General features: G+C 66.1%; 109 protein-coding genes, 1 tRNA gene and 1 other RNA gene (2 of these 111 running past the window's edge). 56 read left to right on the top strand and 55 right to left on the bottom strand.

Going from position 1 to position 111,555, the window contains the following annotated elements:
- Together QT382_RS04785 and QT382_RS04780 are read left to right on the top strand one after the other, a co-directional pair.
- A protein-coding gene (locus QT382_RS04785) for an N-acyl-D-amino-acid deacylase family protein (RefSeq protein ID WP_289252902.1) crosses the window boundary here: on the top strand, positions 1-389 show its final stretch. The gene continues 1,225 nt to the left of window position 1, outside the view; 389 of the gene's 1,614 nt are visible here — the last part of the coding sequence; its start codon lies beyond the left edge, outside the window; it ends in the stop codon at positions 387-389.
- Positions 390-464: 75 nt separating this feature from the next.
- Positions 465-1,148 carry a DUF4386 family protein gene (locus QT382_RS04780; protein ID WP_289252901.1) on the top strand — a complete coding sequence of 228 codons (684 nt, stop codon included), beginning with the start codon at positions 465-467 and terminating at the stop codon, positions 1,146-1,148.
- 15 nt (positions 1,149-1,163) lie between these two features.
- On the opposite strand, the gene QT382_RS04775 is transcribed toward QT382_RS04780, so the two are convergent.
- From QT382_RS04775 to aptA, 4 genes are all read right to left on the bottom strand, one after another.
- Positions 1,164-2,660, bottom strand: a complete 1,497-nt coding sequence (locus QT382_RS04775) for an aldehyde dehydrogenase (protein ID WP_289252900.1) — start codon at positions 2,658-2,660, stop codon at positions 1,164-1,166.
- Positions 2,661-2,693: 33 nt separating this feature from the next.
- Entirely contained in the window at positions 2,694-4,064 is a 1,371-nt protein-coding gene (locus tag QT382_RS04770; protein ID WP_289252899.1) for a glutamine synthetase family protein, read from the bottom strand.
- An 81-nt stretch (positions 4,065-4,145) separates the two neighbouring features.
- Complete coding sequence (locus tag QT382_RS04765) at positions 4,146-4,949, bottom strand: gamma-glutamyl-gamma-aminobutyrate hydrolase family protein (protein ID WP_289252898.1); 804 nt, start codon at positions 4,947-4,949, stop codon at positions 4,146-4,148.
- 22 nt (positions 4,950-4,971) lie between these two features.
- Positions 4,972-6,279, bottom strand: coding sequence for an omega-aminotransferase AptA (aptA, locus tag QT382_RS04760; protein ID WP_289252897.1), 1,308 nt, complete (start codon positions 6,277-6,279; stop codon positions 4,972-4,974).
- A gap of 133 nt (positions 6,280-6,412) precedes the next feature.
- Here aptA and QT382_RS04755 point away from each other — a divergent pair, with 133 nt between their 5' ends.
- Positions 6,413-6,886, top strand: a complete 474-nt coding sequence (locus QT382_RS04755) for an Lrp/AsnC family transcriptional regulator (protein WP_289252896.1) — start codon at positions 6,413-6,415, stop codon at positions 6,884-6,886.
- 1 nt (position 6,887) lies between these two features.
- Here QT382_RS04755 and QT382_RS04750 read toward each other — a convergent pair whose 3' ends face one another.
- The 4 genes from QT382_RS04750 to QT382_RS04735 all read right to left on the bottom strand — a co-directional run bounded on the left by QT382_RS04750 (position 6,888) and on the right by QT382_RS04735 (position 9,764).
- Positions 6,888-7,787 (bottom strand): DMT family transporter, encoded by a 900-nt coding sequence (locus QT382_RS04750; RefSeq protein WP_289252895.1) that lies wholly within the window; start codon positions 7,785-7,787, stop codon positions 6,888-6,890.
- A gap of 104 nt (positions 7,788-7,891) precedes the next feature.
- Entirely contained in the window at positions 7,892-8,584 is a 693-nt protein-coding gene (locus QT382_RS04745) for a Bax inhibitor-1/YccA family protein (RefSeq protein WP_289252894.1), read from the bottom strand.
- A gap of 28 nt (positions 8,585-8,612) precedes the next feature.
- Positions 8,613-9,362 (bottom strand): TerC family protein, encoded by a 750-nt coding sequence (locus QT382_RS04740; protein ID WP_289252893.1) that lies wholly within the window; start codon positions 9,360-9,362, stop codon positions 8,613-8,615.
- A 105-nt stretch (positions 9,363-9,467) separates the two neighbouring features.
- The gene (locus tag QT382_RS04735; RefSeq protein WP_289252892.1) at positions 9,468-9,764 is read right to left on the bottom strand and encodes a hypothetical protein; all 297 of its coding nucleotides are present in this window, start codon (positions 9,762-9,764) and stop codon (positions 9,468-9,470) included.
- Between the two features lie 54 nt (positions 9,765-9,818).
- Here QT382_RS04735 and QT382_RS04730 point away from each other — a divergent pair, with 54 nt between their 5' ends.
- Genes QT382_RS04730 through hslO form a run of 3 tightly spaced genes read left to right on the top strand, consistent with a single transcriptional unit; the run spans position 9,819 to position 12,145 of the window.
- Positions 9,819-10,601, top strand: a complete 783-nt coding sequence (locus QT382_RS04730; RefSeq protein WP_289252891.1) for a ferritin-like domain-containing protein — start codon at positions 9,819-9,821, stop codon at positions 10,599-10,601.
- 60 nt (positions 10,602-10,661) lie between these two features.
- Positions 10,662-11,189: a gamma carbonic anhydrase family protein gene (locus tag QT382_RS04725; RefSeq protein WP_289252890.1), complete on the top strand. Its 528-nt coding sequence runs from the start codon at positions 10,662-10,664 to the stop codon at positions 11,187-11,189.
- Complete coding sequence (hslO, locus tag QT382_RS04720; protein WP_289252889.1) at positions 11,186-12,145, top strand: Hsp33 family molecular chaperone HslO; 960 nt, start codon at positions 11,186-11,188, stop codon at positions 12,143-12,145. Before QT382_RS04725 ends, hslO begins: the two co-directional genes overlap by 4 nt.
- An 8-nt stretch (positions 12,146-12,153) precedes the next feature.
- On the opposite strand, the gene QT382_RS04715 is transcribed toward hslO, so the two are convergent.
- From QT382_RS04715 to QT382_RS04675, 9 genes are all read right to left on the bottom strand, one after another.
- Positions 12,154-13,833 (bottom strand): bifunctional metallophosphatase/5'-nucleotidase, encoded by a 1,680-nt coding sequence (locus tag QT382_RS04715; protein ID WP_289252888.1) that lies wholly within the window; start codon positions 13,831-13,833, stop codon positions 12,154-12,156.
- 87 nt (positions 13,834-13,920) lie between these two features.
- A complete protein-coding gene (locus tag QT382_RS04710; protein WP_289252887.1) occupies positions 13,921-14,592 on the bottom strand; it encodes an AAA family ATPase in 672 nt (223 codons plus the stop codon).
- Positions 14,585-15,214, bottom strand: coding sequence for a nicotinamide riboside transporter PnuC (pnuC, locus tag QT382_RS04705; RefSeq protein WP_289252886.1), 630 nt, complete (start codon positions 15,212-15,214; stop codon positions 14,585-14,587). Before pnuC ends, QT382_RS04710 begins: the two co-directional genes overlap by 8 nt.
- A 15-nt stretch (positions 15,215-15,229) precedes the next feature.
- Complete coding sequence (gene ftsB, locus QT382_RS04700; RefSeq protein WP_289252885.1) at positions 15,230-15,499, bottom strand: cell division protein FtsB; 270 nt, start codon at positions 15,497-15,499, stop codon at positions 15,230-15,232.
- Between the two features lie 136 nt (positions 15,500-15,635).
- A complete protein-coding gene (gene eno / locus QT382_RS04695; RefSeq protein ID WP_289252884.1) occupies positions 15,636-16,922 on the bottom strand; it encodes a phosphopyruvate hydratase in 1,287 nt (428 codons plus the stop codon).
- Between the two features lie 113 nt (positions 16,923-17,035).
- Entirely contained in the window at positions 17,036-18,679 is a 1,644-nt protein-coding gene (gene pyrG, locus QT382_RS04690; RefSeq protein ID WP_289252883.1) for a CTP synthase, read from the bottom strand.
- A gap of 79 nt (positions 18,680-18,758) precedes the next feature.
- On the bottom strand, positions 18,759-19,592 hold the full coding sequence (locus QT382_RS04685) for an alpha/beta fold hydrolase (RefSeq protein ID WP_289252882.1): 834 nt from the start codon (positions 19,590-19,592) through the stop codon (positions 18,759-18,761).
- The gene (mutS, locus tag QT382_RS04680; RefSeq protein ID WP_289252881.1) at positions 19,589-22,183 is read right to left on the bottom strand and encodes a DNA mismatch repair protein MutS; all 2,595 of its coding nucleotides are present in this window, start codon (positions 22,181-22,183) and stop codon (positions 19,589-19,591) included. Before mutS ends, QT382_RS04685 begins: the two co-directional genes overlap by 4 nt.
- Positions 22,184-22,259: 76 nt before the next feature.
- Positions 22,260-23,210: an inositol monophosphatase family protein gene (locus QT382_RS04675; protein WP_289252880.1), complete on the bottom strand. Its 951-nt coding sequence runs from the start codon at positions 23,208-23,210 to the stop codon at positions 22,260-22,262.
- 118 nt (positions 23,211-23,328) lie between these two features.
- Here QT382_RS04675 and QT382_RS04670 point away from each other — a divergent pair, with 118 nt between their 5' ends.
- Positions 23,329-24,075 (top strand): RNA methyltransferase, encoded by a 747-nt coding sequence (locus tag QT382_RS04670; RefSeq protein WP_289252879.1) that lies wholly within the window; start codon positions 23,329-23,331, stop codon positions 24,073-24,075.
- Between the two features lie 50 nt (positions 24,076-24,125).
- Positions 24,126-24,899, top strand: a complete 774-nt coding sequence (gene cysE / locus QT382_RS04665) for a serine O-acetyltransferase (RefSeq protein ID WP_289252878.1) — start codon at positions 24,126-24,128, stop codon at positions 24,897-24,899.
- A 6-nt stretch (positions 24,900-24,905) separates the two neighbouring features.
- Here cysE and QT382_RS04660 read toward each other — a convergent pair whose 3' ends face one another.
- Genes QT382_RS04660 through yjgA form a run of 3 tightly spaced genes read right to left on the bottom strand, consistent with a single transcriptional unit; the run spans position 24,906 to position 26,519 of the window.
- Positions 24,906-25,385 carry an FKBP-type peptidyl-prolyl cis-trans isomerase gene (locus tag QT382_RS04660; RefSeq protein WP_289252877.1) on the bottom strand — a complete coding sequence of 160 codons (480 nt, stop codon included), beginning with the start codon at positions 25,383-25,385 and terminating at the stop codon, positions 24,906-24,908.
- On the bottom strand, positions 25,382-25,963 hold the full coding sequence (gene mog, locus QT382_RS04655; protein ID WP_289252876.1) for a molybdopterin adenylyltransferase: 582 nt from the start codon (positions 25,961-25,963) through the stop codon (positions 25,382-25,384). Before mog ends, QT382_RS04660 begins: the two co-directional genes overlap by 4 nt.
- Entirely contained in the window at positions 25,956-26,519 is a 564-nt protein-coding gene (gene yjgA, locus QT382_RS04650) for a ribosome biogenesis factor YjgA (protein WP_289252875.1), read from the bottom strand. The genes mog and yjgA overlap by 8 nt, the downstream gene beginning before the upstream one ends.
- A gap of 80 nt (positions 26,520-26,599) precedes the next feature.
- On the opposite strand from yjgA, the gene pmbA reads away from it, so the two are divergent.
- Together pmbA and QT382_RS04640 are read left to right on the top strand one after the other, a co-directional pair.
- Positions 26,600-27,982, top strand: coding sequence for a metalloprotease PmbA (gene pmbA / locus QT382_RS04645; RefSeq protein WP_289252874.1), 1,383 nt, complete (start codon positions 26,600-26,602; stop codon positions 27,980-27,982).
- Between the two features lie 123 nt (positions 27,983-28,105).
- Entirely contained in the window at positions 28,106-29,188 is a 1,083-nt protein-coding gene (locus QT382_RS04640; RefSeq protein WP_289252873.1) for a TRAP transporter substrate-binding protein, read from the top strand.
- Positions 29,189-29,265: 77 nt separating this feature from the next.
- On the opposite strand, the gene QT382_RS04635 is transcribed toward QT382_RS04640, so the two are convergent.
- From QT382_RS04635 to QT382_RS04610, 6 genes are all read right to left on the bottom strand, one after another.
- Positions 29,266-30,855 carry a TRAP transporter large permease gene (locus tag QT382_RS04635; protein WP_289252872.1) on the bottom strand — a complete coding sequence of 530 codons (1,590 nt, stop codon included), beginning with the start codon at positions 30,853-30,855 and terminating at the stop codon, positions 29,266-29,268.
- A complete protein-coding gene (locus QT382_RS04630; protein WP_289252871.1) occupies positions 30,855-31,463 on the bottom strand; it encodes a TRAP transporter small permease subunit in 609 nt (202 codons plus the stop codon). The genes QT382_RS04635 and QT382_RS04630 overlap by 1 nt, the downstream gene beginning before the upstream one ends.
- A gap of 165 nt (positions 31,464-31,628) precedes the next feature.
- Positions 31,629-31,973 carry a protein tyrosine phosphatase family protein gene (locus QT382_RS04625; RefSeq protein ID WP_289252870.1) on the bottom strand — a complete coding sequence of 115 codons (345 nt, stop codon included), beginning with the start codon at positions 31,971-31,973 and terminating at the stop codon, positions 31,629-31,631.
- Between the two features lie 10 nt (positions 31,974-31,983).
- Positions 31,984-32,430 carry a GatB/YqeY domain-containing protein gene (locus QT382_RS04620; RefSeq protein WP_289252869.1) on the bottom strand — a complete coding sequence of 149 codons (447 nt, stop codon included), beginning with the start codon at positions 32,428-32,430 and terminating at the stop codon, positions 31,984-31,986.
- Positions 32,431-32,561: 131 nt separating this feature from the next.
- On the bottom strand, positions 32,562-32,774 hold the full coding sequence (gene rpsU, locus QT382_RS04615) for a 30S ribosomal protein S21 (protein WP_007833691.1): 213 nt from the start codon (positions 32,772-32,774) through the stop codon (positions 32,562-32,564).
- Positions 32,775-32,946: 172 nt separating this feature from the next.
- Positions 32,947-34,182 carry a BaiN/RdsA family NAD(P)/FAD-dependent oxidoreductase gene (locus tag QT382_RS04610; protein ID WP_289252868.1) on the bottom strand — a complete coding sequence of 412 codons (1,236 nt, stop codon included), beginning with the start codon at positions 34,180-34,182 and terminating at the stop codon, positions 32,947-32,949.
- Between the two features lie 301 nt (positions 34,183-34,483).
- Between QT382_RS04610 and QT382_RS04605 the strand changes: the two genes are divergently transcribed.
- Positions 34,484-35,518, top strand: coding sequence for a GGDEF domain-containing protein (locus QT382_RS04605; protein ID WP_289252867.1), 1,035 nt, complete (start codon positions 34,484-34,486; stop codon positions 35,516-35,518).
- 1 nt (position 35,519) lies between these two features.
- On the opposite strand, the gene QT382_RS04600 is transcribed toward QT382_RS04605, so the two are convergent.
- From QT382_RS04600 to QT382_RS04565, 9 genes are all read right to left on the bottom strand, one after another.
- Positions 35,520-36,329, bottom strand: coding sequence for a sulfite exporter TauE/SafE family protein (locus QT382_RS04600; RefSeq protein WP_289252866.1), 810 nt, complete (start codon positions 36,327-36,329; stop codon positions 35,520-35,522).
- Positions 36,329-36,775 (bottom strand): EVE domain-containing protein, encoded by a 447-nt coding sequence (locus tag QT382_RS04595; RefSeq protein ID WP_289254688.1) that lies wholly within the window; start codon positions 36,773-36,775, stop codon positions 36,329-36,331. The genes QT382_RS04600 and QT382_RS04595 overlap by 1 nt, the downstream gene beginning before the upstream one ends.
- Before the next feature lie 56 nt (positions 36,776-36,831).
- Positions 36,832-37,012, bottom strand: a non-coding RNA gene (gene ssrS / locus QT382_RS21115) — 6S RNA.
- A 30-nt stretch (positions 37,013-37,042) separates the two neighbouring features.
- Positions 37,043-37,375, bottom strand: a complete 333-nt coding sequence (locus QT382_RS04590; RefSeq protein WP_289254687.1) for a cell division protein ZapA — start codon at positions 37,373-37,375, stop codon at positions 37,043-37,045.
- 11 nt (positions 37,376-37,386) lie between these two features.
- Positions 37,387-37,602 carry a DUF904 domain-containing protein gene (locus tag QT382_RS04585; protein ID WP_289252865.1) on the bottom strand — a complete coding sequence of 72 codons (216 nt, stop codon included), beginning with the start codon at positions 37,600-37,602 and terminating at the stop codon, positions 37,387-37,389.
- Between the two features lie 26 nt (positions 37,603-37,628).
- Positions 37,629-38,261, bottom strand: coding sequence for an endonuclease III (nth, locus tag QT382_RS04580; RefSeq protein ID WP_289252864.1), 633 nt, complete (start codon positions 38,259-38,261; stop codon positions 37,629-37,631).
- Entirely contained in the window at positions 38,258-38,929 is a 672-nt protein-coding gene (gene rsxB, locus QT382_RS04575) for an electron transport complex subunit RsxB (protein WP_289252863.1), read from the bottom strand. The genes nth and rsxB overlap by 4 nt, the downstream gene beginning before the upstream one ends.
- Positions 38,926-40,239 carry a polyhydroxyalkanoate depolymerase gene (locus QT382_RS04570; RefSeq protein WP_289252862.1) on the bottom strand — a complete coding sequence of 438 codons (1,314 nt, stop codon included), beginning with the start codon at positions 40,237-40,239 and terminating at the stop codon, positions 38,926-38,928. The genes rsxB and QT382_RS04570 overlap by 4 nt, the downstream gene beginning before the upstream one ends.
- A gap of 165 nt (positions 40,240-40,404) precedes the next feature.
- Positions 40,405-41,607, bottom strand: a complete 1,203-nt coding sequence (locus QT382_RS04565; RefSeq protein ID WP_289252861.1) for an amino acid aminotransferase — start codon at positions 41,605-41,607, stop codon at positions 40,405-40,407.
- A gap of 175 nt (positions 41,608-41,782) precedes the next feature.
- Between QT382_RS04565 and uvrB the strand changes: the two genes are divergently transcribed.
- The 10 genes from uvrB (at position 41,783) to tsaD (ending at position 51,053) form a co-directional block, all read left to right on the top strand.
- Positions 41,783-43,882 carry an excinuclease ABC subunit UvrB gene (gene uvrB / locus QT382_RS04560; protein WP_289252860.1) on the top strand — a complete coding sequence of 700 codons (2,100 nt, stop codon included), beginning with the start codon at positions 41,783-41,785 and terminating at the stop codon, positions 43,880-43,882.
- Positions 43,883-44,386, top strand: a complete 504-nt coding sequence (locus tag QT382_RS04555) for a low molecular weight protein-tyrosine-phosphatase (RefSeq protein WP_289252859.1) — start codon at positions 43,883-43,885, stop codon at positions 44,384-44,386.
- Positions 44,387-44,589: 203 nt separating this feature from the next.
- The gene (locus QT382_RS04550) at positions 44,590-45,123 is read left to right on the top strand and encodes a Fe-S cluster assembly transcription factor (protein WP_289252858.1); all 534 of its coding nucleotides are present in this window, start codon (positions 44,590-44,592) and stop codon (positions 45,121-45,123) included.
- Between the two features lie 38 nt (positions 45,124-45,161).
- Complete coding sequence (locus QT382_RS04545; protein WP_289252857.1) at positions 45,162-46,382, top strand: IscS subfamily cysteine desulfurase; 1,221 nt, start codon at positions 45,162-45,164, stop codon at positions 46,380-46,382.
- Positions 46,383-46,471: 89 nt separating this feature from the next.
- Entirely contained in the window at positions 46,472-46,858 is a 387-nt protein-coding gene (iscU, locus tag QT382_RS04540) for a Fe-S cluster assembly scaffold IscU (RefSeq protein WP_289252856.1), read from the top strand.
- A 13-nt stretch (positions 46,859-46,871) separates the two neighbouring features.
- Entirely contained in the window at positions 46,872-47,195 is a 324-nt protein-coding gene (iscA, locus tag QT382_RS04535; RefSeq protein WP_289252855.1) for an iron-sulfur cluster assembly protein IscA, read from the top strand.
- Between the two features lie 76 nt (positions 47,196-47,271).
- Positions 47,272-47,790 (top strand): Fe-S protein assembly co-chaperone HscB, encoded by a 519-nt coding sequence (gene hscB, locus QT382_RS04530; RefSeq protein WP_289252854.1) that lies wholly within the window; start codon positions 47,272-47,274, stop codon positions 47,788-47,790.
- Positions 47,791-47,794: 4 nt separating this feature from the next.
- Positions 47,795-49,660 carry a Fe-S protein assembly chaperone HscA gene (gene hscA / locus QT382_RS04525; RefSeq protein ID WP_289252853.1) on the top strand — a complete coding sequence of 622 codons (1,866 nt, stop codon included), beginning with the start codon at positions 47,795-47,797 and terminating at the stop codon, positions 49,658-49,660.
- 14 nt (positions 49,661-49,674) lie between these two features.
- Complete coding sequence (fdx, locus tag QT382_RS04520) at positions 49,675-50,010, top strand: ISC system 2Fe-2S type ferredoxin (RefSeq protein ID WP_289252852.1); 336 nt, start codon at positions 49,675-49,677, stop codon at positions 50,008-50,010.
- Positions 50,010-51,053 carry a tRNA (adenosine(37)-N6)-threonylcarbamoyltransferase complex transferase subunit TsaD gene (gene tsaD, locus QT382_RS04515; RefSeq protein ID WP_289252851.1) on the top strand — a complete coding sequence of 348 codons (1,044 nt, stop codon included), beginning with the start codon at positions 50,010-50,012 and terminating at the stop codon, positions 51,051-51,053. Before fdx ends, tsaD begins: the two co-directional genes overlap by 1 nt.
- A 9-nt stretch (positions 51,054-51,062) precedes the next feature.
- On the opposite strand, the gene QT382_RS04510 is transcribed toward tsaD, so the two are convergent.
- A complete protein-coding gene (locus QT382_RS04510; protein WP_289252850.1) occupies positions 51,063-51,479 on the bottom strand; it encodes an Hsp20/alpha crystallin family protein in 417 nt (138 codons plus the stop codon).
- A 369-nt stretch (positions 51,480-51,848) separates the two neighbouring features.
- On the opposite strand from QT382_RS04510, the gene rpsO reads away from it, so the two are divergent.
- The 24 genes from rpsO to QT382_RS04390 all read left to right on the top strand — a co-directional run bounded on the left by rpsO (position 51,849) and on the right by QT382_RS04390 (position 77,233).
- Positions 51,849-52,118, top strand: coding sequence for a 30S ribosomal protein S15 (gene rpsO, locus QT382_RS04505; protein WP_289252849.1), 270 nt, complete (start codon positions 51,849-51,851; stop codon positions 52,116-52,118).
- A gap of 226 nt (positions 52,119-52,344) precedes the next feature.
- The gene (gene pnp / locus QT382_RS04500) at positions 52,345-54,489 is read left to right on the top strand and encodes a polyribonucleotide nucleotidyltransferase (protein ID WP_289252848.1); all 2,145 of its coding nucleotides are present in this window, start codon (positions 52,345-52,347) and stop codon (positions 54,487-54,489) included.
- Positions 54,490-54,514: 25 nt separating this feature from the next.
- Positions 54,515-55,501, top strand: coding sequence for an NAD(P)H-quinone oxidoreductase (locus QT382_RS04495; protein ID WP_289252847.1), 987 nt, complete (start codon positions 54,515-54,517; stop codon positions 55,499-55,501).
- A gap of 8 nt (positions 55,502-55,509) precedes the next feature.
- Positions 55,510-56,259, top strand: a complete 750-nt coding sequence (gene tpiA, locus QT382_RS04490; RefSeq protein ID WP_289252846.1) for a triose-phosphate isomerase — start codon at positions 55,510-55,512, stop codon at positions 56,257-56,259.
- A gap of 68 nt (positions 56,260-56,327) precedes the next feature.
- Positions 56,328-56,702 (top strand): preprotein translocase subunit SecG, encoded by a 375-nt coding sequence (gene secG, locus QT382_RS04485; protein WP_289252845.1) that lies wholly within the window; start codon positions 56,328-56,330, stop codon positions 56,700-56,702.
- A 163-nt stretch (positions 56,703-56,865) separates the two neighbouring features.
- Positions 56,866-56,950 (top strand) — tRNA-Leu (locus QT382_RS04480).
- Positions 56,951-57,145: 195 nt separating this feature from the next.
- Positions 57,146-57,505 carry an NADH-quinone oxidoreductase subunit A gene (locus tag QT382_RS04475; protein WP_289252844.1) on the top strand — a complete coding sequence of 120 codons (360 nt, stop codon included), beginning with the start codon at positions 57,146-57,148 and terminating at the stop codon, positions 57,503-57,505.
- 9 nt (positions 57,506-57,514) lie between these two features.
- Positions 57,515-57,994, top strand: a complete 480-nt coding sequence (locus QT382_RS04470) for a NuoB/complex I 20 kDa subunit family protein (protein WP_289252843.1) — start codon at positions 57,515-57,517, stop codon at positions 57,992-57,994.
- A complete protein-coding gene (locus tag QT382_RS04465) occupies positions 57,991-58,587 on the top strand; it encodes an NADH-quinone oxidoreductase subunit C (protein WP_289252842.1) in 597 nt (198 codons plus the stop codon). Before QT382_RS04470 ends, QT382_RS04465 begins: the two co-directional genes overlap by 4 nt.
- Positions 58,588-58,590: 3 nt before the next feature.
- A complete protein-coding gene (locus QT382_RS04460; RefSeq protein WP_289252841.1) occupies positions 58,591-59,844 on the top strand; it encodes an NADH-quinone oxidoreductase subunit D in 1,254 nt (417 codons plus the stop codon).
- A complete protein-coding gene (locus QT382_RS04455) occupies positions 59,841-60,347 on the top strand; it encodes an NADH-quinone oxidoreductase subunit NuoE family protein (RefSeq protein WP_289252840.1) in 507 nt (168 codons plus the stop codon). The genes QT382_RS04460 and QT382_RS04455 overlap by 4 nt, the downstream gene beginning before the upstream one ends.
- A 12-nt stretch (positions 60,348-60,359) precedes the next feature.
- A complete protein-coding gene (nuoF, locus tag QT382_RS04450) occupies positions 60,360-61,700 on the top strand; it encodes an NADH-quinone oxidoreductase subunit NuoF (protein ID WP_289252839.1) in 1,341 nt (446 codons plus the stop codon).
- Between the two features lie 17 nt (positions 61,701-61,717).
- Complete coding sequence (gene nuoG / locus QT382_RS04445) at positions 61,718-64,048, top strand: NADH-quinone oxidoreductase subunit NuoG (protein WP_289252838.1); 2,331 nt, start codon at positions 61,718-61,720, stop codon at positions 64,046-64,048.
- A gap of 13 nt (positions 64,049-64,061) precedes the next feature.
- Positions 64,062-65,159, top strand: coding sequence for an NADH-quinone oxidoreductase subunit NuoH (gene nuoH / locus QT382_RS04440; RefSeq protein ID WP_289252837.1), 1,098 nt, complete (start codon positions 64,062-64,064; stop codon positions 65,157-65,159).
- Positions 65,160-65,164: 5 nt separating this feature from the next.
- Positions 65,165-65,653, top strand: a complete 489-nt coding sequence (nuoI, locus tag QT382_RS04435) for an NADH-quinone oxidoreductase subunit NuoI (protein ID WP_289252836.1) — start codon at positions 65,165-65,167, stop codon at positions 65,651-65,653.
- 41 nt (positions 65,654-65,694) lie between these two features.
- The gene (locus tag QT382_RS04430) at positions 65,695-66,336 is read left to right on the top strand and encodes an NADH-quinone oxidoreductase subunit J (RefSeq protein WP_289252835.1); all 642 of its coding nucleotides are present in this window, start codon (positions 65,695-65,697) and stop codon (positions 66,334-66,336) included.
- Between the two features lie 2 nt (positions 66,337-66,338).
- Positions 66,339-66,653: an NADH-quinone oxidoreductase subunit NuoK gene (nuoK, locus tag QT382_RS04425; RefSeq protein ID WP_289252834.1), complete on the top strand. Its 315-nt coding sequence runs from the start codon at positions 66,339-66,341 to the stop codon at positions 66,651-66,653.
- Positions 66,654-66,672: 19 nt separating this feature from the next.
- The gene (gene nuoL, locus QT382_RS04420; RefSeq protein ID WP_289252833.1) at positions 66,673-68,721 is read left to right on the top strand and encodes an NADH-quinone oxidoreductase subunit L; all 2,049 of its coding nucleotides are present in this window, start codon (positions 66,673-66,675) and stop codon (positions 68,719-68,721) included.
- A gap of 19 nt (positions 68,722-68,740) precedes the next feature.
- On the top strand, positions 68,741-70,216 hold the full coding sequence (locus QT382_RS04415) for an NADH-quinone oxidoreductase subunit M (RefSeq protein ID WP_289252832.1): 1,476 nt from the start codon (positions 68,741-68,743) through the stop codon (positions 70,214-70,216).
- A 19-nt stretch (positions 70,217-70,235) separates the two neighbouring features.
- Positions 70,236-71,708, top strand: coding sequence for an NADH-quinone oxidoreductase subunit NuoN (gene nuoN, locus QT382_RS04410; protein ID WP_289252831.1), 1,473 nt, complete (start codon positions 70,236-70,238; stop codon positions 71,706-71,708).
- A gap of 10 nt (positions 71,709-71,718) precedes the next feature.
- Positions 71,719-72,027: a DUF2818 family protein gene (locus QT382_RS04405; protein ID WP_289252830.1), complete on the top strand. Its 309-nt coding sequence runs from the start codon at positions 71,719-71,721 to the stop codon at positions 72,025-72,027.
- Positions 71,987-72,604 carry an NUDIX domain-containing protein gene (locus QT382_RS04400; RefSeq protein WP_502929814.1) on the top strand — a complete coding sequence of 206 codons (618 nt, stop codon included), beginning with the start codon at positions 71,987-71,989 and terminating at the stop codon, positions 72,602-72,604. Before QT382_RS04405 ends, QT382_RS04400 begins: the two co-directional genes overlap by 41 nt.
- Positions 72,605-72,831: 227 nt before the next feature.
- The gene (locus QT382_RS04395) at positions 72,832-73,995 is read left to right on the top strand and encodes an efflux RND transporter periplasmic adaptor subunit (RefSeq protein ID WP_289252828.1); all 1,164 of its coding nucleotides are present in this window, start codon (positions 72,832-72,834) and stop codon (positions 73,993-73,995) included.
- Between the two features lie 10 nt (positions 73,996-74,005).
- Positions 74,006-77,233, top strand: coding sequence for an efflux RND transporter permease subunit (locus QT382_RS04390; protein ID WP_289252827.1), 3,228 nt, complete (start codon positions 74,006-74,008; stop codon positions 77,231-77,233).
- Here QT382_RS04390 and QT382_RS04385 read toward each other — a convergent pair whose 3' ends face one another.
- The gene (locus QT382_RS04385) at positions 77,234-78,643 is read right to left on the bottom strand and encodes an FAD-binding oxidoreductase (RefSeq protein WP_289252826.1); all 1,410 of its coding nucleotides are present in this window, start codon (positions 78,641-78,643) and stop codon (positions 77,234-77,236) included.
- Positions 78,640-79,038 carry a DUF2069 domain-containing protein gene (locus QT382_RS04380; protein ID WP_289252825.1) on the bottom strand — a complete coding sequence of 133 codons (399 nt, stop codon included), beginning with the start codon at positions 79,036-79,038 and terminating at the stop codon, positions 78,640-78,642. The genes QT382_RS04385 and QT382_RS04380 overlap by 4 nt, the downstream gene beginning before the upstream one ends.
- Here QT382_RS04380 and QT382_RS04375 point away from each other — a divergent pair.
- Positions 79,037-80,353 carry a YihY family inner membrane protein gene (locus tag QT382_RS04375; protein ID WP_289252824.1) on the top strand — a complete coding sequence of 439 codons (1,317 nt, stop codon included), beginning with the start codon at positions 79,037-79,039 and terminating at the stop codon, positions 80,351-80,353. The two genes, QT382_RS04380 and QT382_RS04375, sit on opposite strands and share 2 nt — an antisense overlap.
- Here QT382_RS04375 and QT382_RS04370 read toward each other — a convergent pair.
- Positions 80,315-80,893, bottom strand: a complete 579-nt coding sequence (locus QT382_RS04370) for a helix-turn-helix domain-containing protein (RefSeq protein ID WP_289252823.1) — start codon at positions 80,891-80,893, stop codon at positions 80,315-80,317. The genes QT382_RS04375 and QT382_RS04370 overlap by 39 nt on opposite strands.
- 95 nt (positions 80,894-80,988) lie before the next feature.
- On the opposite strand from QT382_RS04370, the gene kbl reads away from it, so the two are divergent.
- Genes kbl through QT382_RS04355 form a run of 3 tightly spaced genes read left to right on the top strand, consistent with a single transcriptional unit; the run spans position 80,989 to position 84,044 of the window.
- Positions 80,989-82,188, top strand: a complete 1,200-nt coding sequence (kbl, locus tag QT382_RS04365) for a glycine C-acetyltransferase (RefSeq protein ID WP_289252822.1) — start codon at positions 80,989-80,991, stop codon at positions 82,186-82,188.
- 8 nt (positions 82,189-82,196) lie between these two features.
- Positions 82,197-83,150 (top strand): NAD-dependent epimerase/dehydratase family protein, encoded by a 954-nt coding sequence (locus tag QT382_RS04360; RefSeq protein WP_289252821.1) that lies wholly within the window; start codon positions 82,197-82,199, stop codon positions 83,148-83,150.
- A 36-nt stretch (positions 83,151-83,186) separates the two neighbouring features.
- Positions 83,187-84,044 (top strand): MipA/OmpV family protein, encoded by an 858-nt coding sequence (locus QT382_RS04355; RefSeq protein ID WP_289252820.1) that lies wholly within the window; start codon positions 83,187-83,189, stop codon positions 84,042-84,044.
- Positions 84,045-84,060: 16 nt separating this feature from the next.
- Here the strand turns inward: QT382_RS04355 and QT382_RS04350 are convergent, their stop codons facing one another.
- The 4 genes from QT382_RS04350 to QT382_RS04335 all read right to left on the bottom strand — a co-directional run bounded on the left by QT382_RS04350 (position 84,061) and on the right by QT382_RS04335 (position 88,830).
- Positions 84,061-86,166 carry a S46 family peptidase gene (locus QT382_RS04350; protein ID WP_289254686.1) on the bottom strand — a complete coding sequence of 702 codons (2,106 nt, stop codon included), beginning with the start codon at positions 86,164-86,166 and terminating at the stop codon, positions 84,061-84,063.
- Between the two features lie 162 nt (positions 86,167-86,328).
- The gene (locus QT382_RS04345) at positions 86,329-86,658 is read right to left on the bottom strand and encodes an Mpo1-like protein (protein ID WP_289252819.1); all 330 of its coding nucleotides are present in this window, start codon (positions 86,656-86,658) and stop codon (positions 86,329-86,331) included.
- Positions 86,659-86,683: 25 nt separating this feature from the next.
- Positions 86,684-87,484, bottom strand: coding sequence for an alpha/beta fold hydrolase (locus QT382_RS04340; protein WP_289252818.1), 801 nt, complete (start codon positions 87,482-87,484; stop codon positions 86,684-86,686).
- Positions 87,481-88,830 carry an O-acetylhomoserine aminocarboxypropyltransferase gene (locus QT382_RS04335; RefSeq protein WP_289252817.1) on the bottom strand — a complete coding sequence of 450 codons (1,350 nt, stop codon included), beginning with the start codon at positions 88,828-88,830 and terminating at the stop codon, positions 87,481-87,483. Before QT382_RS04335 ends, QT382_RS04340 begins: the two co-directional genes overlap by 4 nt.
- Before the next feature lie 70 nt (positions 88,831-88,900).
- Between QT382_RS04335 and QT382_RS04330 the strand changes: the two genes are divergently transcribed.
- Positions 88,901-89,365 carry a CBS domain-containing protein gene (locus tag QT382_RS04330; protein WP_289252816.1) on the top strand — a complete coding sequence of 155 codons (465 nt, stop codon included), beginning with the start codon at positions 88,901-88,903 and terminating at the stop codon, positions 89,363-89,365.
- On the opposite strand, the gene QT382_RS04325 is transcribed toward QT382_RS04330, so the two are convergent.
- The 4 genes from QT382_RS04325 to uxaC are packed head-to-tail and all read right to left on the bottom strand — an operon-like array spanning position 89,355 to position 94,407.
- Entirely contained in the window at positions 89,355-90,032 is a 678-nt protein-coding gene (locus QT382_RS04325; RefSeq protein WP_289252815.1) for a GntR family transcriptional regulator, read from the bottom strand. The genes QT382_RS04330 and QT382_RS04325 overlap by 11 nt on opposite strands.
- Positions 90,029-91,411 carry a tagaturonate reductase gene (locus QT382_RS04320; protein WP_289252814.1) on the bottom strand — a complete coding sequence of 461 codons (1,383 nt, stop codon included), beginning with the start codon at positions 91,409-91,411 and terminating at the stop codon, positions 90,029-90,031. Before QT382_RS04320 ends, QT382_RS04325 begins: the two co-directional genes overlap by 4 nt.
- Complete coding sequence (locus QT382_RS04315) at positions 91,408-93,003, bottom strand: UxaA family hydrolase (RefSeq protein ID WP_289252813.1); 1,596 nt, start codon at positions 93,001-93,003, stop codon at positions 91,408-91,410. The genes QT382_RS04320 and QT382_RS04315 overlap by 4 nt, the downstream gene beginning before the upstream one ends.
- 9 nt (positions 93,004-93,012) lie before the next feature.
- Positions 93,013-94,407, bottom strand: a complete 1,395-nt coding sequence (gene uxaC, locus QT382_RS04310) for a glucuronate isomerase (RefSeq protein ID WP_289252812.1) — start codon at positions 94,405-94,407, stop codon at positions 93,013-93,015.
- A 173-nt stretch (positions 94,408-94,580) separates the two neighbouring features.
- On the opposite strand from uxaC, the gene aroC reads away from it, so the two are divergent.
- From aroC to QT382_RS04285, 5 genes are all read left to right on the top strand, one after another.
- Positions 94,581-95,678, top strand: a complete 1,098-nt coding sequence (gene aroC / locus QT382_RS04305) for a chorismate synthase (RefSeq protein ID WP_289252811.1) — start codon at positions 94,581-94,583, stop codon at positions 95,676-95,678.
- A 10-nt stretch (positions 95,679-95,688) separates the two neighbouring features.
- Positions 95,689-96,867, top strand: coding sequence for an MFS transporter (locus QT382_RS04300; protein WP_289252810.1), 1,179 nt, complete (start codon positions 95,689-95,691; stop codon positions 96,865-96,867).
- A 149-nt stretch (positions 96,868-97,016) separates the two neighbouring features.
- Positions 97,017-98,192 carry an efflux RND transporter periplasmic adaptor subunit gene (locus QT382_RS04295; protein ID WP_289252809.1) on the top strand — a complete coding sequence of 392 codons (1,176 nt, stop codon included), beginning with the start codon at positions 97,017-97,019 and terminating at the stop codon, positions 98,190-98,192.
- A gap of 18 nt (positions 98,193-98,210) precedes the next feature.
- Positions 98,211-101,462, top strand: a complete 3,252-nt coding sequence (locus QT382_RS04290) for an efflux RND transporter permease subunit (RefSeq protein ID WP_289252808.1) — start codon at positions 98,211-98,213, stop codon at positions 101,460-101,462.
- A 95-nt stretch (positions 101,463-101,557) separates the two neighbouring features.
- Positions 101,558-102,499, top strand: coding sequence for a DHH family phosphoesterase (locus QT382_RS04285; protein WP_289252807.1), 942 nt, complete (start codon positions 101,558-101,560; stop codon positions 102,497-102,499).
- On the opposite strand, the gene QT382_RS04280 is transcribed toward QT382_RS04285, so the two are convergent.
- Entirely contained in the window at positions 102,487-103,392 is a 906-nt protein-coding gene (locus QT382_RS04280; protein WP_289252806.1) for a sterol desaturase family protein, read from the bottom strand. The two genes, QT382_RS04285 and QT382_RS04280, sit on opposite strands and share 13 nt — an antisense overlap.
- Positions 103,393-103,534: 142 nt before the next feature.
- Here QT382_RS04280 and QT382_RS04275 point away from each other — a divergent pair, with 142 nt between their 5' ends.
- Positions 103,535-103,774: a hypothetical protein gene (locus QT382_RS04275; RefSeq protein ID WP_289252805.1), complete on the top strand. Its 240-nt coding sequence runs from the start codon at positions 103,535-103,537 to the stop codon at positions 103,772-103,774.
- Positions 103,775-103,809: 35 nt separating this feature from the next.
- On the opposite strand, the gene QT382_RS04270 is transcribed toward QT382_RS04275, so the two are convergent.
- The 7 genes from QT382_RS04270 to QT382_RS04240 all read right to left on the bottom strand — a co-directional run.
- Positions 103,810-104,748 carry a LysR substrate-binding domain-containing protein gene (locus QT382_RS04270; protein ID WP_289252804.1) on the bottom strand — a complete coding sequence of 313 codons (939 nt, stop codon included), beginning with the start codon at positions 104,746-104,748 and terminating at the stop codon, positions 103,810-103,812.
- Complete coding sequence (locus QT382_RS04265) at positions 104,749-105,516, bottom strand: SDR family oxidoreductase (protein ID WP_289252803.1); 768 nt, start codon at positions 105,514-105,516, stop codon at positions 104,749-104,751.
- The gene (gene araH / locus QT382_RS04260; RefSeq protein WP_289252802.1) at positions 105,513-106,511 is read right to left on the bottom strand and encodes an L-arabinose ABC transporter permease AraH; all 999 of its coding nucleotides are present in this window, start codon (positions 106,509-106,511) and stop codon (positions 105,513-105,515) included. Before araH ends, QT382_RS04265 begins: the two co-directional genes overlap by 4 nt.
- Before the next feature lie 2 nt (positions 106,512-106,513).
- On the bottom strand, positions 106,514-108,022 hold the full coding sequence (gene araG / locus QT382_RS04255) for an L-arabinose ABC transporter ATP-binding protein AraG (RefSeq protein ID WP_289252801.1): 1,509 nt from the start codon (positions 108,020-108,022) through the stop codon (positions 106,514-106,516).
- Positions 108,022-109,002: an arabinose ABC transporter substrate-binding protein gene (locus QT382_RS04250; protein WP_289252800.1), complete on the bottom strand. Its 981-nt coding sequence runs from the start codon at positions 109,000-109,002 to the stop codon at positions 108,022-108,024. Before QT382_RS04250 ends, araG begins: the two co-directional genes overlap by 1 nt.
- Positions 109,003-109,035: 33 nt before the next feature.
- A complete protein-coding gene (locus QT382_RS04245; RefSeq protein WP_289252799.1) occupies positions 109,036-109,974 on the bottom strand; it encodes an SMP-30/gluconolactonase/LRE family protein in 939 nt (312 codons plus the stop codon).
- A gap of 92 nt (positions 109,975-110,066) precedes the next feature.
- Positions 110,067-111,555 carry the 3' portion of a beta-galactosidase gene (locus QT382_RS04240; RefSeq protein WP_289252798.1) on the bottom strand. The gene runs 971 nt beyond the window's last position, so only the last 1,489 of its 2,460 coding nucleotides appear in the window; its start codon lies beyond the right edge, outside the window — the gene reads right to left on this strand; its stop codon occupies positions 110,067-110,069.

Here is a 111,555-nt window from a genome sequence, read left to right as displayed (position 1 = left end):
TGGCCTACCCCTTCGCCATGGTCGGCGCCGACAGCGGCGTGCAAAACGGCAAGGGCCATCCGCATCCGCGCGGCTACGGCACGAATGCCCGGGTGCTGGGCAAGTACGTGCGCGAGGAGCAGGTGATGCGGCTGGAGGAAGCGGTGCGCCGCATGACCTCGCTGGCCGCCCAGCGCTTCTCGCTGAAGGACCGCGGCCTGCTCAGGCCCGGCTATGCGGCCGACATCGTGGTCTTCGACGACAAGACGGTGAAGGACCGGGCGACCTTCGAAAGTCCGCACCAGTTCTCGGAAGGCTTCGAGGCCGTGGTGGTGAACGGCGTGCTCACGGTCGAGGCGGGCAAGCACTCGGGCGCGCGGGCGGGCAAGGGGCTGAAGCAGGGCGGCTGAGTCCGGCATCGGGGAAGCTCCGATGCATCTCCGGCGCTGCTTCGCGCAAAGTCGGGCGACCAAGGAGCCCCGCCCATGCCGCATGCATCCTCACCCCTGGCCCTGATCGGCGGCCTCGCGCTGATCATCGGCGCCCTGGCCTTCGTGGCCGTGTTCAGCTATCTCGCTGCGCGCTTCGACTATCCGCAGGTGCTGGACGGCGAGGCCGAGCAGGTCCTGCCCCGGCTGCGGAGTGGCGGCTCGACGATGCGGGCGGTCTGGGCTCTTTATGCCGTGCTGCCCCTGTTGCTGATCCTGGGCGCCGGCGGCGTATCGGCGGCGCTGCCGTCCAGCTCGGGCCTGATGGCGCTGGCCCGCCTCTTCGCGGCCGTGGGTGCCCTGGCCATGTGCCTGGGCCTGATGCGCTGGCCCAGCCTGCATTGGGAGCTGGCCCGTGCCTACGAGAGCGCCGGCCCCGAGTCCCGGCATACGCTGTCGGCGCTGTTCCGCGGGCTCAACCTCTACCTCGGCAACTACATAGGCGAGTTCCTGGGCGAGGTCTGCCTGGCATTCTTCTTCGCCCTCAGCGGCGTGGCCATGGGGCTGGATTCGCGCTACCCCAGCTGGCTGGGCCTGGCCGGCGCCCTGTTCGGCCTGCTGTTCTTCATTGGCGCACTGCGCAACATCACCGACCGGGTGCAGTGGCTGGCCGACATCAACAACTACCTGCTGCCGCTCTGGATGATCGTGCTGGGCGCCGCCGTCATCTGGCGCGGCTGACAAGGCCTCGGCCGCTCAGCCGCCGCTGCCGTCTATTCGCAGCCAGGTGGTCTTGATCTCGGTGTACTTCTCAAGCGCATGCAGCGACTTGTCGCGGCCGTTGCCGCTCTGCTTGTAGCCGCCGAAGGGCGCGGTGATGTCGTCCTCGTCGTACTGGTTCACATGGACCGTGCCGGCCCGCAGCGCTCTGGCGACGCGATGGGCGCGAGACAGCGTGTCGCTCCAGACGCTGGCCTGCAGCCCATAGGGCGAGTCGTTGGCCAGGGCGATGGCTTCGGCCTCGGTCTTGAACCGCAGCACGCTCATCACCGGGCCGAAGATCTCCTCGCGGACTATGCGCATGGCGGGCGTGGCGCCGTCGAACACCGTGGGCTCGACATAGAAACCGCCGGTCTCGCTGCGCACCTGGCGGCCGCCGACGATGGCCCGGGCGCCTTCGGCCTTGCCCGATTCGATGTAGCCCATCACCGTCTTCAGCTGGACCTCGTCGACGATGCTGCCCATGCGGGTCTCGGGTGCCAGCGGATCGGCCGGCTGGTGGCGCGGCGCCTGGGCCGCGACGATCTCGACGAACCGGTCCGCGACGCTTTCGTGGACCAGCACCCGTGAAGGCGCATTGCAGCTCTGGCCGCTGTTGAAGAACATGCTGGCGGCCACGGTCTTGGCGGCGCGCTCTATGTCGCCGAAGTCCTCGAAGACCACGAAGGCCGACTTGCCGCCCAGCTCGTTGTAGACCCGCTTCAGGTTGGAGCGGCCGGCGTACTCCAGCATGCGCCGGCCGGTTCGCGTGGAGCCGGTGAAGCCCAGGGCATCCACGTCCATGTGCAGGGCCAGGGCCTCGCCGGCCTCGTGGCCGTAGCCGGGCACCACATTGAAGACGCCCGGCGGCAGGCCGGCCTCGAGCGCGATCTCGGCCAGGCGCAGGGCCGTCAGCGGTGATTTCTCGCTGGGTTTGAGCACCACGGAATTGCCGGTGGCCAGGGCCGGGCCCAGCTTCCAGGCCGCCATCAGCATCGGATAGTTCCAGGGCACGATGACGCCGATCACGCCCATGGGCTCGCGCTGGATCAGGGCCAGGGCATTGGGGCCGGTCGGTGCAATCTCGTCGTAGACCTTGTCTATGGCCTCGGCGTACCAGCGTATGCAGTGGGCCGCCGAGGCCACGTCGACCGACAGCGAGTACTGGATGGGCTTGCCCACGTCCAGCGTCTCCAGCAGGGCCAGTTCGTCCCTATGCGCCAGGATCAGTTCGGCAAAGCGCTGCAGCGTCTTCTTGCGCGCGGCCGGCGGCTTGGAGGCCCAGCGGCCATCGGCAAAGGCCGTGCGAGCTGATGCTACGGCCGCATCCACCTCGGCGCGGTTGCCGCGGGCAATGGGGCCGAGCAGCCGGTTGTCTATGGGCGAGCGCTTCTCGAAGCTCTCGCCCAGCGCAACGCGCTCGCCGTTGATGAAGGCGCGGCCGTCGATGGCGGCTGTGGCGGCCCTGTCGTGCCAGGTCTTGCTGTCGCTCATGGGGATTTCCTTGTGCAGGGCGTCGATCTTGCCTCAGACATGCAGCAGCAGGTGCTCGCGCTCCCAGGGCGAGATCACCTTCATGAACTCGGCATGCTCGATCTCCTTGATCTCGGCATAGACGGTCACGAAGGCCTCGCCCAGCACGCCGGCCAGCTCGCGCTCCTCGCGCAGCAGGCCCAGGGCCTCGCCCAGGCTGCGCGGCAGCTGGAAGTCGCCGAGGTAGGCGTCGCCGCGACATTCGGGCGAGGGCTCGATGCGGTGCTTGAGTCCCAGATAGCCGCAGGCCAGCGTGGCGGCCAGGGCCACATAGGGATTGGCGTCGGCACCAATCACGCGATTCTCGATGCGGCGCGCCTGCGGCGGTGCCAGCGGCGAGCGTATGCCTACCGTGCGGTTGTCCGTGCCCCACTGGATGTTGATCGGTGCGGCGGTGAAGCGGGCCAGGCGTCGGTAGCTGTTCACATAGGGAGCGAACAGCGCCATCGCGGCCGGGATGTATTTCTGCAGGCCGCCTATGAACCAGTAGAACTCGCGGCTGGCCGTGCCGTCGGCATTGCTGAACAGATTGCTGCCGTCCTCGCTGCGCAGCACGTTCTGGTGCACATGCATGGCGCTGCCGGGCTCGCCGGCGATGGGCTTGGCCATGAAGGTGGCGAACATGTCGTGGCGCAGCGCCGCCTCGCGCACCGTGCGCTTGAAGAAGAACACCTCGTCCGCCAGGCCCAGCGGCTCGGCATGGAAGAAATTGATCTCCATCTGGCCGGCGCCGATCTCGTGGATCAGCGTGTCCACGTTCAGCTCCATCTGCTCGCAATAGGCGTAGACATCCTCGAACAGCGGATCGAACTCGTTGACCGCATCGATGGAATAGGCCTGGCGCGAGGTCTCGGCACGGCCGCTGCGGCCCACCGGCGGCTTGAGCGGGATGTCGGGGTCGGTGTTGCGGCCGACCAGGTAGAACTCCAGCTCCGGCGCGACCACCGGCTTCCAGCCCTCGGCCGCATAGAGGTCGCAGACCCGGCGCAGCACCGAGCGCGGTGCGAACGGGATCAGCCTGCCCTGGCGGTCGAAGCAGTCGTGGATGATCTGCGCCGTCGGGTCGGTGGCCCAGGGCACGATGCGCGTGGTGGTCGGGTCGGCGCGCAGCTCCATGTCCATGTCGACCGGGCTGATCACGTCGTAGTAGGGGCCTTCCGAAGGGAACTCGCCGGTGACCCCCATGGCCACCACGATCTCGGGCAGGCGCATGCCGCGATCCTCGGTGAATTTCTCGCGCGGCAGGATCTTGCCGCGGGCCACGCCGGTGAGATCGGGCACCAGGCACTCGATCTCGGTGATGCGCTGCTCGCGGAACCATTGCTCCAGCTCGGCGAAGCTGAATTCCTTGCGGTTGATGACCATGATGTCCTCGTCTTGTTGGTCTTGGCCCCTTGGCGTCTGCCGGAGGCTTGGGATTGCCATTTCGAGTCGTGGTCGGCGGCGCTAGGTCTCCGGGTCGCGCAGGCTGTCCTGGCGGTGGCGCTGCTTCTGCTTGAGTTCGCGGTAGTCGCGGCAGGCCTGTCCGAAGGCACCGAGCAGGGCCATGGAGACCGGGTTGTCGGCCGCCTGCCATTCGGGATGCCACTGGACGCACAGCGAGAAGCCGCGCGCGGCCTCGACGCTGAAGGCCTCGACCAGGCCATCGGGCGCTACAGCCTCGACACGCAGGCCCGGTGCCAGTTCCTTGACGCCCTGGCCATGGACCGAGTTCACCTCGACATGGCGGCGGCCCGGCAGCAACTGCTCCAACCGGCCGCCGGGCAGGACGGCCACCTCATGGGCCAGGCCATAGGCCACCTCGGGCGGCTGGCCGGCGGGAGCGCGGTGGTCGCGCAATCCAGGCTGCTCCTGCACTGCCTGGTGCAGGCTGCCGCCCAGGGCCACATTGGCCTCCTGGAAGCCGCGGCAGATGGCGAACAGCGGCAGGCCCTGGCGCAGGGCCCTGGGAATCAGGGGCAGGGTCCAGGCATCGCGGGCCGGGTCCAGCGGCAAGGTGCTGTCGTGGACCGCTTCATCAAAGTGGCTGGGGTGGATGTTGGACGGCGAGCCGGTGAGAAACACGCCATCGGCCAGCTGCAGCAGTTCATCCAGTTCGGCTTCGCTGCTGCTGGGCACGACCAGCGGCAGGCAGCCGGCCAGGCGCACCGCGTCCACGTATTTCTTGCCGGCGATATGGAAGGGATGCTCGCCCACCGGCCGGTTGCAGGCCGGCACCAGGACCACCGGTTTGCCGACACTGCCTTCCATGCTGCTGCTCCCGTTTGAGTGGCTAGGCCGCGCGTTTCAAGGCACCTCGCAAGGTGTCGATGATCTGGTCGATATGTGAACGCTCGATGATCAACGGCGGCGACAGCGCGATGGTGTCGCCGGTCGTGCGAATCAGCAGGCCCTTTTCCCAGCAATCGAGGAAGACGTTGAAGGCCCGCTTGGCCGGCTCGCCGGGCAGCGGAGCCAGCTCGACACCGCCGACCAGGCCGATGTTGCGCACGTCGATCACGTTGGGCTCGCTCTTAAGCGAATGCAGGCATTCGGCGAAGTAGCCCTGCATCTCGGAGGCCCGGGTCAAGAGCCCTTCGTCGGCATAGGTGTCCAGGGTGCCGAGCGCGGCGGCGCAGGCCAGCGGATGGGCCGAGTAGGTGTAGCCGTGGAAGAACTCGATCAGGTGCTCGGGCCCGTTCATGAAGGCATCGTGGATCTTGTTCGAGGCGAACACCGCGCCCATGGGCACGCAGCCGTTGGTGAGGCCCTTGGCCACCGTCATCAGGTCGGGCGTGACGCCGAAGGTCTGGGCGGCAAAGGGCTGGCCGGTGCGGCCGAAGCCGGTGATGACCTCGTCGAAGATCAGGAGGATGCCGTGCTTGTCGCAGATCTCGCGCAGCCGCTGCAGATAGCCCTGCGGCGGGATCAGCACGCCGGTGGAGCCGGCCACCGGCTCGACGATGACGGCCGCGATGGTCGAGGCATCGTGCAGGGCGACCAGGCGCTCCAGCTCGTCGGCGAACTCGGCGCCATGGGCCGGCTGGCCCACGGTGAAGGCATTGCGGGCCGGGTCATGGGTGTGGCGGATATGGTCCACTCCGCCCAGCATGGTGCCGAACATCTTGCGGTTGGCGACCATGCCGCCCACCGAGATGCCGCCGAAATTGACACCGTGGTAGCCGCGCTCGCGGCCTATCAGCCGGGTGCGCGAGGCCTCGCCGCGGACGCGGTGGTAGGCCAGGGCCATCTTCAGGGCGGTATCGACCGACTCCGAGCCCGAGTTTGTGTAGAACACCTTGTCCAGGCCGGCCGGGGTCAGTTTGGCCAGGCGCTCGGCCAGCTCGAAGGCCTTGGGATGGCCCATCTGGAATGGCGGCGCGAAGTCCAGCTCGGCCGCCTGGTCCTGGATCGCCTTGACGATTCTCGGCCGGTTGTGGCCGGCGTTGACGCACCAGAGGCCGGCGATGCCGTCGAGGATCTGGCGGCCCTTGTCGTCCGTGAAGTACATGCCGTCGGCGCGGGTCAGCAGGCGCGGCGCCTTCTTGAACTGCCGGTTGGCGGTGAAAGGCATCCAGTAGGCGTCGAGGTCCTTGGCCATGTGCGGCTCCTGTTTCGAGATCACGCCAGTCTAGGCAGATCCTCTCGCAATGTGCTTGCCAATGTCCTGGGGGCTTCTACCGCTTCACGCAATTCAATGCGATGGCATCATCGATCCCTGGCAGGAAATTCGAATGAGCAGTAAAGAAGCAGCATTGGATGCGATTGATCGGGCCATTCTCAATGAGCTCCAGCGCGATGGAAGACTCTCCAACGTGGAATTGGCCAAGGCCGTCCATCTGAGCCCCTCGGCCTGCCTGCGGCGGGTCAAGCAGCTGGAGGACAGCGGGGTGATAGACCGCTACGTGGCCCTCGTCAGCCCCAAGGCCGTGGGCAAGCAGGGCAGCAGCTACACCATCATCAACCTGGAGCGTGTCAGCCCGGCGGCGCTGGCCGCCTTCGAGCAGGCGGTGCGCGACAGCCCCGACATCCTGGACTGCTTCTATGTGGCGGGCAGCAACGACTACCTGATCCGTTTTGCCTACCGCGATTCCGAGGACCTGGAGCGCATGCACAGCCAGGTGCTGATGCATCTGCCGGAAGTGGCGCGCTCCAACTCGATGCTGGTGCTGCGGACGGTCAAGAAGACCACCGCCTACGAGTTGTAGCTCAGGCTGACTTCAGTCGGGTCAAGCGCAGCAGCGGCAGCAACTGGATCGCCAGCATGCTGACCAGGATCAGGCCGCAGCCCAGCAGGCCGGCGGAGCTCAGCCGGTCGCCCATCAAGAGGTAGCCGAAGACGGCAGCGAACAGGGTTTCGCTGGACAGGATGATGGCGGCGTCGGCCGCATGGGCATAGCGCTGGGCCACGACCTGGGCGGTGAACGCGATGCCGACCGACAGCACGCCGGTGTAGGCAATCGGGCCGGCCGCGACCTTGAGGCCGGCCAGGCTCACCGGCTCCATCATCAGGGCCCAGGCCAGGGCCAGCAGGCCGCAGACGACGAACTGGCCGAAGGCAACCAGGAAGGGCGCGGCCAGCTTGTCCGCCACGCGGCCGACCAGCAGCACATGGACCGCCCAGGGGATGGCCGAGGCAATCACCCAGAGGTCGCCCGCGCCGATGTTCAGCTCATGGGCGCCCGAGAGCAGGAAGGCGCCGACCAGGCAGGCCAGCGCACCCGGCCAGACCGACCAATGCGGCAGGTGGCGCAGCCACAGCCAGGACAGCACCGGCACCAGGGGCACGTAGAGCGCGGTCAGGAAACCGGCGTTGGTCACCGTGGTCGAGACGATGCCGATCTGCTGCAGCGCGGCGCCCAGCAACATCAGCAGGCCCAGACCGACTATCCGGCGCCAGTCGCGCGGGCTCGGTTGCTTGTCTTCGCGTTTCAGCTTGCGCCAGTCCATCCAGGCCAGCGGGGCCACGACCAGGGCGCCGATCAGAAAGCGCACGCCGGTGAACAGCATGGGACCGACATCGGCCATGCCCTGGGCCTGGGCCACGAAGGCCGAGCCCCAGATCAGGGCGATGAAGACAAGCAGCAGATTGGCCTGGACGCGGGACATGGCAGCGCAATAGGTACCGGCGAAAAAAGAGGGTGGGATTATCAGGCCCACCCCCAACCGAGGATCTTGCTCGGCTACTTCACGTGGAGAGAGGAAGTGCTAGGTCACTCGTCGCGGCCGCCGAAGATGCCCAGCAGGGACAGCAGCGACTGGAACACGTTGTAGAGGCTCAGGTAGACGCCCAGCGTGGCGGTGATGTAGTTGGTCTCCTCGCCGTCCTGAACACGCTTGAGGTCGTACAGGATGAAGGCCGAGAAGATGGCGATGGCCAGCACCGACAGGGTCAGCATCAGGGCGCTGCTCTGCAGGAAGATGTTGGCGATGCCCGCCACCATCAGCAGCAGGGCGCCGATGAACAGGAACTTGCCCATGCCGCTCAGGTCGCGCTTGATCACGCTGGACAGCGTGGCCATGCCCAGGAAGATCACGCCGGTGCCGGCGAAGGCGGTCATGATCAGGCTGGCGCCGTTGCCCAGGCCCAGCACCCGGTCCAGCAGGCGCGACAGCATCAGGCCCATGAAGAAGGTGAAGGCCAGCAGCAGCGGCACGCCGGCGGCCGAGTTCTTGTTCTTCTCGATCAGGAACATGAAGCCGAAGGCGCCGGCCATGAAGACCACCAGGCCGACCAGGGGCGACATGGCGCGGGCCAGGCCGGTGGAGACGCCGATCCACGCGCCCAGCACCGTGGGCACCATGGACAGCGCCAGCAGCCAGTAGGTGTTGCGCAGCACGCGGTTGCGCTCGGCCGCCGAGGCGATGCCGCCGGACGGGAAGGTTTGCACGTTGTCGTAGTTCATGTCGTCTGCTCCTTGCAGTGGAATGAAATCAGGTGGATGCCTGCGCCCGGCGCTTGGCGCGGGCGCGGATGTTGAGGGCCTCGACAGCCAGCGAGAAGCACATGGCGGCGTAGAGATAGCCCTTGGGCACATGCTGGTCGAAGGCCTCGGCGGTCAGCGCCATGCCCACCATCACCAGGAAGGCCAGGGCCAGGACCTTGACCGAAGGATGGCGGTCGACGAACTCGCCGATCGGCTTGGCCGCGACCAGCATTACGCCGACCGAGGCCACGACGGCGGCGACCATCACACCGATCTGGTCGACCATGCCTACGGCCGTGATCACCGAATCGAGCGAGAACACGATGTCGATGATGGCGATCTGGCCTATCACCATCCAGAAGGCCTTGGCGCCGGCGGCCTTCAGCGCGGCTGCGTCACCCGCGGGAGGGCCATCCTCTTCCCTGGCCTCGACCTCGACGAAGATTTCGTGCGAGGCTTTGTAGAGCAGGAACAGGCCACCCAGCAGCAGCACCAGGTCGCGCCCGCTGATGCCCTGGCCCAGCACTGTGAACAGGTCGGCGGTCAGGCCCATCACCCAGCTGAGCGAGAACAGCAAGGCCAGGCGAGAGGCCATGGCAAAGCCCAGGCCCAGGCGCCGCGCGCGGTCGCGCTGCTCGGCCGGCAGACGGCCGACCAGGATGGAGATGAAGATGATGTTGTCTATGCCCAGGACGATTTCCAGGGCGGTCAGCATCGCGAAGGCGAGCCAGAGATTGGGGTCGAACAGGAATTCCATGGTGAATGCTTGTGCGCCGGCCTGCCTGGAGGCATGGACGGAGCGCCGGATTGGGGGGAACTTGAGTCCGGCGCGGCTTGGGTCAGCCGGGCCGGCGGCGCTGGATCAGCGCGCGCGGGGAGGGCGCTGTGGCCCTTCGAGGAAGGGAGCGGCCGGCATGGCGCTGCTGGCTTCGGCTGGTCGGTCGGTCTGGCGCGCTGCCAGCCTGGGCAGACGGGAGATCATGGCGTGCTCGAAGCTCTCGACGCTGGGCGTGGGCTCGGTGCCGGGCTCGTCCATTGGATCGCTGTCCACCGCCACCGTGGCCGAGAACTCGGTCACTGGCTCGAGGCTCATGGCCGTGGCCGTGCCGCTCACCAGGAGCAGGGCCAGCATCAGCAGCGAAATGAGGCGTCGGATCACGGGGCGGATTCTAGCGAGCTCGGGCCGGTCTTGCCGGCTGCCTAGAATTCCGCCATGCAGGAACTGAGACGGGCCGCCCTGGGGCCCTTGCTGATTGACGATGCCGTGGCCAAGGCCGCGGCCACTCGTGCTCTGGACGAAGTGGCGCAACCCGTGGAGGCGGACGCTGGGCTGGACGAACCGTCCGGCATCCCCGGCCGCCCGGCCCGGCCGGCCCTGGTGCCCCATGTGCAGCTCAAGCATGGCTCGCTGGCCACGGTCGAGGGGCGCGCCTCCCTGGTGCATTCCATCGCCCATATCGAGCTCAATGCCATCGACCTGGCGCTGGACATCGTCTGGCGCTTCCCCGGCCTGCCCGAGGCCTTCTATCGCGACTGGGTGCGCATCGCCAAGGAAGAGGCCCTGCACTTCACGCTGCTGCGCGATCACCTGGTGTCCATGCGCTTGGACTACGGCAGCTTCAACGCCCACAACGCGCTGTGGGACATGGCCGAGCGCACCAAGGGCGACATCCTGGCCCGCATTGCCCTGGTGCCGCGCACGCTGGAGGCGCGCGGCCTCGATGCCTCGCCGGCGGTGCGCAAGAAGCTGGTCGGCGCCGGCGACCACCGGGCCGGCGAGATCCTGGATGTGATCCTGCGCGACGAGATCGGCCATGTGGCGGCCGGCAACCGCTGGTACCGCTGGGTCTGCGAGCAGCGCGGCCTGGATCCGATCTCGACCTATGCCGCCCTGGTGAAACAGTACGACGCGCCGCGACTGCGCGCGCCTTTCAATCTCGAGGCTCGGCGTGCGGCCGGTTTCGACGACGCGGAGCTGGCGGCGCTGCAGTCCTGAGAGCCTCCGTAAAATCACGCACTTTCCCAAGGGCGCTTGCGCCACCCGGAGTACCGCAGCATGGCCGTTTTTCAGCTGGGCGATTGGCAGCCCGATGTCGCCGACTCGGCCTGGATCGCCGAGAGTGCCCAGGTGATAGGTCGTGTCACGCTGGAAGACGAGGTCAGCATCTGGTTCAACGCCGTGCTGCGCGGCGACTCCGACCATCTGCACATAGGCCGTGGCTCCAACATTCAGGACGGCTCGGTGCTGCATGCCGATGCCGGCTTTCCGCTGCGCCTGGGTGAGGGCGTCACCGTCGGTCACCAGGTCATGCTGCATGGCTGCACCGTGGGCGACCATTCGCTGATTGGCATCGGTGCCGTGGTGCTGAACGGCGCTCGCATAGGCAAGCATTGCCTGGTCGGTGCCGGCGCCCTGGTGACCGAGGGCAAGGAATTTCCCGACGGCTCGCTGATCATCGGCAGTCCCGCCAAGGCGGTGCGCGAGCTGAGCCCCGAGCAGCGCGCCGGCCTGGAGGCCAGCGCCCGCCACTACATCGCCAATGGCCGACGCTACGCGGCCGAGTTGAAGAAAATTTCCGAATGACTGACGAACTGCACAAGTTTCTTTTCGAAGGCCTGCCGGTGCGCGGCCTGCTGGTCCGGCTGCATGACAGCTGGCGCGAGGTTCTCAAGCGCCGCGAGGCCAGTGGTGCCTTCCCGCCCGAGGTGCGCCAGCTGCTGGGCGAGATGGCGGCCGGCAGCGTGCTGATGCAGGCCAACATCAAGTTCAACGGCTCCCTGGTGATGCAGATGATGGGCGACGGCCCGGTCAAGCTGATCGTGGCCGAGGCCCGCCAGGACTTGAGCTTCCGCGCCACGGCCAAGGTCGTCGGCCATGTGCCCGCCGGCGCCGATCTGCAACGGCTGCTGAACGTCCACGGCCAGGGCCGCTGCGCCATTACGCTGGACCCGCTGGACAAGCTGCCGGGCCAGCAGCCCTACCAGGGCGTGGTCTCGTTGCACGGTCAGGAGCATGAGCCGCTGCAGACGCTGGCCGACGTCCTGGGCAACTACATGCTCCAGTCCGAGCAGCTCGACACCAAGCTGGTGCTGGCCGCCAACGACGAGGTCGCCGCCGGCCTGCTGATCCAGCACCTGCCCATCCAGGGCGAAGGCAACCTGGAAGGCCGCAGCCAGGCCACGGCAGAGGACATCGCCGATGCCTTCAACCGCATGGCGACCCTGGCCTCCTCGCTGAAGGCTGACGAGTTGCTGAACCTCGATGCCGACACCCTGCTGCGCCGCCTCTACTGGCAGGAACAGCTGCAGCGCTTCACGCCGCAGACGCCGCGCTTTGCCTGCAGCTGCTCGCGCGAGCGGGTGGGCGGCATGCTGCGCGGCCTGGGCCGCGAAGAAATCGACCAGGTGCTGGCCGAGCGCGGCGAGGTCGAGGTGGGCTGCGATTTCTGCGGCCTGCAGTACCGCTACGACGCGGTCGACGTGGGCGCGCTGTTCACCGAGAAGGCCGCCCAGGCCGGCGGCTCCAGCACGGTGCAGTAATCGGTCATTCAGTCGATGCGCTTGACCCGGTCCATGGCCGGCGAGCGCACCGGCGCGCCCAGCTTCTCCAGGTACTCGACCAGGGCGTCGAGGTCGGACTTGCCGATCTGCGCCGACTTGCCGGCGGCGAAGCTGGTGTAGCCGTCGCCCCCTGTGCTCAGGTAGTCATTGGTCGTGACCCGGTAGACCGCCTTGAGGTCGATGGGCTTGCCGTTCAGCCTCATGGTCTCGACCAGCACCCGCTGGCCCAGTGGCCGCGTGCCGTCGAAGCTGTAGCTGAAGCCCTTGGACACCGGCAGCGGTGAATTGCGCTGTGAAGGCGGTCGCCATTGCTGTTCCAGCACCAGGCGCAACTCCTCGCCGGTCAGGCTCAGCGTCACCAGTTCGTTCTTGAAGGGCTGGGCCGCATAGATGTCGCCGAAGGTGATGGAGCCGTCTCCGCGGAAGGTCAATGAGCGCCGAACGCCGGTCTGGTTGACCAGGGCCAGCTGGGCGCCGCCGTTCTGGGGCGCGGCCGTGGCGTCCAGGTAGGCATCGGCTATCAATTGGCCCATGGGGCTGGAGCCAGTGCGGTCGGCCGGCTGCTCGATGGTCTCGGCGATGCGGGCCACGACGCGGTTGATCAGCGCGGCAGACTGGGTTTCGTAAGCGGCCAGGAGGGCGGTTTGCTCCGGCGCCTTGGCGTACCTGGCCGGGTCGGTCACCTCGTTGTGGGCCTCGGCCGAGACGATGCGACGCGTCTTGCGATCCAGCTTCAGGTCGATCGCCGAGACGATCACGCCATAACGCTCGGCACTCGTCACCAGGCGGCCATCGAAACGGCAGACATACGACCTGTGGGTATGCCCGCTGACTACCAGGCCCACGGCCGGATCCAGCTTCTTGACCAGGCCCACGATGGCGCCCGAGAGGCTGGGGCATTCATTGGGCCCGCCGGTCGGATAGCCGCCCTCGTGGATCAGCAGCACGAAGGCCTCCACGCCCTGGGCGCGCAGCTCGGGCAGCAGCTTGTGGACCGTTTCGACCTCATCCTCGAAGCGCAGGCCTTCGGCGGCGGCCGGGCTGATCAGCTCGGGCGTGCCGCGCAGGGCCATGCCTATGAAGGCCACGGGAATGCCGTCGAAGTGGCGGATCTCATAGGGCGGCAGCACCGTCTTGCCGGTCTTGAGGTCGATGGTGCTGGCCGCCAGGTATTTGTAGCCGGCGCCCTTGAAGGGCTCGGGACCCTTGCAGCCGTCCTTGGGATGGCAGCCGCCGTTCTGCTTGCGCAGCAGCTCGTCCAGGCCGTTGTCGAATTCGTGGTTGCCGACCGCACTCAGCTCCAGTCCCATCAGGCTCAGCGAGCGTATGGTCGGCTCGTCATGGAACAGGGCCGAGAGCAGGGGGCTGGCGCCCACCAGGTCGCCGGCCGCCACGAAGATGCTGTGGCGCTGCCCTTCGCGCAGCTGCTTGACGGCACTGGCCAGCAGCTCGGAGCCGCCGGCAGCGACCTGGACCTTCTTGCCCTGATCGCTGGGGTCGGTCACGTTGATGCCTTCGCGACTGGGCTTGACGCTGCCGTGGAAATCGTTGATCGCCAGGATGCGCACGCTGACCGGCACGGTGGGCGTCTGCCAGGCGGCACAGCCGGCGAGCAGCAGGGCGGTGACAAGTACCAGGGGGCGGCGCAGGAACGGCGTGAGCAGCATGGACGGAATCCGGACGGCGGGACTGGGCCGGATTCTAGGGACCAAACGTTTGCCCTTTTATTGCCGGGCGATACAGGGGCGGGCGAATCAGGCCGGGCGATCACCGAGCAGGCGGTGCTCGCATTCCGGCTGGTCGCATTGCTCACAGCTCCAGCGCCAGGGTTTTTGTGCCGCCTGTTGCGCTTGCAGCCGAGTGAACAGGCCGGCTGCGCGATCAGGCCGGGCCAGCAGCAGAGTCAGCAGGTCCAGGGCAGCCTCGACACGCGCCTCACCTTGCCCGGCGACTATCGACCAGGCCAGGCCGACGTCGAGCAGGCTGCGGCGTATCAGTGCATCGATCGGCGCCTGCACCTCAGGGCCCTGGCGCTGGTGGCCGTCGGCCAGCCAGGGTAGGTCCAGCGCGGTGAGCAAGGTGGCAGAGCAACGCTTGTGAAAGCCAAGCGCTGACGGGTAGAGCGAACGGTCGCCGAAGATGAAATCGCTGTAGACCGCGGTCATCAGCGGCGTGGTGTCGCAGATCACCAGCTCATGCGAAGCAGCGGCGGCTTCGATGCGGCGAGTCTGTTCGGCGGCGATGCCGGACTGCTCGTCCTGGCGTGGCGTGCGGCCTTCGCGATCACACCATTCACGCAGCCATTCGTTCACCAAGGCGCAGCGCAGGCCTTCGGCCGACAGTCTCTTGTGCAGCGCCTGCGCCAGCGTCGACTTGCCGCTGCTCTCGGCGCCGACGATGGCGACGATAAGCGCCGCATCAGGCATGGGCAAGCTGTCGCTGCCAGGCGCGCCAGCCAGCCAGCGACATCGGGATGAAGACCGCGTACAGCACGACGGTCAGCCAGTAGCCCTTGTAGGCGAACAGGGCCACGCTGACTGCGTTGACGAGTATCCAGACGCTCCAGTTCTCCTGGTACTTGCGGCCCAGCAGCCATTGGCCCAGCAGGCTGGCCACGGTGGGGAAGGCGTCCCAGTAGGGCAGGTTGGAATCGGTCTGGCGGGCCAGGAACAGGCCCAGTAGCGGCCAGGCCAGCAGGGTAGCCACGAGGGCGAACCAGCGGCCGCGCGGGCCCATGCGGCGCACCTGCAGGGCCGAGCCGTCCTCGGCCTTGCCGCGCAACCACTGCCACCAGCCCCAGATCGCAAAGGCGGCAAATACCAGCTGCAGCGAGGCTTCGCCGTAGAGCTTGCCGCTCCAGAACAGCAGGAAGTAGAGCAGGGAGCTGATGAAGGCCAGCGGCCAGGCGAGGGCATGGACGCGCATATTGCAGACCACCATCCAGACCGCCAGCACGAAGGCGATCACCTCGGCCCAGGTGATGGGGCTGCCCAGCAGCATGAAGGCAGGCGCGAACAGCGGTTGCAGCGAGAGCAGCAGGGCGTCCATGGCGAACGCAGCGCTTCAGCGCAGGACCTGGACGAAGATCTCGTCGGGCTTGACCATGCCCAGCTCGAAGCGGGCCTTTTCCTCGACCATCTCCAGGCCTTCGCGCAGGTCGCGCAGCTCGGCTTCGAGCTGCGCATTGCGGGCACGGGCCTTGGCATTGGCTGCCTCGGCCGTGCGCAATTCCTCGCGCAATTGCGCGCCGCGTCCTATGCCGCCCTTGCCGAACCAGAGCTGGCCCTGGATCAGCAGGAGAAAGGCGGCAAGGATGATGCTGAGAACGCGCACGGCGGGAGTGTATCGTCGGAATCGAGTCGTCCGCCGGGCCGCCCCAAGGACGACTTGAAGCTGTCGTCGCGGGGCAACCCCCGCGACGGCAGGGGTCCCCGCGGGGGACCGCTCGCGTACCCGCAAGCGAGGGGCATCACTTCAGGTTGTAGAAAGCGTCGCGGCCGGGATACGTTGCGACGTCGCCCAGGTCTTCCTCGATGCGCAGCAGCTGGTTGTACTTGGCCATGCGGTCCGAGCGCGACAGCGAGCCGGTCTTGATCTGGCCGGCGTTCAGGCCGACGGCGATGTCCGAGATCGTGTTGTCCTCGGTCTCGCCCGAGCGGTGCGAGATCACGGCCGTGTAGCCGGCGCGCTTGGCCATCTCGATGGCGGCGAAGGTCTCGGTCAGCGTGCCGATCTGGTTGATCTTGATCAGGATCGAGTTGGCGATGCCCTTGTCGATGCCTTCCTTCAGGATCTTGGTGTTGGTGACGAACAGGTCGTCGCCGACGATCTGCACGTTCTTGCCCAGGCGGTCGGTCAGGATCTTCCAGCCGTCCCAGTCGCCTTCGGCCATGCCGTCTTCGATCGAGATGATCGGGTACTTGTCGCACCAGGTGGCCAGCATGTCGGTCCACTCTTGCGAGCTGAGGCTGATGCCGCCTTCGCCTTCCAGCACGTACTTGCCGTCCTTGTAGAACTCGCTGGCGGCGCAGTCCAGGCCGATGGCGATCTGCTCGCCGGCGGTGTAGCCGGCCTTGTCGATGGCGTCCAGGATCATCTGGATCGCGGCCTCATGGCTCTCGACGCTGGGGGCGAAACCGCCTTCGTCGCCCACGGCGGTGGAGATGTGCTTGTCGTGCAGGATCTTCTTCAGCGCGTGGAAGACCTCGGCACCCCAGCGCAGCGCTTCGCGGAACGAAGGGGCGCCCACGGGGATGATCATCAGCTCTTGCAGGTCCAGCGAATTGTTCGCATGGGCGCCGCCATTGATGACGTTCATCATCGGCACCGGCAGCTGCATCGAGCCCATGCCGCCGAAGTAGCGGTACAGCGGCAGGCCGGATTCCTCGGCCGCAGCGCGGGCCACGGCCATGGAGACGGCCAGCATGGCGTTGGCGCCCAGGCGGCTCTTGTTCTCGGTGCCGTCCAGGTCGATCAGGGTCTTGTCCAGGAAGGCCTGTTCAGCAGCATCGAGGCCCAGCACGGCTTCCGAGATTTCGGTGTTGATGTGCTCGACGGCCTTCAGCACGCCCTTGCCGAGGTAGCGGCTCTTGTCGCCGTCGCGCAGCTCGATGGCTTCACGCGAGCCGGTCGAGGCGCCCGAGGGCACGGCAGCGCGGCCCATCACGCCCGACTCCAGCAGCACGTCGCATTCGACGGTGGGGTTGCCGCGGCTGTCCAGGATCTCGCGGCCGACGATGTCAACAATGGCGCTCATTCAAATGTCTCCAAGAGTCAAAAAATCTGCTCGGGCAGCATCCTGCCAGCGATCCGTTACCAGCGCTGAACAAGATGCTGAGCATTTGAGCAGCGCAGGCAGCGGATGGGCGCTCAGCCCTTCTTGTGGTCCAGCGCCGCCTTGATGAAGGCGGTGAATAGCGGATGGCCGTCCCAGGGCGTGGACTTGAACTCGGGGTGGAACTGCACACCGACGTACCAGGGATGGACCGTGCGCGGCAGCTCCACCATCTCGGTCAGCTTTTCACGCTGGGTGATGGCCGAGATCACGAGGCCGGCTTCTTGCAGGCGGTCGAGGTAATGCTCGTTGGCCTCGTAGCGGTGGCGGTGGCGCTCGGTCACGACAGCGCCGTAGATGTCATAGGCCAGGGTGCCGGCCTTGACGTCCGAGCTTTGCGCGCCCAGCCGCATGGTGCCGCCCAGGTCGCTTTTCTCGTCGCGCTTCTGGATGCTGCCGTCGGCGTCCTGCCATTCGTCGATCAGGGCGATGACCGGATGCTTGGTCTCGGGATCGAACTCGGTGGAGTTCGCACCTTCGAGGCCAGCCATGTGGCGGGCGTATTCGATGGTCGCGACCTGCATGCCCAGGCAGATACCCAGGTAAGGAAGCTTGTGCTCGCGGGCGTACTGCGCCGCCAGGATCTTGCCTTCCACGCCGCGCTTGCCGAAGCCGCCGGGCACGAGGATGGCGTCGTACTGCTTGAGCTGGTCGATGTTGTCCTTGCTCAGCTGTTCGGAATCGACGTACTCGATCTTGACGCCGGCATGGTTGTGGATGCCGGCATGGCGCAGCGCCTCGTTCAGCGACTTGTACGAGTCCGAGAGATCGGTGTACTTGCCGCACATGGCGATGGTGACCTGGGTGGCCGGGTTCTCGACCTCGTGCACCAGCGTGTCCCAGCGCCTCAGGTCGGCCGACTTGGTGTTCAGCTGCAGCTTGGTGCAGATCAACTGGTCCAGGCCCTGCTCATGCAGCACGCGCGGCACCTTGTAGATGGTGTTCACGTCCCACATCGAGATCACGCCGTACTCGGGGACGTTGGTGAACAGCGAGATCTTCTCGCGCTCGTCGTCCGGAATGCGGCGGTCGGCGCGGCACAGCAGCGCGTCGGGCTGAATGCCGATTTCGCGCAGCTTCTGCACCGTGTGCTGGGTCGGCTTGGTCTTCAGCTCGCCGGCTGCGGCAATCCACGGCACATAGGTCAGGTGGACGAAGGCGACATTGTTCGGGCCGGCCTTCAGGCTCATCTGGCGAGCAGCCTCGAGGAAGGGCAGGGACTCGATGTCGCCGACCGTGCCGCCGATCTCGACGATGGCCACGTCGACCGCGTCCGGCGTGCCATGACCGGCACCGCGGCGGATGAACTCCTGCATCTCGTTCGTGATGTGGGGGATGACCTGGACGGTCTTGCCCAGGTAGTCGCCACGACGCTCCTTCTCCAGCACCGACATGTAGATCTGGCCGGTGGTGAAGTTGTTGCTCTTCTTCATCCGCGTGGTGATGAAGCGCTCGTAGTGGCCCAGGTCCAGGTCGGTCTCGGCACCGTCGTCGGTGACGAAGACTTCGCCGTGCTGGAAGGGGGACATGGTGCCTGGATCAACGTTGATGTACGGATCCAGCTTGATGAGGGTGACCTTGAGGCCGCGCGATTCGAGGATGGCAGCCAGAGAGGCCGATGCGATGCCCTTGCCGAGGGAGGACACCACACCGCCGGTGACGAAGACGTACTTGGTCATTGTCTTGCAGCGCCCGGCCGTGCGGACGCTGTGGTGGGAAATTGCGATTATAGCGACGCGCTCTGCCCCCGAATCCGGTTCAGCGCAGCCCGGCCCGGGCGTCGGCCTCCAGTGAGCTCATCAATTGCAGAGCGAGGGCCGCCGTGTCATCCGGCTTCTCGAACGGGAACAGATGGCTGCCCTCCATCCAGACGAAATGCCGGCGGGCCAATGCCTTGGAGGCGGCAGCACCTGCCGCGCGCAACTCCTCGCTCTGGGTGCCGGCGATGAAGGCCACCGGGCAGCGCGGTGCATGGCGGGCCAGGATGCGGTCGAGGTTGTGAGGCAGGGTGTCGTAGATCTTGGTCTCGACCTCGCGAGTGAAGCCCAGCTCCACCTCGCCGTCCTCCCGCTCGACAAAGCCCGAGGCCACGTAGTCGGCCAGCACCCGCGGGTCCCAGCGAGCGAACTTGTGCTTGGACTGGAAATGCTCCAGCACCGCCGCACGGTCCGGCCAGCGGTGGCGGCGCTGGCTGGAGACCTTGCCGGGCGAGACCCTGGGCATCAGCCGGGTCGCCTTCATCACCTGGATGCTGTGGGCGCGCCAGCCGCTGACTACCGGCGAATCGATCATCAGCAGCCCGGCCGCGAGGTCGGGCCGCTTGCAGGCGACCAGCAGGCTCAGTGCACCGCCCAGCGAATGGCCGGCCAGCATGACCTGGCCCTCGGGCCTGACGTCCCTCTCGATGAAGTGGATCAGCTGGTCGCGCAGATGCGGCCAGTTGCTGGTGACCGGATAGGCCGGGTCATGGCCGACCATGGGCAGGGCATGGACCTGCCAGCCGGCCGCACGCCAGGTCTCGAACAGCACGCGGTAGCAGCCCGCGGGAAAGCCGTTGGCATGCGTAAAGACGAGGGTCTTCGTGGCGTTCATTGCTTGGCGAGGTTCTTGAGGCGGTACAGCGCCTCCAGGGCCTCGCGCGGCGTCAGTGAATCAGGGTCCAGATCTTGCACCGCTTCGTAGAGCGCGCTGGTCTCGGCCGCGACAGCGACCGGGTTCTCCGGCGGCGGCGCGGCGAACAGGTCGATCTGCGCTTCGGCCTCGCCTGCCTTGCTTTCCAGGGCCTCCAGCGTGGCGCGCGCCTGGCGCACCAGGCTGGACGGCATGCCGGCCAGGCGTGCCACTTGCACGCCATAGCTGCGGCTGGCCGGGCCGGGCTGTATCTCGTGCAGGAAGACGATGTCGTCGCCGCTCTCGACCGCGCCCACATGGCAATTGGCCGCTTGGCTGTGCTTGGTCGGGAACTCGGTCAGCTCGAAGTAGTGGGTCGCGAACAGGGTGAAGGCCTTGCACCTGTCGTGCAGATGGCTGGCGATGGCGCCGGCCAGGGCCAGGCCATCGAAGGTCGAGGTGCCGCGGCCGATCTCGTCCATCAGCACCAGCGAGGCATCGGTGGCGCCATGCAGGATGGCGGCGGCCTCGGTCATCTCCAGCATGAAGGTGGACTGGGCATTGGCCAAGTCATCGGCCGCACCGATCCGGGTGTGGATCGCATCGACCGGGCCCAGGCGGCAGGCCTTGGCCGGCACATGGCTGCCGATGGCGGCCAGCAGGGCGATCAGTGCCACCTGGCGCATGAAGGTGCTCTTGCCGCCCATGTTGGGGCCGGTGATCACCAGCATGCGAGTGCGGGCATCGAGCCGGCAGTCGTTGGCCATGAACTCGCCCGCGCCGGTCTCGCGCAGCCGCATCTCGACCACCGGATGGCGGCCGGCCGTGATGTCTATGCAGGGCTGGTTGACGAACTCGGGCCGGCACCAGCCGAGACTGGCCGAGCGTTCCGCCAGCGCGGCCAGCGCATCCAGGCTGGCCAGCGAACGGCCCAGTCGGGTCAGCGTGGCCAGCTCTTCGTTCAGCTGGTCTATCACCAGCTCGTAGAGGTATTTCTCGCGGGCCAGAGCACGTTCGTTGGCCGACAGGGCCTTGTCCTCGAAGGCCTTGAGCTCGGGCGTGATGTAGCGCTCGGCGTTCTTCAAGGTCTGGCGGCGCTGGTAGTCCATCGGCACCTTGTCGACCTGGCCTTGCGTGACCTCGATGTAGAAGCCATGGACCTTGTTGTACTGGACGCGCAGATTGGCGATGCCGGTGCGGGCCCGCTCGCGGGTCTCAAGGTCCAGCAGGAACGCGTCGCAGTTTTCCTGGATGCCGCGCAGCTCGTCCAGCTCGGTGTCGAAGCCCGTGGCGATGACACCGCCGTCGCGCATCAGCACGGCCGGCTCTTCGGCGATGGCGCGGCGCAGCAGTTCCTCGATGTGCGGCGAAGCGGCCAGGCCGGCAGACAGTTCATCGATGAGTGGGCTGCCGGCGGGCAGGGTGGACATCAGCTGGGGCAGGGTCTGCAGGGTGGCCCGCAGGCCGGTCAGCTCGCGCGGCCTGACCTGGCGCAGAGCGGTGCGGGCGGCAATGCGCTCCACGTCGGAGACATGGCGCATGGACTCGCGCAGCCGCTCGAAGCCGCTGTGCAGGAATGCATCGATGGCGCCGTGGCGAGCCATGGCCTCGGCGCGTTCGCGCTTGGGGTGCAGCAGCCAGTGGCGCATAGCGCGGCTGCCCATGCCGGTGCGGCAGGAGTCCAAAAGCGAGAGCAGGGTCGGTGAGGTTTCGCCGCGCAGGGTCTGGGTCAGCTCCAGGTTGCGCTGGGTGGCCGGCGGAAGGTCCAGCAGCTCGCCCGAGCGCTGCACCTGCAGGCTGCGCACATGGGCAAGGGCGCGGCCCTGCGTGTGCTCGGCGAAGCTGAGCAGCGCGGCGGCTGCAGCTTGCGCGGCCGTCAGTTCCTGCGCATTGAAGCCGGCCAGGCTGGCCACGCCCAACTGCTCGCACAGCTTGCGGCTGCCGAGCTGGGTGTCGAACTGCCAGGACGGCCGGTTGGTGATCGGGAGTCGTGCGGCGAGCACGGCGCCCGGCTGACGTTCACGGTCCACCAGCACCTCGGCGGGCGACAGTCGCGCCAGCCAGGAGCCCAGCTCGGCTTCCTTGCATTCCGAAAGGCCGATCTGGCCCTGGGTCAGCGACAGCCAGGCCAGGCCGAAGCTCTTGCCGTGGCTGGACACGGCCAGCAGGATGGAGTCCTGCTTGTCGGCCAATAGCTCGGAGTCGGTGACCGTGCCCGGCGTGACCACGCGGACGATCTTGCGTTCGACTGGGCCTTTGCTGGTGGCCACATCGCCGACTTGCTCCGCAATTGCGACGGCAACCCCCAGCTTGATCAGCTTGGCCAGGTAGCTCTCCAGCGCATGCACTGGCACGCCGGCCATCACCACCGGCTCGCCGGCACTCTGGCCGCGCGTGGTCAGCGTGATGTCCAGCAGCTGGTTGGCCTTGCGGGCGTCGTCGTAGAACACCTCGTAGAAGTCGCCCATGCGGAAGAACACCAGGTCGTCCGGATGCGCCGCTTTCAGGCGCAGGTACTGGGCCATCACCGGGGTGTGGGCGCTGAAGTCGGCTGGGGCGGCGGCTGGGCTCATCGAGGCAGAAATCGGACGTGCAATGAACAAAGCCCTCGACCGAGGGCTTTGCTGGGAGTCGTGGCGGCGGAGTTTATTAGACCGGGGCGCCGTCGTCCGTCTTCTTGATGCGCACCGGCGCGCGCTTCTTGGGGGCTGCGGCGTCGGCCACCGTATCGGCAGCCGTCTTGGCCGGCTTTTCGGCGGGCGTTGCAGCGGCTTCGTCCTCAGCCTTGATCACGCGGGTGTAGGGCGCCAGGATCTGGACCATCTGGCCATAGATCTTGGGGTTGCCGGCCACGACCTCACGCTGATGCAGGTAGTCGCTCTCGCCGGTGAAGTTGCCGATCAGGCCACCGGCCTCGGTGATGATCAGCGAGCCGGCCGCCAGGTCCCAGGGCTGCAGGCCGGTTTCGAAGAAGGCGTCGTAGTAGCCGGCGGCCACGTAGCAGAGGTCCAGCGAGGCGGCGCCCGGGCGGCGCAGGCCGGCGCATTGCTGCATGACCTCCTCGAACATCTTCACATAGCGCTTGAAGTTGTCGCCCTTGCGGAACGGGAAGCCGGTGCCGATCAGGGCGTCGCCCATGCGGGTGCGCTTGGAGACGCGCAGGCGCTTGTCGTTCAGGAAGGCGCCGCGGCCCTTGGTGGCATAGAACAGGTCGTTGCGAGCCGGGTCATAGACCACGGCCTGCTGGATCACGCCGCGGTGCGACAGCGCGATGGACACGGCATAGACCGGGAAGCCGTGGATGAAGTTGGTCGTGCCGTCCAGCGGATCGATGATCCAGACGAATTCGGAATGCTTGTTGCCGCGCGTGCGGCCGGACTCTTCGGCCAGGATGCCGTGGTCAGGGTAGGCCTGCAGCAGGGTGTCGATGATGGCCTCTTCGGCCGCGTGGTCCACCTCGGTGACGAAGTCGTTGGGCGACTTGCTGTTGATCTTCAGGATGTCCAGGTCCAGCGAGGCGCGGTTGATGATGGCACCGGCTGCACGCGCCGCCTTGACGGCGACATTGAGCATGGGATGGAGAGTGGCTTGCTGCGACATGCTTGGGGACCCTGGATCGTGAGAAAGGGTGAGGTGGACTGGCGGAGGAAAAGAGCGTCGTGGCGCCGCAGGAGCGGCATGGGGCCACGGATAATCGCGGCATTTTAGCCGAGAGCCCATGACCCGCGCCGTGGATTCCACACGATTCATCCTGATCCAGACCAGCCACCCGGGCAATGTGGGCGCCGCCGCCCGGGCCATGAAGGTGATGGGCTTCTCCGAGCTGGTGCTGGTACAGCCGCGTTTTGCCGATGTGCTGTGCCAGGAGGAAACCGTGGCCATGGCCAGCGGCGCGGCCGACATCCTGGCCCGGGCCCGCATCGTCGACACGCTGGCCGAGGCGCTGGACGGCGTCAGCTTTGCCTGTGCCACGGCGATGACGCCGCGGGACTTCGGACCACCGACGCGAGAGCCGCGCTCGCTGTTCACTGAGCTGGCTGCCGGCAGCCACAAGCTGGGCCTGGTGTTCGGCTCCGAGCGCTATGGCATGAGCAACGAGGACGTCTACCGCTGCCACGCGGTGCTCTCCATTCCCACCCATCCCGACTACGGCTCGCTGAACCTGGCCCAGGCCGTGCAGCTGCTGGCCTACGACCTGCGCCAGGCGCTGGGTGGTTTCGCCGTCGAACCTCGGACTTCAGATCCGCAACTGGCCGACGGCCAGGCAGTCCAGGGCCTGCTCGACCATCTTCAGCAGGGCCTGGAGGCCATAGGCTATCTGGACCCGGCCGCGCCCAAGAAGCTGATGCCGCGGCTGAACCAGCTGTTCAACCGGGCCGAGCTGACGGCCGAGGAAGTCCACATCCTGCGTGGCGTGGCACGGAGCATGCTGAAAGCAGGCAAGGCAGGTTCCGGCAAGGGTTGATACCGGTCGCTACACTGGCCAGCCCTCTGTCAGGACCCAGGTCCACCACCATGTTCCAGCGCCTCCGCGAAGACATTGCCTGCATCCTCGAGCGCGATCCGGCTGCCCGGTCGACCTGGGAGGTGCTGACCTGTTATCCGGGCCTGCATGCGCTGCATCTGCACCGGCTCTCGCACTGGTGCTGGACCCATGGCCTCAAGTGGACCGGCCGGGCCTTGTCCAACTTCGGCCGCTTCCTGACCGGCATCGAGATCCACCCGGGCGCCACCATTGGCCGCCGGGTCTTCATCGACCACGGCATGGGCATCGTCATCGGCGAGATGGCCGAGGTGGGCGACGGCTGCACTATCTACCAGGGCGTGACCCTGGGAGGTACGGCCCTGGTCAAGGGTGCCAAGCGCCATCCGACGCTGGAGGCCGGTGTGATCGTCGGTGCCAACGCCTGTGTGCTGGGCGGTTTCACGGTCGGTGCCGGCGCCCGTGTGGGATCTGGGGCCGTGGTGACGCGGCCTGTGCCTGCAGGCGCGACGGCCGTGGGCAACCCGGCTCGCATCATCGAGGCCCAGGCCGATGCGATCCGCGAGGAGGCGGCGGCCAAGATGGGCTTCTCGGCCTATGGCGTCACCGCGGGTGACGATCCGGTCGCCCAGGCCATGAAGGGCCTGATCGACAACGCCGCCGGCCATGAGCACCAGATCGCCATGCTGTGGAAGGCCATCGAGACCCTGTCGGCCGGCGCGGCACGCAAAGACTGCGTGCCTACCGATGCCGCGCTGACCGAGAGCTTCGAGGCCGACAAGCTGAATCAGCTGGTCAGCAAATAGCCTGACTTAGTGATGGACCCCGTGGTCGCCGTGCGCGTGGCCATGGGCCACTTCTTCGGCCGAGGCGGCGCGCACCGAGGCGACCTTGAGCATCACCTTCAAGGCCATGCCGGCCAGCGGATGGTTGCCGTCCAGGTGGACGGTGTCGCCCTTGACCTTGACCACGTTGTAGAGCTTGAACTCGCCGTTGGCGCTTTCGCGCAGCTCCAGCTGGCCGCCGACCTTGACGCCGGGCGGGAAGTCCTTCTTGGCGAGCAGTCGCACCAGGTTTTCGTCACGCGGGCCGAAGGCCTGCTCGACGCTCAGGTTCAGCGTGGCCTGGAAACCGGCCTCCTGGCCTTCCAGCGCTTCCTCAATGGCCGGCAAGGTATTGCCGTAGCCGCCGATCAGGCAGGCCATGGGCTCCTTGGAGGCCTCGATCAGCATTCCCTTGGCGTCGGCCACCTTCAGGTGCAGGGTGGCGACGGTGTCTTTGGTGATCTTCATTTCGTGGCTCGCAATGCGGATTTGGGGCGGAAGGCCTTGCAGACCTCCTCGCGGGTTTCGAGGTAGGGGCCGCCGATCAGGTCCAGGCAATAGGGCACAGCGGCGAAGATGCCGCTGGCCTTCTCGTGGCCGGAGAGGGTCTCGGCAATGGCCTTGGGCTGGCCCGGAAGATTGATGATCAGGGTCCGGCCGCGTATCACGGCGACCTGGCGCGAAAGGATGGCCGTAGGCACGAAGTGCAGTGAGATCTGGCGCATCTGCTCGCCGAAACCCGGCATCTCGCGCTCGGCCACGTCCAGCGTGGCTTCTGGCGTCACGTCGCGCGGCGAAGGGCCAGTGCCACCGGTGGTCAGCACCAGGTCGCAGCGGGCCTCATCGACCAGTTCCCGCAATGTGGCGGCGATCTGCTCGCGCTCGTCGGGGATCAGGCGTGGCTGGAACTCGATGGGGTTCAGCAGGGCGGCCGTCAGCCAGTCCTTCAGCGAAGGCAGACCCTTGTCTTCGTAGACGCCGGTGGAGGCGCGGTCGCTGATGGAGACGATGCCGATGCGGACCGCATCGTGGCCCGCCTCACTCATCGTCGGCTGCCTCGTCTGTCTCGTCAGGCGCTGCTTTCAGCGTGGACTTGACCAGCTGGAACAGCTCGCGGAAGGCGCGGCCATTGCGCTTTTCGGGAACGCCGGCCGCATCCTTGCGTGCGGCGCGGACCAGGTTGCGCAGCTGCTGCACGTCGATGCCGGGAAACTCGGCGATGAATTCCTGCAGCGCCGCGTCGTTCTCGATCAGCCGTTCGCGCCAGCGCTCGGCCTGGTGCAGGGCCAGGCTGTCCTGGGCATGGCCCAGTTTGAAGGCGGCCACGGCCTCGCGGATGGGCTCCGGGTCGATGCGGCGCATCAGCTTGCCGATGTATTGCATCTGGCGGCGCCGGCCTTCGAAATTGGTGATCTTCTTGGCCGCCTGCACCGCATCCAGCAGGATCTCGGGCAGGTTCAGCGGCTCGACCCGGCTGGCCGGCAGGGTCAGCAGGTCTTCGCCCAGCGACTGCAGGTCGTGCATGTCGCGCTTCTTCTGGCTCTTGCTGGGACGATCGAAATCGTCGTCTTCGAACGCCGGTTCGGCTTCGTGATGTCGCATGGTGGGGGAGCTAGAACGCGCTGGGGCTCAGGGGAACAACGGGCCCGTATGATAAGCGCCCCACCTCGCCCCAGCTTTTCATGTCCACCTCCAAGACGTCCTCCGCCACCCATGGTTTCGCCTACAGCCAGGACCAGTTCCGCCAGCTGGTAGAGGATGCACTGGGGGAGGCCAAGCGCCTGGGCGCCAGCGACGCCGGGGCCGAAGTCTCGGAGGGCTGCGGCCTGTCGGTCTCGGTGCGCAAGGGCGACCTGGAGAACGTGGAACGCAACCGTGACAAGTCGCTGGGCATCTCGGTCTACCTGGGTCAGCGCCGTGGCAATGCCAGCACCTCGGACTTCTCGGCTCAGGCGATCAAGGACACGGTGAGGGCGGCCTTCGACATCGCCCGCTTCACGGCCGAAGACCCGGTGGCCGGCCTGCCCGATGAGCAGGATCTGTCGCTGGACGTGGCGGCCCGGCCCGAGCTGGACCTGTTCCATCCCTGGGACATCACGGCCGAGAAAGCCGCCGGCCTGGCCCTGCGCTGCGAGGCAGCGACCTTCGCCACCGATGCGCGCATCACCAATTCCGAAGGCGCGGCCGTCTCGGCCCAGCAATCGCATTTCATTACCGGCAACAGCCGCGGCTTCCGCGGTGGCTATGCCAGCTCGCGGCATTCGATCTCGGTCGCTCCAATAGCCGGACGCGGTGCCGGCATGCAGCGCGATGCCTGGTACAGCTCGATGCGCGACGCGCTGGATCTGGCCAAGCCCGAGGCCGTGGGCCGCTATGCCGCCGAGCGCGCGCTGTCGCGGCTGAAGGCCCGCAAGGTCAAGACGGCCGAGGTGCCCATCCTGTTCGAAAGCACGGTGGCGGCCGGCCTGCTCGGTGCCCTGGTGCAGGCCACCAGTGGCGGCGCGCTCTACCGCAAGGCGAGCTTCCTGCTCGACAGCCTGGGCACGCTGGTGCTGGCCTCGCATATCGACGTGGACGAAGACCCGCATGTGCTCAAGGGCAAGGGCAGCTCGCCCTTTGACGACGAAGGCGTGGTGACCCGCGCCCGCAGCGTGGTCGAGGCCGGTGTGCTGCAGGGCTATTTCCTGTCCACCTATTCGGCCCGCAAGCTGGGCCTGCGCACCACCGGCCATGCCGGCGGCTCGCACAACCTGGTGATGAAGAGCCGCATGACGGCGCCTGGCGACGACCTCAAGACCATGCTGCGCCGCATGGGCCGTGGCCTGTTCGTGACCGAGCTGATGGGGCAGGGCGTCAACTACGTGACCGGCGACTATTCGCGCGGCGCCAGCGGCTATTGGGTCGAGAACGGCGAGATCGCCTACCCGGTCCACGAGGTCACCATCGCCGGCAATCTCAAGGACATGTTCCAGCGCATCGTCGGCATTGGCACCGACCAGTACACGCTGGGCACCAAGACGATTGGCTCGGTGCTGATCGAGCGCATGAAGCTGGCCGGCAGCTGACTGACGCTCGGCTTACGCTCGCGGCGCTTTCTCGCGCGGGTTTCCCCGGTGAAATCGGGGTCAAGCCCGACTCCTAGAATCGGTCGGCTTTCGACCGCATTCCCACATCAGGAGACAAGAGAGATGGAGCGTCGTTCCTTTGTTCGCAGCGCCGGTATTGCCGGCGTGCTGGCCGCCGGTGCTGCACCGGCCATCGTTCATGCCCAGGCCAACATCAAGTGGCGCCTGGCCTCGAGCTTCCCCAAGTCGCTGGACACCATCTTTGGTGCCGCCGACGTGTTCGCCAAGAAGGTCAGCGAGATGACCGGCGGCAAGTTCCAGATCTCGGTCCATGCCGGCGGCGAGCTGATGCCCGCGTTCGGTGTGGTGGACGGCGTGCAGAACGGCACCGTCGAGATGGCCCATACGGCCCCGTACTACTTCTTCGGCAAGGACGAGACCTTTGCCCTGGGCTGTGCCGTGCCGTTTGGCCTGAACAGCCGCCAGATGACCGCCTGGATGGTTGAAGGCAATGGCCTGAAGCTGATGCGCGAGTTCTACCGGAACTACAACATCATCAACTTCCTGGGCGGCAACACCGGCGCCCAGATGGGTGGCTGGTACCGCAAGGAGATCAAGTCCATCGCCGACATCAAGGGCCTGAAGATGCGCATCGGCGGCTTCGCCGGCCGCGTGCTGGAGCGCATGGGCGGCGTGCCGCAGAACATCCCTGGCGGCGAGATCTACTCGGCGCTGGAGAAGGGCACGATTGACGCCGCCGAATGGGTCGGCCCCTATGACGACAAGAAGCTGGGCTTCAACAAGGTCGCGCCGAACTACTACTTCCCCGGCTGGTGGGAAGGCGGCCCGCAGCTGGACTTCTTCATCAACACCAAGGCTTTCGACTCGCTCTCGGCCGAGTACAAGGCCGTGGTCGAGGCGGCTTCTGCCATGGCCCATGTGGACATGCAGGCCAAGTACGACGCCAAGAACCCCGGCGCGCTGAAGGAACTGGTCGGCTCGGGTACCAAGCTGTTCAAGTTCCCGCGCGACGTGATGGAAACCGCCTTCAAGGAATCGATGGCGATCTACAGCGAGCTGTCGGCCAAGAATCCGAACTGGAAGAAGGTCTACGAGGACATGGCCGTGTTCCGCCGCGACCAGAATCTGTGGTTCAAGATCGCCGAAGCCGGCTTCGACGACTTCATGCAGTCGCAGAAGTTCTGAGCCCTAGTGCTTGGCAAGAAAACGGGCGCCATGGCGCCCGTTTTTCATGGGCGGGCCAACCAGGCCCGTCCGCTTGACTACTTCTTGCCGGCTTCCTGCTGCAGGGCACGCCGGATGGCTTCGGCCGGATCCTCTTCGGCCTGGGTGGCCGACGAGGCGCCCGATGCCGGCGCCGATGCAGCCGACGCCGCGCCGTCGGCCTTGAACATCTGACTGAAGTCGTCCTGCTTGTCCTCGCTGCGGCCGCCGTCGATGTTCTGCAGCATCTCGGCCGCCTTGTTCATGTCGACCGCCTTCTCCTTCTCCAGGAAGGCCGTCACGGTGACCGGGAAGAAGATCACGATGGCCACCAAGATCAGCTGCATGAACACCCAGGGGATAGAGCCCATGTAGATGTCGCTGGACTCGACTTTCTTGGGCAGGCTGCCGTTCTTGAACAGCGTGTCCGCGATGCCGCGCAGGTAGAACAGCGCAAAGCCGAAGGGCGGGTGCATGAAGCTGGTCTGCATGTTGACGCACAGCATCACGCCGAACCAGACCAGGTCTATGCCCATCTTGTCGGCCACCGGGCCCAGGAAGGGCAGGATGATGAAGGCGATCTCGAAGAAGTCGAGGAAGAAGGCCAGGAAGAAGATGAAGACGTTGACCGCGATCAGGAAGCCGGTCTGGCCGCCAGGCAGAGTGGACAGCATGTGCTCGATCCAGACTCCGCCTTCCACACCCTGGAAGACCAGCGAGAAGGTGCGCGAGCCGATCAGGATGAAGACCACCATGGCGGTGATGCGCATGGTGCCAATCATGGCTTCCTTGACCAGTGGCCAGGTCAGCCTCTTGTGCATGGCCGCCAGGATGAAGGCGCCCACGGCACCCATGGCGCCGGCCTCGGTCGGCGTGCAGATGGCGGTGTTGATGCCCGGCAGGCCGCCCATGCTGCCCAGCACGGCAAAGATCAGGATTGCCGAGGGGATGATGCCGCGCAGGCACTTGGCCCACAGCGCCCAGCCTTGCAGCGTGCGCGCTTCCTTGGGCACGCCCGGCAGGTGGTGCGGCTTGAGGCGCGTCAGCACGAAGGTGTAGAGCGCGAAGATCACGACCTGCAGGATGGACGGGCCCCAGGCGCCCTTGTACATGTCACCGACCGAGCGGCCGAGCTGGTCGGCCAGCACCACCAGCACCAGCGACGGTGGCACCAATTGCGTGATCGTGCCCGAGGCCGCGAGCACGCCGGTGGCATAGCGCATGTTGTAGCCGTAGCGCATCATGACCGGCAGCGAGATCATCGCCATGGCGATCACCTGCCCGGCCACGGTGCCGGTAATGGCGCCCAGGATGAAGCCGACGATGATGACCGAGTAGCCCAGGCCTCCGCGCACCGGGCCGAACAACTGGCCCATGGAGTCCAACATGTCCTCGGCCAGGCCGCATTTCTCCAGCAGCGAGCCCATCATCGTGAAGAAGGGAATGGCCAGCAGCAGGTCGTTGGACAGGATGCCGAACACGTTCTGCGGCAGGGCCGCCATGAACTCGGGCGGGAACCAGCCCTGGCTGACGGCGAAGAAGCCGCAGGCCAGGCCCAGCGCGGCCAGCGAGAAGGCCACCGGAAAGCCGATCAGCATGATGGCAATCAGGCCCGCGAACATCAGCGGGGGGAAATTCTCCATCGCCATCATTGCAGCGGCCTCTCGTAGTGCGTATCCATCTCGAACCTGTGCGTCAGCCAGCCGACTCGCTTGATCACCTCGGCCAGGCCCTGCAGCCAGACCAGGGCGAAGCCCAGCGGCAGCATCAGCGCCGCGGGCCAGCGAATCAGGCCGCCGGCGTTGTTCGACACCTCGCCGCTGCTGAACAGCTTCCAGACGTAGGCAATCAGGCCCAGGCTGTTGACGCTGTCATCGGGACGCATGCCCGTGGTCAGCTTGACCAGGAAGAAGGACCAGGACAGCCAGCCCGCATAGGCCATCACCGGCAGCAGGAAGACCAGCAGGCCGAACAGGTCCACATAGACCTTCCCGTGGCTGCTCAGGCGGCTGTAGATCAGGTCGACGCGCACATGCTCGTTGACGCGGAGCACCTGGGCCGCACCCAGCATCACGCAGGCGGCGAACAGGTACCACTGGATTTCGAGGAAAGCATTCGAGCTGATGTCGAAGCCGTAGCGCACGACGGCATTGGCGGCGCTGATGAAGCACGACAGGATGACGGCCCAGGCGGCAAGCTTGCCGAAGCGGTCATTCAGACTGTCTATGCCCCTGGCAATGGCTAGCAGGGCATTCATCCTTGGGTTCCAGGTGAGAGTGCGGGGCGGGGCCGTCTCTCATCCGGAACATCGCTCACGAATATCGCTACGGCACATCACTGCCACGGGCTGTGGCCTGGATGCACTGTAGCGATTCGGAATGGTGCTCGGACCGCGTTTTGGGTCCGTTCAGGGTAAGCCCTATCAGAGAGCTTCAGCCGAGCGGAAGAGCTTGCCGGAGCGGGCGCCCGAGCGGCAGAAGGCCAGGATTGGGCGGGGCAGGGTGTCGATCAGTGCGCGCATGGCGGCGATCTCGTCCGGCGACTGATAGCCGCCGGACACCGGCAGATGCCGGTATTCCAGGCCGACGGCGCGGGCCGCCGACGCCATGGCTTCGCTGGTCGGCTGGTCGGGGCCGCCCTCGAAGTCCGGGCGGTTGTTGATCACGCTCTTGAAGCCGGCCGCCGCAATGGCTGCCATGGCTTCGGGCGTCAGCTGCGGGGCGGTGCAGAAGTCCGGGGCCAGCTGTTGGAGCGGCAGTTCCGTCATGCCGGGCTCCTCAGGGGGCCAGGGCGGCCTTGACCGCCGCCGACACCAGGCCCATGTCGGCCTTGCCAGCCAGCTTGGCCTTGACGGCGCCCATCACCTTGCCCATGTCGCCCGGACCCTTGGCGCCCAGCTCAGCAACGATGGCGACCACGGCGGCCGTGATCTCGTCGGCTGACAGCCGCTCCGGCAGGTAGGCTTCCAGCACCTTGAGTTCAGCCGTTTCCTTGTCGGCCAGGTCCTGGCGACCGGCGGCGCTGAATTGGCTGATCGAGTCCTTGCGCTGCTTGATCAGCTTGTCGACGATGGCCACCAGGGCGGTGTCATCGACGACGACGCGCTCGTCGACTTCCTTCTGCTTGACGGCGGCCAGCAGCAGGCGGATCGTGCCCAGGCGTTCCATTTCCTTGGCTCGCATGGCGGCCTTCATGTCTTCGGTGATGCGGTCTTTGAGGCTCATGTCGGACTTTCTAGCTTGGTGAGATCGGGCGTCGGCCAATAAAAAAAGCCCGTGGCAGCGTCCTGCTCGGGCTTTCTTTGTTTCGCGGGTCGATCAGATCGGGCCCGCGCGAAGCTTGGTTCCCGGAGGAATCAGTACAGCTTCTTGGGCAGCTGCATGCTGCGAACGCGCTTGTAGTGGCGCTTGACGGCGGCGGCCTTCTTGCGCTTGCGCTCAGCAGTGGGCTTTTCGTAGAACTCGCGGGCGCGCAGATCAGTCAGCAGGCCCAGCTTTTCAATGGTGCGCTTGAAGCGGCGCAGTGCCACATCGAAAGGCTCGTTCTCTTTGACGCGAATGGTGGTCATGAAACAGTGATTCCTATTAATGCGCTCGGTGTTCGAGAGTTGCCTGATTCGCCGGCCATTCATCAAGAATCGCCTTTGGATGCAGCCCCTCAAGCAGACTTTCCGGAAATCCGCTTCCGAATCGACACGCAGGGTTTTGCTAGCAAAGACGTGGATTGTAGCCCGAAAACAATCAATTTGCCAAACTACCGGCCAAGTTAGCCGAGGGGATGGCATCGACCGAGAGTGCACAGGCTGCGGCGCTGGACCAGGCCCACTGGAAGTTGTAGCCACCCAGCCAGCCGGTCACGTCGACGACTTCGCCAATGAAATGCAGGCCAGGCACCAGGCGGCTTTCCATGGTCTGCGAACTCAGCTCGCGGGTATCGACTCCCCCACGCATCACTTCAGCCTTGCGCCAGCCTTCGCTGCCGTTTGGTTTCAGCCGCCAGCGCTTCAGCGAATCGGCCAGCTGAAGTAGGTCCTTGTCCTTGCATTCGGGCATCGGGCGCGTGGCGTCCAGCTTCAGGCGCTGCAGCCAAGCCTGGGCGAGGCGCTGGGGAAGCAGGGCGGCAATTTCGTTGGCGAGGTGACGGCGCGAGCCGGCCTTGAGCTCGCCGAGTACATCGGCCAAGTCATGTTCCGGTGCCAAGTCGAGCTGCAACTCCTGGCCTTCATGCCAGAAGCTGGAGATCTGCAGAATGGCCGGGCCACTGAGACCTCGATGGGTGAACAGCAGATCCTCGAAAAATCGGCCGCGAGCCTTGCCTTGGCCGCAACTCAGTTCAACCGGAAGCGACAAGCCCGCCAGATCGGCAAACGGTGCCCAGTCCTCGGGCGCAAAGGTCAGCGGCACCAAGGCGGGGCGGGGCTCGACGAGGCGATGACCGAAGCGTTGGGCCAAGCGCAGCCCCCAGTCGCTGGCACCGATCTTCGGAATGGACAGACCGCCCGTGGCGACGACGACTCGCTGGCTTGAGACCAGGCCCCGCGACGTCTCCAGTTCGAAGCCGCCATCGACTCGGCGAACATCCGCAACGGTACATGGTTGCCAGCGCTCCACGCCTCCAGCCTCACATTCAAGCAGCAGCATCTGGATGATCTGTTCGGCGGAGTCGTCGCAGAACAGCTGGCCCTTGTGCTTCTCGTGGAAGGCGATGCCATGTCTCTGAACCAGGCCTATGAAGTCCTTGGCGGTGTAGCGGGCCAGGGCGCTGCGACAGAAAGCGGGGTTGTCCGAAAGAAAGTTTGATGGCCCGGCTTCGCGATTGGTGAAGTTGCAGCGACCGCCGCCGGAAATGCGGATCTTCTCCGCCAGCTTCGCCGCATGGTCGATCAACAGCACGCGCAGGCCGCGCTGGCCGGCAATGCCGGCACAAAAAAGCCCGGCAGCGCCGGCGCCGACAATGGTTAGATCGAAGCTTTGCATGGGGCCGCAATTGTCGCCGAGCGGCCTGCGGTGCCGGCCAAGCGCGGTTCAGCCCCCTCAGACGGGTGCTTTTCCGAGGCTGTAGACCACTGTTTCGGTGCGAACATTGCCCGGCGCAAGGCCGCCGGACGGTCGAATATCGGTAGCATCCCTGCCCGACAAGCTAGGGAGCTGTGTTGCATGGAGCGCCCTTGGCACTTGATGCCTCGTTCCCGCGGCACCTACATTCGACCAAACCGGCTTGTACAAGCGGGATTTGCTGCCGGCTTCGCGGTGCGCTAGGCCGGCCATTCGAGGGCTCATGGACACGACTGCTTCTGACTCTGGCGTGACACCGCCTCCGGCTGGCCTGTTCGGTCAATGGCTCGGCGGCCTGGGTTCGCGCGAGCACGAGGCCGCGTTGAGGCTGCTCAGCCTGATCGAGCCGCAGGGCAGCATGGTCAGCGTCAAGTCACTCGCAAATGGCCGCTATGTCTATGCCAGCTCAGGCATGGACATGCTGTTTGACAAGGGCGAGGCGCAGATTGTCGGCAGTACCGACAACGACTTGATGCGGGCCGACGAAGTGGTCGCCATGCGCCGGGCCGAGCAGTCGGTACTGGCTCAGCGCGGCATGGTGCTCAGCGAGCACAAGCTCGAGCTGGGTGGGCGCCGCCGAGAGTTCACCGTGACCCGCGCCCCGATCGGCACTGAATATTTGATGGCGCTGTGGACTGAACGCACCGAGGAAAGGCATCGCGAAAGCCATCTGCAACGCGCATTGCAACAGATCGAGCAGCAACAGAAGGCGCTGGAACAGCTCAGGCGTGATCTGCAGAAAGGCAGTGGTCGCGACGATGTCTCTGGCCTTTACTTGCGGGCTCAGTTCGATGACCAGCTGTTGCGCGAGATTGATCTCTCGACCCGCGAGCATCGCGAGTTTGCCTTGGTGATGATTGCCATCGACGCATCGCCGACCAAGATGGGCGAGTTGGGGGCGGAGGCGCAACAGCGCATGCTGGAAGGTGTGGGCCGGATGTTGCGAGCCAACACCCGTGCGATGGATGCGGCCTGTCGAGTCGGCGAAGAGCGCTTCGCGGTACTTTTGTCTGGCGTTGGGCTGGCTACGGCCCACGCACGTATGGAGCAACTGCGCCGCCAATGCATGGCGCAGATCGTGGTCCTGAACGGTGAAGACCTCGGCCTGTCGCTGTCATTGGGCGTGGCCAGTTTCCCGCATACGGCCTCGCGGCAGGAAGATCTGCTTGCGGCCAGCGAGGCTGCGGTGCTGGAGGCTCAGCGACGTGGCGGCAACCAGGTGGTGCTGGCCTCGATCCCGTTCGCCGTGCTGTCCTGATTCAGCCGGCCAATCCCTTGTAGAGCATGTAGGCCGCCAGCAGGAACAGCAGGCCGGCGAAGGCGCGCTTGAGCTGGCTGACGTTCATGGCATGCGCGGCCTTGGCGCCAAGCGGAGCCATGGAAACGCTGGCCAGGGCTATCACCACCAGCGCCGGCAGATAGAGGTAGCCAAAGGCGCCTGGCAGGGCGGGTTGCAAGTGCCGGCCGCCTATCAGGTAGCCGACTGTGTTGGCCAGGGCGATCGGGAAGCCAAGTGCTGCACTGGTGGCGACGGCGTTGTGAATGGCGACGTTGCACCATGCCATGAAGGGCACTGAAATGAAGCCGCCGCCGGCACCTACAAGGCCAGACAGCAGGCCTATTCCTGTGCCTACACCGAACAATCCGCTGGCGCCAGGCAATTGGCGACTGGGCGCGGGCTTCTTGTCGCGCAGCATCTGGAACGCCGAAAAGCCGACGAACAGCGCAAAGACCAAGGCCAGCCAGGCGCCTTTCAGCAAGGCAAAGATCCCGGCACCGGCCAGCAAACCTCCAACCAGGATGCCGGGCGCCAGGCTGCGCACCACATCCCACCGCACCGCGCCGCGCTTGTGGTGTGCACGCACGCTGGAAATTGAAGTGAACAAGATGGTGGACATCGAGGTGGCAATCGCCATCTTGACGGCCATGTCGGCGCCCACGCCACGCTGCGACAACAGGGCGGTCAGCAACGGCACCATCAGCATGCCGCCGCCTATGCCCAGCAGACCGGCCAGAAAGCCGGCAACCAGGCCCAGGCTCAGCAGCTCGACGAACAGTAGGGGATCCATCAAACGCCAAGCAGGCGGCAGACCTCGGCCCACTCGCTCGGCAATACCGGAGTGATCGAAAGCCGGTTGCCTGCTTGCAGCGTGCGCATGGTGGCCAGCTTCGAAGCCGCTCGCATCTCGGACAAGCCGAGCAGCCGGGTCTTGCGGCGCAGCTTGACGTCCACATGCAGCCAACGCGGCTCCTCGAGCTTGGCCTTGGGATCGAAATACGGGCTCTTGGGATCGAACTGACTGGCGTCCGGATAGGCCGTGCTGGCTACCTCGGCCAGTCCTGCAATACCAGGGGCTGGGCAGGACGAGTGATAGAACAGCACGCCGTCCCCGACCTGCATGCCGTCGCGCATGAAATTGCGGGCCTGGTAGTTCCGTACGCCTATCCAGGGCACGGTCTGCTTGGGCGCAGCAGCCAAGTCATCGATCGAGCATTCGTCCGGCTCGGACTTCATCAGCCAATAGTTCACCGCGGGCCTCGCTGGGTCGGTGTTGGACGGGAAGAAGAGGGGGTGTCCACCGCGAGCCGCAAGCCGCATTCCTGAACCCAGGGTGATTCAGGTGGGCGAGGTCAGCCCGACATCGGGTTCATCTGACGCGAGACGATCACGCCAGCCGGGCAATGTTCCAAGCCCTTGCTCAGAGAGCATCGGTTCAAGGAAATATAAAACTTGCGCGAACGCGATGGACCGGCCGGATTCTACGCGCCGTCACCCGGGCTTTCAGAGCAGTTGACCGTCTTCCGACAGGGCTTCATCCAGCCGCTTCATCAGCGTTTCAAACTCCGTGCCGCCGGCCGTCGATTCGCCGCTGGCAGGGGCCGCGGCGGGGGCCTTGCTGACCGTCGATTTGCCGGCCTGTTCCGCCAGTTGGTAAGCCAGATTCAGTGCGGCCAGCACGGCAATGCGCTCGCGCGCCTTGATCTTGCCGGCATCGCGAATCGCACACATCTCGCGATCAACCTGTGCCACGGCGCGGCCCAGAGTATCGGCACCGCCGTCGGGGCAGCCAAGCAGGTAGCTTTGGCCCATGATGGTGACTTCCATCTGCTTCATTGCCATGGTGCTCAGTCCGTCTTTCCGGTGTCGGTGGTTTCAACAGGCAGGCGCTCAAGCAGCGCGTCTATGCGCGAGCGCGCGGCACCCAGCCGGGAGCGCAGGCTGTCGCGCTCCTGCGTGAGGGCCTGCACTTGCTCCTGGAGCAGGACGTTGGTGCGCTTGAGTTCCTCATGGCGCAGCAGCAAGCGTTCTACCCGTTCAAAGAGATCGGTCAGGCTGGGCATGGCTTGGAGGGTTGGCGGCAAGGGGCTCATTGTAGGCGCCGGCCATGGTCGCATTGGGCGCGCACCAGACAGCTCTCGCAGCGCGGCCGGCGGGCCTGGCAGACATAGCGGCCGTGCAGGATCAGCCAGTGGTGGGCGTCGACCAGGTACTGCGGCGGAACGCGGGCCAGCAGGCCGTGCTCGACCGCCAGCGGGGTCTTGCCGGGCGCCAGCCCCGTGATGTTGGAGACGCGGAAGATATGCGTGTCCACCGCCATCGTCGGCTCACCGAAGGCGACGTTCAGCACGACGTTGGCCGTCTTGCGCCCCACGCCGGGTAGGGCTTCCAGGGCCTCGCGGCTGCGTGGCACCTGACCGCCGTGCTGCTCCAGCAGGATGCGGCAGGTGGCGATCAGGTTCTTGGCCTTGGTCCGGAACAGGCCGATGGTCTTGATGTAGTCGGCCAGGCGCTGCTCGCCGAGTGCCAGGATCTGGGCCGGCGTATTCGCGATCGGGAACAGTTTGCGCGTGGCCTTGTTGACTCCTACGTCGGTGGCCTGGGCCGAGAGCAGCACGGCCGCCAGCAGTTCGAAGACGCTGGCGTATTCCAGTTCGGTCTGCGGCGCGGGATTGGCTTGCTTGAGGATGGCGAAGAACTCGCCGATCTGCTGGGGCTTCATGCCCCCGATTTTGCTCGAGCGCGCGCGCGTGCCAGCGCTGCTTCGATCACCGCCCGCTTGTTGTCCAGCTCCACCGGGTCGGTGAGCTTGGATGCGGCGGCCACATCGGCCAGCTTGGCTTCGGCCTTGCGTTGCAGGCGTTCGTTGTTCTCAAGCTCGGCGCGGTGCTGCCGGAACTGTCGGAAGTCGTAGCGCTGCTTGGCCGCGTCGGCGAGCGCCGGGTCCCAGGCGGCCCAGCCGGTCTTCTGCCCATCGATCTCCACCATGCTGATGCAGTCCACCGGGCATGCCGGCAGGCAGAGCTCGCAGCCCGTGCACTGCTCGGCCACGATCAGGTGCATCTGCTTGGGCGCGCCGACTATGCAGTCCACCGGGCAGGCCTTGATGCAAAGCGTGCAGCCAATGCACCAGTCCTCGTCGATCACGGCCAGCGCGCGCGTGGCCTCGATGCCGTTCTCAGGGTTCAAGGGCAGCACCGGCCGACCGGTCAATGTCGACAATCGGCGGACGCCTTCGTCACCGCCTGGCGGGCATTGATTGATCTGGGCTTCGCCGACGGCAATAGCCTCCGCGTATCGGCGGCAGTCCGGATAGCCGCAACGGGTGCACTGAGTCTGCGGAAGGGCCCGGTCTATGCGTTCAGCCAGGCCTTGCTGGTTCAGGTTCATCCGGCCTTGCGGCTGCGCGGGCTGGCGGCCTTCTTGGCCGGCGCCTTGGCGGCGGTCGGCTTCAGCGGCTGGCCCTGGTACTTGGCGATGAACTCTCGTACCTCTGGATAGACCTTCTCGCGCCAGCGGCGGCCCGAGAAGATGCCGTAGTGGCCGGCGCCAAGGGCGTCGTAGTGGAACTGGTGGCCCTTGGGGATGCCGTTGCAGAGATCATGCGCGGCGCGCGTCTGGCCCGCGCCGGAGATGTCGTCCAGTTCGCCTTCCACGGTCAAGAGGGCGGTCGTCTTGATGTCCTGCGGCCTCACGAGCTGGCCCTTGACCTCCCAGGTGCGGTTGACCAGAGCGAAGTCCTGGAACACTGTCTTGATCGTGTCCAGGTAGTACTCGGCCGGCATGTCCAGCACGGCGTTGTACTCGTCGTAGAACTGGCGGTGCTGTTCGGCGCTGTCGTCGTCGCCGCGCACCAGGTCGAGGAAGTAGTCGTAGTGCGAGCTCAGATGGCGGTCCGGGTTCATGGCCACGAAGCCGGTGTGCTGCAGGAAGCCGGGATAGACGGCACGGCCCGCGCCCGGGTAGTTGGTCGGCACGCGGAAGATGACATTGTTCTCGAACCAGCTGTGGCTCTTGTTCATCGCCAGGTTGTTGACCGCCGTGGGGCTCTTGCGGGCGTCGATGGGGCCACCCATCATGGTCATCGTGATCGGCGTTGTTTCGCCGTTCGAGGCCATCAGCGAGATGGCCGCGAGCACCGGCACGGTGGGCTGGCAGACCGACATCACATGCAGGTCGGGGCCGACGTGGCGGATGAATTCCTGCACGTAGGCGATGTAATCGTCCAGATGGAAGGGGCCCACCTCGGTCGGCACCATGCGGGCGTCGGTCCAGTCGGTGATGTAGACCTTGTGGTCCTTGAGCAGGGTGCGGACCGTCTCGCGCAGCAGGGTCGAGTGGTGGCCCGAGAGCGGAGCGACCACCAGAACGGTCGGCTGCTCCTTCATCTTGGCCAGCACCTTGAGGTTGTCGGTGTAGCGCTTGAAGCGCAGCAGCCGGCAGAAAGGCTTTTGCAGCGGCACAAGTTCCTGGACCGCCACCTCGACGCCATCAACCTCGACGCTTCGGATGTCGAATTCGGGCTTTTCGTAGTCCTTGGCCAGCCGGTGCATCAGGTCCAGACCGGCTGAGACCCGCTGGGCGAGCGGCGTGTGCGTGAAGGGAGACAGCGGATGGCTGTAGAGCTTGGCCGAGGCGCTGGCGAACTCCGAGAAGGGGCTCATCAACGCGCGCTGGGTTTCGTAGAGCTGATACAGCATGGCGGCAGACCTGGGTAGGGCGAGGCAAAGAGGCCTCCATATTGCCTGAGTTTGTGCAATGCAGCATCGGCATCAATCCGGGGATGAGGCCACGGATGGATGCGCGGGCGCCAAAAAATGGCGCTATTTGGTGCAAATGTGCGGCGACCGTACGGCCGAGCCGGCTCAGGCCTTGAGAACGGCGGCCATGGCGGCGGCCACGGCAGGCAGGTTCTTCTCGTTCAGCGCCGCGACGCAGATGCGTCCCGAATCCACGCCATAGATGCCGAACTCGCTGCGCAGGCGCTGCATCTGGGCGGCATTGAGGCCGGAGTAGCTGAACATGCCCTTCTGGCGGGTGACGAATTCCAGGTCCGCGCGGACGCCGGCGGCCTTCAGGGCAGCCACCAGGGCGCCGCGCATGGCCTTGATGCGAACGCGCATGCCGGCCAGCTCTTCTTCCCACATGGCACGCAGAGCGGGCGTGCCAAGGACGGTGGCGACGACCTGTGCACCATGGGTGGGCGGGTTCGAATAGTTGGTGCGGATCACGATCTTCAGCTGGCTCAGCACCTTGGCCGTCTCATCGGCCGACGCACAGACCACGCTCAGTGCACCGACCCGCTCGCCGTACAGCGAGAAGCTCTTGGAGAAGCTGGTGGAGACGAAGAAGTCCAGGCCAGCGGCCAGGAACTGCTGGATGACAGCGCCGTCCTCGGCAATGCCTTCGCCAAAGCCCTGGTAAGCCATGTCGAGGAAGGCGACCAGGCCCCGGGCCTTGACGGCGGCCACCACCTGCTCCCATTGAACCGAGGTGAGGTCGTAGCCAGTCGGGTTGTGGCAGCAGGCATGCAGCACCACCACGGTGCCGGCAGGCGCGGCATTCAGCGCGGCCAACATGCCATCGACATTGATGCCGCGCTGGTCGGCGTCGTAGTAGGGGTAGCTCTCGACCGTGAAGCCGGCATTGGTGAACAGGGCGCGGTGGTTCTCCCAGCTCGGGTCGGAGATCAGCACTTTTGCTGCCGGATTCAGGCGCTGCAGGAAGTCGGCACCGATCTTGAGGCCGCCGGTGCCGCCAATGGCCTGGACCGTGGCCACGCGGCCGGCCTTGAGGATTTCGCTGTCGGCGCCAAAAACCAGGCCCTGCACGGCCTTGTCATAGGCGGCGATGCCGTCGATCGGCAGGTAGCCGCGCGCCTTGGGGGCGGCCTGCATGCCGGCTTCGGCCTCGGCCACGCAGCGCAGCAGGGGCAGCTTGCCGTTCTCGTCGTAGTAGACGCCGACGCCCAGATTCACCTTGGCCGGATTGGTGTCGGCGTTGAACTGCTCGTTGAGACCCAGGATCGGGTCACGCGGGGCCATGGCGACGGCGGAGAACAGGGACATGGAGCTCTTTCTTCCTGACAGGACGGTGGCATGAGGGCTTGCTGAGCGGTGCGGCGGCAGCCTGGCGACTGCGCTACGCTGTCGGGCTGTTGGCTGCCGACGCCAGCGCCGCCGATTCTAGGTGGCGGCGGGACGGCAGCTCAGGGAATTCCCGATGCAAGAAGCGACTGCCGCCATGCCTGCCCCAGAGGGAGCCGAGGACGCGCCGAAGGGCGAGTTCGTCAGCTTCGAAGGCTCTCCGTTCCAGCTTTTCCAACCTTTCCCGCCGGGCGGGGACCAGCCCACGGCCATTGCCCAGCTGGTCGAAGGCCTCAACGACGGCCTGAGCTTCCAGACGCTGCTGGGCGTGACCGGTTCCGGCAAGACCTACACCATGGCCAACGTGATCGCCCGCATGGGGCGACCGGCCATAGTCTTTGCCCACAACAAGACGCTGGCGGCCCAGCTGTACAGCGAGTTCCGGGAGTTCTTCCCCAAGAACGCGGTCGAGTACTTCGTTTCCTATTACGACTACTACCAGCCCGAAGCCTATGTGCCGCAGCGAGACCTGTTCATAGAGAAGGACAGCGCGATCAACGAGCAGATCGAGCAGCTGCGGCTGTCCTGCACCAAGAGTCTCCTCGAGCGCCGTGACGTGATCATCGTGGCCTCGGTCTCGGCCATCTACGGCATCGGCAACCCCAGCGACTATCACCAGATGGTGATGACGCTGCGCACCGGCGACAAGATGGGTCAGCGCGACGTAATAGCCCAACTGATCCGAATGCAGTACACGCGCAACGAGATGGAGTTCAGCCGCGGGCATTTCCGTGTTCGCGGCGACACCATCGACGTGTTCCCGGCCGAACATTCGGAACTGGCGCTGCGCATCGAGCTGTTCGACGACGAGGTGGAAGGGCTTTCGCTGTTCGATCCGTTGACCGGGCAGATCCGCCAGAAGATCCCGCGCTTCACCGTCTACCCGAGCAGCCACTACGTCACGCCGCGCGAGCGGGTGGTGGCCGCCGTAGAGACCATCAAGGAAGAGCTGCGCCAGCGCCTGGGCCAGTTTGTGCAGGACGGCAAGCTGGTCGAGGCTCAGCGCATAGAGCAGCGCACGCGCTTCGACCTGGAGATGCTGCAGGAGGTGGGCCACTGCAAGGGCATCGAGAACTACACGCGCCATCTGTCGGGCGCCCAGCCCGGTGATCCACCCCCGACCCTGGTCGACTACCTGCCGCCCGATGCGCTGATGTTCGTCGACGAAAGCCATGTGACCCTGGGCCAGTTCGGTGCCATGTACAACGGCGACCGCTCGCGCAAGACGACCCTGGTCGAATATGGCTTCCGCCTGCCTTCGGCGTTGGACAACCGGCCGCTGAAGTTCGAGGAGTTCGAGCGCAAGATGCGCCAGGCCGTCTTCGTCTCGGCCACGCCGGCCAATTACGAGAAGGAGAACGCCGGCCAGGTGGTGGAGCAAGTGGTCCGTCCAACCGGACTGGTGGATCCGGTGGTCGAAGTGCGCCCGGCGACTCATCAGGTGGACGACGTCTTGCAGGAGATCCGCCTGCGGGTGGAGTCAGCCGAGCGGGTGCTGATCACCACGCTGACCAAGCGCATGGCCGAACAGCTGACCGACTACCTGTCGGACAACGGCGTCAAGGTGCGTTACCTGCACTCGGACGTGGACACGGTGGAGCGGGTCGAAATCCTGCGCGACCTGCGCCTGGGCACTTTCGACGTGCTGGTCGGCATCAACCTGCTGCGCGAGGGTTTGGACATCCCGGAGGTTTCGCTGGTGGCCATCCTGGATGCGGACAAGGAGGGCTTTCTGCGCTCCGAGCGAAGCCTGATCCAGACCATAGGCCGTGCCGCTCGGAACCTGAATGGCAAGGCCATCCTCTATGCGGACCGGATTACCGATTCCATGCGCAAGGCCATCGACGAAACCGAGCGCCGCCGCAACAAGCAGATTGCCTTCAACGCCGAGCACGGCATCACGCCGCGGGGGGTGCAGAAGCGCATCAAGGAACTGATCGAAGGCGTCTATTCCGACAAGGCCGGGCGTGACGACCAAAAGCTTCTCGCCGCTGCGGCGGTCGAGGACCTGTCCGAGAAGGATCTTGGCAAGCGCATCGCCCAGCTCGAGAAGAAGATGCTGGAACATGCACGCAATCTCGAATTCGAGCAGGCCGCCCGGGTGCGCGACCAGCTGGCGCAGTTGCGCGAGCAGGCCTTCGGAGCGGCGGTTCACGACAATATCGTTCCCATCCAGGCCGCCAAGGGAAACCGCTGAATGTTCGCCAAGCCATTGATAGACCGCATGCTGGGCCGCCGCGCGCGGCTGCAAGTCCTGATGGTCTGCTCGGGCAATATCTGTCGATCGCCCACGGCGCAGGCAGTGCTGGAAAAGCGCTTGTCGGAGCTGGGTCTGTCGGATCAGGTGGCCGTCGACTCGGCGGGACTGGAGAGCTTCCATGTGGGCGAGGCGCCCGACAAGCGTTCGCAAAGACATGCGGCCGAGCGGGGCTACGACCTGTCCCGGCAACGCGCCCGCAAGGTCGCTGCTTCGGACTACCTGCGCTTCGACCTGATCTTGGCCATGGACAAGGGCCACCTGGCCGGTCTGGGCAAGCGCTGTCCGGTCGAACTTCAGACCAAGCTGGCCCTCCTGCTGGGTGACGATGAAGTGCCGGACCCTTTCTATGGTGGCCCGGCGGGCTTTGAGCGGGTCCTGGATCTGGTTGAACCAGCTTGCGCGCGCCTAGCCGACGAGCTGGCGGCCAAGCTGCGTGGCTGAAGACCCTTTGGCCTGGCGGTCCATTGGTCGCCGTCAGGCCGCTGCCAGCAAGCCCTCCGATAATTGAGTAAAATTGTCGGACATATCCCCGGGTTAACCCGTCATCAAGACGCTTGAAACTCGGGGAAAGGGCAGTACCTGGATTCCTGGCCGCTGCCATCAGGCCGACCCCTTCGGGCCGACCAGCACCTCAGGAGCTTGATATGCGTCTCACCACCAAAGGCCGTTTTGCCGTCACCGCGATGATCGATCTGGCGCTGCGCGAAAATGGCGGTCCGGTTGCCCTGGCGGCGATCAGCCAGCGCCAGCAGATTTCGCTGTCCTACCTGGAGCAGCTGTTCGGCAAGCTGCGTCGCCACGAGTTGGTGGAAAGCACCCGCGGTCCGGGCGGCGGCTATTCGCTGGGCCGCAAGTCCAGCGAGATCACGGTGGCCGACATCATCGTGGCGGTGGACGAGCCCATCGACGCCACCGGCTGTGGCGGCAAGGAAAACTGCATGGGTGAGGACACTGGCAAGTGCATTACGCACGAACTGTGGACCAGCCTGAACGCCAAGATGATCGAGTACCTGGACTCGGTCTCTCTGAAGAAGCTGGTCGATGACCAACTGGCCAAGGGCGTGACCATCGAGGAAGCGCCAATCAAGCGAGCCATCTCCAGCACGCCGGTGGTCAAGCCCATCCGCATCACCGCACCGAATTCCGTGTTTGCCCTCGGCAACGCATTCACCAAGTAATTGGCCAGCAACAAGAACAGACAGCCTCGCTCCTCATCATGGACATGACGCCTCATTTCCCCATCTACATGGACTACGGCGCGACGACGCCGGTCGATCCGCGCGTGGTCGACGCCATGATTCCCTGGCTGCGCGAGCATTTCGGCAACCCGTCTTCGCGCAGCCACGCCTGGGGCTGGGAGGCCGAGGCGGCCGTCGAGAAGGCCCGCGAGCAGGTGGCGACGCTGATTGGCGCCGATCCCCGCGAGATCGTCTGGACCTCCGGTGCCACCGAGTCAAACAACCTGGCGCTCAAGGGCGCGGCCCAGTTCTACAAGTCCCGTGGCAAGCACATCATCACGGTCAAGACCGAGCACAAGGCCGTGCTGGACACCTGCCGCGAGCTGGAGCGCCAGGGCTTCGATGTGACTTACCTGTCGGTGCAGGAAAACGGCCTGATCGACCTGGAGGCCTTCAAGGCCGCGCTGCGGGCCGACACCATCCTGGTCTCGGTCATGTACGTGAACAACGAGATCGGCGTGATCCAGGACATTCCTGCGATTGGCGCCCTCTGCCGCGAGCGCGGCATCATCTTCCACGTCGATGCCGCGCAGGCCACGGGCAAGCTGCCCATAGACCTGGCCACGTTGCCGGTTGACCTGATGAGCCTGGCTTCGCACAAGAGCTACGGCCCCAAGGGCATCGGCGCCCTGTATGTTCGCCGCAAGCCGCGTGTGCGCCTGGAGGCCCAGATGCACGGTGGCGGCCATGAGCGCGGCATGCGCTCCGGAACGCTAGCCACGCACCAGATCATCGGCATGGGCGAAGCCTTCCGCATCGCCGGCGAGGAAATGGGCGCCGAGAGCGAGCGCATCCGCATGCTGCAGAAGAAGTTGATCGACGGCCTGGCCTCGATCGAGCAGGTCTTCATCAACGGCGACCTGGAGCGTCGCGTCCCGCACAACCTGAACATCTCGTTCAACTATGTCGAGGGCGAGTCGCTGATCATGGGCGTCAAGGGCCTCGCCGTGTCGTCGGGCTCGGCTTGCACCTCGGCCAGCCTGGAGCCCAGCTATGTGCTGCGCGCCCTGGGGCGCAGCGATGAACTGGCCCATTCCTCGCTGCGCATGACCATCGGTCGCTTCACGACCGAAGAAGAGATCGACTATGCGGTGACGACCTTGAAGGACCGCGTGGCCAAGCTGCGCGAACTGTCGCCGCTGTGGGACATGTACAAGGACGGCATCGACCTGTCGACGATCAAGTGGGCGGCCCACTGACAGACAGCAGTCCATTGCGGACTGGTGTCTGCGGTGGGCCGACTGAACGGCATGCAGGCCGTTCAGCGGGCGAAACTAGGAGATAGCAAATGGCATACAGCGACAAGGTCATCGACCACTACGAAAACCCCCGCAACGTCGGCGCCTTCGAGAAGGGCGACGAGACGGTCGGCACCGGCATGGTCGGCGCACCGGCCTGCGGCGACGTGATGAAGCTGCAGATCAAGGTCAATCCGGCCACCGGCCTGATCGAGGACGCCAAGTTCAAGACCTATGGCTGCGGCTCGGCCATCGCCTCCAGCTCGCTAGTGACCGAATGGGTCAAGGGCAAGAGCCTGGACCAGGCGCTGGCTATCAAGAACACGCAGATCGCCGAAGAGCTGGCCCTGCCGCCGGTCAAGATCCACTGCTCCATCCTGGCCGAAGACGCGATCAAGGCTGCGGTGGACGACTACCGCGCCAAGCACACTCAATAAGGGATCCGAGCCGATGTCCGTCACGCTGACCGAAGCGGCCGCCCGCCATGTCACCCGCTACATCGCCAAGCGCGGTCGCGGCGTCGGCGTGCGCCTGGGTGTCAAGACCACCGGCTGCTCGGGCCTGGCCTACAAGCTGGAGTACGCCGACGAGGTGGCGCCCGAGGACTTGGTGTTCGAGGGCCATGGCGTCAAGATCCTCATCGATCCCAAAAGCCTGCCTTATCTGGACGGCACCGAGCTGGACTTCGTCCGCGAGGGCCTCAATGAAGGCTTCAAGTTCCGCAACCCGCGCGAGAAGGATCGTTGCGGCTGCGGCGAATCGTTCCGGGTCTGACGGTCCGGCCGAGTCTGATATTCGCGGCGCGGCTCTGAGGGCCGCGCCTTTTTCTTGCAGCAGGTCCATTCTCCGCATGCGACTCGACGACGACGATTTCAGCCTGTTCGGCCTGCCCCAGCGCTTTGCGCAGGACAGGGCCGAGATCGAGTCGCGGTGGAAGTCGCTCGCCGCGAAGGTCCATCCGGACAAATTTGCGGCCGACGGCGCAGCGGCGCAGCGACAGGCCATGCAATGGGCCTTGCGTGTCAACGAGGCGCATCAGCGCCTGAGAGATCCTCTCAAGCGTGCGGCCTACCTTTGCGAGCTGCGCGGCGCGCCTCTGAACGAACATGACAACACCCGCATGCCGGCAGCCTTCCTGATGCAGCAGATGGAATGGCGCGAGGCGCTTGATGATGCGCGGGACCTGGCTGCCGTCGAGTCGCTGGATGCTGAAGTCGAGCAGCGTGAGCGGCTGCTGTTGGCCGAAGCCGGCAGGCTGCTCGATGAGCAGGCCGACGCAGCTGCGGCGGCAGATCAGGTGAGGGCGCTGATGTTCGTCGCACGCTTCCGTGCTGATATCGATAAGCGCCTCGACGCCTTGGGACAATAAGAACATGGCATTGCTACAGATTTCCGAGCCCGGGCAGTCGCCCAATCCGCATGAACGGCGCATTGCCGTCGGCATCGACCTGGGCACCACGCATTCACTGGTCGCTGCGGTACGCCATGGCGTCGCCGAGTGCCTTCCCGACGAACAGGGACGGGTGATACTGCCTTCGGCCGTGCGTTACATGGGTCAAGGGCGCCGGCAGATCGGCGTCGAAGCCCTGGCGGCCCAGGCCGAGGATCCCGAGAACACCATCGTCTCGGTCAAGCGCTTCATGGGTCGGGCCCTGGCCGACATCGCGAACCGCGACAAGCTGCCGTACCGCTTCGAGGACACGCCCGGCATGCTGTCGGTGGCGACCCGCGAAGGCATCAAGTCGCCGGTCGAGGTCTCGGCCGAGATCCTGGCCACGCTGCGCTATCGCGCCGAGGACAGCTTCGTCGATGACCTCTTCGGTGCCGTGATCACGGTGCCGGCTTATTTTGACGATGCCCAGCGCCAGGCGACCAAGGACGCGGCGCAGCTGGCCGGCCTCAAGGTGCTGCGCTTGATCAATGAGCCGACGGCAGCGGCCATTGCCTATGGCCTGGACAACAGCAGCGAAGGGCTCTACGCGATCTATGACCTCGGCGGCGGTACCTTCGATATCTCCTTGCTGCGACTGACCAAGGGTGTGTTCGAGGTGGTCGCCACCGGCGGCGATGCGGCTTTGGGTGGCGATGATTTCGACCTGTGTTTGGCTGAATGGATGCTGTCGCGGAGCAACTTGCCAACGCTTGCATCGCTGAGCGCCAAGGACAAGCGCTTGTTGCTTCAAGAAGCCCGGGCGATCAAGCATGATTTGACCGAGGCTCACCTTGTTCGCAGCAGCGGTGAGCTTGAGGCTGGCGTCTTCAGTGTCAGCCTTGACCGCACCGAGTTCGAATCCTTGGTGGAGCCGCTCGTCGCGAAGACCCTGGCTTCCGTCCGACGCGTGCTGCGCGACGCCAAGGTCAAGGCCGACGAAGTGCAGGGCACGGTCATGGTCGGCGGATCTACCCGCATGCCTTGCGTGCGGCGCGCCGTCGGCGCGATGTTCGGCAGAGAGGTGCTGACCAATCTGAATCCCGACGAGGTCGTGGCCCTGGGGGCTGCGATCCAGGCCAACCAACTGGCCGGCAACAACGCCGACGGCGAGCTGCTGCTGCTGGACGTGATCCCGCTGTCGCTGGGGCTGGAGACCATGGGCGGCCTGGTCGAGAAGGTGATCGAGCGCAACGCGACGATTCCCATCGCCAAGGCCCAGGACTTCACCACTTTCAAGGACGGCCAGACCGCCATGGCCATCCATGTGCTGCAAGGGGAGCGCGAGCTGGTCAGCGAATGCCGTTCGCTGGCACGCTTCGAACTGCGAGGCATCCCGCCGATGGTGGCCGGCGCTGCGCGGATCCGGGTCTCGTTCCAGGTGGATGCAGACGGCCTGCTGAGCGTGTCGGCCAAGGAGCTCACCTCTGGCGTCGAGGCGGCGGTCCAGGTCAAGCCCAGCTACGGTCTGTCGGACGACCAGGTGGCGAACATGCTGAAGGACGGCTTCAACAGCGCCGAGGCCGACATGCAGGCGCGTGCGCTGCGCGAGGCCCGTGTCGAAGCCGAGCGCATGACGCTGGCCACGCATTCGGCCCTGCAAGCCGATGGCGATTTGCTGTCCGAAGGCGAGCGTGCCGAGATCATGGCCTTGCTGGAGCAGTTGGCCGTGACCGCACGCAGCGAGGACGCCCATGCCATAGACGCTGCCGTCGAAACCCTGGCCAAGGGCACGGAAGCCTTTGCCGCCGCCCGCATGAATCGTGGCATCCACCAGGCCCTGGCCGGCCGCAGCATCGAACAGGTCTAAGGGATCTCTCCACCATGCCCGTCATCAAGATTCTTCCGCACGCCGAATACTGCCCTGAGGGCAAGTCGGTCGAGGCGCCAGCCGGCACCTCAATCTGCGAGGCCCTGCTCGACAACCACATCGAGATCGAGCATGCCTGCGACCAGGTCTGTGCCTGCACCACCTGCCATGTGATCGTGCGCGAGGGCTTTGCCTCGCTGTCCGAGATGGAGGAGGGCGAGGAAGACATGCTGGACCGCGCCTGGGGCCTGGAGGCCAATTCGCGGCTGAGCTGCCAGGCCATCCTGGGCCAGAAGGACGTGACGGTCGAGATTCCCAAGTACTCGATCAACCACGCCAAGGAAGGCTGATGCTGGTCTTGGGGATCGAGTCCAGCTGCGATGAGACCGGCGTCGCCCTGGTCGAGTTCGAGGCTGCTTCGACGACACCGCCGCGGCTGCTGGCCGATGCTCTGCACAGCCAGATCAGCATGCACCAGGCCTATGGTGGCGTGGTGCCTGAGCTGGCCTCGCGCGACCATATCCGCCGCGTGTTGCCGCTGACGCGCGAGGTCCTCGCCAAATCCGGCAGGCCCCTGACCGAGATTGATCTGATCGCCTATACGCAAGGCCCGGGCTTGGCGGGCGCGCTGCTGGTCGGGGCCGGCGTGGCGGCTTCTCTGGCAGCAGCGCTGGACAGGCCATCGCTGGCGGTCCACCACCTCGAAGGGCATCTGCTGTCGCCCTTTTTGTCGGCCGATCCGCCGGAATTTCCCTTCGTGGCGCTGCTGGTCTCGGGCGGACATTCGCAGCTGATGCGGGTCGACGCAGTAGGCAGTTACGAGCTGCTCGGCGAGACGATCGACGATGCCGCCGGTGAGGCTTTCGACAAGAGTGCAAAGCTGCTGGGCCTGCCTTACCCCGGTGGCCCGCACCTGGCCAAGCTGGCGGAGCAGGGCAACCCGGAAGCCTTTGCACTGCCACGCCCCCTGCTGCACAGCGGCAAGCCGGACTTCAGCTTTGCCGGCCTCAAGACGGCGGTGCTGACCCAGGTGAAGAAGCTCGGCGAAGCGCCGTCCGAGCAGCAGAAGGCCGACCTGGCGGCGTCCACTCAGGCTGCCATCGTCGAGTCGCTGCTGAAGAAATCGCTGCTGGCGCTGAAGGAGACCGGGCTCAAGCGGCTGGTCGTTGCCGGTGGCGTCGGCGCCAACAAGTCATTGCGCGAGCAATTGAATGCGGCCTGCGCCAAACGCGGTGTGCGGGTCCACTATCCGGAACTGAATCTGTGCACCGACAACGGCGCCATGATTGCCATGGCTGCTGCGCTGCGGCTGCAGCGTGGCATGGGAAAACCGCTGCCGGCGGGCAGCGGTTTCGAGGTGCGTCCGCGCTGGGCGCTGGACGCAGTCAACTGACTTCCCCGTTTACTCGACGTTCAGCTGGCCGGCTCCGGCGGGAACGCGTTTCGCCAGGGTCAGACTGAGCACGCCGTTCTCCAGCTTGGCCACCGAGGCGGCCTGGTCCAGTTCCTGGGGCAGGGCGATGGAGCGGGAGAAGCGGGTCACCGAGCGTTCGCGATGCAGGACTCGCTCGCCCTCGGCCAGGCCGGCCGGCTGGGCCTGTTCGGCGTCGATGTTTACGCGGCGGCCTTCGATGCGGATCTTGACCGCTTCCTTGGCGATGCCGGGCAGGTCCATCTGCAGGCGGTAGGCCTGGTCGGTCTCGGTCACGTCCAGGGCCGGGCTGCGCAAGGCGCGGGCTTCGGGGTCCACATTGAACAGGCGTTCGATGCGCTGCGACAGCTCGGCGGAATGATGGCGGGTCATGGGGATCACGAACATGGAAGGCTCCTTGGGGCTTTGTCTGGGTGGGAGGACTGGCGTCTTGCCCGTCCCGTGAACCTAAGCTGGGCCTGCCGCCAAGGGCTTTCAAGGGCCCGCAAACAAAGGTCTTGCCCGGGCTTGGAATGGCGATCCCTGGCCCCAGATTCGTCCGCTTGGCCTGGCGTCGGCCGGGTGCAGGCGGCCGGATTCGCAAACTGGGCTACAATCCGCCGGCTTTGCTGGACCTGGGGTTCAACCCAGGGGCGGCAGAGAGCTAGCACGGCACGGGTCGGTTTCACCTGTGACCGCAAGTCAACCACCTGGAAACCGTCTGTGAGCTCGCCTGCGTGCGCTGCCCAGCGGCTTCCGAATTCTCAGGAACGCATCATGGCAGTCGCCGATCTCAACAAGGCAGAAATCGTCAAGTCGAACGCTCGCAGCGCCAACGACACCGGATCCCCGGAAGTCCAAGTCGCCCTGCTGACCGCTCGAATCAACGAGCTGACCCCCCACTTCAAGACGCACGCCAAGGACCACCACGGCCGTCGCGGTCTGCTCAAGATGGTCAACACCCGCAAGAGCCTGCTGGCCTACCTGAAGCGCACGGACGCTGACCGCTACACCGCGCTGATCCAGAAGCTGGGCCTGCGCAAGTAATCCGGCGACGAAGAGAAGGAGCCTGTCTGGACTGCAAAGCCAGCACAGGCTCTTTGTCTTTCTGAACCGCAGCTGGAGCGAGCTGACGTGGCGACGATGTGTCATTCCATCGGGACTTGGTGAAGAGCCGGTCCGAGATCCGATGGAATGGCATCCCGCCAAACCCAGCTTCCCTCCCGGTTTTGACGCCGCACCGCAAGCGGCTCGATATCAGAGGAGATAAACAATGAGCATGTTCAACAAGGTCACCAAGACCTTCCAGTGGGGCCAACACACCGTCACGCTGGAAACCGGCGAGATCGCGCGCCAGTCGAGCGGCGCCGTCGTCGTCAACATCGAAGGCACCGTGGTTCTGGCTACCGTCGTGGCCAAGTCGGCCCCCAAGGCCGGCCAGGACTTTTTCCCGCTGACCGTCGACTACATCGAGAAGACCTATGCCGCCGGCAAGATCCCCGGCAGCTTCTTCAAGCGTGAAGGCCGTCCGAGCGAGCTGGAGACCCTGACCAGCCGCCTGATCGACCGCCCGATCCGCCCGCTGTTCCCCGAAGGCTTCTTCAACGAAGTCCAGGTCGTGATCCACGTCGTGTCGCTGAACCCTGAGGTCCAGGCCGACATCGCCGCCATGATCGGCACCTCGGCTGCCCTGTCGATCTCGGGCATCCCGTTCAACGGCCCCATCGGCGCCGCCCGCGTGGGCTACGTCAACGGCGAGTACGTGCTGAACCCGGGCAAGACCCAGCTGTTGGACTCCAAGATGGACCTGGTCGTGGCCGGCACCGAAGCCGCCGTGCTGATGGTCGAGTCGGAAGCCGACCAGCTGAGCGAAGAGCTGATGCTGGGCGCCGTGGTCTACGGCCACGAGCAGGGCCAGATCGCCATCAACGCCATCCATGAGCTGGTGCGCGAAGCCGGCAAGCCGGTCTGGGACTGGAAGGCTCCCGCCAAGGACGAGCCCTTCATCGCCAAGGTCACCGGCCTGGCCGAAGAAGCCCTGCGCGCTGCCTACCAGATCCGTTCCAAGCAAGCCCGCACCGAGGCCTGCCGCGCTGCCTATGCCAACGTCAAGGAAGCACTGAAGGCCGAGGGCACGGAATTCGACGGCGTCGAGGTCGACGGCCTGCTGTTCGAGATCGAAGCCCGCATCGTCCGCAGCCAGATCCTGGCCGGCGAGCCGCGCATCGACGGTCGCGACACCCGCACCGTTCGCCCCATCGAGATCCGTGCCGGCGTGCTGCCGCGCGCCCACGGTTCCTCGCTGTTCACCCGCGGCGAGACCCAGGCCCTGGTAGCCGCCACGCTGGGCACCGACCGCGACGCCCAGCTGATCGACGCGCTGGCCGGCGAGTTCAGCGAGCGCTTCATGCTGCACTACAACATGCCTCCGTTCGCCACCGGCGAAACCGGTCGCGTGGGTTCGCCGAAGCGCCGCGAAATCGGCCACGGCCGTCTGGCCAAGCGTGCCCTGGTGGCCGTGCTGCCGAACAAGGAAGACTTCCCTTACTCGATCCGCGTGGTCTCCGAGATCACCGAGTCGAACGGCTCCTCGTCGATGGCCTCCGTCTGCGGCGGCTGCCTGTCGCTGCTGGACGCCGGCGTGCCCCTGAAGGCCCACGTGGCCGGCATCGCCATGGGCCTGATCAAGGACGGCAACCGCTTCGCCGTGCTGACCGACATCCTGGGTGACGAAGATCACCTCGGCGACATGGACTTCAAGGTGGCCGGCACGACCGGTGGCATCACCGCCCTGCAGATGGATATCAAGATCCAGGGCATCACCAAGGAAATCATGCAAGTCGCCCTGGCCCAGGCCAAGGAAGCCCGCCTGCACATCCTCGACAAGATGGTCCAGGCCGTGGCCGGCGCCTCGTCGGACGTGTCGGAGTTCGCTCCGCGTCTGTACACGATGAAGATCAACCCCGAGAAGATCCGTGACGTGATCGGCAAGGGCGGCGCCACCATCCGTGCGCTGACCGAAGAAACCGGCACCACGATCGACATCGGCGAAGACGGCACCATCACCATCGCCTCGACCGACGCCGAGAAGGCCGCCCACGCCAAGAAGCGCATCGAAGAGATCACGGCCGAAGTCGAAGTCGGCAAGATCTACGAAGGCCCGATCACCAAGATCCTGGACTTCGGTGCCCTGGTCAACCTGCTGCCCGGCAAGGACGGCCTGCTGCACATCAGCCAGATCGCCCACCAACGCGTCGAGAAGGTCACCGACTTCCTGTCGGAAGGCCAGATCGTCAAGGTCAAGGTGCTGGAGACCGACGAGAAGGGTCGCATCAAGCTGTCGATGAAGGCCCTGATCGAGCGCGATCAGCAGCCCGCCCCGGCCGCTCCGGCTGCCGAAGAAGGCGCGGCCCAGTAAGCCGCCGCAACGACTCGTTCGTGCGATGAAAGCCATCGCCGTCAGCCGCCCCGGCGGCCCCGAGGTGCTGCAGGTGGTCGAGCGTCCCGACCCCATCGCTGGGGTCGGCGAATGCTTGATCGCGGTTGAGGCCTATGGCATCAACCGCCCCGACGTGCTGCAGCGCAAGGGGGTCTATCCGCCACCGCCCGGTGCGAGCGATCTGCCTGGCCTGGAAGTGGCGGGCCGCGTCGTGGCCGGCGACGCAGCCGCCCTGTCGGCCGCCGGGTTCAAACTCGGCGATGCCGTCTGTGCCCTGGTGGCAGGTGGCGGCTATGCCGAGCTGTGCGTGGCACCGGTGGGTCAGTGCCTGCCGGTTCCGGCCGGCTGGACCATGGCCGAGGCGGCGAGTCTGCCCGAGACCTTCTTCACCGTCTGGTCGAACGTGTTCGGCCGGGCGGGTCTGAAGGCTGGCGAGACGCTGCTGATACACGGTGGCTCCAGCGGCATTGGCGTGACGGCAATCCAATTGGCCAAGGCCTTTGGAGCGCGCGTGCTGGTGACGGTGGGCAGTAGCGACAAGGCGCAGGCCTGCCTGAAGCTGGGCGCCGACGTGGCGATCAACTACCGCGAACAGGACTTCGTCACCGAAGCCAAGGCCGCCACCGGTGGCCGTGGGGTCGACGTGATCCTGGACATGGTCGCCGGTTCCTACATCGAGCGCGGCGTGCAGTGTCTGGCCGAGGACGGTCGCCTGGTGGTGATCGCGGTGCAAGGCGGCGTCGAAGCCAAGTTCGATGCGGGTCTGGTGTTGCGTCGCCGGCTGACGGTCAGCGGTTCCACGCTACGGCCGCGTTCGCTGGCCTTCAAGGCCGGCATCGCGAGCGAGTTGCGCGAGAAGGTCTGGCCGCTGCTGGCGGAACGCAAGATCGTCCCGGTGATCTACCGTGAACTGCCGGCGGCCGAGGCGGCAGCAGCCCATGCGCTGATGGAGTCGGGCGAGCATGTCGGCAAGATCGTGCTGACTTGGTGAGGAATGAGATGAGCCAAAGAAGAAAGCTGGTCGTCGGCAACTGGAAGATGCATGGCAGCCGTGCTGCCAATGCGCTGTTGCTGGCCGGTCTGAAGGAAGCGGGTCCGTGGAATGCCGACGTGGCGGTCTGCGTGCCTTTCCCCTACATCACCGAAACCGCGCTCGCGCTGACCGGCGTGGACATCGCCTTCGGTTCGCAGGACTGCTCGGCCCATGAGCAGGGCGCCTACACCGGCGAGGTCTCCTCGGCGATGCTGCACGACATCGGTTGCCGCTATGCGATCGTGGGCCACTCGGAGCGACGTGCCTATCACCAGGAGAGCGACCAGATGGTGGCCGACAAGGCCAAGGCGGCGCTTGCCCATGGTGTGACGCCCATCGTCTGCGTCGGCGAGACATTGGCGGAGCGCGAGGCGGGTCAGACCGAGGTCGTGGTCAAGCGTCAACTGGCGGCCGTGATTCACACGCTGACACACTGCATCGGCGAGATCGTCGTGGCCTACGAACCGGTCTGGGCCATTGGCACCGGCCTCACGGCCACGCCGGAACAGGCCCAGGCGGTCCACCATGTGCTGCGTGCACAACTGCAGGCGGCCACGCAGAAGGCCGGCGCGATGCGCATCCTCTACGGTGGCAGCGTCAAGGCCGACAACGCGGCCCAGCTGTTCGCCCAAGCCGACATCGACGGCGGCCTGATAGGCGGAGCCGCCTTGAAGGTGGCTGACTTCGCCGCGATCTGTCGTGCGGCGCAGGCCTGAAAGTCCGCGCCAAAAAAATTCCGGATGCGCCAGTCGCGCGTCCTTCATGAAAACCTGGAGTGATTGAAATGCAAATGATGATGAACCTGGTGCTGCTGGTGCAACTGCTGAGCGCGCTGGTGATGATCGGCCTGGTGCTGGTCCAGCAAGGCAAGGGCGCTGACATGGGTGCTTCGTTCGGCAGCGGTGCCTCCGGCAGCCTGTTCGGCGCCACCGGCAGCGCCAACTTCCTGTCGCGCAGCACGGCCGTCTGCGCCACGCTGTTCTTCGTCTGCACGCTGGCCCTGGCCTATATGGCCAACTATCGCCCGACGGCCGCTTCCAACGATTCGGCAAAGACCGTGCTGGATCGCGCCGCACCGGGTGCTGATGCCGCTTCGACGCCGGCTGTTCCCAGCGCTGTACCGACCGCTCTGCCGGCTGCCTCAGCTGCTTCGAACTGAGATCGCAAGCGGCCTTGAAACGCCGCTCGCACAGCTCTGCATCGACTCTTGATGCAGGGCAGTTGAAAGTGGTCCGAACTCCTCGGAGACCCCCTGGAATCGGTATAGAATGCGCGGCTGTTCGGGGAGCAATCCTCACGCGATCCGAGCAGTGTGAAATCAGGCCGTCGTGGTGAAATTGGTAGACACGCTATCTTGAGGGGGTAGTGGCGAAAGCTGTGCGAGTTCGAGTCTCGCCGACGGCACCAGAACTTCAATCGGTCGGTGCAAAGGGCTGGAGCCCTTATGCTACCGGTCGTGCGCCCTGTCGCAGCGCGTAAGTGCTGCAGGGGACAAGGCGGGCGCGGTCCGTGAGCAGATGCAAGTCTGCTGGCGGCGCGCCCGTTGCTTTTGCCGCCGAATGACCCGGAGGTCACCAGGCGGTTCAACCGAGAGCGTCTGCTGTGAGCCTGGATCAGTACCTACCCGTCATCCTCTTCATCTTGGTCGGCGCAGCGGTGGGGATCATCCCCCAGGTCCTGGGCTACCTCGTCGGTCCCAACCGGCCGGATCAGGCCAAAAACTCCCCCTACGAATGCGGCTTCGAGGCCTTTGAAGACGCGCGCATGAAGTTCGATGTGCGCTACTACCTCGTGGCCATCCTCTTCATTCTGTTCGACCTGGAAATCGCCTTCCTGTTTCCCTGGGCCGTGGCCCTGCGTGAAATCGGCGCGACAGGTTTCTGGGCCATGATGATCTTCCTCGCCATCCTCGTCGTGGGCTTCGCCTACGAGTGGAAAAAGGGCGCCCTGGATTGGGAATAAGGCATTGCAATGGGCATTGAAGGCGTTTTGAAGGAAGGCTTCGTCACCACCTCGGTCGACAAGCTGATGAACTGGTCCAAGACCGGTTCGCTGTGGCCGATGACCTTCGGTCTGGCCTGCTGCGCGGTGGAGATGATGCACGCCGGTGCGGCGCGCTACGACATCGACCGCTTCGGCATGCTGTTTCGTCCCAGCCCGCGCCAGTCCGATCTGATGATCGTGGCCGGCACGCTGTGCAACAAGATGGCGCCGGCGCTGCGCAAGGTCTACGACCAGATGGCCGAGCCGCGCTGGGTGCTCTCCATGGGCTCCTGCGCCAACGGTGGCGGCTACTACCACTACAGCTATTCCGTCGTGCGGGGCTGCGACCGCATCGTGCCGGTCGACGTCTACGTGCCGGGCTGTCCGCCCACGGCTGAAGCCCTGCTGTACGGCATCCTGCAGCTGCAGGCCAAGATCCGCCGCGAAAACACCATCGCCCGCGCATGAGCACCAAACTCGACACCCTGGAAGCGGCCCTGCGTGCCGCGCTCGGCGAGCGCATCGTCGAGCTGAAGAGCGCCCTGGGCGAATTGACCCTGCGCGTGAACCCCGCCGACTACCTGGAGGTCGCGACTCTGCTGCGCGACCACCCAGAGCTGAAGTTCGAGCAGCTGATCGACCTCTGCGGTCTCGACTACAGCGACTACGGCAATGGGGGCTACGAAGGCCCGCGCTTTGCCGTGTCCTCGCACCTGCTGTCGGTCAGCAAGAACTGGCGCCTGCGCCTCAAGGTCTTCGCCGCCGATGACGACTTCCCCTGCGTGGCGGCCGTCACCCCGGTGTGGAATGCCGCCAACTGGTTCGAGCGCGAAGCCTTCGACCTGTTCGGCATCCTCTTCGAAGGCCACGAAGACCTGCGCCGCATCCTGACCGACTACGGCTTCATCGGCCATCCGATGCGCAAGGACTTCCCGACCTCGGGCCATGTCGAGATGCGCTACGACGCCGAGCAGAAGCGTGTGATCTACCAGCCGGTGACCATCGAGCCGCGTGAAATCACGCCGCGCGTGATCCGCGAAGAAAACTACGGCGGAATCTGAGACATGGCCGACATCAAGAACTACACGCTGAACTTCGGTCCCCAGCATCCGGCCGCCCACGGCGTGCTGCGCCTGGTGCTGGAGCTGGACGGCGAAGTCATCCAGCGCGCCGACCCGCACATCGGCCTGCTGCACCGCGCCACCGAGAAGCTGGCCGAGAGCAAGACCTATATCCAGTCGCTGCCCTACATGGACCGTCTCGACTACGTGTCGATGATGGCCAACGAGCACGCCTACTGCCTGGCCATCGAGAAGATGATGGGCATCGAGGTGCCGATCCGCGCGCAGTACATCCGCGTGATGTTCGCCGAAATCACCCGGCTGCTGAACCACCTGCTGTGGCTGGGCTGCCATGGCCTGGACTGCGGCGCGATGAACATCCTGATCTACTGCTTCCGCGAGCGGGAAGATCTGTTCGACATGTACGAGGCGGTGTCGGGTGCGCGCATGCACGCGGCCTACTTCCGTCCGGGTGGCGTCTACCGCGACCTGCCGGATGTGATGCCGCAGTACCAGGTCTCCAAGATCAAGAACGCCAAGGCGATCGCCCAGCTGAACGCGAACCGCCAGGGCTCGCTGCTGGATTTCATCGACGACTTCTGCAAGCGCTTCCCCAAGAACGTCGACGACTACGAAACCCTGCTGACCGACAACCGGATCTGGAAGCAGCGGACCGTCGGCATCGGCGTGGTCACCCCCGAGCGCGCGCTGAACCTGGGCCTCACCGGCGCCATGCTGCGCGGCTCCGGCATCGCCTGGGACCTGCGCAAGACCCAGCCCTACGACGTCTACGACAAGATGGACTTCGACGTGCCGGTCGGCGTGGAAGGCGATACCTATGACCGCTATGTCGTGCGTGTCGAAGAAATGCGCCAGTCCAACCGCATCATCCAGCAATGCGTGGAATGGCTGCGCAAGAACCCCGGCCCGGTCATCACCGACAACCACAAGGTGGCGCCGCCTTCGCGTGTCGACATGAAGTCGAACATGGAAGAGCTGATCCACCATTTCAAGCTGTTCACCGAAGGCTTCCGCGTCCCCGAGGGCGAGGCCTATGCCGCGGTCGAGCACCCGAAGGGCGAGTTCGGCATCTACATCGTCAGCGACGGCGCCAACAAGCCTTACCGCCTGAAGATCCGCGCGCCGGGCTTCTCGCACCTGGCAGCGCTGGACGAGATGTCGCGCGGCCACATGATTGCCGACGCGGTGGCCGTGATCGGCACCATGGACATTGTTTTCGGTGAGATTGACCGATGAGCACTGAATACGTCTTGAGCGAAGCCACGGCGGCGCGCTTCGCCCGCGAGGTCGCGAAGTACCCGGCCGAGCAAAAGCAGTCGGCCGTGATGGCCTGCCTGAGCATCGTCCAGCAGGAGCAGGGCTATGTGTCCCGTTCCAGCGAGGACGCGATTGCGGCCTACCTGGGCATGCCCGCGATCGCGGTGTATGAGGTCACGACCTTCTACAACATGTACAACCAGCAGAAGCTGGGTCAGTTCAAGCTGAACGTCTGCACCAACCTGCCTTGCCAGCTGCGCGGCGGCCAGCAGGCGCTGGAGCACCTGTGCAGCAAGCTGGGCGTGGAAGAGGGCGGCACGACGGCCGACGGCCTGATCACCGTGCAGAAGAGCGAATGCCAGGGTGCCTGTGCCGATGCGCCGGTGCTGCTGGTCAACGACCGCCAGATGTGCAGCTTCATGAGCCATGAGCGCCTCGACCAACTGGTCGACACGCTGAAGGCCCACGCGGCCAAGAACTGAGGGCAAGCGAGCATGCTGGACCTTTCCAAATTCCAAGCCACCGGTTCCGAAACCTGTTTCCATGACCGCCATCTCGGTCCCCAGATCTACGCCGACCTGAACGGCAAGAACTGGAGCCTCAAGGACTACGAAGCCCGCGGCGGCTATGCCGCGCTGCGCAAGATCCTGGGCAAGGACGGCGGTGAGGGCCTGACGCAGGACCAGGTGATCGCCGAGGTCAAGACCTCGGGCCTGCGCGGCCGTGGCGGCGCCGGCTTCCCCACCGGCCTGAAGTGGAGCTTCATGCCGCGCCAGTTTCCGGGCCAGAAGTACCTGGTCTGCAACTCGGACGAGGGCGAGCCTGGCACATGCAAGGACCGCGACATCCTGATGTACAACCCGCACATCGTCATCGAAGGCATGGCGATCGCGGCCTACGCCATGGGCATCAAGGTCGGCTACAACTACATCCACGGCGAGATCTTCGAGGTCTACGAGCGCTTCGAGGCGGCCCTGGAAGAAGCCCGTGCCGCCGGCTTCCTCGGCGACAACATCATGGGTTCGGACTACAGCTTCCAGCTGCATGCCTTCCATGGTTTCGGCGCCTACATCTGCGGCGAAGAGACGGCCCTGCTCGAATCGCTGGAAGGCAAGAAAGGCCAGCCGCGCTTCAAGCCACCGTTCCCGGCTTCGTTCGGCCTGTACGGCAAGCCGACCACGATCAACAACACCGAGACCTTTGCCGCGGTGCCCTGGATCATCCGCAACGGTGGCCAGCCCTATCTGGAGATCGGCAAGCCCAACAACGGCGGCACCAAGATCTTCTCGGTCTCGGGCGACGTCAACAAGCCCGGCAACTACGAGGTGCCGCTGGGCACGCCGTTCGAGAAGCTGCTGGAGCTGGCCGGCGGTGTGCGCACCGGACGCAAGCTCAAGGCCGTGATCCCGGGTGGCTCGTCGGCGCCGGTGCTGCCGGCCGAGGTGATGATGCAGTGCACGATGGACTATGACTCCATCGCCAAGGCCGGCTCCATGCTGGGCTCGGGCGCCGTCATCGTGATGGACGACTCGCGCTGCATGGTCAACAGCCTGCTGCGCCTGGCCTACTTCTACGCCCACGAGAGCTGCGGCCAATGCACGCCCTGCCGCGAAGGCACGGGCTGGATGCACCGCGTGATCGAGCGCATCGCCCACGGCAAGGGCCGTCCCGAGGACATCGCTTTGCTGAACTCGGTCGCCGACAACATCCAGGGCCGCACCATCTGCGCGCTCGGCGATGCCGCGGCGATGCCGGTGCGGGCGATGCTCAAGCACTTCAAGCACGAGTTCGTGCAGATGATCGAACAGGCCCAGTCGACCGCCAAGGCGGCCTGAGCGAGCCAGGACAGAACATGGTTGAAATCGAACTCGACGGCAAGAAGGTAGAGGTCCTTGAGGGCAGCATGGTGATGCATGCGGCCGAGAAGGCCGGCACCTACATCCCGCATTTCTGCTATCACAAGAAACTCTCCATCGCCGCCAACTGCCGCATGTGCCTGGTGGACGTGGAGAAGGCGCCCAAGCCGATGCCGGCCTGCGCCACGCCGGTGACGCAGGGCATGATCGTGCGCACCAAGAGCGACAAGGCGCTCAAGGCCCAGCAGGGCGTCATGGAATTCCTGCTGATCAACCATCCGCTGGATTGCCCGATCTGCGACCAGGGCGGCGAGTGCCAGCTGCAGGACCTGGCCGTGGGCTACGGCGGCAGCAAGTCGCGCTACTCGGAAGAGAAGCGCGTGGTGTTCCACAAGAACATCGGCCCGCTGGTCTCCATGGAGGAGATGAGCCGCTGCATCCACTGCACCCGCTGCGTGCGCTTCGGCCAGGAGATTGCCGGCCAGATGGAACTGGGCATGGCCCATCGCGGCGAGCACAGCGAGATCCAGACCTTCGTGGGCCGCACGGTCGATTCGGAGCTGTCGGGCAACATGATCGACATCTGCCCGGTCGGCGCGCTGACCAGCAAGCCTTTCCGCTACAGCGCCCGCACCTGGGAGCTGTCGCGCCGCAAGAGCGTATCGCCGCATGACTCCACCGGCGCCAACCTGGTCGTCCAGGTCAAGGGCAACCAGGTGATGCGCGTGGTGCCGCTGGAGAACGAGGACGTCAACGAGTGCTGGATCGCCGACCGCGACCGCTTCTCGTACGAGGCCTTGAACAGCGATGCCCGCCTGACCGCCCCGATGATCAAGCAGGGCGGCGCCTGGAAGAGCGTCGACTGGACCACGGCCCTGGAATACGTGGCCAACGGCCTGAAGAGCATCAAGAACGACCATGGCGCCGCTGCCATCGGCGCGCTCGGCTCGGCCCACAGCACGGTCGAGGAGCTGCACCTGCTGGCCGCCATCACCCGTGGCCTGGGCAGCGAAAACGTCGACTACCGCCTGCGTCACGCCGATTTCGGCAACGCGGCGGAAGCCGGCCAGGCCCGTTGGCTGGGCACGAGCATCGCCTCGCTGAGTTCGCTGGACCGCGCCTTCGTCGTCGGCTCCTTCCTGCGCAAGGACCACCCGCTGTTCGCGCAGCGCCTGCGCCAGGCCGCTCGGCACGGTGCCAAGGTCTCGGCCCTCGGCGGCGCTGCCGACGACTGGTTGATGCCGGTCGCCGAGCGCGTGGTCGCCGCGCCGAGTCGCTGGGTCGATGAGCTGGCTGGCGTGGCCGCCGCCATCGCCGAAGCTTCCGGCAGCGCCGCTCCGGTCGCCGCCACCGCTTCTGAAGCCACCAAGCGCATCGCCGCCTCGCTGCTGAGTGGCAGCCGCAAGGCCGTGCTGCTCGGCAATGCCGCTGCTCAGCATCCGCAGGCTGCGCAGCTGCTGTCGCTGGCCAACTGGATTGCCGAGAAGACCGGTGCCACCGTGGGCTACCTGAGCGACGCCGCCAACACGGTGGGCGCCCAGCTGGTCAAGGCCCAGCCGGGGCAGGGCGGCCTGAACGCTGCCGAGATGCTCGGCGCCAAGGCTCCCAAGGCCCTGCTGCTGCTGAACACCGATCCGCTGCACGACGCCGCCAACCCGGCCGCCGCCGCCAAGGCGCTGGAAGCTGCCGAGATGGTCGTGGTGATGAGCCCGTTCAAGACCGGCTTGGACTATGCCGACGTGCTGCTGCCGACGGCTCCGTTCACCGAGACCTCGGGCAGCTTTGTCAATGCCGAGGGCCGGCTGCAGAGCTTCGTCGGCGTGGTCAAGCCGCTGGGCGAGACCCGTCCGGGTTGGAAGATCCTGCGCGTGCTGGCCAATGTGCTGGGCCTGCAGGGCTTCCAGTACGAGAGCTCCGAGCAAGTCCGCAACGAAGCCCTGGGCGTCGATGCCGACCTGACGAGCCGCCTGAGCAACGCCGGCAATGCCGCGGTGCAGACGGGTGCCGCCGCCGGCGCCATCGAACGCCTGGCCGACGTGCCCATCTACGCCGCCGATGCCCTGGTCCGCAACGCCACCTCGCTGCAACTGACCGCCGATGCCCGCAATGCACCGGTGGCCGCCCTGTCGACCCAGCTGTGGCAGCAGCTGGGTCTGGGCGAGGGCGCCAACACCATCCTGGTCAGCCAGGAAGGTGCGGGCTCGGCCCAGCTCAAGGCCAAGCTCGACGCCGGCCTGCCGGCCAATGTGATCCGTGTGCCGGCCGGCCTGGCCGAAACGCAGGCCCTGGGCGCCATGTTCGGGTCGCTGACCGTGGCCAAGGTGTGAGGCGAGAAAAGCAATGATCGAAAAGCTCTACCTTCTCGGCGCGACCCAACTGGGCTGGCTCTGGCCCGTGGTCTGGAGCCTCGTCAAGATCGTCGCGGTGGTCGCACCGCTGATGCTCTGCGTGGCCTACCTGACGCTGTGGGAGCGCAAGGCCATCGGCTGGTCGCAGATCCGTCCGGGCCCGAACCGCGTCGGCCCCTATGGCCTGCTGACCCCCATCGCCGATGCGGTCAAGCTGATCTTCAAGGAGATCATCCTGCCGGCCAAGGCCAACCGCGGCCTGTTCTTCCTCGGCCCCATCATGACCATCATGCCGGCGCTGGCAGCCTGGGCGGTCGTGCCCTTCGGCCCGCAGGCCGCCGTGGCCGACGTCAACGCCGGCCTGCTGTTCCTGATGGCCATCACCTCGCTTGAGGTCTATGGCGTGATCATTGCCGGCTGGGCCTCGAACTCGAAGTACGCCTTCCTGGGCGCGCTGCGCGCCTCGGCCCAGATGGTGTCCTACGAAATCGCCATGGGCTTTGCCCTGGTGATCGTGCTGATGGTCACCGGCAGCATGAACATGACGACCATCGTCACCTCGCAGGAGACCGGTCGCTTCGCTGCCATGGGCCTGCCGTTCCTGTCCTGGAACTGGCTGCCGCTGTTCCCGATCTTCATCGTCTACTTCATCTCCGGCCTGGCCGAGACCAACCGCCACCCGTTCGACGTGGTGGAAGGCGAGTCGGAGATCGTGGCCGGTCACATGATCGAGTACTCGGGCATGTCCTTCGCGATGTTCTTCCTGGCCGAGTACGCCAACATGATCCTGGTGTCCTGCCTGGCGGTGGTGATGTTCCTGGGCGGCTGGTCGGCACCGATCTCGTTCAGCCTGCTGGGCATGGAGACGCCGGCCTTCATCAAGAGCACGATGGCGTTCTGGAACTGGGCCTGGCTGTTCGGCAAGACCTTCTTCGTCGTGACCTGCTTCCTGTGGGTCCGCGCCACCTTCCCCCGCTTCCGCTATGACCAGATCATGCGTCTGGGCTGGAAGATCTTCATTCCTGTGACGCTGGTCTGGCTGGTCGTTGTCGGCTTGTGGATCCAGTCTCCCTTCAATATCTGGAAGTGATTGGAATGAGTTCAGTCGCCCATTTCTTCAAGAGCTTCATGCTCACCGAGCTGTTCAAGGGCATGGCCCTGACCGGCCGGCATTTCCTGTCGCGCAACATCACGGTGCAGTTCCCGGAAGAGAAGACGCCGCTGAGCCCGCGCTTCCGCGGCCTGCATGCGCTGCGCCGCTACGAGAACGGTGAAGAGCGCTGCATCGCCTGCAAGCTCTGCGAGGCCGTGTGCCCGGCGATGGCCATCACCATCGAATCCGATGTGCGTGACGACGGCTCGCGCCGCACAACGCGCTACGACATCGACCTGACCAAGTGCATCTTCTGCGGCTTCTGCGAGGAAAGCTGCCCGGTGGACTCCATCGTCGAGACCAGCATCTTCGAATACCACGGCGAAAAGCGCGGCGACCTGTACTTCACCAAGGACATGCTGCTGGCCGTCGGCGACAAGTACGAATCGCAGATCGCAGCCCAAAAGGAGGCAGACGCCAAGTACCGCTGATGCCGGAACCCGTTCCGCATCGAGGCGCTTGCTGAAATCCCATGGATATCACTACCGCTCTGTTCTACCTGTTCTCGGCCGTGCTGCTGGCCTCTTCGTTCCGTGTGATCACGGCGAAGTCCACGGTGCACTCGGCCCTGTTCCTGATCCTGGCCTTCTTCAACGCCTCCTGCGTCTGGATGCTGCTGAAGGCCGAGTTCCTGGCCATCACCCTGGTGCTGGTCTACATCGGCGCCGTGATGGTGCTGTTCCTGTTCGTCGTGATGATGCTGGACATAGGCAGCGACCGCGTGCGGGACGGCTTCCTCAAGCACCTGCCGCTGGCCGCCCTGGTGGGCGCGCTGATCGCGCTGGAGATGGCTGCCATCCTGATGCCGGGCTTCCGCCTGAACCAGCCGGCCGAGATGAGCGCCGCGGTGCAGCAGCTGGGCAATGCCAAGGCGCTGGGCGTCGAGGTCTACACCAGCTACCTGTACCCGCTGGAGATCGCCTCGGTGCTGTTGCTGGTGGCCATCATTGCCGCCATCGCGCTGACGCTGCGCCGCCGCAAGGACAGCCGCTCGCAGGATGCCTCCGAGCAGGTCAAGGTGAAGAAGGCCGACCGCCTGCGCATCGTCAAGATGGCGCCGACGGTGGAGACCCCGGCCGAACCGGCCGCCGACAACAACACGGGAGCCGCGTGACCATGGCTGCTGGACTGACTCTGGGCCATTTCCTGACGCTGGGCGCGATCCTGTTCGCGCTGTCGGTGATCGGCATCTTCCTGAACCGCAAGAACCTGATCGTGCTGCTGATGGCCATCGAGCTGATGCTGCTGGCGGTCAACCTGAACTTCGTCGCCTTCTCGCACTACCTGGGCGACATGGCGGGCCAGGTCTTCGTGTTCTTCATCCTGACCGTGGCGGCCGCCGAATCGGCCATCGGCCTCGCGATCCTGGTCGTGCTGTTCCGCAACCGCGCCAGCATCAATGTCGAAGAGCTCGACGCGCTGAAGGGCTAAAGGAACAGGACGCATCAAGATGTCTGCAACACTTTCGCAAAACATGCTGCTGGCGGTGCCGATGGCGCCGCTGCTCGGCGCTGCCATTGCCGGCTTCTTCGGCAAGCAGGTCGGCCGCCGCGGCGCCCACAGCATCACCATCCTGGGCGTGCTCGTCGCCTTCATCATCTCGGCGATGACGCTGAAGTCGGTGGCCGTGGACGGCGCCCGCTTCAACGAGACCGTCTACGAATGGATGGTGCTGGGCGGCTTGAAGATGGAAGTCGGCTTCCTGGTCGATGGCCTCACCGCCATGATGATGTGCGTGGTGACCTTCGTGTCGCTGATGGTGCACATCTACACCATCGGCTACATGGAAGAAGATCCGGGCTACCAGCGCTTCTTCTCGTACATCTCGCTGTTCACCTTCTCCATGTTGATGCTCGTGATGAGCAACAACATGCTGCAGCTGTTCTTCGGCTGGGAGGCAGTGGGCCTGGTCTCGTACCTGCTGATCGGCTTCTGGTACACCAAGCCGACGGCGATCTTCGCCAACATGAAGGCCTTCCTGGTCAACCGCGTCGGCGACTTCGGCTTCATCCTGGGCATAGGCCTGCTGGTGGCCTACGGCGGTTCGCTGAACTACGCCGAGCTGTTCGGCAAGTCGGCCGAGCTGGCGCAAGTCAAGTTCAATGCGCCGCTGTGGGGCTCGGACTGGATGATGCTGAGCGTGGCCTGCATCTGCCTGTTCATTGGCGCCATGGGCAAGTCGGCCCAGTTCCCTCTGCATGTCTGGCTGCCCGACTCGATGGAAGGCCCGACCCCGATCTCGGCCCTGATCCACGCCGCCACCATGGTGACGGCCGGCATCTTCATGGTCTCGCGCATGAGCCCGCTGTTCGAGCTGTCGGACACGGCCCTGAACTTCGTGCTCGTCATTGGCGCGATCACCGCGCTGTTCATGGGCTTCCTGGGCATCATCCAGAACGACATCAAGCGCGTCGTCGCGTACTCCACGCTCTCGCAGCTGGGCTACATGACCGTGGCATTGGGCGCCTCGGCCTATTCGGTCGCCGTGTTCCACCTGATGACGCACGCCTTCTTCAAGGCCCTGCTGTTCCTGGGTGCCGGCTCGGTGATCATCGGCATGCACCATGACCAGGACATCCGCAACATGGGCGGCCTGCGCAAGTACATGCCCATCACCTGGATCACCTCGCTGCTGGGCTCGCTCGCGCTGATCGGCACGCCACTGTTCTCGGGTTTCTATTCCAAGGACTCGATCATCGAGGCGGTGCATGCCAGCCATCTGCCGGGCGCCTCGTTCGCCTATGCGGCCGTGGTGATCGGTGTGTTCGTCACCGCCTTCTATTCGTTCCGGATGTACTTCCTGGTCTTCCACGGCAAGGAGAACTTCCACCACAAGCCCTTCCCGGGCGAGCATGACCACCACGACGACCATGGCGACGAGCACCACGAGCCGCACGAGTCGCCCTGGGTGGTCACGGCCCCGCTGATCCTGTTGGCCATTCCCTCGGTGGTGATCGGCTTCATGACGATACAGCCCATTCTGTTCGGCGACTTCTTCAAGGATGCGATCTTCGTCAACCACGAGACGCACCATGCGATGAAGGAGCTGGCGCACGAGTTCCACGGCGCCGTGGCCATGGCCACGCATGGCCTGACCGCGCTGCCGTTCTGGCTGGCCCTGGCCGGTGTCGTCACCGCCTATGTGTTCTACCTGGTCGCTCCCAGCATCCCGGCCACCTTTGCCCGCGTGCTGGCACCGGTGATCAAGCTGCTGGAGAACAAGTACTACATGGACTGGATCAACGAGAACATCCTGGCCAAGCTGGCCCGGGGCCTCGGCATCGGTCTGTGGAAGGGCGGCGATGCCGGCCTGATCGACGGTGTGCTGATCAACGGCTCGGCCAACGTGGTGGGCGGTGTCGCCGGCCTGGTGCGCCGTGTCCAGACCGGCCATCTGTACTGGTATGCCCTGGTGATGATCCTGGGTGTGATCGGCCTGATGAGCTGGCAGCTGTGGCCCTACATGTGGCCCCAATTCAAGATCCTGATGGGTCTCTGATCAAGGGCGGAGAAGAAGAATGGGATATCTGAGTCTTGCCATCTGGTTGCCCGTGGTCTGCGGCGTGCTGCTGCTGGTCCTGGGCCGCGAGAACCAGGCCGGCACCGCACGCTGGATGGCCCTGGTGGCCGCCATCGCGAGCTTCGCGGTCACGCTGCCGCTGATCAAGGACTTCAACGTGGCCACGGCCGCGATGCAGTTCGCCGAGAACCTGCCCTGGATCGAGCGCTTCAATATCCGCTACCACCTCGGGGTGGACGGCATCTCGATGTGGTTCGTGCCGCTGACGGCCTTCATCACGGTGATCGTCGTGGTTGCCGCCTGGGAGGTGATCACCGAGCGGGCCCATCAGTACATGGGCGCCTTCCTGATCCTGTCGGGCCTGATGATCGGCGTGTTCTCGGCCCTGGACGGCATGCTGTTCTACGTGTTCTTCGAGGCCACGCTGATCCCGATGTACATCATCATCGGCGTCTGGGGCGGCCCGCGGCGCGTCTATGCGGCCTTCAAGTTCTTCCTGTACACGCTGGCCGGTTCGCTCCTGATGCTGATCGCGCTGCTGTACCTGTACGTCAAGTCGGGCGGCAGCTTCGACATCCAGACCTGGCACAAGCTGCCGCTGGCGCTGGACGTGCAGAGCTGGCTGTTCTTCGCCTTCCTGGCGGCGTTCTCGGTCAAGGTGCCGATGTGGCCGGTCCACACCTGGCTGCCCGACGCCCACGTCGAGGCGCCCACCGGCGGCTCGGTGGTGCTGGCTGCCATCATGCTGAAGCTGGGTGCCTACGGCTTCCTGCGCTTCTCGCTGCCCATCGCGCCCGACGCGGTCCACCACTGGTCGTGGCTGATCATCGCGATGTCGCTGATCGCCGTGGTCTACATCGGCCTGGTGGCCCTGGTGCAGACCGACATGAAGAAGCTGGTGGCCTATTCGTCGATCGCCCACATGGGCTTCGTCACGCTGGGCTTCTTCATCTTCAACGAGCTGGGCATCTCGGGCGGCCTGGTGCAGATGATCTCGCACGGCTTCGTGTCGGGCGCCATGTTCCTGTGCATCGGCGTGCTGTACGACCGTGTGCATTCGCGTGAGATCGCCTCCTACGGCGGCGTGGTCAACACCATGCCCAAGTTCGCGGCCCTGGCCCTGTTCTTCGCCATGGCCAACTGCGGCCTGCCGGCCACCGGCGGCTTCGTCGGCGAGTGGATGGTGATCCTGGGCACGGTCAAGTACGACTTCTGGCTGGGCGCCATTGCCGCCACGGCCCTGGTGTTCGGCGCGGCCTATACGCTGTGGATGTACAAGCGCGTCTACTTCGGCGCCATCGCCAACGACGAGGTGCGCGAGCTCAAGGACGTCAACCGCCGCGAGTTCTGGATGCTGGGCGTGCTGGCCGCCGCCACGCTCTACATGGGCGTCTACCCCAAACCCTTTACCGACGTGATGCACGCTTCAGTGACCGAGTTGCTCAAGCACGTGGCCGTCTCCAAGATCAATTGAGGCGTCCGAGGTGAACACTATGAATTGGCTCTCGGTCTATCCCGAAATCGTCCTGCTGGGCATGGCCTGCCTGGTGGCCATGGTCGACCTGTTCGTCACCGACCCGCGCCGCACGCCGACCTATGTGCTGACCCAGCTGACGCTGGCGCTCGTGGGCGTGATGCACATCGGCTACTTCAACAGCGACGTCACGCAGTACGGCATGCAGGGCATGGTGGTCTCCGACCCCATGGGCCACCTGCTGGCCTTCTTCGCCTGCATCGCCGTGATGGTGACCCTGGTCTATGCCCGTCCGTACGCCGGCTCGCGCGACATGCTCAAGGGCGAGCTGTTCACACTGTCGCTGCTGTCGCTGCTGGGCGTGAGCGTGATGCTGTCGGCCAACAACTTCCTGGTCATCTACCTGGGCCTGGAGCTGATGAGCCTGTCGCTGTATGCGCTGGTCGCCCTGCGCCGCGACCACACGGTCTCGACCGAGGCCGCGATGAAGTACTTCGTGCTCGGCGCCCTGGCCAGCGGCTTCCTGCTGTACGGCCTGTCGATGATGTACGGCGCCACCGGTTCGCTGTCCATCCCGCGCGCCTTCGAGGTCATCAGCACCGGCGTGCCGAACAAGTCCGTGCTGATCTTCGGCGTGGTCTTCATCGTTGCCGGCCTGGGCTTCAAGCTGGGCGCCGCGCCGTTCCACATGTGGGTGCCCGACGTCTATCAGGGCGCTCCGACGGCCGTGACGCTGATGATCGGTGCCGCGCCCAAGCTGGCCGCCTTTGCCATCACCATGCGCCTGCTGGTCGAGGGCATGATCGGCCTGGCCGTGGACTGGCAGCAGATGCTGATCGTGATGGCCCTGATCTCGCTGGTCGTGGGCAACTTCGCGGCCATCGCGCAGAGCAACCTCAAGCGCATGCTGGCCTACTCGACCATTGCCCAGATGGGCTTCATGCTGCTGGGCCTGGCCTCCGGCGTGGTCAACGGCAACACGCTGGCGGCCTCGAATGCCTACAGCTCGGCCATGTTCTACGCGGTCACCTATGTGCTGACCACGCTGGGCAGCTTCGGCATGATCCTGCTGCTGGCCCGTCAGGGCCATGAGTCGGAAGAGATCGCCGACCTGGCCGGTCTCTACAGCCGCAGCCCCTGGTACGCGCTGCTGATGATGATCTTCATGCTGTCGCTGGCCGGCATTCCGCTGACCGCGGGCTTCTACGCCAAGCTGGCCGTGCTGCAGTCCATGATCGCCACCGGCGTCACGTTCTACTACGGCTTGGCCATCGCGGCGGTCGTGCTGTCGCTGATCGGCGCGTTCTACTACCTGCGCGTCATCAAGGTGATGTTCTTCGACGAAGCCACCGATACGGCACTGCTCACCGCGCCTACCGATGTGCGCCTGGTGATGTCGCTGAACGGGCTGGCCGTGCTGGTCTTCGGCCTGCTGCCGGGCGGCCTGATGGACATGTGCAAGCAGGCCATCGTCCGCGCGCTGGCCTCCTGATCGACCGTCGATGAACCAATCGGCCGCCATCTGGCTGGTCCTGCTGGCCGCCCTGGTGGCGGCCAACGCGCCTTACTTCAGCCAGCGTGTGCTGTTGGTCGGCCCCAAGCCGGCCTACAAGAGCGCTGGCTGGCGCCTGCTGGAGCTTGTGCTGCTGGGCCTCCTGACCCTGGGCCTGGGCTTTGCGCTGGAATCCAGCCAGGGCCAGCGCCAGCCGCAGGGCTGGGAGTTCTACGCTGCGGCCACCTGCGTCTACCTGGTGTTCGGCTTCCCTGGCTTTGTCTGGTGCTATCTGCGCCGCAAGCGCAATGCGCCCTGAAGACAAGGACGCTGGGATCAGCGAGACGCTGATCGAATCCGCCCAAGCCTGGCGCGGCAACTTCCTCGATGTGCGCCGCGACCGCGTGCGCCTGCCTGATGGCCGCGAGGCCAGCCGCGAGTACATAGTCCACCCGGGCGCCGTGATGGTCGTGCCGCTGATGGACGACGGCCGCCTGCTGCTGGAACGCCAGTTCCGCCATCCCATGCGCCGGGTGATGCTGGAGTTCCCGGCCGGCAAGCTCGATCCGAACGAGAGCCCGCTGGCCTGTGCCCAGCGCGAGCTGCGCGAGGAGACCGGCTACAGCGCCAGCGAATGGGCCCATGCCGGCGTGCTGCACAACGCCATCGCCTATTCGACCGAAGGCATAGAGATCTTCTTCGCCCGCGGCCTGGTCGCCGGCGAGCGCCAGCTGGACGAGGGCGAGTTCCTGGACCTCTGCTTCCATACGCCGGCCGAGCTGGACGCCTGGTCGCGCGACGGCCAGGTCACCGATGCCAAGACCCTGATAGGCCTGCTGTGGCTGCAGCGCTGGCAGGCCGGCGACTGGCCGCTGAACTGGATTGCCGCGGGCTGAGCCGACGTCCAAAGGTTGGCCGCAACAGGCCCTCCCTGGCCAAGGCCTCCGGGCGCAGAATCGCCTCCTGGCACCGGCTTGTGCATTTCATCCGACATAGGTGCGGCTGGCGGACAAAAGCTGCCGGCTTGTCACATGACTGATGGCAGTGCCTTTCGGCATGGCTATGCTTGCGCCGCTTTGCAAGAGGGCAAGACCGCCCCGCCAATTACACCTCTGGAGAGAGCATGACGAAGCATCACATTCCCGTTGCCCTGGCTGTAGTGGTAGCGGCTCTGACGAGCCTTTCGGGCTGCCAACAGGGCAATGCCGAGAAGAAGGATGCAAGCAAGGACGCCCCGGCGCTGCAGCTGGCGCCCGAGGACCGGCTGGTCATGGGCGAGGCCGAGCATGGCAGCGGCCCCCTGATCACCGGCGCCGTGCAGCCTGAGAAGCGCGCCGACCTGCGTGCCGAACTGTCGGCCGTGGTGCTCCATGTGCTGAAGGAGAACGGCGAGACGGTGCGCCGCGGCGACCTGCTGGTGCAGCTGGACACGACCTCGATCCGCGACAGCCTGAGCTCGGCCGAGGAAGCCGCCCGTGCCGCCCGCGAGAATTTCGAGCAGGCCGAGCGCCAGTTCCAGCGCCAGAAGGCCCTGCAGGCCCAGGGCATGATTTCGCAGCAGGCACTGGAAGATTCGGCCAACCGCCGGACCACGACCCAGAGCGACAAGGTCGCTGCCGAGGCTCGCCTGGTGGCCGCTCGCCAGCAGATGGCCCGTACCGAGGTCCGTGCGCCGTTCGATGGCGTGGTCAGCGAGCGCCGCGTCTCGCCTGGCGACACCGCCCAGATCGGCAAGGAGTTGCTCAAGGTCATCGACCCGGCCTCCATGCGCTTCGAAGGTTTTGTCTCGGCCGACCGCCGTGCCGAGTTGAAGCTGGGGCAGGACGTGGACCTGCGCATCCACGGGGCCAACCAGGAACGCATCGAAGGCCGCATCCGCCGCATCGACGTGTCGGCCAACCCCGTCAGCCGCCAGATCGCGGTGCTTGTGGATCTGAATGACAAGCGCGCCGCGTCCGTGACCGGTCTTTATGGCGAGGGCTTTGTGCGTACGACCAAGTCGGCCGCATTGATGCTGGACGATGCCGACATGCAGCGCGACGGCGACCAGGCCTATGCCTGGATCGTCCAGGGCGGCAAGCTGCACCGCCAACCCATCAAGCTGGGTGACCGCGACGAACGCCGCGGCGAATACGTCGTCAGCTCGGGCCTAAAGGTCGGCGACATCGTGCTGCGCAATCCCAGCCGCACGCTGGTCGAAGGCGCAGTCGTGACGATCAAGGCGGCCGCGGCCGCCGGCGCCGCCTCGGCCACCAAGCCGGCAGCGGCCGCGTCGACCGCTTCCTGAGGAGCTTCCCATGCTGATCTCAGATTTTTCGATCAAGAAGCCGGTAGCGACCATCGTCTGCATCATCAGCCTGATGGCGCTGGGGCTGATGGCGCTGTCCAAGCTGCGCGTCAACCAGAACCCGGACGTGGAGGTGCCTTTCCTCTTCGTCTCCATTCCCTATCCGGGCGCCTCGCCCGAGACTTCGGAGCGGGAGATCGTCAACCGCATCGAGAAGCCGCTGCTGGCCGTGCCGGGCGTGACCGAGGTGCAGGCCGGGGCCAATGAAGGCCAGGCCACCTTCTTCCTGAAGTTCGACTTCAAGAAGAACATGATCGAAGCGGCCGACGACGTGCGCAATGCCATCGCCTCGGTGCGCTACCAGCTGCCGCAGGAAATGCGCGAGCCCATCATCCGGCGCGCCGATCCGTCGGCCCAGCCCATCATGCAGGTCTCGCTGGAGAGCAAGACGCTCAGCCATGCCGAGATTTCTCGCATTGCCGAAGACCAGCTGGCGGACAAGTTCCGCGGCGTGGCCGGCGTGGGTACGGTGGACATCTTCGGCTCGCTGAATCGCGAGCTTTCGGTGCTGCTGTCGGGTCAGAAGCTGCGCGAGTTCAATGTCTCGGTCAGCGAGGTCGTCAGCGCGCTGCAGCGCCAGAACATCTCGGCGCCGGTGGGCAAGGTGCGCGGTGAATTCGAGGACCAGAGCATCCGCCTGGTCGGCCGCATCAGCCAACCGGTGGACTTCGAGCGCATCGTCATCAAGCGCACCGCCACGGACCTGGTGCGTCTGGGCCAGGTGGCCACGGTCAAGGACGGTTTCTCCGAACGCCAGACCCTCTCGGTGCGCAACGGCCGGCCCAATGTGGGCCTGTCCATCACGCGCTCGCGTGAGGCGTCTACGGTCACTGTGGCCAACGAGATCCGCAAGCTGGTCGAGGAAGCCAACAAGACCCTGCCGGCCGGCACGGTGCTCGAGATCACGCAGGACGGTGGCAAGAACGCGCAGGACAGCCTGAACAACGTCATCCATGCCCTGGTGTTCGGCGCCGGCCTGACCATCTTCGTGGTCTATGCCTTCCTGAACTCCTGGCGTTCCACGTTGATCACCGCCACGTCGCTGCCGACTTCGGTGATCGCGGCCTTCATCGCGGTCTGGATCTTCGGCTTCACGCTGAACTTCATGAGCCTGCTGGGCCTGTCGCTGGCCATCGGTGTGCTGATCGACGATGCCATCGTGGTGCGGGAGAACATCGTCCGCCACATGGAGCGCGGTGCGGATCGCATGACGGCGGCGCTCAAGGGCACGGCCGAGATCGGCATGGCCGTGGCGGCCACCACCTTCTCCATCGTGGCCGTGTTCGTGCCCGTGGCCTTCATGCCCGGCGTCTCGGGTGAATGGTTCCGTCCCTTCGGCCTGACGGTCGTGGCCTCGGTGCTGGTCAGCCTGCTGATCTCATTCACGCTGGACCCGATGCTGTCGGCCTTCTGGGGCGACCCGCCGAACCACCATCTGGCACCCAAGAAGGGCATCTCCAAGCTGCTGCACCACTTCAATGAGTGGTTCGACCACCAGGCCGACCGCTACGGCAATGTGATCGCCTGGGCGCTGCACCACCGCATCAAGATGGGTGTGATCGCCTTCCTGAGCTTCGTGCTGGCCATCGGCCTGCAGGTCAAGTTCGGTGGCACCAGCTTCCTGCCCTCCAGCGACTCCGAGACCATTGCCGTCGAAGTGCGCACGCCGCCGAGCTCCAGCCTGGAGTACGCGCGCCGCAAGCTGGCTTCCGTCGATGAACTGGCCGGCCTGATCAAGGAGAAGAAGAGCACTGACGCCTTCGTCAACGTGACCGGCGGCAAGCTCTATATCAACATCGGCAAGAGCTACGAACGCAAGCGCACCGCGCAGGAAATCGGCAGCGAGCTGCGTCAGCACCTGACCAAGCTGACCGGCGCCGAGTTCGCCGTGCTCGACGACTTCAGCGGTGGCGGCGGTTCCAAGCCGGTGCAGATCCGTTTCTATGGTTCCGATACCCGCAAGCTGCTCGAGCTGACCGAGGACTTCATGCGCCAGCTGCGCAAGGTCCCGGGCGCGGTGGACGTGGCGCTGTCGCAGCAGAACGCACAGAACGAGCTGCAGGTCGAGCTGCATCGCGGCCTGGCCAACCAGCTGGGCATTTCGGTGGGTGACGCAGCCAATGCGCTGCGCGTGGCCTTTGCCGGCATCCAGGTTGGTGACTGGGTCGACCCCACGGGCGTGACCCGCGACGTCTCGGTGCGCCTGCAGCCCAGCGACCGGGTGGACGCCAGCAACATCGAGCGCCTGCCCATCAGCGTGGCCGGCACCGGCCAGATGGTGCCGCTGGACCAGATCGCCACCATCACCATGGGCAAGGCCCCGGCCACCATCCAGCACCTGGACGGCAAGCGCGTGATCGGCGTGTCTGCCAATGTGCAGGGCCGAGCCGCCGGCGACGTGACGCAGGACGCCATGGCTCTGGCCAAGAAGATGAACTTCCCGCCCGGCTACGGCATCAAGCTGGCCGGCGGCTCCAAGGACCAGCAGGAAGTCTTCAGCTCGATGACCATCGCCCTGGGGGCGGGCATAGGCCTGATGTACCTGATCCTGGTCATGCAGTTCAACTCATTCACCGCACCGCTCGGCGTGATGCTTTCGCAGCCGCTGTCGCTGATCGGCGTGGTGGTGGCCCTGCTGCTGACCAAGGGCACGCTGAACCTGATGAGCTTCATCGGCATCATCATGCTGGCGGGCCTGGTGGCCAAGAACGCCATCCTGTTGCTCGATGCGGCCCGCCAGGAAGAGGCCAACGGTGTAAACCGTGAAGAGGCGCTGATGCACGCAGGCCGCAAGCGCTTCCGTCCCATCCTGATGACGACCTTCGCGCTGATCGCCGGCATGATGCCGGTGGCCATTGGCATAGGCGAGGGCGCGGAGTTCTACCGTCCGATGGCCGTGGCCATCATCGGCGGAACGATCACCTCGACCTTCCTGACGCTGCTGATGGTGCCGACCTTCTACGACAGCATCGAGACCAAGCGCGACAGCATGGCCGCCAAGTTCCATGCACGGGCCGCGCGCTGGGGCGCTGCCGGTGGTCTGTGGGCCTTCCTGGTGACCGTCGTGGAAGTGCTGCTGTTCCTGACGATGATCCGCTTCGTCTATCGCATCGTCATGAAGGGCTTGAACCGGCTGCGCGGCCGCGCGCCGGTCCAGCTGCCCCAGGGCGCTGACTGATCAGAGGACGCGGTCCGGATTGAACAGGCCCTGGGGATCCAGGGCCTTTTTTATTTGCCGCATCAGGGCCAGGGCCACGGGGTCCTTGCGAGCGGCCAGCTCGTCTCGCTTGAGCTGGCCTATGCCGTGCTCGGCCGAGATCGAGCCACCATGGGCCTGCACGGCATCGAACACGAGCTTGTTGATCTCGGCCTCTCGCTCGCGCAGAAAGGCCGCCGGATCCTGCCCCTGCGGCGCCTGGACATTGAAGTGCAGATTACCGTCGCCCAGGTGGCCGAAGTTGACCAGCCGGACGGCTGGCACCGCGGCCTCAAGCGCGGCTTCGGTGGCCGCGCAGAAAGCCGGGATGGCCGAGATCGGCAGCGAGATGTCGTGCTTGATGTTGAGCCCTTCCTGGCTCTGGGCGAGCGGGACCGACTCGCGCAACTGCCACAGCGCATGGGCCTGGGACAGGGTCTGGGCCAGGCTGGCATCGTCGGCCAGGCCTTGCTCCATCGCTTCGCCCAGCAGGCTTTCCAGCAGGGCCGCGGCATGGGTCTCGCTCTCGCTGCTGGACAGCTCCAGCAGCACTGTCCAGGGCGCGGCCGGCAGGGGCTGGGGCAGGGCGGGCATGTGACGTCGCACCAGGTCCAGTGCGAATTGGTTCATGGCCTCGAAGCCGGTCAGCGAAGCGCCGGCGGCCTTGCGGGCCAGGGTCAGCAACTCGACGGTCGCGGCCAGGCTCGGGCAGGTTGCCAGGGCCGTGAGCTGGCCGCGGGGCTGCGGATGCAGCTTCAGCGTGGCCGCCGTGATGATGCCCAGCGTGCCCTCGCTGCCAATGAAGAGGTCGCGCAGGTCGTAGCCGCTGTTGTCCTTGCGCAGGCCTGAGAGGCCATGCCAGACCTCGCCCCAGGCCGTGACCACCTCCAGGCCCAGGCATAGCTCGCGGGCATTGCCATAGCGCAGCACCTGGGTGCCGCCGGCATTGGTGGCGAGATTGCCGCCAATGCTGCAACTGCCTTCGGCCGCGAGGCTCAGCGCGAACAGCAGGTCGTGCTGCTCGGCGGCCTGCTGCACCGTCTGCAGGATGCAACCTGCCTCGGCGGTGAGCGTCAGATTGGCAGCGTCGATGGCGCGGATGCGGTTCAGCCGCTGCAGGCTCAGCAGCACCTGCCGTCCGTTGCCGTCGGGTACGCCTCCGCCGACCAATCCGGTATTGCCGCCTTGAGGCACAAGCGAGGCGCCATGGGCCGCGCAGGCTCGCACCACGGCGGCAACCTCATCGGTGGTGCCCGGCCGGACGACCGCAAGTGCCTTGCCAGCAAAGCGCTTGCGCCAATCTAGTTCAAATGGAGCGCAATCCTCGCCCTGCAGAACCTGCGCGGCGCCGACGGCCTCGCGCAGCGCGGCCAGCAGCGCGGTTTCGTTCATTGGGCGGCTTTGGCGGCGCGCAGCCGCTGTCGCACATGCAGGGCGCAGGCCACGAAGACCAGCACCGACAGGCCCACCTCGATCCAGGCCAGCAGGGCGCCGGTGCCCGATTCGCTGGTGGCCCGCACCAGGCCTTCGCCACAATAGAGCCAGACCATCAGACTGAGCCAGCGAAAGGTATAGAGCCGGTAGCGCAGCAGGCCGGCAATCGGCAGCAGCAGGGGCAAGGCCTTGATGGCCAGCGTGCCCCGGCCGGTCGGCGCCAGCCACAGCTCCCAGGCCAGGCAGAGCACGAAAAGGGCGATGGTGCCGGTCAGGGCGAGCCGGCGCGAAAGCACTTCTTCGGGGCTGGCGGTACTGCGGTCGGTAGGAACAATGGCGGGGGCGCTGGACATGGCTGGCATCATAGCCAGCATGACGACGACGAATTCCGACAAGACCGAGGCCTTGGGAGGTGCGGAGACCAGCCGCGCAACGGCCTGGCAACTGCTGCGCGAACTGCCATCGCTGCTGCTCGCCTGGCCCTGGCGCGAGAGCCTGCGCCTGCTGCAGACCCGCTTCCGCGAAGACCGCCTGGGCCTTACGGCCGGCAGCCTGACCTTCACCACGCTGATCTCGCTGGTGCCCCTGGTGACGGTGATGCTGGCCCTGTTCACCGCCTTTCCGATCTTTTCCTCGTTCCAGTCGGCGCTTGAGAAGTACTTCCTGCAGAGCCTGATCCCCGACAACATCGCCAAGCCGGTGCTGGCCGCGCTGACCCAGTTCGCCGCCAAGGCCAACCGGCTAGGCCTGGTGGGCCTGCTGTTCCTTGGTACCACGGCTCTGGCCCTGATGCTGACCATAGACCGCACGCTGAACGTGATCTGGCGGGTCAAGCGGCCACGTCCCATCGCCCAGCGGGTCCTGGTCTATTGGGCGGCCCTGACGCTGGGCCCCTTGCTGTTGGGGGGCAGCCTGGCCTTCACCAGCTATGCGATCTCGGCCGGCAAAGGCGTGGTCAACAAGATGCCGGGCGGCCTGGAGTCGCTGCTCAACATGATCGAGCTGGGCGTGCTGACCCTGGGCGTGGCCGGCTTGTTCCACTACGTGCCCAATACCCATGTGCGCTGGCGCCATGCGATGGCCGGCGGCGTCATCGTGGCGCTGGGCTTCAATGCGGCCAAGAGCGTGCTGGCCTGGTACGTCAAGCAGGTGCCGACCTATTCGACCCTGTACGGCGCCTTCGCCACGGTGCCCATCTTCCTGATCTGGCTGTACCTCGGCTGGGTCATCGTGCTGGCCGGCGCCTTGCTCGCAGCCAACGCACCGGCGCTGGCGGGGCGCATCTTGCCGCGTCGCGAGACACCGGGCTGGCAACTGGCCCTGGCCCTGGATGCGCTGCGCGCGCTATGGCAGGCGCAGAAGGATGGCGAAGGCGGCTTGAGCAGCCTTGCCTTGGCGCGCCGCCTGCAGGTTGATCCGCTGCAGCTCGAGCCGGTGCTGGATGTGCTTCAGGAATTGGACTGGCTGGGTCGGCTCGAAGAGGAGGGCGCCCAGCGCCTGAGCCTGCTGATAGCCCCAGCTCACCAGGGCGCCGAGCCGCTATTGAAGGCCGTGTTGGCCGAGCCCGGCGCGGCGCTGGCGCCGCTGTGGGCGCGCTCGGACTGGCGCCGCTGCAGCGTGGCCGAGCTGCTAGGGATGCAGGACGACCAGCAGGGCGCTGGCCGCTGACTTGCCGCGGTTGCGGATCGAATGCGGGCCGTCGACGGCATAGCGGGCGGTCTCGCCCGACTTGAGGATCTGGCTGCTGCCGCCGGCCGTCACTTCCAGGCTGCCTGAGAGCACGCTGAGGTGCTCGCGCGAGCCCGGCTCGTGGGCGGCCGATTCCAGGGCGCCGCCGGGCTGAACCGTCAGCTCGTACCACTCGAACTGGCCGGCCAGGTCGATGGGGCCGAGGATGCGGAGCAGGCAGAGCCCGTCCGGGCTGCTCAGGCTGGGCGTGGCATGTGAGGCCACGGTCTCTATGGTCGGCGTGGCCGGCTTCTCGCCGCCCAGCAGCTCCGACAGCTCGACCCGCAGCGCATTGGCCAGCCGCCAGACCACGGCCACCGTCGGGTTGGCCTGGTTGCGCTCGATCTGCGACAGCATCGACTTGCTGACCCCGGCCCGGCGCGACAGCTCGTCAAGCGACAATCCCTGGGCCTGGCGCAGGGCCTGCAGCGTGGCCCCGACACGGGGCGGTTCCAAAGTGTCTGATGCGGGAATGGACATGGGCTTGACCCTGGAATGCAAATTCGAGATACTGCACGCCAGTTCGATATACCGAACTGTGTTCTGTTTAGTGAATTGTGCACCAGGAGACCGGCATGAGCAGCGCTTTTTATGACCATGTGCAGCAGGAGCTGCAGTCCATCCGCGAAGCCGGCCTGTTCAAGGGCGAGCGCATCATCACCACGCCGCAGGGCTCCCTGGTCCACACGGCCGATGGCCGCGATGTGATCAACCTCTGCGCCAACAACTACCTCGGCCTGTCGTCCCACCCCAAGGTCATCGAAGCGGCGCACGAGGCGCTGCGCACGCATGGCTACGGCCTGTCGTCGGTGCGCTTCATCTGCGGCACGCAAGACCTGCACAAGACCCTGGAACAGCGCCTGGCCAAGTTCCTCGGCACCGAGGACACCATCCTCTACGCAGCCGCGTTCGACGCCAATGGCGGCCTGTTCGAACCGCTCTTGGGCGAGCAGGACGCCATCATCAGCGACGAGCTGAACCACGCCTCCATCATCGACGGCATCCGCCTGTGCAAGGCCAAGCGCTTCCGCTACAAGCACAACGACCTGGCCGACCTGGAGCGCTGTCTGCAGGAGGCCAAGGCCGCCGGCGCCCGCTTCATGCTGGTGTTCACCGATGGCGTGTTCTCCATGGACGGCACCATCGCCCAGCTCGACAAGATCCGCGAGATCTGCGACCGCCACGGCGCGCTGCTCGGCATCGACGAATGCCATGCCTCGGGCTTCCTGGGCAAGACCGGCCGCGGCACGCACGAGTACCGCAATGTCTTCGGCAAGATCGACATCATCACCGGCACGCTGGGCAAGGCCCTGGGTGGCGCCTCGGGCGGCTTCACCACCGGCCGCAAGGAAGTGATCGAGCTGCTGCGCCAGCGTTCGCGCCCCTATCTGTTCTCCAACACCGTGGCACCGAGCATCGTCGGTGCCTCCATCGCCGTGCTGGACCTGCTGGAAGCCTCGACCGAGCTGCGCGACAAGCTCGAAGCCAACACCGCCTACTTCCGCGAAGCCATCCAGGCCGCCGGCTTCGAGATCAAGCCGGGCACCCATCCCATCGTGCCCATCATGGTCTACGACGCGGTGACGGCGCAGAAGCTCAGCGCCCGCCTGCTGGAGCTGGGTGTCTATGCCGTCGGCTTCTTCTTCCCCGTCGTGCCCAAGGGCCAGGCGCGCATCCGCGTGCAGGTCTCGGCCGGCCATTCGCGTGAACAGCTGGAGAAGGCCGTTGCCGCGTTCGCCCAAGCCGGTCGTGACGTCGGCCTGATCAAGAACTGAGCGAAACCATGACGACCAAGATCCTCATCATCGGCGCCAACGGCCAGATCGGCACCGAGCTGGCCGTCGAGCTGGCCCAGCGCCATGGCAATGCCAACGTCATCACCAGCGACCTCGCGCCGGATGGCCGCGTGCCCTACCTGACGCACGAGATGCTGGACGTGACCGACGCGGCCGCGCTGGCTGCCGTGGTCAAGCGCCATGCGATCACGCAGATCTACCTGCTGGCCGCGGCGCTGTCCGCCACTGGCGAGAAGCATCCGATGTGGGCCTGGGACCTGAACATGAAGGGCCTCCTGCATGTGCTGGAACTGGCGCGCACGCAGAAGCTCGAGCGCATCTTCTGGCCCAGCTCCATCGCTGCCTTCGGCCCGTCGACGCCGCAGGTCAACACGCCGCAGACCACGGTGATGGACCCGACCACGATCTACGGCATCTCCAAGCTGGCTGGTGAGCGCTGGTGCGCCTGGTACCACGCCAAGCATGGCGTGGACGTGCGCAGCCTGCGCTACCCGGGCCTGATCAGCTACAAGACCCCGCCCGGCGGCGGCACGACCGACTACGCCATCGACATCTTCCATGGCGCCTTGAAGAACGGCCGCTACAGCTGCTTCCTGGAAGAGGGTCAGGCCTTGCCGATGATGTACATGCCCGATGCGCTGCGCGCCACCATCGAGCTGATGGAAGCGCCGGCCGATACCATCAAGGAGCGCGGCTCCTACAACCTCAGCGGCTGCAGCTTCACGCCGGCCGAGATCGCGGCCGAGATCGCCCGCCAGGTGCCCGGCTTCGAGATCGAATACGCGCCAGATTTCCGTCAGGCGATTGCCGCCAGCTGGCCGCAGTCGATAGACGACAGCGCCGCCGCCCGCGACTGGGGCTGGAAGCCGGCCTTCGGCCTGGAGGCCATGGTTGGCGACATGCTGAAACATCTGCGCCTGCAGTTCGCGCAAGCCGCCTGAACGAGGCCGGCCGGTCGGCTGTTAAGCTGACCGCCTATGCCTCTGCTCCTTCGTTCGCTGTGTCTTGCCGCCTTGTCCCTGCTTGCCATTCATGCTGCACAGGCGGCTGATCAAGCGGCAAAGGATCAGAGCCATGAAGACGCGGGCAACGGCAAGAGCAGCGAGGGCTTCAACTATGTGCTGGGCCTCCGGGCGGCCTACCAGCCCGAGTTCATGGGCGCGCGGGACTACAAGAGCTCGGCGCGTCCCATCATCTCGCTGCAGTGGGGCAAGTTCCGCCTGTCCTCCAGCGGCGCCAGCGCCGTGATGGGCTTCGGCCGTGAGGTGCAGGGCAGTGGCGCCAGCACCGACCTGTTGAGCCTGGACCGCATCAAGCTCAGCCTCTCGCTGCGCTTCGACGGTGGACGCAACAGCAATGATTCGCCGCGCCTGGCCGGCCTGCCCGATGTGCGCCGGACGCTGCGCGCCCAGCTCTCCAGCCGCTACAGCTTGAGCGACGACCTCAGCCTCGGGGCGACCTGGTCCAGCGACCTGCTGGGGCGCGGCGGTGGCTCGGTGGCGGGCCTGGGCCTGGGCTATCGCCTCTACCGCGACGGCAAGACCGAATGGACCACCGGCGGCGGCATTGGCTGGGGCAGCCAGCGCTATCAGCAGGCCTATTTCGGCGTGGCGCCGGAGGTGGCACCGCGCACGCTGTATTCGGCCTACCAGCCCGGCAGCGGTCTGCGCGACGCCTTCGTCGGCCTGGGCTGGACCTATGCGATCACCCACCACTGGATCGCCTTCAGCTCGGCCAGCGTCGGACGGCTGATCGGGCCCTCGGCCGACAGCCCCCTGGTCGAGCGTCGCAGCGCCGGCCAGATCGCCTTCGGTCTGGCCTACCGCAGCCGCTGAATCTGCTGAAGCCGGCTCAGGGCTTGCGGGTCGCGGGCAGGCCGCGGATGGTCATTTCCTTCAGCAGGTTGTGGGCACCATCGACCTCCTGCATCACCCACAGCACATAGCGGATGTCTACATGGATGGCGCGGGTGATCGCGGTGTCGAAGTACCAGTCCTTGGTGACCGACTCGTAGGTGGAATCGAAATTCAGGCCCACCAGCTCGCCGCGCTTGTTCATCACGGCCGAGCCTGAGTTGCCGCCGGTGGTGTCGGCACTGGTCAGGAAATTGACCGGCACGGTGCCGAGAGCGGCGTCGCGGTAGGCGCCATAGCGCTTGGCCTGGGCCGCTTCGAGCAGTGCCTTGGGCGCATTGAAGGGCGACTGGCCGGTGTGCTTTTCCAGGATGCCTTCCAGCGTGGTGAACGGGCCCTTGGTGATGCCGTCGCGCGGCGCATAGGGCGCGACGCTACCGAAGGTCACGCGCAGCGTTGAGTTGGCATCCGGGTAGACCGGCTTGCCCTGCGACTTCTTGAAGGCGATGAAGGCCTGCATGTAGCGCGGAATGACACGCTCCAGCGTGCCATCGACTTCCTTGCGCTTCAGCTCCATCGCATCGGCGAGGCCCTGGTTGGCCACGGCCAGGCGCAGCAGCGGATCGCTGGACTGCTCGATGGCTGCCGCATCCTTGTCCAGCCAAGCCAGCCGCTGGGCCGTGACGCCCAGCTGCGTTGCGGCATAGAGCGCCGGCAGCGCATCGGCGGCGGGCAGCTTGGCATCCAGGCCTTGCGGATGTACGGCTGCAGGCAACTGGCCATAGCGCTTCAGGGCCGCCTGCCAGCGGGCCTGGTCGACGGCCGGCACCAGCGACTGCTCCAGGCGGGCCAGGCGCGCCTTCACCAGCGCCAGGTCGCGGTCCTGGTAGCCGGGCTCGCGCTCGGCATCGGGCTTCTTGCGCTCCAGGGCCATGCGGTAGAGCGTGCGGGCGCTGCGGTACAGCTCGCCCTGCAGGGCTACCGACATCGCGAACTCCTGCTCGGTCAGCGCCAGCTCTTCGGCGATCACCGCATCCAGCTCGGCCAGCAATGTGGGATCGGCGGCCTGGCCCTGCTGGGCGAACCAGCGGCGGAACTCGGCGTCCTGGCCATCCTTGATCGCGGCGATGTCCTTGCGGGCAAAGCCGTCGATCAGGCCCTGGTTCTTCTTCATGCCGTTGTTGATGCTCTTGACCACGGCGGCATAGCGCACGGCCCATTCGGCATTGCCGGCCGTGGCCTGGGCGATCACGGCCAGGTCGGCCTGCGATTCCTGCACCCGGCGCGGATAGCTCACGTCACGGGCCTGGCGGATCTCGACGGGCAGCTTGTAGCGGCTGGTGCGGCCCGGGTAGCCGGCCAGCAGGATGGGATCGCCGTTTTTCAGGCCGGAGGCCGACACCACCAGGAAGTCCTTGGAGGAGTAGGGCACGTTGTCGGGCGACGGGTCGGCCGGGCGGCCGTCCTTGCCCACGTAGGCGCGCAGGAAGGCGAAGTCGCCGGTGTGGCGCGGCCATTCGAAGTTGTCGACTTCGCCGCCATAGTTGCCGATGCGGTCCGAGGGCGCGTAGACCAGGCGCACGTCGCGGATCGCGAGCTGGCGGATGCGGTAGTACTCCAGGCCGCGGTGGAAGCTGGGCACGGCGCAGCGGTAGGCCTTGTCCTGCTCGCAGTCGGCGACCAGGGCCTTGATGCGGTTCTGGATCTGCTTGTGGCGCTCGGCGCCGGAGAGCTTGGCGTCCAGCCCACTTGTGACCTGGGTGGTGACGTTCTCGACCTTGTCGGTTACATAGATGCGGTCACTGGGTCCGGCCGGCAGTTCTTCGGCCTTGGTCTTGGCCAGGAAGCCATCGGCTATCAGGTTGCGGCTGGCGCTGGAATTGCGCTGCACGGCGCCATAGGCGCAGTGGTGGTTGGTGACCACCAGACCGGCGTTGGAGACGAAGGAGGCCGAACAGCCGCCGAGCGAGACGATGGCGCTCATCGGGTGCTTGCCCAGGTCGGCCAGCTGCTGGGCGGGAATCGCGATGCCGAGCTGGCGCAGTTCCTTCTGGAGCTGGGGCAACTGGTAGGGCTGCCACTGGCCTTCGTCGGCCTGGGCCATGGGAGCGGACAGCAGCAGGCTGCCCAGCGCGGAATACAGGGGAATGCGGTTCAAGATCGGACTTTCTCGGGTTCTTTTGGGGCGCAAGCCGACAGTTTGGCATGCGCGTACGAGCCGCCATGCGCAGGGCGCACGCGGCAGCTCAGTCGTGGAAGGGCGGCTTCAGAAAGGAATCTTGCCGGTCCAGATGTCCTTGTACATGACCCAGTCGCCCATGAAGCTGTACAGCGGACGCTTGAACGAGGCCGGCTTGTTCTTCTCGAAGCCGAAATGGCCTATCCAGGCGAAGGCATAGCCGCACAGCAGGCCCAGCAGCACCCAGCCGGGCTGGCCGCTGTACAGCGCATAGGCCAGGCACAGCAGGCCCAGCGAGGAGCCGACGAAATGCAGGCGCCGGCAAATGCGGTTCTGGTGCTCACCGAGGTAGAAGGGATAGAACTCGGCGAAGCTGGCCATCTGCTTGACGGCATCGGGGCTGGTACTGCTGCTCATGGTGCTGCTCTCTCTGGTCTCTCGGTCAGTTCAGGGCCTGACGGACCGCATTCCAAACCGGATCCGGTGCCTCGGCCATCAGTGAATGCCCGGCGCTCAGGGTGACGATGCGGGCATTCAGCGCCCCGGCCAGCTCGGCGGCCTGGCGCGGCGAGGTCATCTGGTCCTGGCTGCCGAGGATGAAGGTGGTCGGGCACCGGACCTGCGCCGCCGCCTGCAGCCCGCCCGCGTAGCTGTCGCACAGGCGGAAGTCGTGCTCGAACAGGTTGAGCGCCTTCTGGCGGGCCTGCACGCGCCGCTTGAGCTGGATCTCGCCGCCTTGCAGCCAGGCCCCGGGGCCCGGGTAGGAGGGCTTGCTGGCGATGCCGCCGAAGGAGAAGGCGTTGACCATGTCTATGGCCTTCAGGGGCTGTTCCTTCGCCGTGTTCAGCAAGGCCTCGGAGACCTTCATCGGATAGGCCGTGCCCAGCATCAGCAAGCGCGTGGCGCGTTCCGGCTGGCGGGCCGCGGCTTCCAGCGCGATCAGCGAGCCCATGCTGTGGCCGGCCAGGGCCGCCTGCTTGGCGCCGGCGGCATCCAGCAAGGCCCAGATCCAGTCGGCCGCCTCGCCGATGCTGCTCACCGGCAAGCCTTCGCTGCGGCCATGGCCGGGCAGGTCCACGGCCAGCACGCTGTGGCCATGATGGGCAAGCGAGCGGGCCAGCAGGGTCCAGACGCTGTGGTCGTTCAGCGCGCCGTGAATCAGCACCACGCAGGGCAGGCTGGGGTCGAATGGCTTGCCGCCGGTGTAGGCATAGGCCGTCCGGCCGTTGATTTGTAGCTTCATGCCTTGCTGGCGCTCTTGAGGGCGCGCTTGAGATCGTCGATCAGGTCCTCGGCGCTTTCAAGGCCTATGGACAAACGGATGGTGCCGGGCGTGATGCCGGCCAGTTGCAGGGCGGCGTCGTCCATGCGGCTGTGCGTGGTGCTGGCCGGATGGATGACCAGGGAGCGGCAATCACCGACGTTGGCCAGGTGGGAGAACAGCTTCAGCGATTCGATGAAGCGGCGGCCCTGCTCGCGGCTGCCGGCAATGTCGAAGCTGAACACCGAACCACAGCCGCGGGGCAGGAGCTTGCTGGCCAGCTCGTGGTCCGGATGGCTGGCGAGGCCGGGGTAGCCGACCCGCGCCACCTGCGGATGGTTCGCCAGGAACTCGGCGACCTTCTGCGCATTGGCGACGTGGCGCTCCATGCGCAGGCCCAGCGTCTCGATGCCTTGCAGGATCAGCCAGGCCGTGTGCGGACTCATGCAGGCACCGAAGTCGCGCAGGCCCTCGCGGCGGGCTCTCAGCAAGAAGGCACCGACCGTGCTTTCCTCGCTGAACACCATGTTGTGAAAACCGACATAAGGCTCGCAAAGCTCTGCGAAGCGAGCAGCAGAAGGTTTGGCGCCGCTTGCGGCGTCAAAGCCGGCAGATCGCAGTGCGCTAGCGCTGCGATCGTAGGCTGCCTGCCAGTCGAAGCGGCCACCATCGACCAGCACGCCGCCCACCACCGTGCCATGGCCGGACAGGAACTTGGTGGCCGAGTGGTAGACCAGATCGGCGCCCAGCTCGAAGGGCTGCTGCAGGTAGGGCGTGGTCAGCGTGGAATCGACCAGCAGCGGCAGGCCGGCCTCATGGGCGATGGCCGCGACCTCGGGGATGTTCAAGACATCGAGGCCGGGGTTGCCCAGGGTCTCGCCGAACAGCAGCTTGGTATTGGGGCGGATCGCGGCGCGCCAGGCTTCCAGGTCGCCCGGCTTGACGAAAGTGGTCTCGATGCCGAAGCGGGCCAGCGTGTAGTGCAGGAGGTTGTGCGAGCCGCCGTACAGCGCGCCCGAGGACACGATGTGCGAGCCGGCACCGGCCAACGTGGCGATGGCCAGGTGCAACGCAGCCTGGCCGCTGGCCGTGGCGATTGAGCCCACGCCGCCTTCCAGCGCTGCCATGCGCTCCTCGAAGACTGCGGTCGTCGGATTGGACAGCCGAGAGTAGACATGGCCGGCACGCTCCATGTTGAACAGCGCGGCCGCATGCTCGGAGCTCTCGAAAACGAAGGAGGTGGACAGGTGCAGCGGCGTGGCGCGCGCACCTGTCGAAGGGTCAGGGGCCGCGCCGGCGTGCAGGGCCAGGGTATCGAAGCCGGGCATGGTGTCTCCGAGATGTTTGAAGCAAAGATTGTGTGCTATGTTGGCGCACAAGAAGCCTTAGGAGAGCTCCATGAAAGTCGTCGACATCCTGCGCGTCAAGGGCGGCACCTTGTTCACCGTCGCCCCCGACCAGCCGCTGGCCCAGGCGGTGACGACCATGGCCGAGCTGGACGTGGGCTCCCTGGTCGTGATGGAGCATGGCGACCTGGTGGGCATGCTGACCTTCCGCGAGGTGATCGCGGCCGTGGTCAAGAACGGCGGCAGCGTGGGCACGACCCAGGTCCGCAGCGTGATGGACGACCATCCTTTGACCTGCACGCCCGAGACCGAGATCGACGAAGTGCGCCGCATGATGCTGGGCCGCCATGCGCGCTACATGCCGGTGCTGAACGGCCGCACGCTGATGGGCGTGATCTCGTTCTACGACGTGGCCAAGGCCGTGGTGGACAGCCAGGACTTCGAGAACCGCATGCTCAAGGCCTACATCCGCGACTGGCCGGTCGAGGAAGAGCCGGCACCGGAGCCTAAGCTGTAGGCCGGTTGACGAAGTAGTCGGGCTGCAGCGAGCGCGTCAAGGCAATCGCCGGCAGCACCTGATCCAGATGGCGGCGCATGGCCGCCATTGCTTTGTCCGGGGCGCCGCTGCGCAGGGCCTCGACCACGGCCTGGTGCTCGGCAATCACCTCCTGCATGCGGCCCTGGATGGGCAGGGTCAGGCGGCGGAACCGGTCCACCTGGGTCTTGGCCTGGGCGATGGTGCGCCAGACCCCGGGGAAGCCGGCCAGTTCGGCCAGGCAGGCATGGAAGCCCTCGTCGGCGCGATGGAAGCCGGCCTGGTCGCTGCGCTTGGCGCAGCGGCGCTGCTCGGCCAGCCAGTCGTCCAGCTGCTTCAGGGCCTGCGGTGTGAGCCGGGCGGCGGCGCGTTCGATCATGGCCAGCTCCAGCGCCGTGCGTACCAGCATGGCCTCCTCGAGCTCGTGGACCGGGATGCGTGCGACGAAGGTGCCGGAGCGCGGCCGGATCTCGATCAGGCCTTCCTCGGTCAGCCGCTGCACCGCCTCGTGCACCGGCGTGCGGCTGAGCCCGAACTCGGCGGCCAGCTCTTTCTCGTTGATGCGCTCGCCGGGCGCCAATTGCAGGGCCAGGATGCGCTGACGCAGCGCCTGGTAGACGGGATCGGAGGCTTTGGCGGCGGTGCTCATGGTCGGGCCGCGATCATAGTGAGCGCCTGTCGAGTGCCGACCTCATCGAGCTGCAGCAAGCCTTGGGTCAGAGACTCTGCCAGGCCCGGCAACTCGTTCAGGTCCTGGCCCCACAACCCCCGGTTCGCGAGCCAGCCGCGTGCCAGGTCTTGCCAGCTCTCTTCGCGATGCTGGCGGAACCAGTCCAGGTGCTCGGGCGCGTCGGACAATTCGATCATGGGATCGCGATAGAGCCGCATCGTCGCGGCCAGGGCCAGCACCAGGCGTGGCGGTGGTGTTCCGTTCCTGGCCTGCGTGCTCAGCAGCTGCGGCAGCAGGCGGGTGGCGAACTTGGACCAGCTGTTCAGCGCTATCGAGGCGAGCCTGTGCTTCACATAGGGGTTGCGGAAACGCCTCAGCGTGGCGGCGGCAAACGGTGCCAGCCGGTCGGCCGGCAAGGGCAGGGCGGGAATGATTTCTTCGGCCAGCGCGGCTTCGACGAAGGCCCTCAGGTCGGCGTCGTCCATTGCGTCGCCGACGGTCTCGTGGCCCAGCAAGAGGGCCAGCGGCACCAGCAAGGTGTGGCCGCCGTTGAGCAGGCCGACCTTGCGATGTCGGTAGGGGCGCAGGTCGGCGACCAGCTCGATGTTCAAGCCTGAGCCCGTCAGCTTCAGCTCCTCGGCCAGGGCTGGCGCGCCTTCGATCAACCAGCTGTGGAACGGCTCGGCGCAGACCATGAAGGGGTCGGCTCCGCCCAGTTCCGCTTCAAGTGGTCCACGCTCGTCGTCAGATGGTGCGCCGCTGACGATGCGATCAACCAGCGTCGAGCAAAAGTGGCAGTCCTGGTCCAGCCAGTTTTCGAAGCCCCGATCCAGCGACCAGAGCCGGGCGAAATGCAGCACCGCCCCCTTCAAGGCCGGCCCGTTGGCCTCGATCAATTCGCAGGGCAGAAGATAAAGACCGGCGCCGCCCCGCGAGTAGCGCTCGAACAGCCAGCGGCACAGCTTGGCCGGAAAGCTGGCCGGCGGGGCGTCCTCGAAGCGGTCACTGTCGTTGACGGTGATGCCGGCCTCGGTGGTGTTGGAGACGATGAAGCGCAGCAGTGGCTCGCCGGCCAGGTCGACGAAGTCCTGCCAATGCCGTGCCAGGTCCAGCTCGCGCTGCACGCAGTCAATCCGCCGCCAGACTTTCACTGCTTGGCCTTTGTCGTCCAGGCCGCGCAGCAGCAGCTGGTAGGGCGCGTCCATCAGCGGTGCCTTGGACCGGCTGGTCGGTCGCACGATGACGATGCCGGCCTCCAGGCCCTGGCGCTCGTTGAGCTGCTGGACAAAGTCCTCGACGAAGCCGCGCAGGAACACGCCCTGGCCGAACTGCAGCAGCTTGATGGCCAGGCCGCTCACAGCGAGATGTCCTGCTTCCAGAACAACCAGTCGTACTGGCGCAGCCGCTCGGCCTTGCATTCGTATTCGCCGCCAGCGGTCTGGCGCACCAGCTCCAGCAATTGCTCGGCGGTCTGCTCAGCCGAGACGCCTTCCAGCACCGGGCCGCAATCGAAGTCGATCAGGTCGCTCATGCGCCGAGCCAGCGGCGTGTTGGACGAGACCTTGAGCACCGGCGCAATCGGATTGCCGGTGGGCGTGCCGAGGCCGGTGGTGAAAAGCACCAGCTGCGCGCCCGAGGCGACCAGGGCGGTGACCGACTCGACGTCGTTGCCCGGCGTGCAGAGCAGGGACAGGCCGGGCTTGCTGGCCTGCTCGCCGTAGTCCAGCACGGCCACCACCGGCGAACCACCGCCCTTGCGCGCGGCGCCGGCCGACTTCATTGCATCGGTGATCAGGCCGTCGCGGATATTGCCGGGGCTGGGGTTCTCGGCCAGGCTGGCGCCCACGGCCTGGGCCCGCGCCTCGAAGTCCTTCATCAGGGCCAGGAAGCGTTCGCGGTCGGCCGGGTTCTGGCAGCGCGAGATCAGCTCCGACTCGACGCCGCAGAGCTCGGGGAACTCGGCCAGCAGCGAGGCGCCGCCCAGGGCCACCAGGCGGTCGGAGACCAGGCCCAGGACCGGATTGGCCGTGATGCCCGAGAAGCCGTCCGAGCCGCCGCACTTGACGCCTATCTTCAGCTTGGACAGCGGCACCGGTTCGCGTCGCACCTCGTTCGCTTCGGTCAGTGCTTTCAAGGTGTCCTGCAGCACTGCCTTCATCATGGCTTGCTCGTCGCCCCATTGCTGCTGCTCGTAGACCAGGCAGGGCTTGTCGAAGGCCGGGTTCTGCTCGGCCAGGGCCTCGCGGAACATGGCGATCTGGGCGTTCTGGCAACCCAGGCTCAGCACGGTGACACCGGCCACATTCGGATGGTCGGCATAGGCCGCCAGCAGCTTGCAGAGCCGCTTGGCATCGGCCCGCGTGCCACCGCAGCCGCCGGCATGGGTGATGAAGCGCACGCCATCTACATTGGGGAAGGGGCGGTTGCGCCGGCTGCTCTTGGCCGTGTGGCCCAGCAGGCTCAGGGTGTAGTCGGCCAGCTCGTCGCCGGCATAGCCCAGGGGACGCTCCAGCGCCTGGCGCAGCTGGTCGATGTTGCGGTTCTCGCAGAACACCAGCGGGAACACCAGCCAATGGTTGGCCGTGGCCACGCGGCCGTCCTTGCGGACGATGCCTTCAAAGGTCTGCTCTTGCCAGGCCTTCACATCGGGCGCCTGCCAGCTCATGGCACTGCCGTCGAGGCGGGGTTCAGCAGCATGGTGGACCAGGTTCTCGGTCGTGACTGCTTCGCCGCGGCGGATCGCATGGAGGGCCTTGCCGACCGGCACGCCGTAGAGCTTGAGCACCTCGCCGGGCGCGAAGTCGCGCCGAGCCAGCTTGTGCTTGGCGGCGACTGGCGTGCAGAGCGTGATCGCCTGGCCGGCGTCGTCGACGGTCTGGCCCTCGGCCAGATCGGCCAGGGCGACCAGCATGTCGTCGTCGGGATGGATGAGCAGGGTGGTGGCGGCCATGGCAATCAATCAGAGTCCGAAGTACTGCTTGGCGTTGTCGTAGCAGACGCCGCGGACGATCTGGGCCAGGCCGGCACCGTCGTCCGGGTATTCGCCGGCCTCCACCCATTGGCCCAGCTGTCGGCACAGCAGGCGGCGGAAATACTCATGCCGTGGATAGGAAGCGAAGCTGCGCGAGTCGGTCACCATGCCCACCGACGTGCCCAGCACGCCATGGGCGGCCAGGGTCTGCAGCTGGCGCAGATTGCCGTCCTTGTGGTCGTTGAACCACCAGGCCGGGCCGTACTGCAGCTTGCCGGCGGTGGCGCCGTCCTGGAAGGCGCCTATCAGCGTGGACAGCACCTCGCTCATGGCCGGGTTCAGGTTGAACAGCAGGGTCTTGGGCAGGCGGTCCTCAGCGTCGAGGTCGTCGAGCAGGGCGGCCAGGCCGGCGCTGCTGCTGAAGTCGGCGATCGAGTCGTAGCCGGTGTCGGGGCCGAACTGGTCCAGGCGGCGGCGGTTGTTGTTGCGCTGGGCACCTATGTGCAGGCACATGGCCCAGTCATGCTCGGCGTAGACACGGCCCAGCGCATGCAGCAGGCCGCGCTGGTAGGCCCCGAGCTCGGCCTCGGTCAGCTGGCCGCCGGCGAAACGCTTGGCGAACAAGGCCTCGCATTGGGCCGGTCCGACCGGGCCGGCGGGGAGGGCCGCGTCGATGGCATGGTCGGAGATGCGGCCGCCCTGGCTGTGGAAGAAGCGCACCCGGGCCGCCAGCGCCTCGACCAGGGTCTCGAAGGTCGTGATGCGGACACCGGCCGTGCCGCCCAGCTTCTGCAGGTAGGCGATGAACTCGGGCTTGTTGCAGCGCATGGCCTGGTCCGGGCGGTAGGCCGGCAGCACCCGGGTCTTGAGCGCCGAGTTGGCCAGCTCGGCATGCTGGGCCAGGTCGTCGGCCGGGTCGTCCGTGGTGCAGGCCACCTCGACCCTGGCCTGGTCCAGCAGGCTCCAGCAATCCATCTCGGCCAGCCGCGCGTTGGCGGCCTTCCAGATGGCCGGCGCATTGGCGGCGTTGATCGTCAGGTCGATGCCGAACAGCCGCCGCAGCTCCAGGTGGCTCCAGTGGTGGATGGGGTTGCCGGCGGCCAGCGGCAGCACCGAGCAGAAGGCCTTGAACTTGTCCTCGTCCGGCGCCGCGCCGGTGACCAGGGCCTCGTCTATGCCGGCGCTGCGCATCAGGCGCCACTTGTAGTGGTCGCCGGCCAGCCAGAGTTCGGCAATGCTGGAGAAGCGCTTGCGGGCCGCGATCTCGCCCTGCTGCAGGTGCGAGTGGTAGTCGATGATGGGCAGGCCGGCCGCCACCTCGTGGAACAGCTGGCGGGCCGTGGCGGTGTCGAGCAGGAAGTCGGGGCCTAGGAAGTCGCTCATGGTGAGGCTGCTGCAAATCTGAAGTGGCACGATTGTCTATCTGATATTTCAGATTGCCAAGGCCTGGCAGGCGATTCGTACCCAGGAAGTTCCGGGTTTGTCCCAGGGGTCGGCAACGGCTGCGGCTAAGATCGCCCCTCCTCCCTGGTCTCAATCCCCGTCCTGGATCGCGCATGTCTGGCAGCACCTTTGGCGAGTTGTTCCGTGTCACCAACTTCGGCGAAAGCCACGGACCGGCCATAGGCTGCGTGATCGACGGCTGCCCGCCGGGGATGCTGCTCAGCGAGGCCGACATCCAGCCCGAACTGGACCGCCGCCGCCCCGGCACCTCGCGCCATGTGACCCAGCGCAACGAGCCGGACGCGGTCGAGATCCTGTCCGGCGTCTATGAGGGCCGCACCACCGGCACGCCGATCTGCCTGCTGATCAAGAACACCGACCAGCGCAGCAAGGATTACGGCAACATCCTCGACACCTTCCGCCCCGGCCATGCCGACTACACCTACTGGCGCAAGTACGGCCTGCGCGACCCGCGCGGCGGTGGCCGCAGCTCGGCCCGCCTGACCGCGCCCATGGTCGGCGCCGGCGCGGTGGCCCGCAAATGGCTGCAGGAGCAGTACGGCACCACGTTCCGCGGCCACATGACCCAGCTGGGCGAGCTGGAGATCCCGTTCGAGGGCTGGGAGCATGTGGGCAACAACCCCTTCTTCGCCGCCAACGCCAGCAAGATTGCCGAGCTGGAGGACTACATGGACCAGTTGCGCAAGGCCGGCGATTCGGTCGGCGCGCGCATCGCGGTCGAGGCCAGCGGCGTGCCGGTGGGCCTGGGCTCGCCGCTGTTCGACAAGCTGGATTCCGACATCGCGTACGCCATGATGGGCATCAACGCAGTCAAGGGCGTGGAGATTGGTGACGGATTCGGCGTCGTGGCCCAGCGCGGCAGCCACCATGGCGACGAGCTGACGCCCGCCGGCTTTGCCTCCAATCATTCCGGCGGCGTGCTGGGCGGCATCTCTACCGGCCAGGATCTGCGCGTCTCGATTGCGATCAAGCCCACCAGCTCGATCCGCAGCCCCAAGGCCTCGATAGACCGGGCTGGCCAGCCGGCCACGGTCGAGACCTTCGGCCGCCACGACCCCTGCGTCGGCATCCGCGCCACGCCGATCGCCGAGGCCATGCTGGCCCTGGTGCTGATGGACCATGCGCTGCAGCACCGCGCCCAATGCGGCGACGTGCGTCACGAACTGCCTCCGATAGCCGCCCAGCGCTGACCGCCGCTTGATGTCCGAGCCCGCCCCAGGTCCGCGCCGCATTCTTGCGGCCAGCGCGGTCCTGTCCTGTGCCTACTTCGCAGCCATTGGCCTGTTCAGCACCTACGCGCCGCTTTGGTACAAGTCGCTGGGCATTCCGCTGATCGAGATCGGCTGGCTGCTGTCGCTGTCCAGCTGGACCCGCTTGTTCGCACCCTTCGTCTGGGGTTCGCTGGCCGATGCCAAGGGTCGCCGTGTGCAGCTCCTGCGTCTGGCTGCGGTGCTGACGCTGCTGGCCGGCCTGCTGTTCCTGCTGCCACCCACGGTGGGCCTGCTGGCGGTGGCGACCTTCTCGATGTTCTGCTTCAACGCCGCGATCACACCCTTGAACGAGACGGTGCTGGCGGCGCGGCTGATGACGCCCGAGGGCGGCGTCGATGCCCGGCGCTACGGCCGGGTGCGGCTTTGGGGCTCGGTCGGCTACCTGGTCAGCGTGGTCGGCTGCGGCTGGGGACTGGAGCGGCTGGGCATGGGCTATTTCGTGCCGGGGCTGATCGTCGGCCTGCTGCTGATCGTCGGTGCCGCGTTCTGGATGCCGGTGCACCGCGGCGCCACCCACGGTCACGAAGCCACGCCGCCGCTGGGCGAGGTGATGCGCAAGCCGGCGGTGCGCTGGTTCTTCGCCAGCGTCTTCATGACGGTGCTGGCCCACACCTCGCTGTACTCCTTCTTCAGCCTCTACGTGGACGAGCAGGGTTATGGCAAGTCGGTGGTGGGCCTGTTGTGGGGCGCGTCCATCATTGCCGAGGTCGCCTGGTTCGGCCTGCAGGGGCGGCTGCTGGAGCGCAGCAGCCTGCACCGTTGGCTGACCGTCTGCTCCCTGGTGGCGGCTGTGCGCTTCGCGCTGACGGCGGCCTTCGGTGCCCACCTGTGGCTGCTGGTGCTGCTGCAGACCTTGCATGCCGTGACCTTCGCGGCCCAGCACACGGTCTGCATCGCCCTGGTGACCCGCTATTTCCCGGGCCGTTTGCGCGGCCGTGGCCAGGCCCTGTATTCGGTGCTGGGCTATGGCTTCTCGGGTGTGCTCGGGGCCATAGGCGGCGGCTGGCTGGTCAGTCATCTGGGCCTGGCCAGCATCTTCTGGGTGGCCAGCGGCGCCGCCCTGGCCGGCGCGCTTTGCGCCCGGCGCAGCGCGCAGCTCGACAACTGAGTTCCGCAGTTCGTCGCCAGCCCCGCGGCGTTGGTCAGGGGTCGGCGCGCTCCATGCCCGGCAATCTGCATTTCGTCGCAGATCGATTCGGCCGGTCCAACCCAATTCTTAGACTGCCGCCACTTTCTAAATTGACCTTGGGGACTTCCATGCGCAAGCAATGGCTTTTTGGCGGCATCGCGGCCGCAGTTCTGGCCAGTGGAGCCGGTGTGGCGGTCTGGGCCAGCAAGGGCGCGGATGCGTCACAGCAGCAAGCCAAGGGCAAGGACGGCGAGAAGCCGTCGCCGACGCTCGAATTCACCCCTTCCGAGGTGGTCAAGCCGGCGCTGGCCCGCATGCCGGGCCGCATCGAGTTCTCGGGTCCATTGGTGGCGCCTGGCACCGTCATCGTCCGCAGCAAGGCTTCGGGCGTGCTGGTCGGCCTGAACGTGGCCGAAGGCAGCCGGGTCCATGCCGGCCAGGCCCTGGGTCAGCTGGACCTGGAGGAGCTGCGCTACCGCGTGGCCGAACGCAATGCCAGCGTCGAATCGGCACGCGCTCAAGCAGATCAGGCCGAGCGCCAGCACAAGGCCAACGAGGGGCTGGCGGCACAGAACTTCATTTCCAAGACTGCGCTGGATTCGTCGAAGGCCTCGCTCGAAGCCGCCCGCGCCCAGCTGGGTGTGAGCCGGGCCCAGATGGACACAGCCCAGGTCATGCTGAAGCAGGCCGCCCTGGTGGCGCCTATCAGCGGCGTGGTGTCCAAGCGCCATGCGCTGCCGGGCGAGAAGGTGTCGAACGAGCAGCAGGTGCTGTCCATCGTCGACCTTAGCAAGCTGGAGCTGGCCGGTCTGGTCGGCACCCATGAGGTCAGCCGCCTGAAGCCTGGCATGACGGCCATGCTGCGCATCGAGGGCGTGGACAAGCCGGTCGAGGCCCGCATCGCCCGCATCGCTCCGGCGGCCGAGCCCGGCACCCGCTCCATCGGCGTGACGCTGGAACTGAGCAATCCCAAGGAAGCCTTCCGCGCCGGCCAGTACGCCGTGGCGCAGGTCGAGCTGCAGGACGACACCGAGCGCCTGACCCTGCCCGACACCGCCATCGGCAGCTCGTCCGGCCAGGACCATGTCTGGATGATCGAGAACGGGTCCCTGGTGCGTCGCATCGTCACCACCGGCCGGCGCGACCGCAATCTGGCCAAGGTCGAGCTGCTGGGCGGGGTCAAGCCGGATGCCCAGGTGCTGGCCGCCCGCTTCGACAACCTCAAGGAGGGTGCCAAGGCGGTGGTGGTCGAGAACCGAGCCAAGGTGGCAAGCGCTGCGGCTTCCACCGCAGCCCGCAACTGATTCGCGGGGTCAAGCATCATGTGGATCACCCGCGTTTCCATCCAGAACCCGGTCTTTGCGACCATGGTGATGGTGGCCATCTGCGTGCTGGGCCTGTTCTCGTACGCCAAGCTGGGCGTCGAGCAGATGCCCGACATCAGCTTCCCCGGCGTCTACATCGACGTCCGCTACCCGGGCGCCTCGCCCGAGGCGGTGGAGCGCGAAGTCTCGCGCCCGCTGGAAGAGGCCCTCAACACCATCGCCGGCATCGAGCGCATCAGCTCGCGCGCCTTTGAAGGCCGCACCCAGGTCAATGTGGAGTTCGGCCTGAACGCCGACATGAGCCGCACCATGCAGGACGTGCGCGACCGCGTCGCCATGGCCCAGGCCGGCTTCCCGAAGGACGTCAAGCCGCCCATGGTGATGCGCTACCAGGGCGACAACGCCCAGCCCATCGTCGTGATGGCGCTGATGAGCAAGACCCGCCCGGCGCGCGAGCTCTCGATGCTGGCCGAGTACACCATCTCCAAGCGCCTGGCGCGGGTGGATGGCGTGGCCAAGGTCGACATTGGCGGCATGGTCTCGCGCGAAGTGCGCATCGACCTGGACCCGCAGCGGCTGCGCGCCTATGGCATCACGCCGGCCGAGATCGCGACGGCGCTGAACCAGGCGAATTCGGACCAGCCCATCGGCATGCTTTCCGACGGCAGTTCCGACGCCATGCTGCGGGTCGAGGGAAAGGTCCGCGATCCCAAGCAGTTCGCCAACGTGGTCGTGGCGCGTCGCGGCAGTCTGGCGCTGACGCTGGCCGACCTGGGCACCCTGGTCGAGCGCGAACGCGAGCCCGATTCCATCGCCCGCATCAACGGCCAGCCGGCCGTCAGCTTCTACGTCTTCAAGCAGCAGGACTCCAACATCGTCGCCACCGGCGAGGCCGTGAAGGACGCGGTCAAGCAGATCCAGAAGACCCTGCCGGACGACATCCAGCTGGAGCTGATGTACGTCAACAGCGACTTCGTCAAGGGCTCGCTGGACGGCCTGAGGCACACGCTGATCGAAGGCGCGCTGCTGACCGTGGGCATCGTCTTCCTGTTCCTGCACAGCTGGCGCTCCACCATCATCACCGGCCTGACCCTGCCGATCGCCGTGATCTCCAGCTTCATCGCGGTCCATGCCTTCGGCTTCACGCTGAACTTCATGACCATGATGGCGCTGAGCCTGTGCATTGGCTTGCTGATCGATGACGCCATCGTGGTGCGGGAGAACATCGTCCGCCACGTAGCCATGGGCAAGGACCACCACAAGGCCTCGTTCGACGGCACCAACGAGATCGGCCTGGCGGTGATGGCCACCACCTTCGCGATCTGCGCCGTGTTCGTGCCGGTCGCCTTCATGGGCGGCATCATCGGCAAGTTCTTCTACCCCTTCGGCATCACCGTGGCCGTAGCCGTGATGGTCAGCCTGTTCGTCAGCTTCACGCTGGACCCGATGCTGTCCAGCGTCTGGCCCGATCCGCCGGCCGAGCGGCTGAAGAAGCTGCCGGTGTTCAAGCAGCTGATCGGTGGCGTGGACCGCGGCATGGACTGGCTGCACGGCTTCTACGAGAAGTCCATCCTCTGGATCTTCTCGGGTCGCCGCTACCGCGTATTCGTGCCGCCGGTGCCGGCCTATGGTCGCCCGTTCAAGGCCGACGGCAGCCGTGACCGCGCGGCCAAGCGCAGCCTGCGCTTCGCCACCCTGACGCCGCGCGGCATCGTCGCCTGGTCGGGCTTCGGCAGCTTCGTGCTGGCCCTGTTCCTGGCCGGCTTCGTCGGCAGCGAGTTCGTGCCCGAGACCGACCAGGGCTTCACCCAGCTGCAGCTGCGCATGCCCACGGCCACCAGCCTGGACCGCGGCAATGCCAAGGTGCGCCAGGTCGAGGAAGTGCTGGCCAAGTTCCCCGAGATCAAGATGGTATCGACCGTGGTCGGCGCCTCGGGCGAGGGCATGCAGACCGGCCGCAACCAGGCCCAGCTGAACATCTCCATGGTCGACCGCAAGGAGCGCAAGCGCAGCCAGAAGCAGGTCGAGGATGCGATCCGCGAGGCCATCGCCAGCATCCCCGGCATCGAGGTCAGCGTGGGCTTCAACCGCCCGGTCTGGATCACCCTGCTGGGCAATGACGCCGAGCAGCTGACCCTGGCCGCCAACGACCTGGCCGCCAAGATCCGCAAGGTCAAGGGCGCAGTGGACGTGGACACCACGGTGCGCGCCGGCCTGCCGGCCTTCGCGGTCAAGCTCAAGGACTCGGCCATCCGCGAACTGGGCCTGACCGCTCCGCAGATCGCTTCTTCGCTGCGCGCCTATGTCAACGGCGAGGTCGCCACCTACTGGACCACGCCGGACGGCAACCAGGTCGAGGTGCTGCTGCGCCTGCCGGTCGAGCAGCGCCAGCGCGTCGAGCAGATGTACAAGCTGCCGGTGGCCTTCTCCAAGGACGGTGCGCCGATCTCGCTCGACCAGGTCGCCACCATCGAGCCGGTGTTCAATCCCGAGGTGATACGCCGCCAGAACCTGCAGCGCCGCGAAGCCGTCTATGCCGGCGTCAAGGGCCGCAGCTCGGGCGAGGTCAACGAGGACGTGGCCAAGCTGGTCAAGGAGCACCAGCTGCCGCCGGGCGTCAGCTTCCTGGTGGACGGTGCCGGCAAGCAGCAGAAGGAAGCCTTCATGGGCCTGGTCGGCGCCATGGGCCTGGCGGTGATCTTCATCTACATCGTGCTGGCCAGCCAGTTCGGCAGCTTCCTGCAGCCTATCGCCATCATGGCCTCGCTGCCCCTGGCCCTGCTGGGTGTGATGCTGGCCCTGCTGGTGACAGGGTCCACGCTGAACGTGTTCTCGATGATCGGCCTGGTGATGCTGATGGGCCTGGTGACCAAGAACGCCATCCTGCTGGTGGACTTCGCCAACCATGCCCGCAAGGCCGGAGCCACGGTGGCCGATGCGCTGCGCGAAGCCGGCCTCATCCGGATGCGCCCCATCATCATGACCACGGCGGCGATGATCTTCGGCATGCTGCCCATGGCCATCGCCTTCAACGAGGGCGGCGAGATCCAGGCGCCCATGGGACGGGCCATCATCGGCGGGGTGATCACCTCGACCCTGCTGACCCTGGTCGTGGTGCCGGTGATCTACAGCTATGTGCTGAACGTGCCGCGCCGCTTCGGCCAGATGGGCCAGTGGATCGGCCGCCTGTTCCGTCGGCGTCCGGCTGGCGCCCAGGGCGCGGCGGTGATGCCGGCCGGTGACGACTGACGCCAGTCAAGCAACCGTGCAAAGGGGCGCATCCGCGCCCCTTTCTCTTTTGCCCCGGCGCGGTAGCATGGCCCGACCGATCCAAGGAGTCCCCGATGAGCGACGAAGCCACCCAGAAGTACCGCCTGGTCACCCGCAGCGATTTCGACGGCCTGGTCTGCGCCGTGCTGCTGAACGAGATGGGCATCATCGACGACATCAGCTTCGTCCACCCCAAGGACATGCAGGACGGCAAGGTCGCCATCACGGCGCGCGACATCACGACCAATCTGCCCTACGTGCCCGGCGCCCACCTGGTCTTCGACCACCATGAGTCGGAGACGGTGCGCAACACCGGCGAGCGCAAGAACCACATCATCGACCCCAAGGCACCCTCGGCGGCGCGCGTGGTCTACGACTACTACGGCGGCAAGGCCCGTTTCCCCAAGGTCAGCGAGGCCATGATGGCGGCCGTGGACAAGGCCGACTCGGCCCAGTTCAGCCGCGAAGAGATCCTCGACCCCAGCGACTGGGTGCTGCTGAACTACCTGATGGATTCGCGCACCGGCCTGGGCCGCTTCCGCGAGTTCCGCATCAGCAACTACGCGCTGATGATGGACCTGATCAAGTACTGCGCCGACCACGAGATCGACGACATCCTGGCCCTGCCAGACGTGGTGGAGCGGGTCGACCTGTACTTCGAGCACACGGCCAAGGCGCGCGAGCAGATCGAGCGCTGCACCACGGTCCACAAGAACCTGGCGGTGCTGGACCTGCGCGGCGAGGAGACCATCTACGCCTGCAACCGCTTCATGATCTACGCCATGTACCCGGAGACCAATATCTCCATCCACGTGATGTGGGGCTTGCAGAAGCAGAACACGGTGTTCGCCACCGGCAAGTCCATCCTGGACCGCGGCAGCAAGACCAATGTGGGTGCGCTGATGCTCGAGTATGGCGGCGGTGGTCACCAGGCCGCCGGCACCTGCCAGATCGCCAATGACAAGGCCGAGGCCGTGATGGCCGAGCTGATCGCGAAGATCAATCAGGACGGCTGAGCCGTCACCCCTGCGTCGGCGGCGCGCTGGCGCATCTCTTCGGTGGTCTCGCCCGGGCCTTCCGGGTTCCAACCCGGCGGCTTGAAAAGCAGGCCCAGCACGGCCTGCGGGCTGCGCGCCTTGAGCAGGTCGCGGCCCAGCTGAATCCATTGTCCGAACTCGACCTTGAACGGATTGTTCGTGGTGATCGGATGGATCAGGCCATAGCGGCAGGGCAGGTCCTCGCGCTCTTCCACATAGGTGCCGAACAGCCGGTCGAACACGATCAGCACGCCGCCATAGTTGGCGTCCAGGTATTCGAGGTTGGCCGCATGGTGGACCCGGTGGGCCGAGGGCGTGTTCAGCACGTATTCCAGCCATCCCAGCTTGGGGATCCAGGTCGCATGGATCCAGAACTGGTAGAGCAGGTTCAGGGTCAGGGCGGTCAGCACCAGGCGCGTGTCGAAGCCCAGCCAGATCAGCGGCAGCAGGAAGATCACGCCGCCTATCAGCTTGCCGAAGGCGCCTATTCGCAGCGAGGCCATCAGGCACAGCTGGTTGGGCGAATGGTGAACCGCATGGTTGCACCAGAACCAGCGCACCCTGTGGCCCATGCGGTGCAGCCAGTAGTAGCAGAACTCCAGGCCCAGAAAGAGCAGCAGGAAGCTGCCGACGTCATTGACGTGGAGGTCGGTCAGCCGGTGTTCTATGGTCCAGCGCAGCAGCGGCTCGGCCAGGGTGATCGGCAGGAAGATCGTCACCGCGATGCGCAGCGCATAGTCGAAGAACGAGACGCCACAGGCGCGCCAGTCGTAGCCGCCTTTGTGCCAGCTCAGCACCAGGCCCTCGAGCAGCGAAAGGCCCAGCACGGTGGGTGCGGCCACGAAGAGCAGGAATTTCTCTATCGGTGTCACGGTGCCAGGGCGGTGGTTGCGCGATGGGCCGGAGTATCGCCGCCGCTGGCCCGCCAATCTCCCTGGTCTAAACCTGGTGTTGCATACAGTACTGGTAAAACGTACAGTCGCGTCCATCGACCTGCCGTTTCCAGGAGCCGCCATGAAGACCACAGCCGCCGTCCAGTCCTTCTACCGTCCTTCGCCCGTCGCGGCCCGGCTGCGTGCCGCGCTGGCCCGGTTGCGTGACCCGCAGGCCTGGGTCAGCCTGATAGGCCTGCTGACCCTGTCCGGCCTGCTGGGCGGTGCCTTCGACAGTGGCGAGGCCGAAGGGCTGAGGGCGCAGTCGTCGGGGCCGGTCGAGGTCGTGCGCCTGGCCGCTGCCGAGCTGCCGTCGATCTGAATTTGATAGATGAGGGAGGAGGGCCGGCGTGCGCCTCAGGGCCGCGCCGGCATGTCGCGCAGGATGCGCATCATCAGCTCGGCGCCCGGCGAAAGCTGGTGATTCTTGCGGGTGATCAGGCCGTAGGCGTCCATCTTGATGCCCAGCTTGATCGGCAGCTCCACCAGCTGGCCGGCATCGAGCTGGGCCTGCACCAGCGGCGAGGGCAGGGGGCTGATCATGTCGGTGCGCAGCAGCAGCTGGATGATCATCGGCATGGCAGCGGACTCGACGATTTCCGAGGGCAGGTCCAGCCCCTGCGACAGAAAGCAGGCGGTCAGCCGGTCGCGCAGGATGCTGCCGGCCGGCGGCAGTATCCAGCCCTGCGAAACCAGGTCGGCCAGTTGAAGCCTGGTCTTGCCGGCCAACGGATGATCGGCCCGTGCGATCAGGCTGTGCGGCTCGTCGGTCAGGGGCTCGAAGTTCAGCTGGTCGGCGATCTCGGTGTCGAGGACGCGGCCTATGACGATGTCCAGCTCGCCGGAGCGCAGCTTCTGCAACAGCGGCTTGCTGGTGTCCACGCTGACCGAGACCTGGACCTTGGGATGCTCGGCCTTGAGCAAGCGAATCGCCTCGGGCAGCAGGCTGATCGAAGGCGTCGTCACGCTGCCTAGGGCCACGCGGCCGCTGAGGCCCGACAGCAGCTCCATCACCTCCTGGTGCGCCGCGTCCATCTCGGCCAAGGCGGCGCCGGCCCGGCGTATCAGCACCTCGCCATAGCGCGTGGGCTGCACGCCCCGTGGCAATCGCTCGAACAGCGGCACCCCCAGCGCATGCTCCAACTCGCCCAGCAGCTTCGAGGCCGCCGGCTGCGTCAGATTCGCCGCCTGGGCCGCATGCAGGATGGATCTGTGCCGGCCCAGCTCGACCAGCAGCACCAGATGGCGGGTCTTCAGGTGCGAGCGGACAAAACGATTGGCGCGCGGATCGGACATCTAGTCGTGATAGACCTGTGAACGGCCCCCGTCGATGAGGATGTCGGTCGCGTTGATGAAACGCGCCTCGTCGCTGGCCAGGAAGAGTGCAGTGTAGGCAACCTCGTCCGGCTCGCCTATGCGCTTGCAGGGCAGCAGGTCGATCTGGCGTCGGGCTTGTTCCGGCGGCAGCGAGGCAAGCCAGGATTCGACCCGCTCGGCGCGTATCAGGCCCGGCGAGATCGAGTTGACCCGCACGCCGTGGGCCGCGTATTCGATGCCCAGCGAGCGGGTCAGTCCTATCAGCGCATGCTTGGCAACGGGATATGGAAAAGCGCCCGGGATGATCTTGTGGCCATGGACCGAGGCGATGTTGACTATGCTGCCGGCGCCGCGCTCCAGCATGCCCGGCAAGACGGCGCGGGCACAGTTCCAGGCGCCTTCGAGATCCACCGAGAGGCAGCGCTGCCATTGCTCGCTGGTCATCTTCAGCGGATCCGAGAACACGTCCATGCCGGCGTTGTTGACCAGCACGTCGATGCGGCCGAAGCGCGCAATGCCTTGGTCCACCATGCCCTGCACGGCTGCCGCGTCGGCCACATCGGCCTGCACGAACAGCGCGTTCTCGTCACCCAGCAATTCGCGCAGCGCGGCAGCGGCCTCGTCGTCACGGTGGCTGTTGACGATGACTTTCGCGCCTTCGGCCAGGAAGCGGCGCGCGATGGCCTTGCCAATGCCCAGCGTCGATCCGGTGACCAGGGCGACCTTGTCTTGCAGACGTTGGCTCATGAACGACTCTCCCCACGGGTCTTCAGTTGGTCCAGCAGCACGGCCGCCAGCAGGATCAGGCCGCGCATCAGGTATTGGTAGAACGCGTCCACGTTGAGCAGGTTCATCACGTTCTCGACCGTGCCCATGATCAGCACGCCTATGACCACGCCGAAGATGCGCGCCTTGCCGCCCTGCAGCGAGACGCCGCCCAGCACGCAGGCCGAGATCACGTCCAGCTCGAAGCCGGTGGCGGCATTGGGCTGGCCGCTGGTGATGCGCGAGGCCAGTATCAGTCCGGCCATAGCCGTGACCAGGCCCTGCAGCAGGAATATCCAGACCCGCAGCTGCTCCACCTTGACGCCGGCCAGCCGTGCCGCCTCGGGATTGCCGCCTATGGCCAGGGTGTTGCGGCCGAAGACCGTGTGGTTGAGCAGCACGCCGAACACCAGGAAACAGACCGCCGTGACCCAGACCGGCAGCGGCAGGCCCCACAGCAGGCTGTCGCCGAAGCTGATGAAGCCCTCGTCGGCAATGCCCACGGCCTGGCCCTTGGAGACGATGAAGGCCAGGCCGCGCACCATCAGCATGGTGGCCAGCGTGGCGATCAGGGCATTGACCCGCAGGTAGGCGATCAGCACACCGTTGCCCGCGCCAATCAAGGCGCCGGCACCCAGGCCGGCGGCAACGGCCAGCCCGGTCGAGCCCGTGCGCTCCAGCACGATGGCGCCCAGCACGCCGGCAAAGGCGATGGTGGAGCCGACCGAGAGATCGAAGTCGCGCGAGGCCAGGCACAGCATCATGGTGCAGGCCACCATGCCGATCTGGGCCACCGACAGCATCAGGCCGACGATGTTGGCCGAGGAGAAAAAATTCTCCACCGTCAGCGACAGCAGGACGAAGAGCAGGCCGTAGCCCAGCGTCATGCTGTGCTCCTTCAGCCAGGCCCGGGAGCGGTTCGTTTTCATGGCGGAAGTGGCCGGTGGTGATGTCGTTGGGGTCGTGGCGGTGTTCATCGTCAGGCGGTGATTTCGTCGGGCAGGGCCAGGCTGAGCGCGGCGGTTTCGCTCGCCTCGGTCCGCGTCAGCTGTCCGCTGATGCGGCCGTCGCGCATCACGATCAGCCGGTCGGCGATGCCCAGCACCTCGGGCAGCTCGCTGGAGATCACGATCACGCAGCAGCCGCTGGCGGCCACCTCGTGGATCAGGCCGTAGATCTCGTTCTTGGCCCCCACGTCGATGCCGCGGGTCGGTTCGTCCAGGATCAGTACCTTCAGCCCCGGCTCGGCCAGCCAGCGGGCCAGGATGACCTTCTGCTGGTTGCCGCCCGAGAGCAGGCGGATCTCCTGCTCGCGGTTCGGTGTCTTGATGCGCAGCCGGCGTATGAAGGCATCGGCCAGCTCGGCCTCACGGCGGTGGCGCAGGAACAGGCCGCCCGCCAGGCTGTGGCGCCGGCAGCTGATGTTGATGTTCTCGGCCACCGAGCTCTGGGCCAGGATGCCTTGCTCCTTGCGGTCCTCGGGGCACAGCACGATGCCGGCGGCAATCGCTGCCGATGGCCCCGCGGCACTCACCTCGCGACCGTCGAGCAAGACCTGGCCCCCGCTGCGCTTGTCGGCGCCGTAGACCAGGCGCATCAGCTCGCTGCGGCCGGCGCCGACCAGGCCGAAGAAGCCCAGCACCTCGCCGCCGCGCACCTCGAAGGAAAGCGGATGCGGCAGGGCTTCGCTGCGCAACTCCTTGACCTGCAGCCGCGGCGCCGTGACCGGCCGCTCGCGGTAGTCGTAGATGTCCTGCAGCTCGCGGCCCACCATGTCGGCGATCAGGCGTTCGCGCGCGACCTCGGCCATCACGGGATGCGTGGCCACCTTGCGTCCGTCGCGGAAGATGGTGCAGGCGTCGCAGAGCGCGTAGAGCTCCTCCAGCCGGTGCGAGATGTAGATCAGGGTGCGGCCCTCGGCGCGCAGCTGCTTGACCAGGCGGAACAGGATCTCGCTCTCGCGGTGCGAGAGGCTGCTGGTCGGCTCGTCGAAGGCGATGACCTGGGCGTCCTGCATCACGGCCTTGCAGATCTCCACCATCTGGCGCTGGGCGATGGAAAGCTCCGACAGCCGCGCCGCCGGATCCAGGTCCACGCCGATGGCGGCCAGCTTGTCGGCCACCAGGCGACGGGCGGCTGCGTGGTCCACAAAGCCGAATCGCGTTGGCAAGCGGCCCAGCAGCACGTTCTCGGCCACGGTCAGCTCGGCCACGTACTGCAGCTCCTGGTGGATCACGGCGATGCCAGCGGCAATCGCGTCGCCGGCCGAGCCGAAGCGGCGCTCGTCGCCATTCAGCAGCAGGCGCCCGCCATCGGTCTTGTACTGGCCGCCCAGGATCTTCAGGAGCGTGCTCTTGCCCGCGCCGTTCTCGCCCAGGAGACCATGGACCTGGCCGGCCCGCGCCTCGAAGCTGACCCCATCCAGCGCCTTGACGCCGGGGAACAGCTTGCTGACGTTCTCGAACTGCAGGACCGGCGTGGCAGACATCACAGGCCCATCTGCTTGCGGACTTCGGCCTGGTTCTTGCGCGTCATCAGCGTTCCGCTGGTCAGCGTCATCGCCGCCGGGGCCTTGCCCGTCGTGACCCATTCGTAGACGTTCAGGGCGGTCTCGTAGCCATGGCGTCTGGGGCTGATCAAGACGGTGCCGAAGAAGGCCGTGGCCTGGGGCTTGGAGAACTCGTTCAACGCCGTCTGACTGCCGCCTATGCCCACGCCCAGCATCGCGTCCTGCTTGAAGCCACGGCCTTCGCCGGCGCGCACGGCGCCGAGCACGGCCTCGTCGTTCATGCCGAAGGCGACCCAGCGCTTGAACTTGGCGTTCTTGGTAAAGGCGATGTTGGCCGCGTTGAAGGCGCTCTCGGTGTCGGTCTTGGCCTGCGGCGCCTCCACCACATTGGCCAACGGCAGACCGGCGGCCTTGAGCGCGTCCAGCGCGCCCTGGGTGCGTTCACGCGCGGTGGGCAGCTGGTCGTAGGCCACGCGCAGCGCGCCGACCTCGGCCAGGCTCCAGCCGCGGGCCTTGATCTCGTCGGCCAGGCCCTGACCCACCTGCTTGCCGATCTCGTAGGCCGAGATGCCCATGTGGGGAATGTCGGCGATGGGCTTGCCGGCGCCATCGACCAGCTGGTCGTCCACCGACATGACCTTGAGCTGGTGGCGCTTGGCGGCGCGGGCCACGGCCATGCCCAGCTTGACGTCGGGCGCGCAGATCACGAAGCCCTGGACCTTCTGGGCCGCCAGATTGTCGATGGCGGCCATCATCTTCTCGCCGCTGGGAATGCCGATCTTGACGAGGGTGAAGCCCTTTTCCCTGGCGGCCTGTTCGGCGAAACGCCATTCATCCTGGAACCAGGGCTCCTCGGCCTGCTTCACCAAGAAGCCGATCTTGACCGGCTCGGCGGCCAGGCTGATTCCACTCAAGCCCATCAGCAGTGCCAGGCACAGTGCGCGTCTTTGAATCGTCATCTCAGGGTCTCCTTCAATCTTCTGGTTCAGCGCTCAGGCGGCGCTGTCATCGAACAGGGATTCCGGCAGGGCCAGCGAACCGGGCAGGCGCAGGCCGAACAGGCTGCCGGACAGCGGCAGGGCCTGCAGCTGTTCGCGGCTGTTGTCCTGGCGGGCCGTGGTCGTCATCAGCCAGTCGCCGTCCGGTCCGCCCAGGGCCGGGCAACTGGGATTGCGCACCGGCACGCCGTAGCTCGCCATGCGCTGGCCTTGCGGGTCGTAGCGGCAGACCTGGGCGCCGCCCCACTGGGCGTTCCACAGGCAGCCCTCGGCATCGATCACCGAGCCGTCCGGCCAGGCTCCTGGCTCGCTCATCTCGCAGAACAGGCGGATGTTGCCGACCTGGGCGCTCTCGGCCTCGTAGTCGCATTGCAGGATGCGCCGGGTCAGCGTGTCCGTGAAATACAGGGTCTTGCCATCGGGGCTGAAGCAGACGCTGTTGGCAATCGCCACCGCCGGCAGCGCCAGGCGGCGCAGTCCATGCTGGATCGAGTACTGGTAGAAGCTGCCGATGGGTCTTTTCTCGCGCGCCTCGTTCATGGTGCCGAACACGAAGAAGCCGCGCCGGTCGCAGCGGCCATCGTTGACACGGGTGCGCGTCTCGCTGGGGTCCACGGCCACCAGCTGCTGCAGCGCCGGGCTGGCCGTTCCTTCGGCCATCAGGTCAGGCAACTGGGCAATACAGAGACGCTTGGCCAGGCCCAGGATCAGCTGGCCCGAGCGGGTGTGGGCGAAGCAGCCCAGGCGGTCGGGCAGCTTGCAGTTCAGGCTGTTGGCGGCGCCCGGTGTCCAGGCATGGAGCTGGCTGCCCTCGATGTCGGTCCACCACCAGCGGCCGCTGGCCGCATGCCATTGGATGCCTTCGCCCAGCTGGGCGGCCTGGGCAAAAGCCAGGCTCAGTTCGGCGCGGTGGGGCTGTGAGCTTGGGGTCATGGGCTGAGGGCGGGTGCAGACTGGAACTTACCCCGGCCGGGCATGTCGAACCAATCGAGGTTTTGACTGAATCTATCCAGGAATCGCATAGATCAGGGCCGCATTGAAAGCCGGTAGACCGGCAGCAGCCGCAGCCCGCGCAGTTGAGCGATCTGCGGCTGGCCGGCGAAGTCGGGCCTGTGCTCGCGCGGCAGGTAGATAGGTGCATCGGCGCGCAGCGGCAGGATCGACAGGCTCAGCGGCTTGGCCAACTGATCCCTGCTCAAGGCCTTGAGCCCGATCTGCCAGCGCTGGCCGTTGAAGTACCAGTCGTCCAGCATCTCGGTGCCGCCGTAGAGTCGGCCCATGTCTCCGACGATGTCCAGCTCCAGCAGCACTTCGTCCAGGGCCGGGCCCGTCAGCGCATCGCGGCCCAGCTCTAGCTGCCAGCTCGCGGCGGTGCCGAAGGCTTCAGGGATGGGCTGCAAGGCCGCACCAGCATGGCCGCCGCGCTGGATCTTGGGTGCGGGCCGGGCCTCGCGGGTCTGCTGCGCCGAGACCTGACCGGCGAATGCCTGTGCTGTCGCTTCGTAGACCTGGAACAGGCCGTCCTGGTCCACGGCCTTCAGCGGGAGATTGGCCCTGGGCTTTGCAGCGAGGGCCGGGTAGATGGCGAAGCGCAGTCGCGGCTCACCGGTGCTGCGCAGTTCAAGGCCCCCGTTGCCGGTCCACAATTGCTGCTCGCTGAGCAGCAGACGCTTGCGGCCGGCGAACTCGCCCAGCACCAGGCTGCGGCCCTGGGCCGCGCTCAGCACCAGCACGATCACAGGGCGCTGGCCTGGCTTGTTGATCGTCAATGCCGGCGAAGTGCCCGGCTGTATGCCCTTGAACAAGACCTGACCCTGGTCCTCGCTGCGTTGGGTCTGTGGCGCCTGCACATGAGTCGCGTCGGCCGCCGAGAAGGCCAGCTCCACAGGCTGATCGGCCGCGGCCATGAACACATGGACGATGCCCGCCGGGCCTGCGTCGAAGCGGGTCACGACCTGGGCGCTGGCATAGACCAGGCGCGTGCCGTCCAGGTCCAGGTTGATGGGCCAGATGAAGGAGTCGCCGTTCCTGAGCGTGATCGCTTCGCGCGGCAATGTCAGCGTCCCGCCCGGCAGCTTGAGGCTGAAGCGCAGGTCGCGGAACTCCGGCATCGCGTGCTGCCGCACATGGTTGTTGACGAACAGGAAGCCGCTGTCGCCGTGGGAGCGAAGGGCCAGGCGCGGCGTCGTCAGCTCGGTCGGATGAGGCGGCACGGCCTCGGGCTTGCGCACCGTCATCGTGGCGAGCTGCGCGCCGTAGGAGGCCAGGAACAGATGGAAAGGCCGCAGCCGGGTGAGCACCTCGCGCTGCTGGCCGTCCGGACCCAGCGGCGCCTGGAAGTCGTAGTTGATGCGCGGCGTGTCGTTGTAGCCGCCGCTGGCCGTGCTTTCCTCGAGCGAGAAGTCGCCGCGTGGATTGCGCCCGCCGTGAAACATGTAGTAGCCCAGCAGATTGACGCCCGAGCCCAGCTGCACCGGCAGCATGGCGGCGATGTCGTCAGCCGAGACCAGGGTG

The organism is Pelomonas sp. SE-A7 (assembly GCF_030345705.1).
Lineage (GTDB): Bacteria > Pseudomonadota > Gammaproteobacteria > Burkholderiales > Burkholderiaceae_C > JAUASW01.
Note: the sequence above shows the minus strand (reverse complement) of the source record. Positions and strands in the feature narration are given on the sequence as shown.

Coding starts and splice junctions, on each gene's coding strand:
- QT382_RS04780 (WP_289252901.1), top strand. CDS start 465: ATGCCGCATGCATCCTCACCCCTGGCCCTGATCGGCGGCCTCGCGCTG.
- QT382_RS04775 (WP_289252900.1), bottom strand. CDS start 2,660: ATGAGCGACAGCAAGACCTGGCACGACAGGGCCGCCACAGCCGCCATC.
- QT382_RS04770 (WP_289252899.1), bottom strand. CDS start 4,064: ATGGTCATCAACCGCAAGGAATTCAGCTTCGCCGAGCTGGAGCAATGG.
- QT382_RS04765 (WP_289252898.1), bottom strand. CDS start 4,949: ATGGAAGGCAGTGTCGGCAAACCGGTGGTCCTGGTGCCGGCCTGCAAC.
- aptA (WP_289252897.1), bottom strand. CDS start 6,279: ATGGCCAAGGACCTCGACGCCTACTGGATGCCTTTCACCGCCAACCGG.
- QT382_RS04755 (WP_289252896.1), top strand. CDS start 6,413: ATGAGCAGTAAAGAAGCAGCATTGGATGCGATTGATCGGGCCATTCTC.
- QT382_RS04750 (WP_289252895.1), bottom strand. CDS start 7,787: ATGTCCCGCGTCCAGGCCAATCTGCTGCTTGTCTTCATCGCCCTGATC.
- QT382_RS04745 (WP_289252894.1), bottom strand. CDS start 8,584: ATGAACTACGACAACGTGCAAACCTTCCCGTCCGGCGGCATCGCCTCG.
- QT382_RS04740 (WP_289252893.1), bottom strand. CDS start 9,362: ATGGAATTCCTGTTCGACCCCAATCTCTGGCTCGCCTTCGCGATGCTG.
- QT382_RS04730 (WP_289252891.1), top strand. CDS start 9,819: ATGCAGGAACTGAGACGGGCCGCCCTGGGGCCCTTGCTGATTGACGAT.
- QT382_RS04725 (WP_289252890.1), top strand. CDS start 10,662: ATGGCCGTTTTTCAGCTGGGCGATTGGCAGCCCGATGTCGCCGACTCG.
- hslO (WP_289252889.1), top strand. CDS start 11,186: ATGACTGACGAACTGCACAAGTTTCTTTTCGAAGGCCTGCCGGTGCGC.
- QT382_RS04715 (WP_289252888.1), bottom strand. CDS start 13,833: ATGCTGCTCACGCCGTTCCTGCGCCGCCCCCTGGTACTTGTCACCGCC.
- QT382_RS04710 (WP_289252887.1), bottom strand. CDS start 14,592: ATGCCTGATGCGGCGCTTATCGTCGCCATCGTCGGCGCCGAGAGCAGC.
- pnuC (WP_289252886.1), bottom strand. CDS start 15,214: ATGGACGCCCTGCTGCTCTCGCTGCAACCGCTGTTCGCGCCTGCCTTC.
- eno (WP_289252884.1), bottom strand. CDS start 16,922: ATGAGCGCCATTGTTGACATCGTCGGCCGCGAGATCCTGGACAGCCGC.
- pyrG (WP_289252883.1), bottom strand. CDS start 18,679: ATGACCAAGTACGTCTTCGTCACCGGCGGTGTGGTGTCCTCCCTCGGC.
- QT382_RS04685 (WP_289252882.1), bottom strand. CDS start 19,592: ATGAACGCCACGAAGACCCTCGTCTTTACGCATGCCAACGGCTTTCCC.
- mutS (WP_289252881.1), bottom strand. CDS start 22,183: ATGAGCCCAGCCGCCGCCCCAGCCGACTTCAGCGCCCACACCCCGGTG.
- QT382_RS04675 (WP_289252880.1), bottom strand. CDS start 23,210: ATGTCGCAGCAAGCCACTCTCCATCCCATGCTCAATGTCGCCGTCAAG.
- QT382_RS04670 (WP_289252879.1), top strand. CDS start 23,329: ATGACCCGCGCCGTGGATTCCACACGATTCATCCTGATCCAGACCAGC.
- cysE (WP_289252878.1), top strand. CDS start 24,126: ATGTTCCAGCGCCTCCGCGAAGACATTGCCTGCATCCTCGAGCGCGAT.
- QT382_RS04660 (WP_289252877.1), bottom strand. CDS start 25,385: ATGAAGATCACCAAAGACACCGTCGCCACCCTGCACCTGAAGGTGGCC.
- mog (WP_289252876.1), bottom strand. CDS start 25,963: ATGAGTGAGGCGGGCCACGATGCGGTCCGCATCGGCATCGTCTCCATC.
- yjgA (WP_289252875.1), bottom strand. CDS start 26,519: ATGCGACATCACGAAGCCGAACCGGCGTTCGAAGACGACGATTTCGAT.
- pmbA (WP_289252874.1), top strand. CDS start 26,600: ATGTCCACCTCCAAGACGTCCTCCGCCACCCATGGTTTCGCCTACAGC.
- QT382_RS04640 (WP_289252873.1), top strand. CDS start 28,106: ATGGAGCGTCGTTCCTTTGTTCGCAGCGCCGGTATTGCCGGCGTGCTG.
- QT382_RS04635 (WP_289252872.1), bottom strand. CDS start 30,855: ATGGCGATGGAGAATTTCCCCCCGCTGATGTTCGCGGGCCTGATTGCC.
- QT382_RS04630 (WP_289252871.1), bottom strand. CDS start 31,463: ATGAATGCCCTGCTAGCCATTGCCAGGGGCATAGACAGTCTGAATGAC.
- QT382_RS04625 (WP_289252870.1), bottom strand. CDS start 31,973: ATGACGGAACTGCCGCTCCAACAGCTGGCCCCGGACTTCTGCACCGCC.
- QT382_RS04620 (WP_289252869.1), bottom strand. CDS start 32,430: ATGAGCCTCAAAGACCGCATCACCGAAGACATGAAGGCCGCCATGCGA.
- rpsU (WP_007833691.1), bottom strand. CDS start 32,774: ATGACCACCATTCGCGTCAAAGAGAACGAGCCTTTCGATGTGGCACTG.
- QT382_RS04610 (WP_289252868.1), bottom strand. CDS start 34,182: ATGCAAAGCTTCGATCTAACCATTGTCGGCGCCGGCGCTGCCGGGCTT.
- QT382_RS04605 (WP_289252867.1), top strand. CDS start 34,484: ATGGACACGACTGCTTCTGACTCTGGCGTGACACCGCCTCCGGCTGGC.
- QT382_RS04600 (WP_289252866.1), bottom strand. CDS start 36,329: ATGGATCCCCTACTGTTCGTCGAGCTGCTGAGCCTGGGCCTGGTTGCC.
- QT382_RS04595 (WP_289254688.1), bottom strand. CDS start 36,775: ATGAAGTCCGAGCCGGACGAATGCTCGATCGATGACTTGGCTGCTGCG.
- QT382_RS04590 (WP_289254687.1), bottom strand. CDS start 37,375: ATGAAGCAGATGGAAGTCACCATCATGGGCCAAAGCTACCTGCTTGGC.
- QT382_RS04585 (WP_289252865.1), bottom strand. CDS start 37,602: ATGCCCAGCCTGACCGATCTCTTTGAACGGGTAGAACGCTTGCTGCTG.
- nth (WP_289252864.1), bottom strand. CDS start 38,261: ATGAAGCCCCAGCAGATCGGCGAGTTCTTCGCCATCCTCAAGCAAGCC.
- rsxB (WP_289252863.1), bottom strand. CDS start 38,929: ATGAACCTGAACCAGCAAGGCCTGGCTGAACGCATAGACCGGGCCCTT.
- QT382_RS04570 (WP_289252862.1), bottom strand. CDS start 40,239: ATGCTGTATCAGCTCTACGAAACCCAGCGCGCGTTGATGAGCCCCTTC.
- QT382_RS04565 (WP_289252861.1), bottom strand. CDS start 41,607: ATGTCCCTGTTCTCCGCCGTCGCCATGGCCCCGCGTGACCCGATCCTG.
- uvrB (WP_289252860.1), top strand. CDS start 41,783: ATGCCTGCCCCAGAGGGAGCCGAGGACGCGCCGAAGGGCGAGTTCGTC.
- QT382_RS04555 (WP_289252859.1), top strand. CDS start 43,883: ATGTTCGCCAAGCCATTGATAGACCGCATGCTGGGCCGCCGCGCGCGG.
- QT382_RS04550 (WP_289252858.1), top strand. CDS start 44,590: ATGCGTCTCACCACCAAAGGCCGTTTTGCCGTCACCGCGATGATCGAT.
- QT382_RS04545 (WP_289252857.1), top strand. CDS start 45,162: ATGGACATGACGCCTCATTTCCCCATCTACATGGACTACGGCGCGACG.
- iscU (WP_289252856.1), top strand. CDS start 46,472: ATGGCATACAGCGACAAGGTCATCGACCACTACGAAAACCCCCGCAAC.
- iscA (WP_289252855.1), top strand. CDS start 46,872: ATGTCCGTCACGCTGACCGAAGCGGCCGCCCGCCATGTCACCCGCTAC.
- hscB (WP_289252854.1), top strand. CDS start 47,272: ATGCGACTCGACGACGACGATTTCAGCCTGTTCGGCCTGCCCCAGCGC.
- hscA (WP_289252853.1), top strand. CDS start 47,795: ATGGCATTGCTACAGATTTCCGAGCCCGGGCAGTCGCCCAATCCGCAT.
- fdx (WP_289252852.1), top strand. CDS start 49,675: ATGCCCGTCATCAAGATTCTTCCGCACGCCGAATACTGCCCTGAGGGC.
- tsaD (WP_289252851.1), top strand. CDS start 50,010: ATGCTGGTCTTGGGGATCGAGTCCAGCTGCGATGAGACCGGCGTCGCC.
- QT382_RS04510 (WP_289252850.1), bottom strand. CDS start 51,479: ATGTTCGTGATCCCCATGACCCGCCATCATTCCGCCGAGCTGTCGCAG.
- rpsO (WP_289252849.1), top strand. CDS start 51,849: ATGGCAGTCGCCGATCTCAACAAGGCAGAAATCGTCAAGTCGAACGCT.
- pnp (WP_289252848.1), top strand. CDS start 52,345: ATGAGCATGTTCAACAAGGTCACCAAGACCTTCCAGTGGGGCCAACAC.
- QT382_RS04495 (WP_289252847.1), top strand. CDS start 54,515: ATGAAAGCCATCGCCGTCAGCCGCCCCGGCGGCCCCGAGGTGCTGCAG.
- tpiA (WP_289252846.1), top strand. CDS start 55,510: ATGAGCCAAAGAAGAAAGCTGGTCGTCGGCAACTGGAAGATGCATGGC.
- secG (WP_289252845.1), top strand. CDS start 56,328: ATGCAAATGATGATGAACCTGGTGCTGCTGGTGCAACTGCTGAGCGCG.
- QT382_RS04470 (WP_289252843.1), top strand. CDS start 57,515: ATGGGCATTGAAGGCGTTTTGAAGGAAGGCTTCGTCACCACCTCGGTC.
- QT382_RS04465 (WP_289252842.1), top strand. CDS start 57,991: ATGAGCACCAAACTCGACACCCTGGAAGCGGCCCTGCGTGCCGCGCTC.
- QT382_RS04460 (WP_289252841.1), top strand. CDS start 58,591: ATGGCCGACATCAAGAACTACACGCTGAACTTCGGTCCCCAGCATCCG.
- QT382_RS04455 (WP_289252840.1), top strand. CDS start 59,841: ATGAGCACTGAATACGTCTTGAGCGAAGCCACGGCGGCGCGCTTCGCC.
- nuoF (WP_289252839.1), top strand. CDS start 60,360: ATGCTGGACCTTTCCAAATTCCAAGCCACCGGTTCCGAAACCTGTTTC.
- nuoG (WP_289252838.1), top strand. CDS start 61,718: ATGGTTGAAATCGAACTCGACGGCAAGAAGGTAGAGGTCCTTGAGGGC.
- nuoH (WP_289252837.1), top strand. CDS start 64,062: ATGATCGAAAAGCTCTACCTTCTCGGCGCGACCCAACTGGGCTGGCTC.
- nuoI (WP_289252836.1), top strand. CDS start 65,165: ATGAGTTCAGTCGCCCATTTCTTCAAGAGCTTCATGCTCACCGAGCTG.
- QT382_RS04430 (WP_289252835.1), top strand. CDS start 65,695: ATGGATATCACTACCGCTCTGTTCTACCTGTTCTCGGCCGTGCTGCTG.
- nuoK (WP_289252834.1), top strand. CDS start 66,339: ATGGCTGCTGGACTGACTCTGGGCCATTTCCTGACGCTGGGCGCGATC.
- nuoL (WP_289252833.1), top strand. CDS start 66,673: ATGTCTGCAACACTTTCGCAAAACATGCTGCTGGCGGTGCCGATGGCG.
- QT382_RS04415 (WP_289252832.1), top strand. CDS start 68,741: ATGGGATATCTGAGTCTTGCCATCTGGTTGCCCGTGGTCTGCGGCGTG.
- nuoN (WP_289252831.1), top strand. CDS start 70,236: ATGAATTGGCTCTCGGTCTATCCCGAAATCGTCCTGCTGGGCATGGCC.
- QT382_RS04405 (WP_289252830.1), top strand. CDS start 71,719: ATGAACCAATCGGCCGCCATCTGGCTGGTCCTGCTGGCCGCCCTGGTG.
- QT382_RS04395 (WP_289252828.1), top strand. CDS start 72,832: ATGACGAAGCATCACATTCCCGTTGCCCTGGCTGTAGTGGTAGCGGCT.
- QT382_RS04390 (WP_289252827.1), top strand. CDS start 74,006: ATGCTGATCTCAGATTTTTCGATCAAGAAGCCGGTAGCGACCATCGTC.
- QT382_RS04385 (WP_289252826.1), bottom strand. CDS start 78,643: ATGAACGAAACCGCGCTGCTGGCCGCGCTGCGCGAGGCCGTCGGCGCC.
- QT382_RS04375 (WP_289252824.1), top strand. CDS start 79,037: ATGGCTGGCATCATAGCCAGCATGACGACGACGAATTCCGACAAGACC.
- QT382_RS04380 (WP_289252825.1), bottom strand. CDS start 79,038: ATGTCCAGCGCCCCCGCCATTGTTCCTACCGACCGCAGTACCGCCAGC.
- QT382_RS04370 (WP_289252823.1), bottom strand. CDS start 80,893: ATGTCCATTCCCGCATCAGACACTTTGGAACCGCCCCGTGTCGGGGCC.
- kbl (WP_289252822.1), top strand. CDS start 80,989: ATGAGCAGCGCTTTTTATGACCATGTGCAGCAGGAGCTGCAGTCCATC.
- QT382_RS04360 (WP_289252821.1), top strand. CDS start 82,197: ATGACGACCAAGATCCTCATCATCGGCGCCAACGGCCAGATCGGCACC.
- QT382_RS04355 (WP_289252820.1), top strand. CDS start 83,187: ATGCCTCTGCTCCTTCGTTCGCTGTGTCTTGCCGCCTTGTCCCTGCTT.
- QT382_RS04350 (WP_289254686.1), bottom strand. CDS start 86,166: ATGGCCCAGGCCGACGAAGGCCAGTGGCAGCCCTACCAGTTGCCCCAG.
- QT382_RS04345 (WP_289252819.1), bottom strand. CDS start 86,658: ATGAGCAGCAGTACCAGCCCCGATGCCGTCAAGCAGATGGCCAGCTTC.
- QT382_RS04340 (WP_289252818.1), bottom strand. CDS start 87,484: ATGAAGCTACAAATCAACGGCCGGACGGCCTATGCCTACACCGGCGGC.
- QT382_RS04335 (WP_289252817.1), bottom strand. CDS start 88,830: ATGCCCGGCTTCGATACCCTGGCCCTGCACGCCGGCGCGGCCCCTGAC.
- QT382_RS04330 (WP_289252816.1), top strand. CDS start 88,901: ATGAAAGTCGTCGACATCCTGCGCGTCAAGGGCGGCACCTTGTTCACC.
- QT382_RS04325 (WP_289252815.1), bottom strand. CDS start 90,032: ATGAGCACCGCCGCCAAAGCCTCCGATCCCGTCTACCAGGCGCTGCGT.
- QT382_RS04315 (WP_289252813.1), bottom strand. CDS start 93,003: ATGGCCGCCACCACCCTGCTCATCCATCCCGACGACGACATGCTGGTC.
- uxaC (WP_289252812.1), bottom strand. CDS start 94,407: ATGAGCGACTTCCTAGGCCCCGACTTCCTGCTCGACACCGCCACGGCC.
- aroC (WP_289252811.1), top strand. CDS start 94,581: ATGTCTGGCAGCACCTTTGGCGAGTTGTTCCGTGTCACCAACTTCGGC.
- QT382_RS04300 (WP_289252810.1), top strand. CDS start 95,689: ATGTCCGAGCCCGCCCCAGGTCCGCGCCGCATTCTTGCGGCCAGCGCG.
- QT382_RS04295 (WP_289252809.1), top strand. CDS start 97,017: ATGCGCAAGCAATGGCTTTTTGGCGGCATCGCGGCCGCAGTTCTGGCC.
- QT382_RS04290 (WP_289252808.1), top strand. CDS start 98,211: ATGTGGATCACCCGCGTTTCCATCCAGAACCCGGTCTTTGCGACCATG.
- QT382_RS04285 (WP_289252807.1), top strand. CDS start 101,558: ATGAGCGACGAAGCCACCCAGAAGTACCGCCTGGTCACCCGCAGCGAT.
- QT382_RS04275 (WP_289252805.1), top strand. CDS start 103,535: ATGAAGACCACAGCCGCCGTCCAGTCCTTCTACCGTCCTTCGCCCGTC.
- QT382_RS04270 (WP_289252804.1), bottom strand. CDS start 104,748: ATGTCCGATCCGCGCGCCAATCGTTTTGTCCGCTCGCACCTGAAGACC.
- QT382_RS04265 (WP_289252803.1), bottom strand. CDS start 105,516: ATGAGCCAACGTCTGCAAGACAAGGTCGCCCTGGTCACCGGATCGACG.
- araH (WP_289252802.1), bottom strand. CDS start 106,511: ATGAACACCGCCACGACCCCAACGACATCACCACCGGCCACTTCCGCC.
- araG (WP_289252801.1), bottom strand. CDS start 108,022: ATGTCTGCCACGCCGGTCCTGCAGTTCGAGAACGTCAGCAAGCTGTTC.
- QT382_RS04250 (WP_289252800.1), bottom strand. CDS start 109,002: ATGACGATTCAAAGACGCGCACTGTGCCTGGCACTGCTGATGGGCTTG.
- QT382_RS04245 (WP_289252799.1), bottom strand. CDS start 109,974: ATGACCCCAAGCTCACAGCCCCACCGCGCCGAACTGAGCCTGGCTTTT.